Consider the following 115,343-nt stretch of genomic DNA (forward strand, 5'->3'; position numbering starts at 1 on the left):
ACCCGACAGCGCCCCCGCCCCCCCCGGCTTCACCCGCATCCTCCCCGACCTCGACCCCTCTCCCTCTCTCGAAGGAGAGCAGGTACCAGTCAGACCGGGCGAGAGGGCCGATCCGCCATCAACCCTCGACCTCCCCTCCGAATTCATCGACACTCAGGGAGACGTCTTGTCGCACGGAAACACGCCCTTTACGCCTCTTTACGCGATCGCTACGCCCTCTCCTCCGCCATCCTTCCTCTCCAACACTGAGGACGCCTCAAACGGTCCTCTGTCTGCGTCGCTCGGTGAGACTTACGGGGAGACCTCGTCGGACTCCTGCTCGAACCGTGCGGGCTTCGGCTTGGAGACGTCTCCGGAGCTTACCTGCTCCTCCAGGGACCGCGCATTGACCCCGAGCGAATCGTCCCCGACTTCACGGAATCCTCTCGACTCGGATCGACGGAGCGAACCCATTCTTCCGGAGCCTCACCCAGGAGAAGACCGCTCGAACTCCTTTTTCACAAGAGACTTGGAACGAGATGCCAGCTCCCGTGCTCGGGAAGCGCCCCAGCGCACCGACCCCAGCCCGACCCCGCACCAACCCGGCAACGTGCCGGTCGATCGAACGCCGTGGCCGGGTTCGATCCCGGAGCCGCCTCCCGTCCGTCCCTTGCCTCGGCCGTACCGGGCCCGCTGAGTGGGAGCAGTCCTGATCGGCTCGCTCTCCCCTCCTCAGGGCTTCCAGACGACCAGTCCGGAGACGACTCCCCCGACTGCGACGAGCCTCCCGTCGTGGCTGAAATCGAGGCTGTGGATCGGGTTCGGTTGATCCTGAAGCCGGTGAAGCACCTGAAGGTTCTCCCAAGCCCGGAGCATCACCTCCCCCTCCGAAGTTCCCAGGGCGAGGGTTGTCCCGTCGGGAGAGAGGGCGAACGAGGTCACGCGATGATGCACATCGAACAGCGACTCCGACTCTCCCCGGATCAAGTCCCAGCACTCAAGGTGTTGAGCGCCGAGGTCCAGCCAGAGCACCTTGTTGTCACTGGGCAGAAACTCCACCCTTCGGACAATGCTTTGCGGAGTGAGTCGCAACTGCTGCCTGACCTCGCCACTTGGCACTTCCACGACCAGAAGCATTCCCCCCAGGTCATCACGGACCGCCGTCGTGAGCGACCGGGAATCGGACGAAAAGTCAAGGTCCGTAATGATCCGCGATTGCGTCTCATGCACCTCAAGTAACTGACCCGAAGACACATCCCACAACACGAGGCTTCCCGAGACATCTCCTGAAGCCAGCGTCTTGCCGTCGGGCGAGAATTCCAGGGCGGCGATCGACACATCGCGACGGTGCAGGGTCGTTTCTCGGCGCCCGTCCCTCAGGTTCCAGAGCACGATGCTTCCGTCCCAGGTGCCCCATGCCATCAGCTCCCGATCCGGCGAGAACGCCAGGCATTTGATCTTCCGGTCCGGTCCTCCCCACTCGGACCGCGGCTTCTCCTCCGGAAGCTGCCAGAGGGACAGCCTCCCTGTCGTATCGCACGAGGCGATTCTCAGGCCCTCGGGAGCGAAGCAGAGCGAGTGGATTGGGGTGGACGGCGACTTCAGCGACAGGACATTCTCAGACGGTTGCGCGAAGAGTCCCGAGGTCAGGAGCCCCAGAACCAGCGAGAACATCCCGGTCACAATCCCCCCCGACGCGAGAAGCCAGAGTCTCCCCAATGGTCCGCTTGCCTTCGAATGGCAGCCGAATGCATCAGGGATGCCGAATCGTTCGTCGTTGTGTTCGGGATGGAGCATCACCTCTCCCTCATCATCAAATGAACCAGAATCACAGAATGGGCATCGTCCCTTCGTTCGAGTCCACCAGCGTGGACGATCAGGCGTCACCTCACGCTCTCCCCGCTTGTCCCGGCAAGGACGGCATGGGGAGGCGTCTGTTCTCTCTTACCGAGATCCGATCGAGCCTTACACCCAGGACCCCCGGATCGATCCCCTTTTTCCACCTCAGTCCAATGAATTCCGGAAAAATGCTTGACGATCGAACGCGATACTCTCACTCGGACGTTTTCCGTCAGACCTGTTCGATGTTCGTTTGATCACAAGGTATAATGCACCAAAGGGGCTGCGTTCGAAGGAGCGATGGTGATGGGCATGATCCGGGAACTCTCTCCGTCCGTCGTCAACCAAATCGCCGCCGGCGAGGTGGTCGAGCGGCCGGCGAGCGTCGTGAAGGAACTCCTAGAAAACGCGATCGACGCCGGTGCGACCCGGATCGAGCTGACCGTCGAGCGCGGGGGCCGCGACCTGGTTCGAGTCGCCGACAACGGAAGCGGGATCAGCCGAGAGGATCTCCCCCTCGCCTTCCGTCCCCATGCGACCAGCAAACTCTCTGAGGCCGATGACCTACACCGCATCCGGACCCTCGGTTTTCGAGGAGAGGCTCTGGCAGCCATTGCCGAGATCTCGCGGGTCCGCTGCCAGACCCGCACCGCCGACGCCGAGGTCGGCTCGGAACAGGCGATCGAAGGGGGTGAGCACTCCGAGATCCGCGACTGCGGCTGCCCGGTCGGCACGGTCATCGAGGTTCGCAACCTCTTCTTCAATACCCCGGTCCGCCGGACCTTCCTCAAAAGCGACACGACCGAAGCCGGCCACGTGGCCGAGATGTTTACCCGGATTGCCCTGGCTCACCCGACCATTCACCTGACCTTCCGCTCCGGCTCGAAGACCTTGCACGACCTCCCCCCCGTCACCGGCCTCAAGGACCGCGTCGCCGTCTTCTTCGGTCGCGAGCTGGCCGACGCCCTGCTCTGGGTCGAAAGTGAGATCAACGACTTCCATCTCTGGGGATACGTCGCTCACCCCTCGCAGAGTCGATCCAGCACCAAGGGTCAGTACCTCTTTGTCGGAGGTCGATTTGTCCGAGACCGATCCCTCGGCCACGCTTTGACCGAGGCTTACCGAGGCCTGCTCATGGTCGGCCGCGTCCCGGTCGCCTTCCTTCACCTCGATCTCCCTCCCGAAGAGGTGGACGTGAACGTCCATCCCACCAAGGTCGAGGTCCGGTTCCGGGACTCGCAGCGCATCTATGGCCAGCTCCTCCGGACCGTCCGTCAGACGTTCCTGACTAGCGATCTCCACAGCAGGCTTCAGGCCCCTCCGACGCGACCCGATCCCACTCCCCCCGGTCCTGCCGAGCCGGACTCGGAGGCCGGCGCCTCGTCGCGGGAGCCCGGCTTCGCGCTCCGGTCCGACCCGTTCGACCGACAGATGGTTGCCTCCTGGTTCCCTCCCTCAAGCGGCTCGGGAATGTCTCCTCCGGCTCGACCGGCCAACCTCGATGACCTCCCTCGCCGCGAGGAGCCTGAGTGGGCCAGGTCGCTTCCGCCCGCCCCCACGTCCTCGCCGTCCTCCTCGTTCAACGAGTTCGCCGAAGAGTCTCCGATCCCTTCGACCGAATCGACCGAACCAGCCATCCCGGTTTCTGTTCCTCCGACTCCGTCTGATGCGCAGACCTCGACCACCGCTGGCGTCCCTGTTCAGGATGTCGGCGTCCTGCCTCCTCGAGCGATCCAGGTCCACGACAGCTACCTCATTGCCGAAACCGAGGACGGCATGGTGGTCATCGACCAGCACGCCCTTCATGAACGCATCCTGTTCGAGGAGTTCCGTTCCCGAGTCGAGCGCGGAGGGGTTGAGTCTCAGCGCCTTCTGGTTCCCGAGCCCGTCGAGCTGGGAGCCGACGAGGCGGCCGAGGTTCTGGAACGCCGCGACGTCCTGGCAACGCTTGGCCTGGAGGTTGAACCGTTCGGCGGTGGAACCGTCCTGGTCGGCAGTGTGCCGGCAATGCTCGGCCCGATCAGTCCGACACGCCTCCTTCGCGATCTGGCCGAGCAACTGGTCGGCCGACCGGTTCCGCCTTCGGCCGATGCGGTCCTGAACGACGTGCTCAGCCTCATGGCCTGTAAAGCCGCGATCAAGGCCGGTCAACGGCTTTCGTCCGACGAGGTCGCCGCCCTGCTTGCCCGCCGACACCTCGTGACCGACGCCCACCACTGCCCTCACGGCCGGCCAACCGCCCTGATCTTCACGAAGGAGGAGCTGGAAAAGCAATTCGGCCGCGTCTGACCCCCCGGCCGAAGCAAGGTTCTCCGATGACTTTCGCCTCTGCCGCGACCGTCGTATGATGAGACCATCATTCCCCGAACGGGCGGCGGTCCTGGCCCTGGGTCGCCTTCGTCATCACGTGCCCGATGAATCGTCCCTTTTGACTGACTGAGCCGGAGCGTTTCCCGATGATCTGCGTCACCCTCGGCCGAGGCCGGCACCGCACGCTGCTGGAGGAGTGGGGCCAGGCCGCCGAGGCCGGTGCCGAGCTGGTTGAGCTGCGGATCGACTGCCTTCGCAGCGAGATCAACCTCAAACGCCTCCTGACCGACCGCCGCACCCCGATCGTCTTCACCGTGCGACGAGGTGCCGACGGCGGCCTTTGGCGCGGTAACGACGAGAAGCGCCTCCTCCTCCTGCGTGAGGCGATTGTCACCGGCGTCGAGTACGTCGACCTGGAGCTGGACATCGCCAAATCGATCCCCCGCTTCGGCAAGACCAAGCGGATCATCAGCTACCACAACTTTCGCGAGACCCCTGCCGACCTGGATTCAATCGCCGACCAGGCGCAGGAGGCCAATGCCGACGTCGTGAAGATCGCCACGATGGCCAGGTCGGTCGGCGATGCGAGCCGCATTCTGGAAGCTGCGGCCCGATCCTCCGAGAAGGTCCCCACCATTGGGATTGCCATGGGGCCGATGGGGGTCTTCACCCGGGTCCTCGGTCGGAAATTCGGCGCACCGTTCACCTATGCCGGCTTCAATCCGGAACGGATCTTCGCCCCCGGTATGCTCCATTTCGACGAACTGCGGCGCGATTACGGCTACGATCGGATCAACGCCGAGACGGAGGTTTACGCTGTGATCGGAGATCCGATCGCCCACAGCCTCAGTCCCGCCGTTCACAACGCCGCGTTCCTGAAACTCGGGATCAACGCGGTCTATGTTCCGCTCTTGATCCCCAATGGCAAGCTCAAGGAATCGCTCGACCTGCTCTCTTGGCTTGATTTGAAGGGAATGAGCGTCACGATCCCGCATAAAGAGGCCATTCTTCCCCTGCTCCGCCAGGTCGATGGCGCGGTTGATCGGCTGAAGGCGTGCAACACCGTGGTCATCAAGAAGAACGTCTGGACCGGCCACAATACCGACTACCACGCGGCCATGAGCGTCCTGGAGGAAGCCTACGGCGGCTCGACCAGCGACGAGGTGAGCGTCCTGATGGACAAGCAGGTGCTCATTCTTGGCGCTGGCGGCGTGGCTCGTACCATTGCTTATGGATTGACCCGACGTGGCGCCGGGGTTGCGATCACCAACCGCGACGACGAGCGAGCGGCCCGCGTGGCGTCCGAGGTCGGGTGCCGCCACATTTCCTGGGCGGCTCGGGCAAGTACCCCGTGCGATGTTCTCATCAATGGGACGCCCGTGGGCATGCACCCGAACGTCGATGAGACACCGGTCCCTCCCGCCGCCTTCCGGGCCGGCATGGTGGCGTTCGATACGATTTACCACCCCGAGAACACAATGTTTCTGAAGCTTGCTCGTGAACGCGAGTGCAGAACAATTTCTGGGGTAGATATGTTCGTTCGCCAGGCCGAACTTCAGTTTGCCCTCTTCACCGGCCGCAGCGCTCCGACCGACCTGATGCGTCAGGTCGTGGCCCGGAAACTGGGGGTGACACGAGACTGACACTGTAGCCAACAACGAGCATTCGGTTCAGCGATCCTCGACAATCGGTTGCCGCTGCATTGCTTCCAGGCCCGCACCCCAGGTGAAGCGGTGCAAGCCGCCTGTCCATCGGGAGTGGGGTTCGACCCCGTCGGGACCGATCGACACGGCCGATCCACCAACAATCGCCGCGAATCCCAGGGCCAGCAGCCACGGCCACCACCCTCCCCACCCGGTCGCCCCATGCTCCGGTTGCAACTGGACCATCGAGCGACGCATGATGAGCATCCCCAGCGCCATGAGGGCTCCCATCGTCGAGATGACCAGGCCGGTCACGAACCCGGCTGGTCGGTATCGGAAGACGATCTCATGGTCACCTTTAGGAACAAAAACGGCCCGGAAGTTGACGTGGGCTGGTCGGATTGGCACCGGTTGGCCGTCGAGCGTCGCCGACCAGCCGGGGTCAAACGTATCGGCCAGGAAGAGGTAGGCGTCGGTCGTCGATCGAGTCTGCACGACCAGGCGTTCCGGGATCTCCTCGATGATCTCGGCGTTGCCCGAAACGTCGGTGTCGACCGGCAAGGGGCGGTCGGGGTCCTCGACGACCAGTTGATCCCGGATCGCCGGACCGAGTTGGGTGAGCTGAGCGACGGCCTCGTCCTCGTCGTTCGCATAAACGGGACGACCCATCAACCGAGCGCGGGGCAGGCGATCGGGATTGGAGAAGACGTAGGCTGTGCCGACCTTCTCCGGGGGTGGCCAGTCAGCCACTTGGCCCCGAAAGCCATAGAGCAAGTGCGAAACGCTGGCGACGGTCGATTGCTCGACCACCTCGACCGTCGCATCCATGTAGCGTTTCCAGCGCGAGGGGATCATGGGGGTTTCCCCCATCAACGAATCCAGATCAAAAACCGGCGGCAAGCTCCATGCGAGCGTATCCCGAACTGGCATGAAGTCGATCGGGAACGAGGCATATCCGGGTTCTCCGGCCGAAAAACGTCCGAATCCCGAGACGCGTTGATGATCGGGATCAGCCAGAATGAACTCGGCCGTCTCGGGCGGATCGGTCCAGTAGCCTGGGTCGATCGTCGGGGCATCATGCCAGTGAGAGCCGAACAGGTCGGCCATCACGAGCAAGGGCAGAGCCGCCGCCAGCACAGTTCGGCGGACTCCCGACGCTCGCGCCGCCCACCCGGCGAGCATCAGGCCGATGAGGGTCAAGACCCCGGTCCGAAGACCCGCCTGGGACAATTCCTCGCCGAGCCATCGGTAGCGGTCCTGGTGGTACGGCTTCGGCCAGGGATCGGGCACGGCGAAGGCGGGAGCGTAGACGATCGTCATGATTGGCACCGACGCGAGCACCAGAGCCGCGACGGTCAAGACCGCCCAGCGAAGCCGAACTCGTCCTGGCCGGGCGAGCCGATCGGCCCCGATCGCCGCTAGTGCTGCCACGGCCAGCGAAACCCACAAATGAAAGCGCACCGGAATGCGAGAGCTTCCCAGGACGGGAATCCTGTGCGCATGGTCCATCAGGAACGTGAACCGGCCGAGCATCAGGAGCGTGCCCACCGTGGCCAGGATCGGCCAGAAGGCCCCCCATCGATTGCGGCGGCCCGAAAGGCCGACCACGGCCAGGGCAATCCCGAGAACACTCATGTAGGTGTTCATTTCATGGTACGGATAGAAGCCGTCCATCCAGTCGGTGTCTCGGGCTCGGGTGCCGTAGGCTTCGCGAAGGACCAAGGTGGGCAACAACTCGGGGCTCCACGAGCCGTAGGTCAAACCTTCCCAGGTCAGCCCTTCGGCGCGGGGAGATCGGTCGAGCAGCTCTTTCGAGGGGATCCACTGCACACTCGACAGGATTGCTCCCATCACAGGAATGCCCGCGGCAACCCCGAGCGCGAACAGTCGGTTGCGCCTTCCCCGCTCGATCGAAGCGCGATAGACCCCATAAACCCCCAGGAGCATGCTCGTGAGCAGGAAATCTTGAAGATGACCGGCAAAGATCTGGCAGGCCATTGCCAGGCCTCCCAGGGCCACGGCCCGCAGCCGGCCCCCTTGCCAGGCACATTCGAGGGCCCAGACCGCCAGGGGAACGCTTGCAAGTGCGTTGACCATGCTCGTGTGGATCAGGTGCGCCCACATGAAGCCGCTCAGGCCGAAGATCGCTCCACCGGTGAGGGCGCCGATCGGCCCGACGTGCCGACGCAGCCAACCGAAGGTGCCCACGCCGGTGAGCCAGATCGAGAAGACCGTATCAAGCCCGAACGCCTTCCAGGTTTCCATCCAGGGATAGAAGACATACTTGAATGGATGGAAATATCCGGCCTGGCTTTCGCTGTAGAGGGGCATCCCGCAGTAAAGGCCGGGGAACCACCGAGAGAACCGACCAGCCTTCAACTCGCTGGCGAAGAAGTCACGATACGGAAGGTTGATCTCGGTGACGTCGAAGTAGAACAAGGCCGCCTTCATGGCGACCACGTCCCAGAAGAAGGCCGCGATGGCGGCAGTCCAGACGAGCAGGGCCAGCACGTCTCCCGCGCCGAGCGGGCGAGGGGCCGGTATCCAGGCAGATTCGAGCGTCCGGTCAGCTTCGATCGGTTCGGTCGCCACGGTCTCGAAGTCTCAGGGGGTGAGAAGGGTGAGTTGATCCAGTTCGTTCGGGTCGCGATCCTCGCGGCGCCACGATTCGAGCAGCATCGCTCGCCAGTCGGGGACCGGATCGAGCACAAACAAGGCCCCCTGGCCCGGTTCCAGGCCGCTCGACCAGCCCTCGAAGCGGTTCGGGTACGTTGGGAAGGGAACGCCAACGACTCGTCCTCCCGAAAGGAAGGCGATGCGATAGACCTTCCAGTAATCGCCGAACACATGAGAGGTTCCGGCAGGCAGGACGGTCGCACGGTCGAGGATGGCAGCAGGAGGAGTGTCCTCGTCGGCAGGAGTTTCTCGATCCTGGAAGACCACGAGACCCTCGGATGAGACTGGCGACCCTCGGAGTAGGTCGACGCTCAGCCAGCCCAGACCGACGTACCAGGAGACGACACTGGCGGTCATCACGGCGCCGAACAGGGCGGAAAGAAAGAGGGTCGCCGCCCAGGCGGCCGCGCCCCGACTGGCGATCGATCGCATCACCAGGCCAAAGCCGAGCGACCAGGGCACGAGCAGGAAAATCAAGTAGCGGTAGTTGTCAGAATTGAAAATATTTCGATTGATCAAGAACGCGACCAGGATCAAGCCCGCCGAGATCAAAACACCATGTTGCACCGCCCTCTCTGCGGACCCTTGTGGAGAACGATCTCGGATGAGGCGGACGATGGCCGCGACAAAGAGGAGCAGCCCAAGCGCAGTGGCATACGGCCCGGCGTTGAGCGAGGGGGAAGCATCCTCCGGGCCTGTTCGAGCGGGGCGTCCCAGCTCGGTGAGTGCTTCCGGGGTCGATTGCAGGTCGGGAAGCTCGTGCCCGACGATGAGCCGAGGGAGGCAATCCATCACGAGAATCCGGGCATGATCTGCGATCACGCTCGGCTGGAAGATCGGAGCAAATTGCTGGCCGTACGGATCATACGGATCGGCACGTTTCCCGAGTTCGCGAGGGACCACCCCGAGGACCAGACCCAGTACGAAGACCACCGCCGCGACCTTGCCTGAGTTCGACTTCCCGCGAACCCACCACGAAGCGACCGCTGCGGGGACCAGGCCTGCCATCGTAAAGACAACCATCGTGTCGAGATAAAGGCCGAGTCCGCACCAGAGGCCCAGCAGGCCCGATCGCCAGGCACCTCCCCTGGTCAAACACCCGACCATCCCCGCGAAGGCCGCCGCGTGCCAGGCGAGTGTCAGCAGATGCCCGCCGGTGATCCGTCCCGAAAGCCAGACGGTTCCGACCGACGAGAAGACCAGAGGGACGATCGCCCAGCAGGCCACCCCTGCGCCGAACGCTCGCCAGGCCAGAACGAAAGTGGCCGTGATGACCAGGAGCCAGGCCACCAGGCCGCCGCTGACCAGCGTGGCCGGGCTCACTCCGTACAGCAAGGCCTGGGGATAAGAGAGCAGGACCGGCAGGATCCCCATGTGAGGGGTGCCGGGATAATGCCATCGCCAGGAACCGTTGACGGCATCGAGCAAGGTCAAACCATCGACGGCGAGGTCGCTGTCGAGGTGGTCGGCCGCAGCGAGGATCAAGGGGATTCGCAGGACCGAGGTCCAGAGCAGGCCCATCGCCAGCACCAGCCAGGGCCATCGGGGAGAACGGTCGGAGGACGGCGAAGCGTTGGGGGTGGTCATTCGAGAAGGGCCGAAGCGAGAAAGAGGGCGGGCGGGGGTGATCGAAAATCAACGGATTAAGGAGTTATACCGCGTCATTGGAACCGATGCGATCGAGGGGACGATCAAGCACGGGTCATTGGGGTTTACGTCGTTGTGGCTTGGGATTCGTGCTCAGACCTCCTGGCAAGGGGTCGGAGGGAGGTTCGCTGTGAGTCGGGTCGAGTCGGAGGGTAGCCAGGATGGTATCCCAAACTTCGCGGCAACGGGGAGCGTCGTTTTCCCAGAAGTCGAAGGTGATGAGCGGTTGGAGGTGCCCGCACCGAGCGATGCAGGTGCGGGAGAACGCTGGCCGGGCTTCTTTCGGGTCCATGAAGCGGATCTCGGACCAGGCGCCCTCGATCGCGCCGTGAGAAAAGGTGAACACGTCTCCTCGTTCCAGAACGAAACGGGTTTCCTGCTGAAGAAGTGTCTCGATCATGGTCGTGATGGGGAGCCGGCTCCAATCGACGTTTGGATTCAGGTGAAAGATGGTGATCTGCAACGTGCAGTCGTCGTCGGGTGGCTGACGGTCGTGCAGCTTCAGGGTTCCGTTCTTGTCGGAAATCAGGACCCAGTCGTGCGGGTAATCAAAAGGGACGGCGTTGCGGTTGCTGACCAGCACATCACAACCGGGATGTGTTTCTCTGCCGTGTTCATCCTTCAATCGAAGCGGCTTTTTCACCCAATCGGCCATGACGGAAGACTCCGGAAGCGGTCGGATCATGGAAATCCGTCAAACGAAGAACTCGGCGACACCGCAGCGAAAGCCGGGGAGTTCGGGAATGTTCTCGACCGTGTCGTCCGGGCCGCGAATCTGCGGAACCGGGTCGTCGGCGCGGTCGATCCTCAGGGTCCGACGTTCCGGGTGGAGGACCCAGATCATGGGAACCCCCGCGTTGAGGTACTCGGAGAGTTTCTCTCCCAGCGTTCCGGGGCGGTCGTTCGGGGAATCGACCTCAACGTCGAGATCGGGCACGACGGGGGGGAATTTCGTCCCAACGACCTGCGTCCTCGGCCATCGTTTATCCCGAGGAATGAGGACGTCGCCGCCACGGACTGTGTCAGGATTTGGCTCGGTCAGCACGACAGTGTCGTGACTCAGCACATCACCGAATCCGGTGTCCCGCCCGTACTTGCTCAGAAGCGAGGTCACATTTGCGCAAACGAATCCCTGGCCAGGGCTTGGTGACGTCACCTCGAGAATCTCGCCTCGAACCAGTTCATACTGGCCGTCCCCAAGGTCCATCTTCAGGAACTGTTCGACGGTGATGAGGCGGGGTCTGGTCTCGGTCGCCATCGGTTGGCTCCGGAGAGATCGAGTGGGAGAGAGTGTTCGAGGCGGCTTCGGAATCGCTCAGACGGCGCCGGCCATCGCGTCGAGCTGGACGACGGATCGCCCTTGCTCCTTGGCGAGGTAGTCACGGCCTTTCTTGATGCGGATGAGATCCCAGGGAAGCACCTCGTCGACGCCTCGGGTACGGTGGACGTAGAAGTCGAGGTCGATGCCGAGATCGTCGAAGGTCTGCCACCAGAGTTGCGGGTTGAAGTGTTCTCGCCAGGCGTCGAGCCGGGCTCCGCGGCGCCAGGCCTCTTCGAGGGCAGGGGCGAGGCGGCGGTCGCCTCGGGTGAGCACGCCTTCGAGCATGCTCGTATCAATGTCGTGGCACTTGATCTTGACCGATCGCATTGAGACTTTCGATCGCAAGTACTTGTGAGCCCATTCGAAGTACTCGCGCCGTTGCATGCCGTTCCATTGGTACGGTGTGGCCGACTTGGGTACGAAGTTCGAGACGCTCGCGGTGACTTCGACGTAGCGGCCGGTTTCTTCCTTGCCGATCCGGGAGATGATCTCGGCCATCTCGACGATGCCGTCAAGATCGACCGGGCGTTCGCCGGGTAGACCGCACATGAAGTAAAGCTTGACCTTGCGCCAGCCACGTCGGAAGGCTTCGCGGCAACCGTCGTAAAGGTCCTGATTCTTGACGGGCTTGCGTATCTGCTCACGCATGTCGTCGCGGGCGACTTCGGGAGCGAGGGTCAGGCCGCTTCGTCGGCCTTCTTGCAACAGGGCCGGGATTTTCTTGAGCATCTCAGTGATTCGGAGGCTTGGCAGCGAGATCTTCACGCCGAGCGGGGTGAACACCTCGCTCATCCGGGTCACGAGTTCCTCGAATTTCGGGTAGTCGCTCGTCGAGAGGGAGAGGAGGCTGATCTCGTCGTACCCGGTGTTCTTGTAGGTTTCGAGCGCGGCGTTGACAATCGTCTCGACTGAGCGATACCGGAGAGGACGCTTGATGGTTGTGCTCTGGCAGAAGCGGCATTGCCAGGGGCAGCCACGCATGATCTCGATGGCGATGCGGTCGTGCGCCGTCTCGACGAACGGGACGACGGGACTGGTGGGCAACGGAGAGGCGTCGAGGTCGGTCTCGACGCACTGGCGGATCGAGTCGGGCACGTCGTCCCGGGTGCGGACGGTGTCGATCTGAATCCCGTCTTCGTTGTAAATCGGCTCGTAGAAGCGAGGGACGTAGGCCCAGTCGACGGTGCTGGCGATCCGGGCGAGCTTCTCGGCCCGGCTGAGGCCTGAGCCTTGCATCGCCTTCCACTGTTCGCTGACGAAGGGGAGGCTTGGCTCACCGTCGCCGAGCACGAAGAGGTCGATGAACGGGGAGATCACTTCCGGATTCTGAGCGCCGGGGCCTCCAGCGATGACAAGGGTGTCGTCTGGCCCGCGGTCCTCGGCGTGGAGAGGAATGCCGCCGAGATCGAGCATGGTCAGGATGTTGGAGTAGCTGATCTCATACTGAAGCGTGAAGCCGAGCACGTCGAAGCGGTTCAAGGGGGTGAAGGTTTCCAGCCCGTAGAGGGGGACCCCGTGGTTCCGAAGGGCGGCCTCGAAGTCGGGCAAGGGGGTGAAGGCTCGCTCACAAGCCCATCCGGCCGCGTTCATGATGCTGTAGAGCACCTGAAGGCCGTGGTGGCTCATGCCCATCGCGTAGGTGTCGGGAAAGGCGATGCAGACCGACCCTCGGCAGCGGCGGTGGTCCTTGCGAACGCTGTGCAGCTCGCCGCCGAGATATTGAGCCGGCATCTGGACGTTGGGCAGGATTCGAGAGGTCACGAGGTCTTTGAGCGGCGTGTTCAACATCGTGATCGTACTTCGCTGCGGTCCAAGAAGCGCGGCGGGGCGAGGCCGCGAGGGGTCGAACGAGGCAGGGATCGAAACCCCGGGGGTCCCCCGAGAGCTGCGCGTCTGAGAATGCTCTGGCAATCGACGGCGTATCCCCTGCCCGGCACCATCATACCCGGCCGAGCCCGGGTTTGGACAGTTCCCGCGCCGATCGGCTTGCGAGAAGCGATTTTCGGTCGTGGAAGGATTATCGATTGGCGCGAAGTATGCATGACTTGTCGATCCCGACCGACCGCGCTGCGACGATGAGCGGCAGATCGATCAGGACGGGCTTGGTGATCGCCCGGAGCACGGAGGGCTTGGTTGATTCGGGCAGGTCCGCTGTACGCAGCTTCGAAAGCCTGGCACACCGGGATCTCCATCTCGCGGCCGGGCTGGAGATGGGAGCGTTGCTCCTCCTAATTGGCGGGGAGCGAGCGAAACGGCCGCCCGAAGACCCCTGGGAGTTCCGTCGAAGAACCGAAGACGATCTTCTGCAAGACCACCGATGACGAGGGATTCCGAGTTCATGAAAACACCATCGAACCTCCTGAGTTCGCTCTGGAACAGCTTGCGAACGAGCCTCTGGTTCGTGCCCAGCCTGATTGTCCTGAGCATGATCGTGCTGGCAATTGTGCTGGTTTACGGCATCGGCACGCTTGGCGAGAGCTTCGTGGATCGCTTTCCGAAGACCTTCGGCGCTGGGGCTGATGGTGCTCGGGGTTTGCTCACGGCAGTGGCCTCTTCGATGATCACGGTGGCCGGCGTGACCTTTTCCATCACGATCGTCGTTCTGTCGCAAACGGCGAGCCAGTACTCGCCTCGGATCCTCCCGAACTTCATGCGAGACCGGTTCAACCAGGCCGTGCTCGGGACGTTTGTGGGAATCTTTGCCTATTGCCTGGTCGTTGTCCGAACGATCCGAGGTGGGGAAGACGAGTTCGTACCGTCTCTGGCGGTCCTTGTCAGCGTCGTGCTGGCGCTGATCGGGGTGGGCGTTCTGATTGCCTTTATCCATCACATTATCGCGTCGATCCAATCGGGTCAGATCATTGCCGATGCGGCCCAGGAGACGCTCCATGCGATCGATCACCTGTTTCCCGAGCCGCTCGGAGAGCCTCTGCCGGAAGACCGCGATCCGGCGATCCCCCGATTTCTTGGGTCCACGGCGTGGCTGCCGATTCCTGCCAGGAGTTCCGGTTATCTCTGTCGAGTCGACAGCAAACCCCTGATGGAACTGGCCGAACGCTTGAAGGCCGTAATTCGAATGGAGTATGCGCCGGGCGATTTCTGTGTGGTCGGGATGCCCCTGGTGTCGATCGCAAGCGGTCCGGCGACGGGACACCCCAAAGGAGATGTCGAAAATCGTCAAGCCATTCTGGACATGGTCGAAGGCGAGGATCAGGACGACGAGGCAAAACTCCGTCAGATTGCCAGGGAACTCGACGCGCTTTACAGCTTCGGTCGGAACCGGACCGTGGGACAGGATGTCGGCTTCGGCATTCAGCAGCTTGTCGACATCGCGTTGAAAGCGCTTTCGCCGGGAGTCAACGAAACGACCACCGCAGTCACCTGCATTCACCATCTGACCCTCATCAACTCCCGGCTCGCCTCTCGGAAAATCGAGACGCGCCAGCGTGCCAAGGATGGCTGTTTGCGGGTCATCGCCCAGAAGCCGACCTTTGAGAGCATGCTCAGCCTGTCGTTCGAAGAAATTCGCCGCAACGCGGCAGGCAATGTCTCGATCCTGGAAGAACTGTTCGTTGCCATGAAAACGATTGGCGTGTTTGCCCGCGACAACGATCGGCGACGGACGGTGCTGGCGCACGTCATCGCGATCGCCGAACTGGCGGACCAAAGCGTATCGGCGCCCTCAGACCGAGCCGGGATGGAACCTCGGATTCGCCAGGTTCTCGAATCGCTCGGCGATCCGAACGCGGGGTCCTGGACGATGGGGGACGGTCCCTCGAATGATGGTGCGTCGTAAGCTTGTAAACGACACCTGAACCTCGGGCCGAAACGGACAATCGCCGTTGGCTCGGTTTTTCCCTATGATTGACGATGACGTTTGATCGAACGGAATCGGACGCAATGGGCACAGTGACGAGGATTCCTTGAGACGATTCGCCATGATTCGCCCCACCGTGCTCTGGTTGACCTTGATCGCATTCGCCGGCTGCGCTGAGGGTCCTGATCAGACCCTGCCTTCGAAGCCGATCGAGTTCGATGACGCGGCATCGGCATCGGTCCCGGCCGGTGATCCGCTCCCCACGGTCAGGGATACAAGACGGATCGAAACGCACTGATGAGAAACGCGGAGGACCTGACGTTGGCGGACGATCGGCCGCTCGTGGCGCTGACGATGGGAGATGTGGCCGGGGTCGGTCCCGAGGTGATTGCCCGGGCCTGGCCCGATTCCCCCCTCCGAGCCCTGGCCAGGCCGGTCGTGATCGGCTGCGCCGAGGCGTTGCAACGGGCGGTCGTCTCGTGCAGTCTCGACCTGGAGGTCAGGAGGGTTGATCGTCCCGAGTCGGCCGAACCGACCGATCAGATCATTCCTTGCCTGGAGGTTCCGGGGGTTGATGTCCTTGATGTGCCGCTGGGGAAGGTGGATGCCCGGGCTGGTCGGGCGGCGTATGAGTTCCTGATCACGGCGATCGACCTGGCCCTGGCCGGTCGGGTCGACGCGATCACGACGATGCCCTTGAACAAGGAGTCGCTCCACGCCGGTGGCGTGCCCTATCCGGGACATACGGAAATCCTGGCCGATCGCTGCCGGGTTCCTCGCCACGCGATGATGCTCTACCTGCCGCCTCGCGAAGGATCGCGCGAGGGGCTAGGGGTGATCCACGTCACCCTGCACGTCCCTTTGCGCAAGGTTTTTGACTTGCTGACGGTCGATCGGGTTGTTGAAACGATCGTCCTTGCCTCCGAGTCGATGCGGCCGTTGCTCGATGGGCGTGTCCCTCGAGTCGCGGTTGCGGGTTTGAACCCGCACGCCGGAGAGCACGGATTGTTCGGGGACGAGGAGATCCGGATCATCGGCCCGGCCGTGACTCGGGCTTCGGCCGAAGGGGTGAGCGTCGAGGGGCCGATCGCGGCCGATACCCTCTTCGCCCGAGCCCTGGACGGCGAGTTCGACGCCGTGGTCGCCATGTATCACGATCAGGGCCACGTGGCCCTGAAAACCATTGGCTTTGACCAAGCAGTGAACATCACGCTCGGCCTGCCCATTGTCCGAACGAGCGTTGCGCACGGCACAGCCTTCGACATCGCCGGGATGGGGATTGTCCGGACCGACAGTCTGATCGCCGCGGTTCGGGTGGCGGGGCAACTGGCGAGGCCGAAGCTTAGCGTCGGATGAGCCGGACCGGGTACCAATCCGTCGTGATCGTCTCGGGCCAGAGGGATCGGACGTCGGGATCGGCCCAGCCGAGGTCCGGGTCGGGTTCCAGAGTGGCCCGAAGACGCACCTCCCCCGGCCGGTCGAATGTCTCGGGAGGCAACCCGATCACGGGACCAATCGCCAACTCGATCGAGCCGAGGTGTTGGCCGGATTCTTCCTGCTTCGACGTGACGACCACCTGACCGGCACCGGCTCGAACGGCCATGCCTTCGAACTCGATTCTGACGCGGTGAGCCAGGTCGCTGGGCAAGGGGACTTGGATCTGGAGCACCGGCGGATCGCGGACGACGAACTCCCCCGGCAAGTCCAGGAATCGGGGCTCGTCATCATCAGGTGACGAAGGGGCCGAGAGCCGGATGGCCGCGGCAATTGCCTCGCCTTTCGAGGCGTCGGGCATGGTGAACAGGGCATCCGGAGTGAGCTTTGGGTCGAACTCGACTTGAAACGGCACGTGAGGCGGTTCGACCTCCCAGTTCGAGGTGAGCCCGGGTCCGGTTCGTCCGGTCGCCTTGAGGATCAGGCGATGCGGGCCGTTGGTCGGAAAGTCGCCTGGGTCGATGGTGAACGTTGCGCGACCGGCCCCGGCCCGCCAGCCGCTCGGCAATTCGAGGGCGGCCCGCTCGGCGCCGGCGATTCGGTGCGACCATTCCAGGTCGTTGGGGTGGATGCCGGGTCCCTCGTCCTCCAGGAACGGCAGGCCGTAAGTGACTTCAATCGGAATGGGAGTGGTCATGGCTCTCGGGTAGCGGCGTCTTGCCCGCCAGCGGACGTCGAACCCTCGGGTGAGGACGGCTTTTTCCTCCTCCGGGATCAGGTCGTCGTTCGCCCAGACGATCGCCAGGGCGCGACCAGCGGCCGATCGGATTTCGGGGGTCTGCCCCTCGGCCAGCAGGCGGAAGAACTCGATGAGGCCGGGGCGCCCGTGCTCGGCGGCAGCGACAATCTCCTCCGGAGTTACATTCGGCTCTGCCAGGCGATCGACCGCCTTGCGTGCCCGGCTGGCCATCAAGAGGCGACGGCCGCCGCCGATCAGGACGATCGAGCCAAGCACAAACAGGACGGTTGTCCTCGGGTCGGCCAGCCAGCCCCAGTTTCGTCCTCCCTCCGCCTCAGCCGCTTGCTGTGCGAGCACGAAGACGGCGTCGATCATCGGTGGTCCCATTTGCCGCGTACTCCGAAACCCGAGATGCCGAAGATCGTTTCGCCTCGCCTCCGCGCCGAGGTGTTGATGTTCATTGTAGAGTGCTCCGGCTGCGATCGGCAGCCCGAGCCGCTGTTCACCACCTCCACGAAGAAACGCTCATCAAATCCGTCCGAGTCGGACGGTGTCGTCGATCTCCTCGGGGGTTGGAAAGCGGAAGTCCTCGTGGCCGATCACCAATCCTGCGGCGGCTGCGGCCCGCTGTGCGGCGTGTTCGATGAGGCCGGCCTCGACCGGCCCCCCTTGCCAGCCGGCGTCGAGCAAGGTGGTGAGCAGAGTCGAGGCGTACGACTCTCCGGCCCGGTTCGTGTCTCGGGGGGGATGATCACGGGGGAAGGCCGGTTCGTGATGTTCTCGAAGGGCACCGGACGGGTCGCGGAAGCGAATGATCCCGCCGTTCGGGCCGTCGGAAATCGAGAGGATCGGGATGATCTGGGCAACCGCCTCCCGATCGGCCAGCGCCTCCCACTCCTGCCGGTTGCAGCAGAGCAGTTCCAACCGATCGGCAAATGCGAGAAGCGGAGGCTCGCGGTCCGTCATGTTCTTCAAGGTCGGGGCAAAGACCCTGACTCGGGCCGACACCGTTTCCAGGGCTGATCGGATGAGCTGGTTTGTCAAGGAGGCGACGACCAGGACGTCGAAACCCCAGTCCACTGGCCCCGGATATTCGGAGAGCGAGGCGTGGCACCCTCGGAAGCCGACCGGGAGCTTGTCACCGTGTGGGCCGCTGGAGATTAAGAGGGTCCAGTCGGCCTGAGTGTCGGGAACTCGGATTGGATGATGCTCGATTCCCTGTTCCGCCAGCATCGACGCGATCCGGGCAGAGGTCGGGTCGGATTCCGGGCCGAGGGCACTGACCAGGAGCCCGCCCAGCGCTGCGGCGAAGCCGGCACCCATCCCGCCGAGGTCATCCTGCCAGTTCAATCCCTTGACGGAGTGATACCAAACACCCCGGTTTGGCAGGAGCAGGCGATCTAGCTCGATTCCGCTTCCCGGGCACTCCGGCCAGTCATCCGGCAGATCGATGAAGAGAGAGCCTCCGTCAGGATCCTCGAGCCTCAGCGAAGCCTCCCGTTGATCCTCGACGAGCCAACGGCCTCCCACGCTCAGATCGAGCGGCCCGGCGTCCCACTCGGGAGGCAGGAGCGGGCGATCGACCCGGAGCACGCGATCGAGGTAGGCGGGACCGAACACAAGCACGCGACGGGACATCAGAACGGCACCTCGGTTGCGAAGCTCTCCAGGCCGATCCGGGCGCGAACCGATCGCCAGGTCGGGGCCTCTCTTGCTATCATCTCACGAGAACCTCACCCAGGGAACGAGATCGAAGGACGGAAAGACGTGTCAGACGTGCTCGAAGGGGCCGCCCCCGAGGACCTGGAGCACCCGGTTGATAATGCGCCGGTGCGGTCCTTTGCCCACAATGGAATGACAATCGAAGGCTACTCGCGGGCCGCCGTGCAGACCTACTGGCGGGTGCCGGAGCTGAAGCTCGGGTTCGACCTCGGCTTGCAGCCCTGGAGCTTCATGAGCACGCCGACCTGGTTCGTCTCGCACGGGCACCTCGACCACATCGCCGCCCTGCCGGTCTACGTGGCCCGCCGCCGCCTGATGAAGATGGAACCGCCGACGATCTACATGCCGACCGAGGTGGTCGAGCCGGCCCATGCATTGCTCCGCGCCTGTCAGCGGCTCGATCGGGGAAAACAACTGGCGAACCTGGTCGGGCTGGAGCCAGGCATGGAGGTGCAGCTTGGCCGCGATCTGATCGTCTCGGCCGTCGCGACGAAGCATACGATCCCGTCGCTCGGCTACATTGTCTGGGAGCGCCGGAAGAAACTCTTGCCTGAGTATCACGGCCTCTCCGGCCCCGAAATCCGAGACCTCCGCCTCTCGGGAACCGAGGTGACGAAGGAGATTCGGCTGGCTCGCCTCGCCTACCTCGGCGATACGAACCCAGTGGGACTTGACTCGAACCCCGAGGCGTTCGAAGCCGAGGTGCTCATCCTGGAAATGACCTTCGTCGCCAAGGGGGAACGGCCCGACCGCATCCACAAGTACGGCCACATGCACCTTGATGACTTCGTGGCCCGCGCCGACCGCTTCAAGAACGACTGGATCATCGCCTCTCACTTCTCGACCCGACTGCACCCCGACCTGATCCAGAAGATCGTGACTCGCACCCTGCCCGACGGTCTTCGCGATCGAGTGAAGATCTGGCTTTAAGGCGGGCCTGGAACCGGTTGAAGCCGAGGAAACGTGCAACCCTCAAACGCTCACCCAGACCCAGCCCTCTCGGACCTCGACCGGAACGCAAGAGACCCCCTCGTCAGGCCTTCCTCCTCCAAGACACCGGCCGTCGATCAGGGAAAAGCGCCACCGGTGCAAGGGGCAAACGACCGCTCCGTCCTCGACCCAACCGCTCCCGAGCGAAGCCCCGGCATGCGGACAGGCATCCTGGATCGCGACGATCCGATCGCCGTCCCGGAAGACCGAAATCACCCAATCGTCGAGGCGAACCACTCGCCCCCGGCCTTCGGGAACCTCCGAAACCCGACAGACGGCGACCGATCGTCCCACAGCCTTGCTCCATGATCGATCCAGTATTCTCGGCGAACGAAACCCTTCGGAGTTGCTGATCTGACGGTTGTCTGGGTATCGTAGGGGAGCGTGATTCCCTTCGGAAGAGATTCCTTGGCCTGAGGACGCCATGCCGTCGCGACGCCGATTTCTGGGGGGCCTGGTGGCCTCGGCGGCGACTTCCTGGGTTTCGGGGTGCGATCTGGGTCGGGAATCCTACCCGGAATTGGTCTGGGGGATCCACGGCACCAAGCCCGGCTGGTTGCAAAAACCTCGGGTGGCAGCCTTCGACGCAGACGACCTGCTCTACATCGCCGACCTGACCGACCGCATTCAGGTCTTCGATCGGGACGGCACCTTTTTACGGCACTGGCGGACCCCCGACCTGAACATCGACGGTCCGAGCGGATTGACGGTCGATCGTCTGGGACGCGTTCTGGTGGCCGATACCCATTTCTACCGGATCCTCGTTTATGATCGGTACGGGTCGCTCCTGTTCCAGATTGGCGACGGCATTCAGGGATCGACCCCCGGCCGGTTCGACTACCCGACCGACGTGGTGATCGACCGCGACGGCTGCTTCTATATCAGTGAGTACGGCGAGAACGACCGCATTCAGGTCTTTTCTCCCGAGGGGGAATGGCTCAGACAGTGGGGAGGGCATGGGCACCGCCCCGGTCAGTTTGTCCGGCCGGCGGCGCTCGACATCGACGAGGAGGATCGCCTTTACGTCGCCGACGCCTGCAACCATCGCATCCAGATCTTCGACACCCAGGGGGAACTGATCGACCTCTGGGGTTCCCGAGGCTCCGAACCCGGCCAGATCAACTACGCCTACGACGTTGCCATTGGGCCGGATGGTCATCTTTCCGTCTGCGAGTACGCGAACTGCCGCGTTCAGAAGTTTACCCGAGACGGCCGATCGCTCGGCACCTGGGGACGTCCCGGTCGCGGCCCTGGAGAGTTGAACAACCCTTGGGCGTTAGCGGTCGACAGTCAGGGGGCCGTCTCGGTGATCGACTCAAATAACCATCGTGTCCAGCGGTTCCGATTCTGACTCCGCTGCGATCGGACCCTCGTGGCGGGACTGCCCGGCCGGGATGACGACAGAGGATCTCTTGCCATGCTCGACAGCCTCGGGACGCTCCGGCTCACTTTTCTGGAGCCCTGGTGGTTGCTCTTGATTCCCGTCCTGCTTCCGCCGCTCGTGCTGCTCAGTACGAGAAGCCTGGCGGGTCTGGGGTCGGTTCGTCGGTTGATCGCCATCGTCCTGCGCGGGAGCGTCGTCACCCTGCTTGCGCTCGCGCTGGCCGACCCGCAGCTTGTCCGCCGGAATGAATCGCTGACGACCATCTTCCTGCTCGATGCCTCGCGATCGATTCCGGGCGACCTTCAGGGGCCCATGCTGGAGTTCATCAACCGCGCCATCAGTCAGCACCAGCGCCCTGGAGACCGGGCCGGCGTGGTCGTCTTCGGCAAGGAGTCGAAGGTTGAGAGCCCCCCTGCCCCGTATACCGAGACCTTATCCGGCATCCAGAGCACGATCGACACCGAGTACACCGACCTCGGCTCGGCCCTGAAGCTCGCCTTGGCGACCTTCCCCGACGATTCGGCCCGGCGAATCGTCGTCGTCTCGGACGGCAACGAGAACCGAGGCACCGCCTATGAACAGGCGCTCGCCGCCGCTGGGCTCGACGTGCAGATCGACGTCTTGCCGGTCGATTACCTTTACGACCGCGAGGTCCTGGTCGAGAAGATTGCCTTGCCCCCCGACGTGAAGAAGGGGGAAACGGTCAACATCAACGTTGTCGTTCGCGCTTCGGCTCCGGCTCGGGGGCGATTGGAAGTCTATCAAAGGGCCGACAACTCCACGATTCCGATCGACACGCTGAACGAGGTTGAGCTCCAACGCGGAGTGAACGTCTTCCGGATCAAGCAAGACATTACCGATCCGAATTTTTACACGTATCTTGCTCAGTTCATCCCCGAGGAAGATCTCCGCCGCGGCTACCGGGCCGACCGCGCCATGAACAACATGGCCGAGGCGTTCACCCAGTACCGGGGCGAGGCCAATGTACTGTTGATCGAAGGCACGGCGAACGAGCACGAATCGCTGGTCGAGGCCCTGAGATCGAAGGAACTGGCTGTCACCAGCCTTGCCGCGGGAGACGTGACCGGCGCCGGGCTCGTGGGCGGTGATCCCTTGCCGACCGACCTGGCCGAATTGCAGAAATACGATGCCATTATCCTTGCCAATGTTCCCAAGGACGCCTTCACCGACCAGCAACAAGACCTGATCGCCACCGCCGTGCAGGATCAGGGGATCGGCCTGATCATGGTCGGCGGCGACCGCTCGTTCGGCGCCGGCGGCTGGATGAATACGCCGATCGAAAAAGCCTTGCCGGTCGATATGCAAATCCCTTCCCTGAAGGTCAAGGGCAAGGCGGCGATGGTGATGATCATGCACGCCAGCGAGATCCCCGAGGGGAACTACTGGCAGGCGGTCGTCGCCCAGGAGGCGCTCAAGACCCTCTCCAGCTACGACTACGCCGGCCTGACCTACTGGTCGGGTCAGGAAGCCTGGCTATTCACCCTCCGCGAGATCGGTCCATCGAAGCCGGCGATGCTCCGGGCTATCGACCGCATGACCCCCGGCGACGCCCCTGACTTCAACCCGTTGCTCATCATGTCGTTGCGAGGCTTGCGGCAGAAGACCGACGCGATGTCGAAGCACATTGTGGTCATCTCCGACGGCGACCCGGCGGCACCCACGGCCCAGGTGATCAACCAGCTCAAGGCCGCGAAGATCACCGTGACGACCGTCTTGACCGCTGCTCACGGCAACGACCTGCGATCACTTCAAGTGATGCAGCAATTGGCCGAGGCGACCAACGGCCGCTTCTACAACGTGACGAATCCGAAAGCCTTGCCTCGGATCTATCAGAAAGAAGCACGCTTGATCTCTCGACCGTTGATCTTCGAAGGCCCTCCTCCGGCCTGGACACCATCAATGGTGTACCAGAGCGAGCCATTGCTCGGCTTGCCCCAGGACCTGCCACCGATCAGCGGCCTGGTCCTGAGCAGCGTGAAGGAGAACGAGCTGGTTGAGGTCCCCATCGTCTCCCCGAACCCGGCGGGTCAGCTCAACCCGGTGCTGGCCCACTGGAGCTACGGCCTTGGTCGATCCGTGGCGTTCACGTCCGATGCCGGACAAAAGTGGGCGACGGAGTGGGCGAGCTGGGAGAATTACTCCGCCTTCTGGTCGCAATTGGTTCGCTGGGCGCTTCGGCCTGTCGATCGCGGCAATCTGAATGTCTCGCTCCGTCGTGAGGAAGGGCGAATCAAGGTGGTCGTCGATGCCGTCGACGCACAGAACGAGTTTCTGAACTTCCTCCAGTTTCAGGGGATCGTGAACCGGCCGAACCGAGAACTCAACGCGCCGGGAGAATCGGTCGAACTGGTTCAGGTGGCCCCCGGCAAGTACGAAGGGACGATCGAGAACGCCGAGGCTCGTGGCAACTACTTCGTGACCCTCGGTTATCGAGGCCCCGACGGAGCGCAGGGGATTCTGACGACCGGCCTCTCCGTCCCTTACTCGGACGAGTACCGCGACCTCCGCTCCAACCCCGTCCTGCTTGAAAGTCTGGCCGATGCCACCGGCGGTGAGGTTTTCTCGTGGGTGACCAATCCCGATGGCCGCCCCAGCGGCGAGCGAACGGCCGCCCGAGCCGACGTCTTCCGACGTGATTCGAACGTCCAGCCTCCGCGCACCTATCGGCCGATCTGGCACTGGATGCTCTTTAGCGCGGCCTTGATCTTCGTCGGTGACGTGGGTGTCCGCCGCATTGCCCCCGATTTTGCCCGGATGCGACGAAGTGTTGCCGATGCGTTGAAGACGCTCCGGGGCAAGGAGGTTGCCCCCCGCGAGGAGTACATCGAGAAGCTTAAGAGCCGCAAGCTGGAGGTCGGCCAGCAGATCGACCGCTCTCGCGGAGCCACCCGGTTCGAGCCTCCCGCCTCGGCGCCGCCGACCGGTGCCGTCAGCCCAACGGCTTCAACCGGTGTTGTTCCCGATCGCCCCCGCTCGGCTCCCGAGGCGCGGCCCGGCGGCGGCCTCGGCACCGATGCTCCCACGCAGAAGCCCGGCGAGGAGTCATACACCAATCGCCTTCTCAAGGCCAAGAAGAAGGTCTGGGAAGAGCGCGAGCAGGACAAGGACAACCCCTCGGGGCGGTCCTCCTGAGTGATTACTTCCCCAAAGGCCGCCCCATCGCCCGACGTATCCGATTCTCCGGTTCTCGAAACTCGAAAGCACACGATCCCGCACCCGGAACCTCACCATGAGCGACACCGCGACGAACGACTCGATGGAAGCCCGAGCCGATGCCTTCCGCCTGGCCTACCGCCGCGTGAAGGACGAGATCGGCAAGGTGATCGTCGGGCATGACGAGATTGTTCATGGCGTCTTGACCTGCCTGTTCGTTGGAGGACACGCGCTGCTCGAAGGGGTGCCAGGACTGGGCAAGACCTTGCTCGTTCGGACCCTGGCCGACGCCGTTTCGCTCGACTTCAACCGCATCCAGTTCACACCCGACCTGATGCCGGCCGACATCCTCGGCACAAACGTGGTGATGGAAACCCCCGACGGCCGCCGCATGTTCGAATTCCAGCGCGGGCCGATCTTCTCTCAGATCATCCTGGCCGACGAGATCAACCGCGCGACACCCAAGACCCAGTCGGCCCTGCTCGAAGCCATGCAGGAGAAATCAGTCACCGTCGGCGGCACGATCCACACGCTCAAGCAACCGTTCTTTGTACTCGCGACCCAGAACCCGATCGAGCAGGAAGGGACCTACCCCTTGCCCGAGGCCCAGCTCGACCGCTTCCTGTTCAAGCTCGTCGTGGGCTACTCAACCCGAGAGGAGCTGGCCACGATCCTCGACCGCACGACCCGAGGGGAAACGCCGCACGCCGAAAAGGTCATTGATGGTGACACCTTGATGCAATGCCAAGCCCTTGTGCGAGAGGTCCTGATCGCTCCCCACGTGCAAGACTACGCCATTCGACTTGCCCTGGCGACCCACCCCGATGGACCGTTCGCCGTCGATGTCACCAATCGGTACATCCGCTGGGGGACCAGTCCGAGAGGGGTGCAAACCCTCGTGCTCGCCGCCAAGGTCCGTGCGTTGCTCGACGGGCGCTATAATGTCAGCTTCGAGGATATTCGCCGCGTCTACCTCCCGAGCCTCCGCCATCGGGTCCTGCTCAACTTTGAAGCTCAGGCCGAAGGGATCGACACAGACGAGCTGCTGCTGAAAGTGCTCGGCGCTGTTTCCGAGAAGGCTGAAGACCCGGTGGCCGCCGCCTGAGCAACGCGAGGACCTGATTGTCTCCCTGATGGTTCAACAGCCGTTGGTTTCGCCTCCTGAATCCTCCTCGACGTTGATCTTCCCAACGCTCCCCGCGTGATGCCGTTTCCATGGCCAGTCAGCACGACATTTACGACCCGCCTCCTTCCGGTACCTCCTGGATGCCGCCGAGAAACGAGCCGCTCACCTTCACCCGAGGGGATCTGGCGTGCTTGCTCGTGCTCGGTGCATTGGTTCTCAGTGGTGCGGTGGTGGCATTCGTGTTTGAAGCACTACTGGGCATTCTTGTTCTCATCGGTGGTTCGCTCGTGGTGCTGGAAAGCTGGTACACGGCCCTCGGCTTTCTCAGCCGAAGGCCCACCGACCAGACCTGGCAGCGCGTGGTGATCATCCTGGCGGCCCTGGTGCCCTGGATCGTCGGGCTTGGCCTGTCGGCGGCCTTGATGATCGGGTTGTTCGTCTTGACGGATATCGCCGCATGATCATGCCTTTCATCGCTTGTGGCCTGCGACGAAGACTTCCTGTGTCCTGAGGCGGTTCCTCAAATGTCCACCGCAACACCCTCTCCGCTGCTCGACCCCGAGTTTCTCACAAAGCTTGAGCAACTCGAATTGATCAGCAGGAAGATCTTCGTCGGCCGCATGAAAGGCGAGCGACGGAGCAAGCGGCGCGGCTCGTCGGTCGAGTTCGCCGACCACCGCAATTACTCCGTCGGTGACGATCTCCGTCACATCGATTGGAACGTCTACGGCAGGCTTGATAAGCTCTTTTTGAAACTGTTTCTTGAAGAAGAAGACCTTCATTTCTACACGCTAGTCGATACAAGCCTCTCCATGGACTTCGGAGAGCCGACCAAGCTGCACTATGCCAAGCAGGTGGCCGCGGCCCTGTCGTTTATCGGCCTGGTCAACCACGACCGAATCGTTGTCGACTCGTTCAGCAGCGTTCTTGAGCCGGGACTCTCCAGCGTTCGGGGCCGATCCCAAATGTGGCGTGTGGTGCAATACCTCGATCAACTCCAGGCCCACGGCAGCAGCGATCTGACCGCCGCCACCCGATCCTTCGCCATCAAGCACCCTGGGAAGGGGATCGTTGTCGTCATCTCCGACTTCATGGATAAGCGTGGCTATGAGGATGCGTTACGCTACCTGCTCGCCCGAGACATGGATATCTACGTCGTCCAGGTGCTCAGCCGGGAAGAAGTCGAGCCCGAACTGACCGGCGACCTGCGCCTCGTCGATTGCGAAGACGACGACGAGGCTGAAATCACGGTCAGCGCTCCGCTTCTAAAACGCTACAAGGAGACCCTCGACGCTTACGTCGGCGGCTTCCGAGAGTGGTGCACCCGACGCGGCATCTCACACATCTTTACGACCAACCACGCTCCCTTCGATAAGCTGATCCTGAATTACTTGCGCGAGCGAGGGCTCGTCAAGTGATAGCGATCGCGGAGGCCGGTCCGATGTTCCTTCTGGCTCAGGCGAACCCTCTCGGAGGGTTGAACCTTCAGTTCGACCCCCCGGTCCCCTGGTCTTCGGCCTGGGGGCCGACCTTCTGGGCGATCCTGGTTGGGGTGCCGGTCACGATCATCCTGCTCTACTTCCTCAAGCTGCGCCGAAAGCCGGTCCAGGTCCCCAGCACGTTTCTCTGGAAGCGGAGCATGGAGGATCTTCATGTCAACAGTCTCTTTCAACGACTGAGACGAAATCTCCTGCTTTTTCTCCAATTGATGACCGTGTTCCTCGTGCTCTTCGCCCTGCTCGGTCCTCAAATGAAAGGCAGCACCCGAGTCGGTCAGCGCTACGTGATCGCCATTGATACTTCCGCAAGCATGGCCGCCACCGACATCCGGCCCAATCGGCTTGACGAGGCCAGGAAACGAGCCCTCGATCTCGTCGATTCGATGGGATCGAATGATCTCGCAATGGTCATTTCTTTTTCCGATACGGCTCGTGTTGTCTCGACATATACGGGAAACAAGGTTCAGCTTCGTGAACGGATTGCCTCCATCCGGCCCAGCCGCGCCGGAACCTCGTTGCGCGAGGCGCTCGAGGTCGCCGCCGGCCTGGCCAACCCGTCGAAGCAATTCGGCGAAGGTGAGATCGCGAGCGAAGTCCAGCCTCCTCGGTTGATGATCTACACCGATGGCGGCTTTCCCGATGTTGAAGGCTTCAGCCTCGGTAACCTGATTCCCGAGATCGTGGTCCTCGGTCAGCCTCCGGTCCTGAGCCCCTCGACCCCTGCCGCGACCGACGAGGAGACCGTCGATCCCACCACTCCTCCGTCGAACAATGTCGCCATCCTTGCCCTGCAAACCGCTCGCAACGAGGAGCGCCCCGACCAGATTCAGTTGTTTGGCCGTGTGCGGAATTATCGTGATGAGCCGATTGAGACGATTGCCCGCTTGCTTCGTCACGAGCTGGACGAGCCCATCAGCGAAGGCCGCCTGATCGACGCCATTGAGATTTCCTTGCCCGCCCGAGGCTCTCGCTCCTTCAAGTTCGACCTGCCCGACCCCGGCCCAGTGGGGCTCGAGGTCCGGCTCGACCTGCAAGATGACCTCGAACAAGACAATCATGCCTATGCCGCGATCGGTCGCCCTCGGCAAGCTCGCGTCCTGGTTGTCACGTCCGGCAATCGTTATCTGCTCAATGCCCTGACCACCGCCACGGCCGGCGATGCCGCAGAGGTCGTTGAGATTCGTCCCGACGATCTCGAAACCGACGACATCCAGCGTGCGTTGCTTGCGGGACTTTATGATCTGATCATCTTCGACCGCGTTGCTCCGAGCGACCCTCCCGTCGGCAATACCCTTTACCTTGGTGCCATGCCCCCCGGCGAGACATTCGAACGTGCTCGACTGGTTGAAGCGCCGATCGTGCTCGACTGGGACATCACTCATCCCATGTTGCAATACGTCCGCGACCTGCCGCTCGTCTTGATTCGAGAAGCCCGCGTCGTCGATCCCCCTCCAGGCTCGACGACCTTGATCGAGAGTGACAAGGGGCCGATTGCCTTTGTCACTCCTCGGGAAGGGTATTCCGACGCGGTCGTCGGTTTCTCAATCTATGGGGAGGAGCGGGCCTTGAACACCGACTGGCACACGAAGCTCAGTTTCCCGGTCTTTCTCTACAACACCTTGCGATTTCTCGGCAACGTCGAGGAAGGGCTCGGTGATCAGGTGCAGCGTCCCGGCCAGCCGGTCGTTTTACGGGCGGCTCCGACAGCAGATGAAATCACGATCGACCCTCCCCAGGGGCCTTCGATCGACGTTCGCCGTTCCGATCTCGGAACCTTCGTCTTCAACACGGCGAACGAACCAGGGCTTTACCGCGTTTCCTGGGGAAGCGACGACGCGATCGAGCGCAGCGTGTTTGCCGTCAATCTGTTCGACGCTCGGGAAAGTAACCTTGCCCCTCGGGGCATTCCTCCCGAAGGTGTGACTGCTCGGGAGGCCGAACCTTACCTCATCAAGATCGGTTACACCGAGGTCGCCGGTACCCGGACCTCACAACCGGCCCGCCTCGACCGATGGTGGTGGCTGGCCCTGGGCGCGCTCGGCTTCGTCCTGGTTGAGTGGTATATCTATAACCGACGTGTCTACATCTGACGATTCCGCTCAACGGATCAGCCTTGCCCTTGCAGGGTCATTGCCCGGGTTGAGGCGCGCGACGAGGCCGGCGTTGCCAATCGGGAGGAGGCCCGGAGGGTCAATCGGCTGATCTCGGCCGGGCAGTTGATGCGCAAGGGATGCTGCGCGGCGATCCCTCGGGAGACGAAGAGGACCGTCTCGTCACGCTGGAAGAACCCGCAATCATAGCGCCGGCTGTATCGGCTCGGCAGCAAGACCGACCCGATCACCGGAATCCGGTACTGTCCGCCGTGGGTGTGGCCGGAGAGCATCAGGTCGATCCCCTGACGAGCGGCCCAGGCAAGCGGGTCGGGCGAGTGACTGAGCAGGATTCGGACGTTCGCCTCGGGCATCGCGTTGGGATCGGGAAGCGGGCCCCACGGGTTCGACGTACCGCCGATCGCCACGCGGGCACCGTCGTCGGCCTCGATAAGCCGCCAGGACCCCTCGATCATCGTGTAACCTGCCGATCGCAAGGCCACGAACGCGCCGGAGGCATTGGTTCGGTAGTCGTGGTTCCCGAGGATCGCGAACTGGCCGTAGCGTCCTCGGAATCGCCCGAGCAGGGGCTCGACTCGGTCAAGCAGTGCCGAGTCGTCGATCAGGTCTCCCGTAAAGGCGACGAGATCAGCGTCGAACGCCTCGGCCTGGGCGAGCATCGTCTCGAAGAAGCGATCGGAATACGCCTGAGTCAGGTGCAAGTCGGTCAGGTGCAGAATACGAAGCCCCTCGAGTGGCCGAGGCAAGCCGGATTGCTCGATTTGCCAGTCGGTCAGGCTCAGGTGAAACGCCTGGTTGCCGGGCAGCCGCAGCCAGAACGAATCCCAGGCAGTGCCGATCATCTCGTCTCGGGGGACCGATTCGGTCAGCTCCACCGTCCGAGAATGTCCCGAAACCCCCGGCGGTAAGCGTCTCCGATGACGGACCAGCGTGACCAGCGGTAGGCCCACCAGCCCGATCAGGAGACACAGCATCGTGTAGGCGCGAGCGACTGTCGGCCAGTTTTCCCAGGGCCGCACCAGGAACAGACCCATCAGAACGAGGGAGATGGACATCAGGAACGCCAGGCAGAGCCCTTTCACCACTCTCGCCGGCGTTCCTTCCGGAACTCCAAGCCCGTGAAAGACATTCACGGCCAGCACGGCGAGGCAAAGGTGCCCCACTGCCACAACGACGAGGATCGAGCCATCGATCATGGTTTGACCTCAGTGTCAGTCAGAGTCTCACACATCCAAATCACATACGCGACGATTGCGGCTTCGGGACAACGGTTTCGATTCGAAATCATTGAACAGCCGGGGGGAAACCGTCGGCCGGGGGAATCGGCTCGGGAGACCGGACAGCTTGTTCGACGGCTTCAATAAGACGATCAACATGAAACGGTTTGTACAAAACCGTGCGCAGGCCTTCCTTGCGTGCCTTGACAATGGAGTGTGTCGGATCGTAGCCAAAGCCGGTCATCAAGATGACGGGAACCCCCGGTTGGACCTCCCGAATGCGGCGGTACGCTTCGTAACCGTCGAGATCGGGCAGGCGAATATCGACCAGGGCCGCGGCGTAGGGAGTTTGCCGGGCCAGGGCGATGGCCTCCAGTGCGTCTCGGGCGGTTTCGACGGTCGCTCCTTGCTGTTCCAGCAATTGGTGGGCCGCCCAGCGAATGGACTCGTCGGCATCAACAACCAGAACCCTTGCGTCGGCCAGGCGCTTCGGAGGTCTCGCGTTCCGAGAACCTTCGGGCAGCACGGTGGCCCCGGCGCGTCGGATCAGGCCTCGAATCTCGCGGGCGCGATACAACAGGTGTCGAAGGCGGTTGACGATGTCCTCGTCGTGCCCGGCGTAGCGGTCGAGCGCGGTGGTGGCATCGCCGAGGATGTCGTCGAGCGGCAAGGCCAGCTCCTTGACGATCGCTTCGACCGAGGCCCGGGCCGTGCTCACCTTCTCGGCTTCAAGCAATTCCAGAGTCGTCAGGGCCGACGCGATGTTGCGCGCATAAATTTCGAGAAATTGCTGGTCGCGGCGATCGAAGGCATTCGGCTTGGGGCTCTCGACGTTTAGGGTGCCGATGACCCGCCCATGCCTGACGAGGGGGACGGTCAGCGAACTTCGGGCGTTGACGGCCCCTTCCAGGTAAAGCGGATCCTGGGTCGTGTCGTCGCACAGGTAGCCCTTGCCCGTCGCCGCCACGTAGCCGGTTACGCCGTTGCCGGTCTCGGCCGCGAACAGCTCCCGATCGGCCGCCAACGGAGTCATTCCTTCGGTCAACACCGGTTCGAGCTTGCCCGACGGTTTCAGCAATCGAATCTCAATAAAATCGAGCCCGAGCAGGTCGCGCATGTGGCGAACGATGTTGAACTTCAGGACGTCGATCCGCTCATCGACCCGAAGGGCGGCAAGCTCTTCGGGAGTCAGATCGGCCAGTTCCTCGCCGGCCTTGTTGATGGCGCGGACTTTTTGCTCCTGAAGCACCTCGTCGGTGATGTCGCGGGTCAGGGCGATGAGCGACTGTAACCCTCCCTCACCATCGAGGATCGGCGTCACATTCAGCCGGAAGTAGTTGCCGGTGCCCAGCTTCAAGACGCACCCGGCGGGTTGTTTCGTCGCTTGCGATTGCTGAAAAGGACAGAGATCCGGCTCGCAACGCTCGGGAAACGCAAGGACCTCGAAGAAGGGCCGGTTGATCGGATCCCCCTCGGTGGCGACGAGGTTGCGGAATTCGGGGTTGTACCAGAGCACCCTTTGGCTCTGCGGCTCAACCACGGCCACGCCGTCGGCGATCGCTTCGAGAATCTCATCCGACTGCAGGAGCATACCCGCCCAGCGCAGCGGGGGAAGCTGCGAGGCGGTGACGAAGACGCCCTCGAACTGCTCCTCACGGAGCAAGTAGAGTGCCCGGGCCATACTCCGGGCCTGAACGATCTCGTACGCGTCATCGAACGCCGAGCGAGAGAGCCAGGCAGGGTCAGACTCGCGATCGATCACCAGGACACGAGGCTTCTCGGACACGCGAGACGACCTCCTTGGCACCGCAACGCAATCGAACCTCGACGCCAAGCACGCCTTGGGCGCATGGTCTTCAAGCAGCTCAACAGGTCCCCCGATGGAAACTCATCCTAACTCAGCCGAGCCCGATCGGACAAGCCACCTACCGATCGACCCTGCGACTCGTGACCCCCATCGGGCCCCCGGGATTCCGTCTGCTTGACACCCCTGTTCAACTGGCCTTAGCATCGGCTCCAAATCCCATTGCAAAACGCCATGCCGAGACGATTCAAACGAAGGACGCACCCCATGTCCTCTCCCGACCGCCTGACCGCCCGAGAGGGGGGCTTGCTTGTCATTGACCTCCAGGGGAAGCTCCTGGACACCATGCGCTATGGCGACCTCGTCGTGGCGAATGCTGTGCGCCTGATTCAAGCGGCCCAATTGCTTTCAGTCCCGGTCTGGGCCACCGAGCAATATCCCGAAGGGCTTGGTTCGACGGTTGCCGAGGTGCAAGAGTTGATTCCCGATCGCCCTTCAAAGCGGACCTTTCACTGCCTCGGCGTTCCGGGGCTGGAAGAGCGGGTACGAGAGCGAGACGTCCGTCACATCACGCTCACGGGGATTGAGGCCCATGTCTGTGTTGCCCAGACGGCCCTGGAACTGATCGACCGCGGCTTCCGGGTGCAGGTGCCGGCCGATGCCGTCGGCTCGCGGAACTCGATGGACTGGGAGTTTGCCCTGCGACGCATGGAACGGGCTGGGGCCGTCCTGACGACGACCGAGGCCGTCCTGTTCGAATGGGCTGAGACGTCCGATCGCCCGGAATTCAAGGCCATCAGCGCCCTCGTCCGCGACTTCGTCCCCCCTCGGAAACGCAAGGACAAGCACAAGGACCGCCCCCGTCCCAAAGATACCGACCCAGATGAGGACGAGTGATCCCCTCGTTCCTGACTCGCGATTGACGCGATTTGGATGCGTCTATCGCTGATCCTCGATCACCTTGACTTCGCATCCGACTTTCCCGAAGGACTCTTCCCGTGACCACACCTGCCGCCAAGCCCCTGGAGCCTTCTCCCCGAGTCCTGCTCGGCCCTGGACCGTCGAACGTTCATCCTCGCGTTCTCTCGGCGCTGGGGATGCCCCTAGTCGGCCACCTCGACCCCGAGTTCGTCTCCTTGATGGACGAGATGCAGGGGATGCTCCGCCAGGTTTTCCGTACCGAGAACCCCCTGACCCTGGCCGTCTCAGGCACCGGATCAGCCGGCATGGAAGCGGTGGTCGTCAACGTGATCGAGCCGGGCGATAAGATGCTCGTCTGTGTCAACGGCGTCTTCGGCGGCCGGATGGTCGATGTCGCTCAGCGCGCCGGGGCCGAGGTCACCGCCATCGAACGCCCCTGGGGAGAGGTCTTCGACCCTCAGGAGGTGGAAGACGCCATCAAGAAGGTCGGCCCGAAGCTCGTCGGCATCGTCCACGCCGAAACCTCGACCGGTGCTCATCAGCCCGTCCAGGAGATCGCCCGCATCGCCCACGACCACGGTGCGATGATCGCCATCGACACCGTGACCTCGCTCGCCGGCGTGCCTGTCGAGATCGATGCCTGGGACATCGACGCCGTTTACTCCGGCACCCAGAAGTGCCTGAGCTGCCCCCCAGGCCTCGCCCCCGTCTCGTTTGGCCCGAGGGCAATTGAGGCGATCAAGAACCGCAAGAGCAAGGTGCAGTCATGGTATCTCGACATGACCATGATCGGTCGCTACTGGGGTTCCGACCGCTTTTATCACCACACCGCGCCGATCAATATGAATTTCGCCCTCCGCGAGGCCCTGGCCCTGGTCCTCGAAGAAGGGCTCGACGCCCGATTCGCCCGCCACGCCCTGAACGCTCGGGCCCTCGCCACCGGCCTGAAGGCGATGGGGATCGACTACGTCACGGCTGAAGGTCACCGCTTGCCGCAGCTCAACTGCGTAAGCATCCCCGAAGGCGTCGATGACCTGGCCGTGCGCAAGCGGTTGCTCCACGACTGGAACGTCGAGATCGGCGGCGGCCTCGGCGACCTGAAAGGCCGCGCCTGGCGGATCGGCCTGATGGGTTACGGCTCCCGGCGCGAGTCGGTCACCCTCGTCCTTGCTGCCCTGGAAACCTGCCTCCGCGACTCCGGCGTCTCCATCGAGCCCGGCGCCGCACTGGCCGCCGCTGCCGAGGTTTATGCCGAGGCCACCACCGCGACGGCCTCGGCCTGATCCTTGCCCCGGACGGTCGTCCTTGACCGTCCAGTTGACATCAATTCCTCTGGCGAAGGTGTGATCAGGAACTCAACCTTCGCCGGGGCCTTCCTTCGGCCCGTCGGATGAGACAATCCCTTCGGACTCGTCGATCGTATACGTGCGATTGACCTCCAGATCGCTCAGTTCAGTCGAAGCCCCTGAGGGCCATTCTATGCGCAGCGACTGGACCTGATCGGCCGATCCTAGCCCGAAGGTGATCGGGAATTCGACCGACGACAGATACCCCTTGCCCGGGAAATGCTGCCGGAGTTGCTCGGTCCCCCCGGCCTTCAGAGCCAGCCGGGCGCCAATACCGTCGCGGTTCGAGTCGCGCCCGACCAGGTTCAGACGCACCCAGTTATTCTCATTTCCTCCGTCGTTACGGAAGATCCGGGCACGCTCCCCGTTGGAGGTCATCACCACGTCGAGGTCGCCGTCGCCGTCGAGATCGACATAGGCACTGCCTCGACCCACGATCGGCGTGAACAGATCGGGGCCGACCGTCTCGGCGGTGACCTGGGTAAACAGGGTCGGACCCGGGCGTCCGCTGTTCCAGAACAGCTGGGCCGACTGGCGGTAAGTTTCGCTCGCCTGGGTCTTTTCGATGTCCGACTCAAGGTGGCCGTTGACCGACAGGAGGTCGAGCCGGCCGTCGAGGTCGTAATCGAAGAAGAACAGGCCGAACTTCAAGGGCGGCTGGGTCGGCGCCCCGAGGCCGAAGACGTTCGCCAGGTCGATGAACTGCATTCGAGACGGATCATCCGCCACGTAAAACGCGGTCATCTCGTTCGCGAAGTTGGCGATCGCCAGCGCCAGCGAGCGATCGTTGCGGAAGTGGGCCCAGTCAATCCCCATCGCCCCCCGAACCTGGCCCGAAGGATCGAACGAGACCCCGGAGACGATCCCCAGTTCCTCAAACGTCCCGTCGCCATTGTTCCGGAACAGAAAGTTCCGCACCGTGTCATTGGCGATCGCAAGATCAACAAATCCATCTCCGTCGATATCGAACGGGGCCACGCCGAGAGCCTTGGCCATCGGGTCTTTCAGCTCCGGGGTGACCAGTCGGATCCCGGCCTCCTCGCTGACATCGGTAAAGGTCCCGTCTCCGTTGTTGCGGAGCACGATGTTGTGATCCCCCCGGAACGCGGTTGGCGGCCCGTACGCCCGCTCCGACCCCGTCCCGGTCAGCTGGAACCCTTGAGAGCTGTCGTATTCGGCCGACCAATCGACATAAGCACACAGGAACAGATCCAGAAATCCGTCGTTGTCCATGTCGAAGAATGACCCGGACGTGAGCCAGCCGTCGCCGGCCTTGGCGTTTGCCTCCTCGGTGATCTCAGCAAAAACCCCGTCGTCGTTCCGAAACAGACGACCGCCGGACACCGTGGTGATGTAAAGATCAGGGTCGCCGTCATTGTCGATGTCGCCCACGACCGCCCCCATGCCATGCATCGGAATCGACAGACCGGCGGCCGAGGTCACGTCAGCGAAGTGCCCTGTACCGTCATTCCGGTAAAGGGCCATGGTCGGGCCTCCTGTACTGCCTTCCTCCGCATCCCAGGGAAGCTGGTTGACAAACAGGAGGTCGGGGTCGCCGTCGGTGTCGTAATCGATGACGGCCACGCCAGAGCCCATGGTCTCGGGAAGCAGTTTCTCTCCCCTCGCCGCGTTCTCGTGGACAAAGTCGATGCCGCTTTCGTCGGTGATCTCGACATAGCGCACCGTCGGCAAGGCGGCGACCTCAACGATCGGAGCACGTTCCGGAGCAGCGGCCTGAGGCACGTACTCGGTGCTCGCCTCGCCTCCACAACCGGTCATCGCCAGCGCAATGGCCCCGACCACGACCAGGATCATCGCCCAGTTCAAGACTTCGATCGTCGATCCGCCTGAGTGGTTTGTGGAAGGAGTCATTCCGTCACCTCGTTGCTGGCTCGATCCTCGGTTTCGCTTACGGATTCACGACGGCTGGCGTTCTCGGGGAGTCCCGGTGCTCCCGGACGATGCAGGTCGTAGATGACAATCGGCTGCGCGTTCATGTCTGCGGCAGGATTGTTTTGCCGAGCCGTCTGAATCGCCCGACCCTGGGCGGTTTCATCGGGTCGGACCAGATCATGCAGTGCCTTATGGGCCGTCTCCAGCGCCCTCGACAGTTCCGAGCGGGCCTCGGCGTCGACCTCGGTTTCCCAGGCCTTGCCAAGGTGCGTACTGACCTCGATCAAGATGCCGACTCGTGACGCAAAAGGCGGTCTTGGTCCGTTGATGAACGCCTCGATCAACCGCGTCATGGTTCGAGACTGCTCGGCTCTGGCCTTGGCCTGGTTGGTTGCGGCGCGATTGTCCTTCGCATTGGCGCCGTTGGCGATCGTTTTGGCGGTTTCGATCAGATTCTCGGGAGGTGGAGGAGGTCCTTCCCACGGATCAAGCGCCGATCGCGTCCGAACAAACTCCGCATAGGCCTGGCCGATCCCGAAATGAGCCGCCTCGTTTTCCGAGTCGAGGGCCAACGTACGCCGGAACGCATCGACCGCGCGGCTCATGTACGAGAGCCTCTCCTCGCTATCAAGCGGTTCGATCCGTCCTCGACGGTCAAGCGCTCGGCCGAGGTCATTGATGACGACATAATCCTTGCTGAAATCGAACTTCCGAGCCGGAACGCGAGTGTTGAGCACGTCTTCAAAGTTCTTGATCGCAGCATCAAGGTTTCCTTGATCCATGTTGATCAGGCCAGTCAGCCAGTTGATCGTCCAAGAGGCCTTGAACTCCGGATCAGCCGCGGCGTTTTCGAGCGCTTCCAGCGCCTCGGGAATGCGCCCTTCGCGTCGATAGACGCGGGCAAGGTTCACCCAGCCGTCGGCCTTGCCGTACTGTTCGGCCACGGTCAGGAAGACAGGCTCGGCCTGTTTTAAGAGTCCCTTCTGGGCTCCCGTTTCTCCTCCTTCGAGGAACAGACCGATGCCGTAATCATTCCAGCGCTGCCATTCCTGTTCGATCGGCGACGGAGGGTTCTCCGGCGTGGGTCCCCCGGCAACCGGCAGCTGGATCGAGTCTCGTGCCATCACAACAGTCGGCAAGAGGTCCGGTTCGCCGTCGCCGTCCGGGTCGGGCCATTGCCCTTCGCCGTAGATGAAGTCCAGATAGGTCCGGTCAAACTTCCGGTAGTTGACCTTCGCCTCCAGCTCAATCGGTCCGGAAACGCCCTCACTCGGCACGTCGATCCGGAAGTGGACGACCTGACCGGCCCCAGGCGGAATCTGTCGGTTGTACAGGGGGACAAAGATGTCTTGAGGATTGCGCCGGTCGATCCGATTACCGTACCGGTCGAGCATGTAGACGTTAAGGAACCGCGAGTATGGATCGACATGACCGTCGTCGTCCATGCCACCCGACTTGCCGATCACCCGGCCGTCGCTCGATGCCGTCAGCTCCACCCAAATCTCATTCGAGTCCACCGTCCCCTGTGAGAAGTGGTGGCCGACACCGAGCGTCCGCACGACGACCTCGATCAGATACGAGTTCCCCGGCTTCAATTCCGGAACCTTTGGCCGAAGCGGAGCGATCAGTTCTCCGTCGATTGTGCCCCCTTCGATCACGCCGAACAAATCAACGCGGAGTTTCTTGTCCTGCAAGTATTCCGCATGAGCCTTCATGGCCTCCTCGTGCCCAAGGGCCGAGGCCAGCCCTGTATTCGCCGCCGGGAACAGGTGATTGTGGATCTCCCGACCGGGTTCGCCGTCGAAATTACGAGCGCCGAAGTCATCGGACGGGATGAAATTCATGTGGCATTCCGCGCAATTCGTCTTCGCCACCTCGGGGTAATAGAAGCTTCTCGCTCCGTGGCCGGAGACACCGGACAGAAGGTAAGAATCGTGGTGGTTCTGCCCTCGTGTGAAGTCCTTGTAATGATTTAGCTCGAAGGGCAGGCTGACTTTGTGACAGGTCGAGCAGAACTCCGTCGTCTTGTGCAATGGCTTGAGGAAGGTCTGCTTGTGCAGTTCCGGCTTCGCTTTGACCAGCGTGTGGTTGATCCACTTCAATACCGCATTGTCACTTGTGGCGAAGGGATAATGCTGCGGTTCCTCAATGGTGTAGTCGCCATTCCCACGCGTGCTGTTGACGTGTGTGATGGAGTGGCACGACGTGCAGGTGATCCCCGCATGAGCGGTCGGATCATTCACATCGTCATAGTTCGGGTCGTCGAACTTCCCGGAGAGAAACGGAACCGGGTCGTGACAGCCGGCGCACCATCGGGCGGCTCGGGTCGTTCCGTCTCGGGCTAGCGAGACCTCTCGGGTTTCCCGGACGCTCGCCAGATACATCGGGTTGTTGAACGAGCTGAAATGGTGCGACGAGTGGAACCAGCCGTCGTACGAATCTTGATGGCAGTCCATGCAGTACTGGTCCATCATCAAGGTCTCTGCCGGAATCAGGTTGCCGTCGGCTGTCTTGACCTCTGATGGGAAGAAATACTGCGCTCCTTCGCGAGGCCCGACCTTGTTCGTTTCCCTCGGGTCGAAGGCGTGCATGAATCCCATCAAAACCACCACGACCCCGACGGCTGCCGTCCAGATCCGGGCATACTGCCACTTGATCCGAGGCCCGGCCAGACGATGCCTCACGTACAGCACAATGGCCAGCGGAGGGGTGATCAGGTGCAGCCAGTACCCGATTTCCCGAAGGACCGGATCCCGCACCTCGAACCCGCCGATTCGGATCAGGACGATTCCAGAGATCAAGACGATGATCGACGTTCCCAGCAGCCAGTATCCCTGGCGAATCGCCGAACGGTTCGGCCGATTCCTGGAGGTCAGCAGGTGACCGAAGCCGAAGACGATGAACGGAACGATGATGACGAAGCCCAGCAAGAGATGCAGGGCCACCATGAGCATGTAGAAATAGGTATCCTGAGGCGCTCCGCTCAGCCAGGTCAACAACGTGACACTGGCCATGTAAATCCCCGTCGCGCCCAGCACGGCGAAGCCGATCAAGACGATCCAGAGCAAGGGACGTAGCCCCTTGCCGATTGCCGGCTTGTAGACAAACCCCCGGCGATCACGCATCGGACGAGGCGCAGGACGTTCCGTCGCAGACATAGGCAAACCCCCCTCGGCAGGATGAGCCGATCAATTAATTCTCGACCCGTGGATGAAACACCTGTCGGACCGCTCGGCCCGACGCGTTGAATCCACACCTCAAGCGTTCATCGCGGCCAACCGCGGCGACAACGATCAACGCGTCGAAGTGCGCAACCTCGTGTTTCAGCGCAGTCGAGGAGGGCGATCGATTCGAACGCACCTTCGGATCGGTCTCTCCGCGTCCGCTTCCGGACGAAGGAGATCTGAAGGCTCATTCGGAATCGGGTCGATCCACTCAAGCAACGAGGAATCGCCCGACCACACCGAGGACCGCAGGGGCGGACGCTCGGAATCTTCCGATGGGCACCGCTGCTCGATCTCAATCGGAGAGGGAGCCTCAACGATCACGGTGCCGTCGACCGTCACGGGAGCCCGATCACCTGGATCGCTCGACAGGCCGAAGACCGGCCGATCGGCCACATGGCAAGCGGCAGCACCCGCCTCTCGGGACGGACCAAGAGCAAGCGCACACCCGGTCAGGGCAGCGAGCATCACGGCCTGCCGAGCCTTGGACGACAGCGCGGGCACCGGGATCGGCTCCGATCTCTTGCGAACGACGGGACCAATGGGCGAGATGTGCAACTCCTTTAAGTCTGCGAAGGCAGTCGCTCGAAGTCAAGGACGATCATCGCCAAACTGTGGCCATCGAGAAAAGCCTCCAGGTTCAAGAACTCGGAAGGACCGGCCCCGAAGAATACCGCCAATCCCTTGCGACCGACTCGACCCCTCCCGCCCTGCTTATGCTATTCTGGGACGTCGCGGTACGCCCACGACCGTCTTGATGGATCCTCGCCCCCTGGCCGGGGATGAGTCGTTGCCCTTGTTGTTTCTCACCGCCTACCGAGGAGGACCACGCGTTGTTCGCCGGACCCATCATCGCCCGAGAACTGCTGACCGCTCCCCGGCCGCCGCGCTATTATGCCGCCCGGGCGTCTTATGCCGGTGGCTTGCTGATCGTCATGCTGACGGTCTGGCAGGTCCTGGTCGGCTGGGACGAGGGCAACGCGCTGAGCATCCTGTCTCGATTCGGAGCCATCCTGTTCTCATTCTTCGCCTATCTTCAACTGACCTTGATGCTCTTCTTCGCGCCGATCGCCGCGGCCACCGCCGTGGCTCATGAAAAAGATCGGCGGACGTTCGTCCTCTTGCTCATGACCGACCTGCGCGACATCGAGATCGTCGTCGGCAAGCTCGTGGCCAGCCTGTTGCAAATCCTGACGTTATTGCTCACGTCGTTGCCGGTCTTTTGCCTTTGCCTTCTGCTCGGCGGCGTCTCGTTCGGGCAGGTGATCGACGTCTTCCTCGTGACGTTTGCCGCCGGGTTCTTCGGCGGGGCGCTGGGGATGATCGTTGCGCTCTGGCGCGACCGGACGTTTCAGTCGATTGCCTTAACCGTGTTGCTCGTCGTGCTGTTCTTGATTCTCGGCGAGGCGGCGGCCCTCATTCTTCCCGAGTCCATTTGGATCGCTTCAGCCCTCAGCCCGTTTCAGGCCATTGCCGAGGCGATCCGCCCCCGTCCCGAGCGCCTGGTCGGCCCACTCGGGGGTTCGAGTTTGGTCTTCACCGGCATCTATCTCGCGGCGGCGGCGCTCATCGTCCTGGCCTCGATCATCAAGCTCCGCGTCTGGAATCCCGGCAAGAACGAGCCTCGGGAACAGCGTGAAGGGGACGAGGAAGGCGACGTCGAGGTCGTCGAGCAGCTCTACGAGGTGGATGAAGCCGAGTCCCTGGCCGAATCCGCCCGACGCTCCCCCGCGACTGTCAGCGCAGTCATCGCCGAGCAGGTCTCCGAGGCCCGCGGTGATCGTCCCGAATCACCCCGCATTGGGGTTGCGACGGCCCCCGATTCCTCCGAAGCCGAGCCTTACGTCCGCCGCGAGACGACCGGCCTGCACGTCCCTCGCCGCACGCACCGTCGGGTCGTCCGCAAGTTCCGCCCGTATCGCGAGGTCTGGTCGAATCCGATCCTCTGGCGAGAGCTTCGCACCCGGGCCTACGGTACCAAGCCCCTGATCATCAAGGGGGCCTACGTGTTGGCCTTCGCCTTGGGCGTGGCAGCCTATTTTACAAGCATCGGCCCCGGCTCCGGTCCCTGGGAAGGGGCCAAGGCGGCCATCCCCGCCTTGCTGGCCGTGCTCAGTCTCATCCTCGTCAACGCCCAGGGGGTGACGGCCCTGACGAGCGAGCGCGACACCGGCGCACTGGACTTGCTGCTCGTGACCGAGCTGTCTCCGCAGCAGTTCATCTACGGCAAGCTCTATGGTGTGTTGTACAACACCAAGGAGATGATCGTCTTGCCCATTGCCCTGGCCATCGGCATCTGGGCGATGGGCTACATGAAGCTCGATTCCTTGATCTTCGTGCTCATCAACTTCGCCGTGCTCGTCCACTTCTCGGCGATGCTCGGCCTGCATGCGGCCATCACGTATACGAATAGCCGACAGGCAGTGGCGAATAGCCTGGGGACGATCTTTTTCCTGATGCTCGGCATTTTGTTCTGCGCAGCCTTGATCATCCAGAGCAGGCAGGAATTCGCCCGGCAGTTGCTCAGCTTCCTGGTGTTCATCGGGGCGGGCAGCGTGGCGCTCTACGGATCGCTCGGCGCGAAGAACCCCTCGCCGGCGATCGGATTGGTGGCGTTGCTCACCCCCTTCTGGAGCTTCTACTGCATCATCAGTATCCTGCAGGGAGACTTCGGGGCGGCCTTCCTGGTTAGCCTGGCGGTCTACTCCTTTGCCCTGTTGTCGATGCTGATCCCTGCGGTCAGTGATTTCGACATCGCCCTGGGACGCACCAATGCGATTCAGGGGTAGTGCCCGCCGCCGCCGTCGACCGGGCCTTCCGGCCTCCCGCCTCGCCTTCCGTTGACCCCCTCGGCTTCCTTCCGCCTGCGCTCCTGAGAGAATCGAAGCCGAGGGGGAGCCTCCTACCCTCCGAGGGATCTCCGATGCAGCATCGGTTACGCTGGGCCCTCCTCTCCCCGGCCCTCTTGCTCTGCGTCGCGGTTTCGGCCGCGCCGATCTTCCAGGACGACGCCGACGACGATCTCGCCCGAGAACTTCCCCGCATTCCGGCGGTCGAACCGGCCGATGCCCTTGCCACGTTCAAGGTTCAGAACGGCTTCTCACTGGTCCCCGTGGCCATCGAGCCGCTCGTGACCGACCCGGTCGACGTCTGCTACGATGCCGACGGCCGGCTCTACGTGGTCGAGATGCGCGGCTATCCGTATCCCCAGGACGTGCCCACCGGCCGCATCCGCCTGATCGAAGACACCGACGGCGACGGCGTGTACGACTCCGGCACGACCTTCCTCGACGACATCTCCTGGCCGACCGGCATCGCCCCCTATGACGGCGGCGTCTATCTGACGATCGCTCCCGACATCATCTATGCCAAGGACACCGACGGCGACGGCGTGGCCGACGTGCGCAAGGTCGTCTTCTCCGGTTTCGGCCTGAGCAACGTTCAGGGCCTGCTCAATGGCTTGCTCTGGGGACCCGACGGCTGGATTTACGGCGTCGCCAGCTCCAACGGGGCCGAGGAGGTGATCAACCACACCCGGCCGAACGATCCCCCTATCCCCCTCGGCCGTCGCGACTTCCGCTTCAAGCCCGACGCCTCGATCTTCGAGCCGATCTCCGGAGGAGGCCAGCACGGCCACAGCTTCGACGACTGGGGACACCGCTTCACCTGCTCGAACAGCAACCACATCCGTCAGATCGTTCTCCCGGCCGACTCCCTCGCCCGCAACCCCGATTACGCCGCCAGCACTCCGGTGGCCGACATCGCCGTCGAAGGGCCTGCGGCCCCGGTCTTCCGCATCAGCCCGGTCGAACCCTGGCGGATCGTCCGCACCCGCCAACGCGCCGCCGACCCCGAGTTCCGTCGCCGATTGCCCCCGAACGAACTGGTCCCCGCCGGTTACTTCACCTCCGCCACCGGCGTGACAATTTACCGAGGCTCCGCCTACGGTCCCGAATACCTCGGCAACGCCTTCATCGGCGACGTCGGCGGCAACCTCATCCATCGTAAGAGAATGGAGATCGACGGCGCCGCCTTCAAGGCCACCCGGGCCGAGGAAAACGTGGAATTCGTCGCTTCCACCGATAACTGGCACCGCCCGGTCGGCTTCCGGAACACGCCCGACGGCACCCTGCTCGTCATGGACATGTACCGCGAGACGATCGAGCACCCCGCCTCGATTCCCGAGCCGATCAAGAAGCACCTCGACCTGACCAGCGGCTACGACCGCGGCCGGCTCTACAACCTCGTCCCTGCCGGCTTCACCCGCCGCGAGCCCCCTCGGTTGAGTCAAGCACCTTCGAGCGAACTCGTCCCCTTGCTCGCCGATCCCGACGCCTGGTGGCGCGAGACCGCCCAGCGCCTTCTTCTCGAACGCAACGCCGTCGAGGTTGCCCCGGCCCTCCGTGCCCTGGCCGCGGCTCGCCCGACCGCCCTGGGACGGATGCACGCCCTCTGGACCCTCGCCGCCCTCGGCCAACTTACGAGCGAAGATCTCTTGCCCGCCCTCTCCGACGACGAGCCCCGCGTTCGGGAAGCCTCCGCTAAACTCGCCGAGCCGATTGTTGCCGACAGCCCCGCCCTGCGAGAGGCGCTGCTCGCCCTGGCGAACGACGACGACTCAATGGTCCGCTTCCAGGCCGCCTTCTCGATCGGAGCCGTGGATGGGCCAGACGCGATCGACGCCCTCGCCGCCATTGTCGCTCACGACACGGGCGACCGCTGGACCCGATCGGCCGTGATGAGTTCGCTTTCAGGTCGGGCCGATCAGTTGCTCTCCGCGCTCGTCGATCGTCCCGAGGTCCTCGATCGCCCCGAGGCCTCCGCCTGGATTAGCGAGTTGGCCCTCCTCGTCGGTGCCTCGGCCGACCAACAGGCGCTCGACGCCCTGCTCTCCCGGATCGCCGGTCCCGATGCCCGGCCTTCGGTGGTCCTCGCCGTCCTGACCGGTCTGGGCGAAGGGCTCCGACGTTCGGGGGGATCGGCCGCGACCCTGCTTGCCGGAGAGGCTGGTCCCGCTCTCGTCCCCGTCTTCGAACGCGCCGCCGAGACCGCCCTGGGTGAGGGTGATGACTCCAGCCGCGTTGAAGCCGTTCGACTCCTCGCACTCGCCCCGAGTGACCTGGCCCTCGACGTCCTACCCGAGCTGATCGACGGCCGCCAGCCCGCTCCGGTACAGCTTGCCGCCATGCGAACGCTCGGCGACCGCTCTGAATCTGAGGTCGGCCCGTTCCTGACCGCTGCCTGGCGAGCGCTCAGCCCAGCCGCCCGGCGAGAAGCGACCGAGGTCCTTTTTGCCCGTCCCGACCGGATCCTGGCCCTGCTCGACGCGATGGAACGCGGTGACATCCCTCCCGGACAGCTCGATCCCGCCCGGCGTGATCAGCTCCTCCAATCGCGAGACGCCAGGCTCCGCGCCCGTGCCGAGCAGCTCCTGGCCAACCTCGGCACCTCCTCACGAGCCGAGGTGGTCGCCTCCTACAAGGGTGCCCTCGCCCTCTCTGGCGATGTCGCCCGCGGCCAGGTCGTCTTCCGGGCCGCCTGTGCCACTTGCCACAAGGCCGAAGGGTTCGGCGCCGAGGTCGGCCCCGACCTGGCCACCGTCACCAACCGCGACGAGGAAGGGCTGATCCTCCACATCCTCGACCCGAACCTTGAGGTCCTGCCCCAGTACCTCAACTACAATGTTGCGACCGTCGACGGCCGCATCCTCAGCGGTCAGATCGCCTCGGAAACCCCCACCTCGATCACGCTCAAGCGTGCCGAAGGGGTCACCGATGTCGTCCCTCGCGACCAGATCGACGAGCTCTCCTCGTCCGGTCAGTCCCTCATGCCCGAAGGGCTTGAGGAGCAGGTCTCCGTCGAGCAGATGGCCGACCTGATCACCTACCTCAAGAGTCTCTCCGGCAGCTGATCCTCAGGCCGAAACGATTGCGTGGAGAAGGCCGCTTCGAAGCGACCCTCTCCACCTCTCGCCAGTCGTCACGGATTGAGATATCCCGGCAAGTACCGGCTCGCCTGAGGAGCGATCCGGTCGGCCGGGTTCGACCCATCGACGAGCGAGAACGCCACCCCCAAGGGCGACCGTCCCGGCCGAGCCCCTCGGGTATAGCGCCCTTCTCCCCAATGCTCGCCCAGGGCCACGACATCGAACCGCCTGATCGTCTCCGAGCGGCGGTCAACCTCGATGATCCCCATCACGCTCGCGTCATAGCCGCGATCCGCCTTTGCCACTTCCGCCGAGGTCGCAAGCAGCGCCTTCCCCTTGAGCCGCAGCCGGACACGATCGGGCGAAACATCCTCGACCATCAGGGTCATCGCTGCTTCCCGGACATCCTCGGCGCTCCAGAACGGCGGTTCGCCTCGCGTGTTGTCGACCAGATGGAAGCGGACGATCCGCTCCACGACCCGATCGGGGATCGTCACCACCTGTCCCGGAGCCGGGTTCCTGGCAGGAATCAGGGCCTTCCAGTCCTCTCGGGTCAACCAAAGGTGGTCGCGAGCGGCCTCACCCCCCCGACCCGGAGCGCAGGAGTAGCGGTCCGGATCCGATCCCGCCTCCTCCCGTTCCAGGGCTCGGGTGAACACCTTGACGATCAGACCATCTTCGGGAGGAGTCCGATCGTACTGTTCGTCGACGGGCCCCGGAGCGCCCGCCGTGATCGCTCCCGGACGACGGCGTGCCTCGGGGAGCCGTTTCCAGGTGTCGAGTGCGCCTCGGAGCACCTCGCGCATCACGTCCGGGGCTTGTCCGGCGTTCTTGTAGGCCAGCAAGGTACCGTCGGGAGTCAGGGTATAAATGCCCTGGAGCGTGCCACCCCCGTCCCCTCGAGGACCCTGAGCAGCCACCTTGCGTAGAAAATCCCCCTCGGCGTCCTGACGACGCCGCTGATACCAGTCGTCTCCCACGACCGGAATGAAGTCATCGGAAGCCATCCGGATGATCTCCGGATCCGAGAAACTGAGCGCACGGCCCAGAACCCCGTTGTTTCAGGTGCAGCCGAGCGGATTGCCGTCCATCTCCCATAGAAGGATCGGCTTCCCCTCGGCCGCCGCCTTCCGCCTCGCCTCCCAGAGGCTCGTTTCCCAGGGAATTTGAAGCCAAAGTTCTTCATCCGCCTTTGGCTGGATAAGCTGATGAAGCGCCTCAAATCGCTCCGGGTCGATCGGTTCCGACGCCCGAAGGTTCGGCCCGATCAGAAGGGCCAGCGAGGCCCCCGCCAGCGCGAGTGTTCGAGGACCGATCCCGAGCATCTTGTCGTTCTCCTGGTGAGTGATCGCGTGCCCCAACTCCCGATTGGGGTGCCATCATCTTAACGCTTGCATCCTACGATCGCCGGGAAGCTCGGTTCAACTGTTCGGAAAAGCCGACCGAGCCGGCACTCGCCATTGCCGACCGAACACCCAACGAAGACGCCCTGCAAGGAGGCGGTCATGCCACTCTCTGCAGGGCGTCTTCGTTCTGTCAGGTCGTTTACTTACGATTCCAAAGGTCAGTTGCGTCGGCCGCCGACCCGCTCAGCCGCGGGGACGGGAGCCGAGGCCACGACCTGAGCACCGATCGTCACGTAGTCGCCGACGATCTTCTCGACTTCCTGGTTGTAGAACGATTCGCGATTCCAGACCTTCTTGTCGTTGGCCGCCGCTCGGGCCATCGACTCGGGCTGTTCGATCAGTTCCTCAACCTCCTCATCCTCGTCGCTCTTGAACTCGGCGATGAAGAGGTCTTGTTTCAAGGGCAGTTCCTTGCGGGTCTGCCGATCAATGAACTTCTGGATCGCCTCGGCCTGCTTCTGGAACTTCTCGTCTTCCTCCCGGCGCTTGGCCGAGCGGTCGATCAGTTGCGCAATCAGTTCCGGAGAGACGCGGCCCCAGTGCTCGTGCGGCAAGGGGTCGATCTCGTCGAATTCGAGGGCGTTATCCATCTCCCCTTCGCCGAGCTTCTCGATATGGTCGGCGACGGTCGGGATGTGAATGTCCGGCGTCACTCCTCGAACCTGCGTGCTCATGCCGTTGGCGCGGTAGAACTGCTGGATCGTCAGGCGAAGGGCCCCCAGGTTCGGGAAGCCTTCGGGATTACGAAGCCAGTTGTTCAGGTCGATGATGCTCTGCACCGTGCCTTTGCCAAAGGTGCTGGAGTCGCCGATCACGAGCCCTCGACCGTAGTCCTTGATCACTCCGGCGAAGATTTCCGAGGCACTCGCGCTGGTGTGGCTGATCAACACGGCCAAGGGACCATCGTAGGCCGTCCCCGCGTCCTCGTCGTTGTACGGCAAGATGCCGTCCGCGTCTCGGACGCGAACCACCGGGCCGGTATCGATGAACAGGCCCGACAGCGAGATCGCCTCCAGCAACAGGCCGCCGCCGTTGCCTCGCAGGTCGATCATCACGCAATCGACCCCTTGCTCCTCGAACTCGGCCAGAAGCTTCTTGCAATCGCCGGTCGCGCTGACGGCGTTGGCATCCCCCCGACGAACCGCGGCGGTGTCGCCGTAGAAGCTCGGCAGGTTGATCACACCGATCTTCAGTGGGGTGCCGTCCGGAGCGGTGGTTTCGATCACCTCACCTTTGGCGTGCTGGTCGGCCAGCTCGATCTTCTCGCGGACGATGTCGTACGTCTTCCGCTCCTTGGTGCCGGCCGGCTGCACGATCAGCTTGACGGTCGTGCCGCGCTTGCCTCGGATCACCCGGACGACGTCGCTAATCTTCTTCTCGTAGAAATCCTCGATCTCGCCGTCTTCCTTCTCGACGGCCAGAATCTTGTCCTCGGCCTTGAGCCGACCATCCTTCGCGGCGGCCCCGCCGGGAATGATCTCCTTGATGACCGGCAAGCCGTCTTCCATCGTCAACGACGCACCGATCCCCTCCAGCGAGAGCTGGAGCTGCTGGTTCATCATGTCTTCCAGGTTCTTCCAGCCCATGTACTCGCTGTGCGGATCGATCGACTGCGAGAGGGCCGAGAGGTAGAACTCCATCAATTCGAGCATTTCAAACTGACGGAAGTACCTGTAGAGATTGTCCTTGTAGCGAATCTTCAGCCGCTTGACGGCCTCGTCGTACTCGGTGTCGTTGAGCATCTGCACAAGGAGCTGATACTTCAGCTCTTTGCGCCAGCGTTCGCGGGCTTCCTCGGCATCGGCCGGGTAGTCGAGCAGGTCGGGGTCGTCAATGTAGGTTTCCTCGACCTCGAAATCGAAGCCTTCGTCGAGCATGGCATTGATGGCTTCAAACCGCTCGTCAAGGCGGGTCCGGAACCGCTCGAAGACCATCTGAGCGAACGAGAGATCACCGCGCCGGATCTGGTCGTCCAGCTCGTTCTTGAACGGCTCGAACTCGGCCAGGTCATCCTTCGTGAAGAACAGCTTGCCGCGGTCGAGCGACTCAATGAACTTCTCGTGCCACCTGGACGAAACCTCGTCGTCGATTTCCGGCTTCGAGAGGTGGGCCCGTTCGATCAGCTCGGCAACAATCCGTGCCGTGATCCGGTCGGCCTGCGAGGGGTCAATCTTTGCATCCTGCGCTCCCAGCATCGCTGAGACGCCCACGACGACCCCAAGGGCCGCCGCAATTCCTTTGAACCGATGTCTTGAAATCCGGGGCATACAGGCGGCTCCCGTTACGATCGCGTGACGAACATCTTGCAAGTGGGACGGAACGATCCGCTCCCAGCCGATCCGATCAACGCGACGCAGACCTCCCAAGGGCCAACGCCGACGGGCGGGCTCCAGACTGGCCGCTCAGAAGGCGACCCTCGTTCCAGAACATGGTTATTGTACGCACAATCTCGCGAATTGTGCGAGAAGACTTCTCATGACTCCGAATTCCTTCTTTCTCGACCGAGAAGCACGGAAAATTTGGGGGTTTAGGAAGTTCGGCGTGTATGCTTCAGTCGGAGCAAAGGGGCGTTTGGGACCAACCGACGTATACCCCCGAACTCCCCGCTCCTTCTCCTGATGATGCTCTCCTAAGATATTCGGAGCGAAGATCGATGAGCCGCCAGGCCATTCTGAGCATGCCGCTCAGTTTTGCCATTGTCCTGGTCGCCGCGATGGCCCTTTCCGGCACCGCCCGTCAGGCGGATTTGGGCTTTCCGGCCGAAAATCCCGGCACTTCCTTCACGGTTGCCGAGTCGAACTCTGATGCGCCGACTGCGGCTCCCGTCGAGGTCGAGCAACCGATCGCCAATCCCACCGCGGCCTTGCTCCCCGTCGAGGAACAGGGGCATGGCCAGGAAAAGGGAAAACTCCCCGACGAGGCCCCTCACACGCCCGGTGAGACTTCGGCTCACCCCGCAGGTCCTTCCGCGCCCGAACCGCCGCCGGCGCTGACGACCCCTGAATCATCCACCACTCGGGATCGAGAACACTGGCGGCCGATCGTTTCGCGCTCGTCACCCCCATCGCCTTGATCTCAGACCGAGGGCGATCCGATCATTCCTCCGCCGGTTGCCCTGCCTTCTGGCCCCAGATCCGAATGTTCCGGAACTGACCCGAGTCGTCGAACGATCCGACGCCGATCCGACCGGCCCCAAACGTCTGATCCACGGTTGTCATGATCGGCCTCTCCATGTCGTCGAAGTAGACGCGAATCGTCCCGTCCCCGACGTTTCGGAAGAGTCGGACGTGGTGCCAGCCGTCCGTCCACGGGGTGCCCTCGGTCCGTTCCTTGGCGATGGAGACCCGAGGCTCGCCGTTCACCAGGAAGATGCTGTGCGCGTGGGGGTCGGCTTCCTTGCCCAGGTGAACGTAATAGAAGTGGCTCGGATCCTGGTGACCAAAGAAGAGGCAGAGATCCCGGTGCCCGTAGTCTCGGGTCGTCGAGCGGACGTCCAGGTCCATGACAAACGAGCCGAGCCAGAGGTGCTCCATCAAGGCGATGTTCAAGGGGGAGCGCACCTCAGGCTGATAGTCGCTGCCCGAGTGCTGCTCCAGCACCTTCTGCCCGTCGACCTCGGTGATCCGCCAGGCGTTGGGGTCGGTGAAGACCCAGCCTTCCAGCCCGTGCGAGTCGAAGGTCGAGACGGCCGCCAGGGGCCAATCCTGAGCGGCCTTCGGACGTTCTGGTTCGTCGGCAAGAACGAAGGTCGTACCGAGCACAAGCGCGACGGAGGCAACGGTGGCGATCATCAGACGACTCCGGATCGGTTTGGGAGAGGAATCGAGCGCAGGCCAACGGTCAGACGCTACTGCGGAAGTACATCACGTCCCCATCCTGGACGATGTACCCTTTCCCCTCAAGACGCTGGAGGTTCTGCGCCTTCGCCTCTTTTTCGGAACCGGCTCGGATCAGGTCCTCATACGGCGTCACCTCGGCCCGGATGAATCCTCGGGCCAGGTCAGTATGGATCTTCCCGGCCGCCTCGACCGCGTTGCTCCCTCGTTCCAGGTTCCAGCCGCGCACTTCCGGGTCGCCCGCCGTGAAGAAGGTGATGATCCCGACCGCGTCATACGCTGCCCGGATGATCCGGTCACGGCCTAGCTCGGTGATCCCCCATTCCTCCATGAACCCGGCTCGCTCGTCGGGACTCATCTGCTGAAGTTCCAGCTCAAGCTGCGCGTCGATTGCCAGGGCATTCGGGAACATTTCCGCAACCTTGGCTGGGACTCCTTCCCCTTGCGGAGCGTTCACGACCACCACCATCGCCTTGTCGGTGAGGATGCCGAACGATCGCATCGGCTTCTTCTCCTCCTCGGTCAGCTCCAGATCGGCGATCGCCTGCTCGCTTTCCAGCGCCGCGGCGCATCGTTTGACGACCTCAAGCTCCTTGATCAGAGCATCCCGGTCCGGCCTCGGCTTCTTCACCTGGCTTTCGAGCGTTTCGGCCCGTTTGGTCAAGACACTCAAATCGGCGAAAACCAGTTCATCGCGGAAACTGGCCAGCTCGGCGGCAGGGTCCTGATCGGGGGTGAAGCCGTTCAATACCACCACCAGGGCGTCCCCTTTGCGAATCAGGGCGAGCCGCTGCGGGTTGTCTCCGCTGCTCCCCGGTAAGAGCCCCGGTGTATCGAGGATTTCGAGGTTCGCCCGGGTAATTTTCTTCGGAGAGAACATCGCCGCCAGCGAGTCGATGCGCGGGTCGTTCAACTCGGCAATGCCGACCTGCCCCGAGTGAACCTTGCCGGGGTCGGGCGTGACCCCAGTCAATAACTGAAACAAGGTGCTTTTCCCACTGCCGGCGAAACCGACCAGACCCGCTTGCATCGACTTGGTGTCCTTCCGTCACTCAATGAATTCAACGAGACGAGAACGTCTGAAGACGGTCTCCATCAACCCGGCTGGGGTTTCAAGCCCAGTTCCAGCGCATCAAGCTGTGCGTCGAGTTGTGCCATCACGTCGGGGCCGAGAGGAAGGTCGCCGAACCGGACCCGGTAAAAGGCTTCCACCACCCGACCGGGGACGTCGGTCAAGGGGCGTCCCTCGTGGTCCTGAATCCGGTCGCCGAGCAGCAACGAGGCCCGTCTCGCGAACTCACGCGGAGTCTCGGTCGCAGGGCGCTGAAGCCCATACTGCTCTAGAACCTTGACGAGCCGAACATAGGCGGCCAGAGCTCCCGAGAGTTCGCCGGCCCGATCATCTTCTCCTCCCAGGCGTCGACTCATCATCTGCCAGAGCCGACGGCCCAGAGTCAGCAACCCGACCAGCAAGAGCATTCCCAGCGACGAGACAATGAACCCTCGAATGCTGAAAAACGCCGTCGGGCTCGGAAAATCCGTCAGCCATCGAACGACATTCATCAAGGCCATCCGCATGATCCGGAACCCTTCGCGTGCCTCGGCCACCAGAGTCCGGATGGGCTGATAGAGCAATTGCTCCTGGCGATCGGCGTTGAATCCCGCGATGTAAAACACCCAGATATACCGAACGAAGTCCGACACCTGCCGCAAACTTTTCGGCAATCGGCTGACCAGCGCCACCTGTTCCTCTCGCTCGGCCGCCGGGGCTGGATCGAGCGTCAGCCAGCGGGGCAACCGATCGGAGGTGCTGGTGGAACCGACGTACGCTTCGACCCAACTGTGCGCATGTCGTTGCCGGATTGTGAGCATCTGGGCCAGGTCGTTCCAGTCTCCCCCTTTAAACCCGTTGACCACCCGAGCCGGGATCCCCTGACTTCGGAGCAACAGCGTCAACGCACTGGCGAAATATTCGCAGTGTCCCCGACGCGTGTTGAGCAGGAAATCCAGGTTCGGATCAAGGCTCGGATCGCTCCGGGTCATCTGAAGCGTGTAGCGAAACGTTCCCGAATCCCTCAGGTATCGTTCGATCGCCTGGGCCCGTTCCACCACGTTTTCGGGAGGAATGCCCGCCACCACCCGATCGGAGATTTCCCGGAGCGGCGCCTGAAGGGACGGCGGAACGTCTCTCATGCCGGCCGCATCAGGAAAATAATTCAATATATCATTCTCGCCCGGTTGAACCGAAATCGGCCCGGTGTCGGCATCGGACTTGACCACGTAATCGAGCGGGCCGTAATTACGCCGGATACCCGTCAGCCGTCGCACACCCCGATCCGGATCACGGATCAAAGTTCCATCGTGCGAGTTTAAGGCGATCAATCCGTCCGGGCGTACTGCGATTTCGAGGATCGGCCGCAGCGCGAAGATCACCCGCTCGGCGGTTTCTTCCATGCGGATCCGTTGTTCGAGGATCTGGTCCGGGGCACGACGGTATGCCGGAGGCGAGCCCAGCTGAATCGCTCCCCGATCGCGTCCCCAGCTGCCGTCGTCATAGCGAGACAGCGTCACCCCTCTCCAGAGCAGTTCCCCTTCCTCAGGCTGAAACCGTCGCCCACCCTTGAACAGCTCGGCCGTGAAGACGACCGTATCGTTTTCGAGGATCTCCCCCATCTGGCCGAGCTGAACCTCGTCGCTGAAGCCGGTCAGGCTGCGCGGTGCGGAGGCACCTCGAGGCGATTGCGACCGCACCTCCGATCGCGGCATGATCAAGAAGATGAACATGCCAAGCAGTAAGGTCATTGCAGCCGCTCGGGCGGTCGAGATGTAAAACGGCAGACCAAAGAGCCCCGGATACGGTTCCGGCTCGACCCGGCCTTGCTCGTCTTCTGCCAGTCGCACCGGCCCGCTTCGCTGCCACTCCGCTCCCGATCGGAGCGACTCGCGGTGCAGATAAAACAGGCTCAGCACCCACAAAGCAAGGATCGCCCAGGCCACCAGAAGGATGCCGACGCGGTCTCCCTGGCTGAGGAAACAGCCGACGAGCACCTGCATCAGGCCCAGCACGATCAGATACCAGTCGTCCGCCGGCTCTTTCTGGCGGAACATCTTGACGATCGTCAGGTAGTACAGCCAGTGGCCGCACGCCAGAACGAGCTGACTCCGATCCAACTGGTACTCGAAGTAAACCAGCACTAACGAGGCGATCCCGAGCAGGTTGGCCGCTCCAGTGCTCAACCCCTTGCCCGGCCGACGATCCACCGCGAAGTACGCAATCATTCCCGCCAACGCCATCACAATCGGGAAGAACTTCGGATAATGGAAAAACGATCCTCCCAGATCGATCGTTGCGTCCGAGTCGATATTCAGGATCAAGGACGAGAGAAACAGCAGCACGTACATGCTGATTCGATAGAGTGACGCGAATCTCACGAGCGCCCTCCTCCGTCCCGCGACGGCACAGGAATCATCCTCTCTCGATCGACGAGGACCGCTCCGTTGCCTTCGGCGATCTTCTGCTCGCTGCCAGTGTCATCCTCGTCTCCGAGGCTCGCCCGATCGCTCATCGGACCGACGTCGATCCCAACCCCCCGTCCACCATCGAAGCGAATGTAGCGTTCCAGGTCTCCCCGAGAGGCATCCAGCAACAACGTCCGCCCCGTCAGTCTCAGGCCGGTCGATTCGTTCAGGCGGGTCGAGCGTTCGTACTCTTCGGCAAGATTGATCGCCCGGGTCGAGACGATCAGAATCATCGCATCACGGAGCATCGATGGCGGCATCACGTCCAGCAATCCCCCCACGTGTCCTTCCGGAGTGGGCCGAAGCAAGGCCAACGCTTCGAGCAGCTCGTGCAGCAATCGGATCGACGCCGGGCCGTGCCGGATCGCCGGGGCCGGTCCGGTCCAGCCAAGCAAGAGCCGACGCCCTTGCGATCGGCACGTCTCCAGGCACACGGTCGCGCAGAATCGAATCGCCCGTTCCACTGCCTCTCGCTGCTCGGCCGTCGCCTTCGTCCGAGGCAGCCAGGGATCGAGCAGGACCACGAGATCCTGGTCGCTCTGCTGTTCAAACTCCTTGACCATCGGCTGACCGAGTCGGGCACTGGTTCGCCAGTGGATCCACCTCGGGCTGTCTCCCGGCCGATAGTCGCGTAGACCATGATATTCCTGCTGCTGCGACGAGCGATCGTGCCGACGCCCTCGACGTGTCTCCGTTGCCTCTCGGAAGACCCGCCGCCAGCGCCTCGTCAACGTGCCCACCGTCGGATAGACGATCAACGACCCCGGTTGCTCGATGGTCACCCGACGTTCCAGCAACCCAAACGGCAATCGCGTGACCAACTCGATCGTCCCGAACCGATACCGACCTCGCGCCGGAGCCTGACCTTTCCAGGTCACTCGCAGCCGATCTTTCCCCGGGACCCTCGAAAAAAAGACCTTCGGATACAGCTCGCGCGCCGCCGAAGTGCCCGGTTCCTCAGGGGTCAAGAGATCCACCGCCGACATCGCCAGCGCTTCGCGCCATCGGTGAGGGTTTTCCAGCGTGTAGTCGATGACCAACGGATCCTCAGCGAAGACGAACGGCGGCCCTCTCCGAATGACCCGAAGCCCCCGTAGCACCGACGCGCTGACGAAGATCGACCCCACGATCGGACCGGCCGCCAACCCGGCGATCAACAGCACCAGATTGATCTGCTGATACAGCCCCGTTCCGAGCAAGATCAGCCAGACGGCGATGTATCCCACCCCCTCGACTGTCCAGCGTAACGTCTGACTCGGCCGCAGCGCGGCGGTGGCGGCGCGGGCGATCTTGCCGATCGGGCTTCGAGCCATGCGATGGTGTCCCCGACGGGTTCAGAGCCGTCCGGTTGGTTGATTGGTTCTGGAAAGGATCGGAAGAAGCAGCGAAGTGGCACGGAGACTTAGGACGGCACCCGGATCCGATCGACCAGATCGCGGATAATCGCCTCCGAGGCGTTGAACTCACCGGCCTGGAGGAACGATTTGCCAACAACCCGGTGGGCAAGGACCGGCAGGCTCATCGTCTTGATATCGTCGGGCACCACATAAGATCGCCCCGATACCAGGGCAAATCCCTGCGCCGCCCGGTAGAGCGTCAGCGCTCCTCGGGTGCTAACGCCCACGTTTAGGTCTTCGCTTTCTCGGGTCGCATGAACAATCTCCAGCAAGTAATCAGCGATTGCATCGTCGACCTTCACGGTTCTCGTTGCATGTTGGAGTCTCAGCAACTCCTCGCGAGAGAGCACCGGCTGAAGCGATTCCACCGGCTCTCCCATCCGGTGCGTGGTCAGAATATTCCGTTCCTCGCTCCGCAAAGGGTATCCCATCCGAACCCGCATCATGAAGCGGTCGAGTTGGCTCTCGGGCAGGACATAGGTCCCTTCGAACTCAAACGGGTTCTGCGTGGCCAGGACCAGGAAGGGCGGTTCGAGGGGATACGTTTTTCCTTCGACCGAGACCTGACGATCCCCCATCGCTTCGAGCAGGGCACTCTGCGTTCTCGGGGTCGTTCGGTTGATCTCATCGGCCAGAATCACGTTCGCGAACAACGGGCCGGGCTTGAAGACAAATTCCCCCGTCCCCGAGTTGTACACGCTCGATCCCAGGATGTCCGACGGCAGCAGGTCCGGCGTAAACTGCACTCTCCGGAAACTGCAATCAATGCTCGCGGCCAGCGCCCGGGCCAGCAGGGTCTTGCCCACGCCCGGCACGTCCTCGATCAGGACGTGCCCTTCGGCCAGCAGCGCCACTGCCACAAGCCGGATCACCTCCGGTTTGCCCAGCACCACCGTGCCGATATTCTCGATCAGCCGATCGAGCTGCGCAAGCAGCGATTCCAGTTCCGGCGCGGACAACTCGTCGGTGGTCGGAGCACTCATAAACGTCTTCCGCGAAGGTCGCTCGATTCGAAGGCGGCGAATCACAATCGGCCGATTATACAAACGACGATCTTCCGTTTCTATGCCCCGGATCGCGGTCGTCCTCCCCGACTCGTGACGTGTTGCTCCGCGTATGGTATGGTTCGACCCGGAAGCAGTGGGCGATTCGACGGTCGATCGCCCCGATCGGATTCGGAGAGAACCGGGCCAATGGCCGAGGCACCGCCGACGGTCGCCCTCCTGGCCGGCCACATCTCCCAGCGCGGAGAGGTTCGCCGGCTGGCTCAACTCGTCGATCGCCTCGCTCACCGAAGCATCGCCGCGCTGGTGATCTGTGCGGGAGGTGCGGCCGACCTTCGAGAACTCGGCGTTCCCGTCCTCGAAGACCCCTGGCTCAATCGCTCCTGGCTCTCCCGGATCGCCGTCCGACGACTCCTGGTCGACGATTCCGACCCCCGGCTCTCGCTCGTCCATGCCCTTCACGACGAGGTGACCGACGCCGCCGCTCTGCTCTCAATCGCACGCACCCTGCCCCTTATCCGCACCATCGAAGACGACCCCCCCGCCGACGCCTCGCTCCGACTCCATCTTGCGTCTCTGGCCGCCGTGGTCGTTCCCGATGACGGCGTGCGTCAACGACTGGTCGAACGCTCCTTCCTCTCAGACCGCTTCTTTCAGGTGATCCCTCCGGGGATTGACCCTGCGATCGGTGCACGGTCCGAGAACGATCCGCTCGACTCCAGCCGGCTGCCGGTCATCGGTGCCATCGGCCGATTCGGCCCGGCCTCCGGATTCGAAACCTTTCTTGACGCCATCTTCCGGATCGTCGAAACCGGCCGCGACATCGAGTTCCTCATCGGCGGCCTCGGACCCGGAGAGCCCCGCCTCCGCCGCCGAGCCCATCGGCTCGAATTGACCGATCGACTCACCTTCGCTCCACCCGCCGCCCTCGAATCCGCCTTCTGGCGAGTCATCTCGCTCTACGTCCACCCCGCAACCACCCCCACCAGTGCTCCTGCCCTCCGATCCGCCCTCGTTTCCGGTACCCCTTGCATCGCCTCCGACGTTCCCGGGCCCCACACCCTCCTCGACGACGATCGCGGACTCCTGGTCCCCCCTTCCGATCCCTCCCGACTCGCCGCCGCCATCCTCGAACTCCTTGATCAGCCTCTCCACGCCCGGTCACTCGCCAATCACGCCCGATCCTGGGCCATCCCTCGCTTCGACCCCGACCACGAAGCCGACGCCCTCGCTACCCTTTACCAATCCGTCACCTCCTCTCACCGTCGGCGATGACCTCCATCCCCTCCGATCCCGTCAAAAAAATCGTCACGATCGCGTTTTTGTGTTAAATTCAACTCAGAATCCCCAGATTCGCTATTTTGAACTGCATCGGGGCTGATCGGCCTGTGGCGGGACCGAGGAGGATTTCGTTTGCGCAACCGTTACGCCATTGCCTTCGGTCGCGGTCCTTGGCCTTTCGCCGATCGAGGCCATCGCGGTGTGACGCGGTCCGCCCTGACCTCGCAAAGCGTTGCGGGAATCGGCCCATCGGCGCTGTTCAGAGGGTGATCGGGTGCGATCGCTCCGGCTTCGGGAGGGCAGAGCGTTCCTGTTCCTTCCCTTGAATCGACATCTTCGTTGAGAGTGACCTGATGACCAACCCGCGAGCGTTTCGTCCTGTTTCTCTCGAAGGCATGGAAGACCGTGTCCTTCTGAGTACCTTTGGTCGCCCTGCACTCGCAGAGGTCGCGTCGATTGAATCGGGTCGATCTTCCTTGGCGTCCCGGATCGCTTCTCGGCTTCCCGCCGCCTCGGAGGTCGAGAATGTCCCCACTTCAGCCACGGTTCTGGTCGATGGGCGGCTCCCCTGGAATGTTTCCGGCATCGCGCGATTGACGTTCACCGTTTATGCCTCCGAAACCGGAGGCGAGATTCTGTTTCAGGAAACGCAGCGCGTCGTGATCCGTCACGGAACCTTCCAGGTGCGGCTCGGTGCCGACACTCCGGGAGGCCTTCCCTCCTCGCTCGCCTCCGAGAACGACTCCCTGTACATGGCTGTCGCTCGCGTGTTCCGCCCCGACCGAGAACTCGGCCCCCGAACCCCGATCGCCGCGTCGGCCTTCACCCTCGAACCTGGCCCCCCTGGTCCCGAAGGCCCGGCAGGACCTCAGGGACCATCTGGCCCCGAAGGACCGCAAGGCCCGGTTGGTCCCGATGGCCCCCAGGGCGAACAGGGGCCGGTCGGTCCCGAAGGCCCGCAGGGTGAGCAGGGCCCGGTCGGTCCGGAAGGTCCCCAGGGGAATCCTGGTCCGGTTGGTCCGGAGGGGCCTCAGGGAGTCCCCGGCCCGATGGGACCGAGTGGTGTGATTCAGTCCTACTACGTCTCGGGAGTCAGTCAAACCCCGACCTCAACCGTGGCGTTCCTCGGCCCTTCTCAGACCTTCGATGCGGAAGCCGGACAGTCCGTCTTCATCTCCGCTTCGGTCGAATTGGGAACGGGCCTCAGCCTCGGTGAAGGGGCCCTGACCCTCGGCATCGGTGTCATCGAGCCTGGCAACCTCACCGGAACCCCGACGTACATCACCCCCTTCAATGCCCTCTCCGAATCTCCCTTCTCACGGGATATCTACACCCTGAGTGCGATCTTCGCCATCACCACGAGCGGTGAGTACACCTTCGGAATGGCGGGAGCCTCCATCGCTCCCAACTGGCAAGGGGGATTCGCGGCCTCAACCACCATCCTGGTCTTTCAGCCCGGCCCGATGACATGAGTTCCGAGGGGCGGCTCCCGAGCAATTCCGGGAGGCCGTCGCATCGCACCACGCCATGAGCGTGTCGCGTGTCAGGAAATGGGGACTGGCTCCGAGTCCGCAAGGTCCTTGTCCCCATTTCCGGCAGAAGGGATCTGATCGAACCAAGATCACTCTAGCGATCCTGACCGAAGCTCTCTTCGCCGCAGGCTTCGGTCACCTTCCGCTCGTAGACTTTCGCCCAGCACAAGAAGTCGTAGACCGAAAGCAACCCGCAAAACACCAGCCCCGGCTTCCCGTCGAGAAACCCAAGCCGAAACACATAGGAATACACGAACCGGATCAGCGGCCTCATCGGCAGCCTGAGATACACTTTCTTCAAGAATCGCTTGAATCGCTTGCCCCGGCCGATCGTGCGGGAGATCGGCGCATTCAGAAATCGCTCGTATTGCTCAGCTTCCCACGAGGCGTACCGGTTGTGCTTCTCGACCCAGGCGTCGATGGTCGGATAGGCGTAGTGATCCAGTTCGTGCGTCAGGCGTCCGACGCGTCCTTGTAGCTCGACGTGTTCATGGGCTTCATTATCTCCTGTCCGGGCTCCTGGCGTGACGGGCATCCGTTCGTAACGCCCCAGACGATGCTTGAAGAAGCGCAGGTTCCAGCACTCGGCATAGCCGCAGTGGCGAATGCGACGGCCGAGGAAGTAGTACTTCATATTCAGCTCATAACCATCCGCCTCATCATCGGTGATCCGCTGACCAATCTCCTCGGCCAGTTCGGGAGGGACAACTTCGTCGGCATCGACGATCAAGACCCAATCGTTGCGGAAGGGCAGACAGTCGAGCGACCAGTTTTTCTTCTTCGGATAGACCCCGTTGAACTGGAACTGCACGACCGTTGCGCCGTGTTCCTCGGCCACAAACGCGGTCGCGTCGTCGCTCTGACTATCCACAACGAACACCTCGTCCGCCCAGGCCAGGGCAGGCAGGCATCGCCGTAGGTTCTCCGCCTCGTTTTTCACCGGCACAATCACGCTCACCGGCACTCGGGCCGTCTGCGCTTCGTGACGAGGCTTGGTCACGGTCTCGACGATGCTCGTCATGGCTGATCCTTTCCGCTTAGGCTCCGATGCTCATTCGATCCTGAGAACGTTTTTCGATTGCTTCGAAGGGGCAGGGACATGGGAACTGGCTCCGAGTTTTCGAGGTACCTATCCTCCATTTCCCGGCGATCCGCTCCGCTCAATCGAAGAGCGTCCTTGCTCAGTCGGCCGCCTCGACTGCCTCGGGCCGCTGGCCTCCTCCTCCGGCAAGCCATCGGTACACCTCGGCCAACCGTTCCGCCTGCCGGTCCCAGGTGTATTGCGATTCGACCAGAGCCCGTCCTCGATGGCCCAGCGCGGCTCGTTCCTCCTCCGAACGATCCAGGATCGACCGCAGCCCCTCCGTCACGCCTTTTCCAGTCGGTTCCACCACAATCCCGCCTCCGGCCCGGTCCAGTTCCGGGAAGTGACAGGCAGTGGTCACCACCACCGGCAATCGCGCGGCAAGTGCCTCCAGGATGGCCATGCTGAAGCCTTCGCTATAGCTCGGAAGCACAAACGCATTGGCTGCCCCCCAGACCTTCCTCGCGGCGCTTCCGGAGACGTGTCCCAGTTGGGTCACCCGATCCGCCAGACCCAATCCCTCCATCTGGATCTGGAACGGCGACAACGCCCCGTCGTCGTGTCCAGCGAGCAGAATCTGCACCTCCGGCCGATCCTTCGCCAGGGTCCCCATTGCCTCGGCCAGCAGATCGAGCCCCTTCTTGACGTGCAATCGACCGTAGAACAGGAGCAGGAACTTCCCGACCAGCTCCGGATGTTCCGCCTCCAACGCTGACCGATCCGGCAGGTTCTCGAACGGTCCCAGGTCCACCCCATTCGGCACGAAGCAAACAGTTGCCTTCGGGGCCAGTGCCCTCAGGTGCCCGATTTCAGGACGTGAGAGCGCGTGCAAGCACGAGGCCCGCCGCAGATTCTTCCCCTCCACCAGGGCCGTATAGACTCGCTTCTTGATCGCCTTGTGCTTCAAGGCCCACGGCTCAGCCATGCCATGTGCGGCGATCAGGTACGGCACCCCGAACCGTCTCGCCACGGCCGATCCTCGGCGGGTCTGAAATTGCCAGAGGCCATGCATGTGCACGATCGCTGCCTGTCGGATCGCTTCATCGAAATCCGCCTCCGGACCATGCAGTGTCAGGCCGACCGGCAGATCGAGTGCCTCGCGTCGTGAGGGGGTCGGCGTGACGATCTCAACCCGCTCCTCCCCTCGACCGGCCAGCGCTCCGGTCATTCCCAGAATGCTCGGCACCATGCCTCCGTCTCGCCTCGGATCAAGGCCATTGCACAGATGCAGCCAGCCTGTCCGGGTCGACCGCGATGCCTCGGTCGATGCTTCCAGTCCTGTTGCAGTGATTGCTTGTGCCGGCATGGCGATTCCTCGATGTCCATTCATTTGAAATTCAAACGTATCGCGAACCGTTTTTGGTTATGAGGCTCGCCGCAATCCTGGCCTGCTCCGGACCGCGACAGCCCGATCAAGCGCCTCCAACAATCCTGTTCCAAAGCGTTCCGGACCCCATTGCCCCACAATCTCGGCGGCGCGTTGGCCCATCGACTCACGTTCTTCAGGAGATCGGCTTGCCATCCACGCGAGGGCATCGGCGATCGCCTCAACCTGCGTCGGATCAAACTGCAAGCCGGTCGTACCCGCCGGTTCGGGAACGAGTGTTCCGGCCGCCCCGACCCGATCACTCACCAGCAACGGCAATCCACACGCTGCCGCCTCGTTGACGACCAGGCCCCACGGTTCCGAAACACTCGCCAGCACGAAGCACGAGGCAAAGGCATACCACGGGGCCAGTTCCTCCTCTTGCAAGAAACCTGGTCGGTGGATCCCCTGCCCCCCTCCGCTCCGGGTAATGACTCGCTGGACCGTAAGTTCTTGCGGTCCCCCGCCGCACAGCACCAGATCCCATGCGTTTGCTCGACCTACGCGTTGGCGATACACACCATACGCCTCAATCAGGGCTGGAAGGTTTTTCTCCTCAGCGAACCGGCAGACACTCAGGAAGTACGGCCGCTCCGGTACGCCGTTCCTTCCCTCGGCAGACCTTCGCGTTCCTTCGGCCCGATTGGCAAATGCGGCATTATCCACCGCGTTGTATCCCATGGCGATCCGATCGCGCGGAATGCCCAACGTTTCCAGATACGACCGGTGACTTGCCCCCCCCACCAGGGCCGCATCGAAGACTCGCAATCGCCTTCGCTTGATCGCTTCCTTCCACCACTGGCGAGGACGATCAATCTCCTGACTTTCCGACATCAAGATCGATGGCCGTCCCATCCGTCGCGCCCACCGGGCCGCTGCCATGACTTCGGGCCGAACGTACCCACTCACCGCGACGGCGTCGGGATGATGGCGATCGAGTGCTTCCTCCATTGCCAGCGCGCAATCCTGATCGGTGAGGTCTTCCAGCACCTTTCCTGGAAACAGCACCATCCGATCAAACAGTTCGTCACGATGTTCCGCTTGCCACGGATAGCGACGCTCGATTCCTGCCGTTTCGATGGCGATAAGCCGTCCCCCTCGCGTCGCCAGTTGCGCCGCCGCGGCTCGCAAACGGGCCAGATGGTACGGGCCAAGGTTGGTGAAACTGATCGCGAGTTTCATGGCAAGCACACTCCTTTGTGAGGCTTGATCCTGTTCGGGTGAGTCCGTGCTGCCCTTGATCTCAGGGTTCTGGAACCTGACACCATCACCGTGTGGCTTCCGTCACCCGATGCACCACCCAGAGCATCACCATCGGCGCGAAAATGGTGTGGCCGTACAGGTAATAGAACCAGATCGCCGGATCATCGTTCACCGTCATGAGCCAGGCATTGAAATAGGTCAGGGCCCACCATGCCTGAGCCCAGGGAGTATCGGCATGATAGCGGAAGTAGTCATACCCGCTTCGGATCACAAGCGCCACCACCGCCAGCACGATCAAGGTGCCGATCGCCCCACCGTTGAGCTGAGTGGCTCCGAGAATTCCGATGGCCGGTCCTGTAAACTTTTCATCACGTTTAAATTCGGAGCCCGCCATCCACGCCGCTTTCCACTGGTCGCGTCCGAACAGCGGTTTCTCGGGCCAGAGCGGACGGGGAATCCACGTTGAGAAGAGCCGAAGATAATTCGCACCGTAGTCGTAGTCCGACTTGTGCGGTACGGTGTCCATCATCAACAGGAAACCACCGTACTCCTTCGTTTCGTGGCTCATCGCATACCGCAGTGGCATCCCCTGAGTGTTGGTCGACTCCTTGAGGTTCAGACTGACAAGAATCTCCGACGGATCAAACGTGGTCACAAATTCCAGGAAGGTGTCGATCCCTCCTTCCTTGCTCCGGTTGTGCTGAATCCGCCAGCCGATCGCCACTGCCACCACCAGGCACCCGATCCCCGCCGCCGTCGCGATCGTACCGATCGACGGACGTCGATACCTCGGCAGATACCACGCGGCGAAGGCGGTCAGAATCCCGAACAACGAATGCGACCGCTTGCCGAAATACATCCAGATCAAGGTGTACGAGAGCGTGATCGCCAGCCCCGCCATCGTCAGCGCCGGTCGAGGCCGATTCGGTTGCCGACCCGTGACGATCAGCAAGATCCCCGCCACCAGTTGCATCGTTGGGAACTGCAACATCAGGCGCTGCTCGCTGCTCATCAGGTTCGGATCGTCGCCACTCCAGCGCCTCAGGACGAGCCACGCACTGGCCAGACCCCATCCCACCAGCAACGGAACCAGAGTCATCACGATCCCCGGCGACCACGATCGCGGCGCCCTCGGCAACCGTCCCGCAATCACCTTCCCGATTCCGCTGTAGTAGACCGCCAGAAACCAGAGCAACGCCCAGAACGCTCGCGCATTGGCCGCCGTGGTCACATCCACGCCCCGGACATTGATCGCCCAGTCGCGATGCATGGTGGCCTGAATCACATACACATGAAAGTAACCTGTTAAAAACAACCAGATCGGCGCGAACGGGTCGAAATCGCGTCGGAAGGCCCGCGCAAGCACCAGGCCGACAATGACCGATGCGGTACCGACAACATACTGTTGATCATGATCCATGGGTGCGAATCCTTCGCCCCGGTCCTCGGTGTTCGTTGGCTCAATCCGCCCACGACCGAAGGCCGATCATCCTTGCTCCATCGCTCCCACCGCGACTGCGTCGGCCACCGATCGGTGATACCGAGTCCAGTCGAACGCCTCGGCCCTCGACCGCGCAGAAGCCGCGCACGATGCTCTGAGTTCCGGGTCCGTTCCCAGCCGCTCCATGCCCCTCGCCAGCGATTCGACATCCGCCGGCGGCACCACGATACCGTCCACCCCATCTCTTGCGACCGAGCCCGACGACGGAGTGACCACACTCGGCAAGCCACACGCCAACGCCTCGTACGTCACCACCGCCGACCCTTCGAACAACGACGGAAACACAAACACATCGGCCGATGCCATCACACCCGGCACCTCGCTGTGCGGCACCCGCCCGAGCAATTCGACTCCCTCCATCAACCCCGCCAGCGGGCCGAGGTCTCGGGGGGCCGCCCCCAGCAGTTGCAACCGCCAGCCCGGCCGCCTCACCTGTTGCCATGCCCGCAAGAGGTATGAAATCCCCTTGCGTTGACTGATCCCTCCCGCAAACAGAAACGTGCATGATGATCCATACCGTTTCCCGTCCTGAGGCCGAAACCGTTTCGTATCCGCCGCGTAGGGAATAACCCGAATGCGATCCCCCGGTGTCCCATGCTTGCGTAATTCTCCAGCAATGTGATCCGAAGGGACCAGAATCCGATCGGCCAACTCCAGGTCTCTCAGGCGACGCTCGTGCAGCCAGTCCAGCTCTCCCCGGTCGATCGGCTCGTCGCCGAGATAGAGGTGGAAGACCTCGGCCGATCGCTCTGCCTCCTCGCTCAGAATCCTTCGCTCCTCGCGTACGTCGCCGTGCACCATGCTCAACACGGCGAAGACCCCTTGCCGACGACACTCGGGCAACGCATGCTCCGATCCCACGTCGCTGAAGATCAGGGCCGTCCCAGGCAATGTCAGTCGGATTCTGGATGCGAGCGTCCGGTCAAACCGATCGGTACGCCATCGCGCCATCGTTCCTCTCGCGTTAGCCCAACGCCCCGCAAGGCGACGCTCCAGAGCCAAGCTCGCATCAAATGCCAGGGTCGATCGGACGCGATCCCCCGGAATCGCCTCCAGGTGTCTTCGCTTCAACGATCGTTCGATTCGAGCAAACCCTCCTGGTGCGATGGTCGCTCCCAGACGGCTCCACGACTCATTCCCCCGGTAATAAAACCCGGTCAGGAACGCATCGAGTTGCCCGCGATCTCCCAGGCCGACCACCGCCTGATAGGCCGGCGGACGCGCATCGGGACACGCCACCAGAACCGAGGGCGCTCGATCTGTTGCCGACCCCTCGCCAGCCCGGCGAGGAGGAGGTGCAAGTTGCGTCACGGGGTCATCCCTGAGTCCGGCTCGGCTCGGTTGCAAGTCCTTTGCATGCAGAGGCAAGCGGCATCATAGAACCGATCGCCCCCTCTCGTCAACCGCTCCCTGATCACGGCCGACGACCCACCATCACCATCGACATCCAGAGCCACGGCAATCGTCCCGCTCCCTCAAAGGCCGTGACTTCAAACCCGGCCTCCACCAGCAGGGTCGAAAGGGTCTTGCGCGACCAGAACTTGATGTGTCCCCCGTCCCAGAGCGCCGTGAAGTGCTGGTCCATCTTTCCCGTCGCCGCCAGGGCCAGGTTTTTCAAGTAACCGTGGTACGGCGTCGAAAGAATCAGGCTTCCCCCCGGCTCCAACGCCTCGAACGCCCGTGCGACAAAACATCGGGGATCATACAAATGTTCAATCACTTCGAGCGCAACGATCGCGTCGAATGTCCGATCAAACGGTTCGCAGAGGTTGTCGTACACCGAGCTGACCTCGAACGGAATGCTCGGCCGTTGTTCCCGGGCAATCGCCACACCCGATTCTTCCAGGTCGATTCCAAAAATCCGATACCCCCGATCCTCCAACGCGGAGGCAAATGCCCCGTTGCCGCATCCGGCATCGAGGATCGTCCGAATCTCCGGCCGAGCGGCCAGTTGCCGTAAGACCGGAGGCCAGAGGTACGTATGCGTATGCGGGATCGACGCCGTGTACGACGAGTAGAGGTGCTGTGTCCCGGCAAGGCTCATGATGACCATCCCTGGTGCCTGGCGCGTTGGACCCCGCGGCCGGCTCAGAATCCGCTCGATCCGGCCGCGACGATGCTTCAGGTGTTACTCGATTTCCCTCGTCGCATCAAGTGCGATCCTTCCCGATTCTCAACCCACCTCGACTGCCGGTTCCGGCAAGGCCCGCCCGATCTCCGCCACCCGGTAACCGAACCCCGATCCCCTCACACTCGACCAGTCGAGGGCTCCCGATCGCCTCGCATAAAGCCCCGGATGCACCCTTGCCTCGGCCGTCGAGGCCTCAGGATAAAACTGCATTCCGTTCGTCTCCACTCCCATGATCGTCCCCGCGTGTGCCGCCAGCAGCACATGAGGAATCTGTGCCAGCATCGGGTTCGTCAGGTCCTGTACCATCAAGGTCATCCCGTGCGCCTTCGCCCAGCAGAGCGACAGCAACGCCCCCGTCTGCGTTTTGCATGTCTTTAGCGCCACCCCGGTCCACCCGAGCGACCTCCCCAGCCGCACCAGTTTCCAGTCGTGAGCACTTTCGTCCATGAATAAGGGTTTGCGAGCCGAGACCGATCGCACGTCAATCCGGTTCGCCTCCAGGTCATACGGGAACGGCTGCTCCACATAAAGGATCCTCCCAAACGTCCTTGGTTCATCTTTCATCAACTGATCGAGAATCGCGTTAACGTATGCCGGATCCTGCACCGTGCAGTTGAAGTCGGTCGAGAGCCAGTCCACCCCCGTTTCCTCGGCAATCCGCCCGATTGTCACCATCCGGTCGTAATCCCATTTCGGATCATTCCCGCGCAATTTGATCTTCAAGCATTTCAGGCCATCTCGTGCAATCCAATCGCGCAGCAAGACCGGGTAGCCGTCCTCCGGTTCGTCCCCCGTCAGTTCCTCCGGCCGAATCGGGTCTTTCCCTCCGACCAGGTGCCACGCCGGCAAAACCTTCGGCGGCTCCATCTCCAGGAAATCGTCTGGGAACGTCCCCACAAACGAAGCCCCTCCCGGTTCCGATTCCAGAAACGCTCCCAGATCTTCCTTCATGAAATTCCGACCATACGTTTCATACGTCGGCACTCCGTTCAGATTCCCATACGCATCGTGCAAGGCCAGGTCGAATGCCGAAGCGCAGATCAAGGCCGCCAACCGCGGCATCGCCTCGGTTCCTGATCGCTCCTCCGCGTTGAATCGATCGGTCAGCCCCGGCAACCGCTCCTCTAAAAAGCGATGCCCGAGGCTCATCGCGTGCCCCGTTCCCAGGTCATCCCCGCACCAGCCCTCGGCCAGCCGTTTGCAAAACGCCTCCATCGCCCCCAGGCGATCCTCGACACTGGCCGAACCGGGCCAGGCCCATTGCACACTCAATGGCGTCTCGCCCCACCCTTCGACGGTCGAGCCTGCGTCATCCGTCACGGTCAGCTTGACCCGCGCACAGGTCACGTGCGTCAAGGTTTCCGGTCCGAATTTCAATGGCACGCGCGTCTTGATCGGCAAGAAGTACAGCGAGGCGGCAACCACCCGGGCATCCTTCGGCAAAGGCATCAGTCTACGCTCCTGCGTTCAACTTAACTCGAAACAACGAAACCGTTCATTCCTTGATGCGGCTCAAAGCCTCTGCCGCCAGCCCTCGATATCCGGTCGGCCGCTCCGGCGGACCATCGATCATCCACCCGCTCACCCCTCGGAAGCGGTCGTACACCGTTTGCATCTCCTCCACGTCCGCAAACCAACCGATCACATACGCCGCACCGAACGTGTCGCCCGGCTGGGTCGCCCGCCCACCGATTTCCTGAATCATGCAGACGTAACCCCGCTGATGGCACCACGCCTCGTACACGTCGCTCGGGTTCAACGTCATCCCCGCCAGCCACGGCCCCTCAGGATGTTGATACGCCCGGATGAACCGCTCCTGCATCGGGCCGGCCCCCCGTTGATAGAAAAAGTGTGCATCAGGCGGGAAATCGGAGAAGAACTCCATCGAAGGAATCGTCTCCGGCTCCTCATAACTCAGATAAATGTGTTCGAACCCCGACCCCTTGTCATGCTTCAGGTGCCCCGGAAGGTCAATTCGCAGGAACAGGCAAGGTGATTCGCTCACCGTTGTCACTCGATCCGCGGCCAGAAAGAACCGCTCCCCCTCCGGAAAGATCAACGTTTGCTCCCACAACGATCCCGCCCGATCATGCGGAGCATATGCCTCTGTCCACGCATGTCTCAGCGTGACCGCGGCGAATCCGTCCCCCACGAACACCCTTGGTGCCAGCCGTTTCACCTGCGTGCAAATCTGTGGCCCCTCGACGTATCGCTTGGGGATTTCCCCATGCACCAGGTTCCCGAAGTCATACTGCCCCTCCGGCACAGGCGCTCCTTCGGGGGTCGGCTCCAGCAAGAAATCGACCACGTCCAGCCCAAACCCCAGGTCCCTCGCCCCAGTCGCCTTGTCCTCGAACGACCCTCCCACAACTCCTGACACATACCCCTGCGTCGCCACCTTCGCCCGAATTCGGCTCGTCTCGATCTGCACCTGGGTTTCCGGCGGATAGGTCGTGCCCGAGATGAGCGGTAACTCCTCGCCCGAGGGAGATGCAACCCGAATCAACGGTTCATTCCGGCGTCCGGTCATGGTCGTCTCCCAGGTCGAAGCGTCCACGAGTTCCCTCTGATCATCGTGTCTTGAAGTCGGATTGGACCCTCCCAGCCCCCCCGCGTCCAGGGTGTACTTCCCCGGTCTCAGGAGGAGCCTCCTCCCGAATCGCGGTCCGAACGGTGCTGGTCCCCTCTCCCCGTTCTTGGGGAGCGGGTTGGGGTGAAGGGTCCAGGCGTTCGGACCTGACCTCGACACCTCGACCAAGCCTTCAAGAGGGGAGCACTTGGTTGACTGCCAGGAATGGGCCGGATGAATCTCCAGGCCGCGGCGATTCATTTTTTGTGACTGAGTTTCCTCTTTTTCTCGATGATTTCGGAGTCCGACCGCGCCGCCCCGGATCGACGCCGATCCCCGGCTCGGCACAACCCCCAAGGCGACGATGCTCCTCATCCAGGACTTTCCTCCATGAGCCACACCACCCTCAGCGCCGCCCGTTTGAACGCCAACCGCCGCAACGCCCTCAAGAGCACCGGCCCCATCACCGAGGCCGGCAAGTCCCGTGTCCGTCTCAACGCCTGGAAGCACGGCTTTCGGTCCGAATCCGACGCTGTCTCCCCCGACGAGGCCGACGCCCTCGCCACCCGACGCGCCGAGTGGGCCTCCGCCTTCCCCACCAATGCCGACGACGGCTACCAATCCTGGCTCGTCGCTCAACTCACCCTCGCCTCGGTCCGCATCGACCGCTGCCAGGCCCACCAGAACCACCAGGCCCTCTACGAGGCCGACCGTGCCGCCTCTGCCTGGGATCTCGACCGCGCCGCCGATGCCGCCAAACTCGGCGCCCGCCTCTCCCGCGACCCCGACCGCGTTGTCTCCTCCCTTTGCCGCTTTTCCGCCGGGCTCGACTGGCTCCTGATGCGCTGGCAATCTCTCGCCGATTGCCTCGAAACCGCCGGCTCCTGGGACGACTCCCAGCGCCGGCTCTGCCTCGACCTCATGCAGATCCCCGACGAGTTCCGCTCGTCCGACTTCACCATGCTCTCCCGCCTTCCGCTCGACGAGCTTCGCGACCTCGTCCGCGAGCAGATCGACGGCCTCGAATCCATCCGCGACTCGTCCTCCCGACTCGACCTGGCCAATCGCTCTCTTGCCGAGGTCGGCCTGCCCACCTCCGAAAGCTCCGAACTCGCCCGCCTCCGCCGCTACGAGTCCTCCCTCTGGCGCCGCTTCCGCTCCCTCGAAGCCTCTTACAAGGCCGCTCGCCCCCCTGCTCCCTGCCTCGACGATGCCGAACGTGACGCCGACGAGATCGACGATCTGCTGACCTTCTCCCGCATGACGGCTCCCGAGCCGGAACCGGAACCGGAACCCACCCTTCCTCCTGGCCCTCGACCCGAGCGACCCACGACGCGGGCCGTTTCGTCTCCGGAGCACCGACTGTCCCCGTCGCCAATCATCTCGTCCGATCCACCGATCCTCCAGAATCGTAAGGCCCGCCGCGCCCAGAAGTCCCACCGCAAGGCTCGCCAAACGTAGTCTCATGGAACGCGACCGATCAAACCCACCTGCCAAATTGGCAGCCCTGACCGAATCACTTCCACGTTACGACGATCCCGGTGGAACGGTTGCCTGGGAAGCCGGCTCGACGGTCTTCTCAACGGTTCGCCGCGCCCAGCGTCCCGCCAGCACCCCGCCGACAACCAGTTGCAACGGGTGATAGACCATGATCGGCAGCAAGATCAGCCCCAGTTGCGGGTCCTGTCCGAAGATCAAGGACGCCATCGGCACCCCCGAGGCGAGCGTCTTCTTCGACCCGCAAAAGATCGCCGCGATCTGATCTGGCTCGGAGAACCCGAGCCACCGGCTGGTCAACGTGGTCGCCGCAATCACGATCGCCAGCAAGGCCGCTGTCCCAACGAGCGTTCCCAGTACCGGACCCAGTCCATGCTCAGTCCAGACCTCCCGCTCCATCGAGTCGCAGAAGGACGTATAAACGAGCAGCAGAATGGTCCCTCGATCGACCTTGTTGATGAACCGCTTGTTCCGCCCTGCCCAGGCACCCAGCCAAGGCCTCGACAGCTGCCCGACCACCAGCGGCAGAACCAGCCAGATCACCAGGTCGATCACCACCTCGCCGAAAGGCAATCCCTTGCCCTGCGCCTCGGCCATCCACCCCAGCCAGAGCGGCGTCAACACCACCCCGAGCAAGGCCGAGATCGTCGCGTTGAAGACCGCCGCCGCCACGTTTCCCCCCGCCGTGGCCGTGAGTGCCACCGACGAGGACACCGTGGACGGCAAGGCACACAGATAAAAGAACCCCAACCTCAGGCCCGGCGACATCCGATCGCCCACCAGCCAGAGCATTGCGATCCCCAGCACCGGAAAGACCAGGAACGTGAACCCCTGAATCAACAGATGCAAGGGCCATTGAAGCGTCCCTTCCCGAAGGCTCGCGAACGGCAAGGACATCCCATGCAGAAAGAAGATCAGGGCCACACCTGCCTTGGTGAGCAGCTCCGGCTTCAAGGCCCCTCCACTCGCCCCCGGTTCCGGGAACAGGTAGGCCAGGCCGACCGCCGCTCCCATGCCGATCAGAAACCAGTCGGGCCGCGGTCGAAACGGTTTGCGAGCGACGGTGAGCGTCATGGAGGATTCCGCCGGAAGAACTCAGGAGACGGCCGCCAACGGACGATGCCCCGGAAGGCCGTCGCGACGGGCGGCATCCTCGGGGCATCAGGACTGATCATCAATCGTCGATTGGGATCAGACGCTCAGGTGGGGGGCGTTGATCCCGGTGCTTTTGTAGCCGAGGGCATACTTCTCCCTCCGGGCCAGTTCCAGGTCATGTTCGACCATCATGCTGACAAGGCCGTCGAGATCGACCTCCGGCTCCCAGCCCAGCTTCTGCTTTGCCTTGCTCGGGTCGCCGAGCAACACGTCGACCTCCGAGGGCCTCATGTACTTCTCGTCGAACTCAACGAAGTCGTTGTAGTCGAGGTCGAGCTTCGAGAAGGTCTTCTCCAGGAACTCGCGGACCGAGTGGGTTACGCCCATCGCCACGATGTAATCATCCGGCTCCTCTTGCTGGAGCATCAGCCACATGGCCTTCACGTAGTCGCCGGCGAATCCCCAGTCGCGTTTGGCGTCAAGGTTCCCCATCACCAGCTTCTTTTGCAGGCCTTCCTTGATCCGCGTCGCCCCGACGGTGATCTTCCGGGTCACGAAGCTTTCGCCGCGACGGGGGCTTTCGTGGTTGAACAAAATCCCCGAGCAGGCGAACAGGCCGTAGGCTTCCCTGTAGTTGATTGTCTGCCAGTGGGCGTACAGCTTCGCACAGGCATACGGGCTTCGGGGATGGAACGGCGTTTCCATCGTCTGAGGGGGCGGGGCCGAGCCGAACATCTCCGAGCTGGACGCCTGGTAGAACTTCACCGGCTGGCTGCGGGCGAGCTGGCGAACGGCTTCGAGCAGACGGAGCGTTCCTACCCCCACCACATCGGCCGTGTAGATCGGCTGGTCGAACGACACGCGGACGTGGCTCTGCGCCCCCAGGTTGTACACCTCATCCGGCCGAATCGTCTCCATCAGCATCGACAGGCTGGAGGCGTCTCCCAGGTCGGCGTAGTGCAGGTGGAACCGATCGGCATAGGCGGGGTTGCGGACAATGTGGTCGATCCGCGATCGGTTCAACGTACTGGTCCGCCGGACCAGGCCATGCACCACGTAATCCGGCTTCTCCAGCAGGAAGTCGGCCAGGTACGATCCGTCCTGACCGGTGATCCCGGTGATCAACGCATGCTTCATCGATCCGTCCCTCCGCGTGGCATTCGATGGGGCCGGGTGCGTCCTTGCGTCCCGGTGGCGGCCTCGGCGCGAGTCAATCGGCCGGCGTTGCCGGGGCCGATCGATCGGGCCGGGGTCGAGGAAGTCTCAGGGGATGTGATACGAGGCCCGATCCTCCGGCAGGACCGGATCAATCACGTCGAGCAATTCCGCAATGAAGTCGCGCAGCTCGGCATCGCCGAGCCCGGTTTCGCTGGGGTAGAAAACCTCCACCGTCAGCCCCGAACCCCTCGTGGTGCGGCCGTGGCTGCTTCGGCTGGAGATCGGCAGGCCCCGCACGAACCGCTCGACGCGACCTTCTCCGAAAATGTAGTACCAGAATCCGATCTTTTGAACCAGTTCACTCTTGCCGTACCCGAGCAGCGAGACCATCTGCGGCGGCCCACCGGACCGCTCGATCTCGACCACCTTCGTCAACGCCTCGACCTTCTCCCAGCCGCCGGACGGCAGGCAAACTTCTGGCGAGTGCCGCAGATTCAGGCCGCGATCCGAGTAATTCATCCAGAGCCAGACCTGCACTCCCGGCCGCCCCTTCAACGTGTAGACCCGGTTCAGGTACTCCGTCGCCTGCGACTCGACGGCAATTTTCTCGTCAACCGGCTCATCCTTGCCCACCCAGTTTCCCAGGGTCATCGGAATCGTTTGCAACGATTGCTTCAACGGCGGCCGTTCCGTCCGGGTCGCTCGCTCGACAGCCGCTTCGGCGACCAGGCCGAGGCTCAGGATCAAGAGGCCCAGCACCGCGCGTCGGGTCGTGGTCATCGGTGGTCAGTCTCCCGCGAAGTTCAAGGGGTCCAGGCCGCTCGGTCATTGTCCTCGGTCTTGGGAGTCGATCAGCCTGCCGCCGGGGCCGGGTTCGGAGAGGTCGAGGTCGGCCGGTCCTCCTCGACAATCATGTTCAGAATCGCGCACTCGATCCGCAGCAAGGCCAGCCCGAATCCCATGAGCAAGAGCCCCTCGATCGTGTGGAAGGTCCCCATCGCCAGCTTCGGATCGTATGCCATGATCCAGCCGGTCAGCACCACCCGCGCGACGTTCGCCGTCAGGGCGACCGGGATGGCCGAACCGATCAGGACCAATCGATACCACCGTGGCCTTGGCGTCAGGAATGCCACGGCAGTCGTCAAGGCAAGAAACCCGGTCAGCTGCCTCATACCGCTGCACGCCTCGGCCACGAACATCCGGACCCCGCCCGGCAAGGTCAGGTGGTTCCCCTCGCAGAGCACCGGCAATCCCGTGCCGTTGAGAATCACCGAGGCCGCCTTGCTGACCATCAGTTGCAACGGGTTGGCGATCGTCGTGTACAGGTGGATCGGTAAGGGGACCATGAACACCAGAAACGCCAACGCGAACCCATACCGAGACAGGGCATCCCGACCCGCGAACAACGCCACGATTCCCGCCAGCCCCGCGATGAACGACAGGTCGCTGGCAATCCCGACCGGCACCACAATCGTCGCCAGGCGTCCCAGCAGGGCCATCATCAGCAAGACCACCCCCAGCCCCACCGCCGGCACCTGCCGGATCGGCCCGTACTGGGCGGCCATGTTGGCGAAGTAGAGGCTGATGAATGGAACAAGAAATCCATGACTGTAGTTCTGATCCGTCGACCAGACCTGCACGAAGTGCACCAGAGTCGAGCGGAACAGCAGCGCCAGCAAGGCCAGGCAGGCCGCGGCCCCGAGCAGGGCCGTTCGGCCATCGCTTTCCCTCCACCCGTCCCGGATCTGGGCCAGCAACGGGGGCAGTTCACGAGGAGCCGGCGCGGAAGCGTCGTCTCGGGCCGAGATGGTGGAAGTCGCCAAGGGTTCGTCTCCTCACTCTCCGAGGGTCCGCGATCGCGACGGTCGGACCGAGGCAGACAGGTCGGTCCCGTCCCCCTCGCCGCCGCCGGTGCCGACCAGGCTCATCCCGCGCCGAAGCTGGGTTCGGATGGCCTCACTCGTGACCGGGTCGTTCGGGTCAGTAATCATGCTGGCCAGCAAGCAGGATCGCTCCTCGCTGTCCTTGCCGGTTCGGCCGTACAGTTCCGCCAGGTTGAACAGCCAGGAGCGGCGGGCCGGCTCCTCGGCCTTGGACAGGTGATCGAGGGCCGCTTGATACTGCTCGGTCGCCTCGTCGAAGCGGCCGGCCAGAGCCATGGCTTCGGCCGAGGCTGCCAGATGCAAGGCCGTCGAGCATCCCGCAGGAGCCGGTTCGTCTCCCAGCGCGATGGCTCGATCGAGGGCCGCGTCGGCCGCCGAATCCCCTCGCTGACGAAGCAATCGGGCGGCGACGAGCCAGGCTTCGGCCACGTCGGGCAAGATCTCCTCCCAGTCCTCGGTCGACCATTCGGGGCGGTTCGCCATGTCGAGCACGACGACCTTGATGACCTCTTCCAGAGGAAGGCCGAAGCGTCCGCCGCGAGGCTCGCTATGGAAGGTCGGTGAGGCTGAGAGCTCAGGCTGGGCGCGACAGGCCATCTCCAGGGCGATTCGGTACGCTCGCTTCGCTGCCTCCTGCTTCCCCTCGGAAAGCAAGGCCCGGCCGGTCCAGCTCAAGCTCCAGACGTCTCGGCTGAGGCCCACGGCCGAGGCGGCCGGGTCGTTCCCCGGTTCCTGAAGGGCTCGCCAGGCTTTGGCGAATCGCAGGCTCGGATGACCCGGAGCATTGCCCGACGCTGCATGCAGCAAGTCGCCGGCTCGCTCCTGATTGGCCGGATCGAAGCCGATTCCCTGACCAGAGAGCAAGGCCGCTCTCATGATCATCTGGTCGGCTGTACTGTTCCACCACTTCGCCGCCGGCAGCTCCTGCTCACGCTCAAGCAGTAGTTCAAGGGTATTCCCTTCCGGTCGCTTCCCTTCGGCCAGTTGATCGGCCAGGCGTCCGGTCCCTCGGTCCACGACTGCCCAGGTCCAGGAGAGCCGAACCCCCGCGACCCCGACCGCGACGGCCACGAACATCAAGGGAATGCAAAGCCACGAGCCTCCGGGAACCGTCCAGCCATCGGGAGCAATCCGATCAGTCGGAAGGGGAAGGCTGGCAACCTTCCGGTGTCGACCCGCAGGCCTCGATCGCGTCCGATCCCGCTCCGGTTGGGCCGTGAGAATGGCTTTCGCCGAAGGCCAGTCTCCGGATCGATTGACCACCGGCTCGCGATCGTCGGGATCGGTTGCGTCCTGGCTGAAGCGGTCGTATGGTCCTGAGGGGCCCTCGGTCGGCTCGCAAGCGGGAAGGATCGCTCCGCAGGGCTCGGCCGAGGCGATCCCCGCTTCCCCCCGCTCCTCCCGAACTTCGACCTCTGGTTCCGGCACGTCAATCGGTCCGGGGGCCGACTCGGAAGCATGACGCGGTTCCGGCTCGGCAGTGTTCCGGCTCAGGAACGAGACGAGCTCAGACAGCCGGATCGTCGGCACCGCCAACCTCGGACGATCCGCGTCAGGTGTGATTGGATCCTCTGCCTGATCCCCCTTGACCTCAGCCGTCTGCTCCGATCGTTCTGAAGAAGGCACTTCGAAAGCGACGGCCAGGCCCTTCGAAGTCGATCGGCCCTGTTCCTTCGAGTCGTCGGTGGATTCCTGGGCCAAGGCGCCCGAATTGGCCGGAACCTCGACCGCAATCGGGACCGAATCCTCCCGGAACGGCAGTTCGACCGCAACGACCCGCTCCCCTTGATCCCCCCGAAGCTCCTTGGTGAGAGACTCGACCACATGCTCGATCGGCTCACAACCGTCGGCTGCCTGCGCTGGTTCCTCCGAGACGGCGATCGGAGCGACAGAATCGGGCTCCGCCTCTGCTCCGGTCGGTGGAGCCGATCCTTCGAGAACCTCCTCGTCCGTCGACATCGAACCCGGGTCGGTCGCCTCCTCCTCCTCGATGAGCAGGGTCGGTTCGGGACCGGGCTCAACACTCGGCAGGCCGACATCCTCGTTCTCAATCTCAAGAATCAGGGCATCCGGCTCGGAGATGATTTCGAGAGGAATCGCGGGCGCGGTCGATTGGAGCAACACCTCGACCGGCACGATCTCCTCGGTCACTCGCAGCGATCGGCTTTGGGGCCGGGCCTCGGTCGCGGGCGGTTCGCTGGCCTCAGGAGGATTGAGTTCGACTGCGGCGGTCGTCGCCCGAGGGGTAACCTTCGGCTGCGATCGGGCCTGCGGAGTCGGGTACGACGGCGGCTGACCTGGGATCGGATGGTCGTACCGAGGAGCGGCGGGAGCCACCGGTTCCCTCAGCGTCCTGAGCGAGGGCTCCGGAATCACCGAAGGCTTCAAGTGTGCCGAGGAGGTGCGGGACTTTGGCTCCGGCTGTCTGACGGGACGTTGTTCCCGGTTCTTGATCGAGGCGCCGGCCGCTCGCCAGCGAGCTTCCCATTGGCGTTCGTGGAGGCGATCCTTCAGCCATCGCTCCCGCTGCTTGAGCCTGGCTTCCAGGCGAGCGACCTCGGCCTTCTGCCGATCCAGCGGATCGTCAGACCCCTCCAAGCCTTCCTCGGCGTATCGGCCGGCCTCCGGTTCCGACTCGATTGGGACGACGACCTGTTCTTCAGCGTCGAGCGTGGGGTCGGCATCGGATTCGGGACCATCCATTGTGGGCAAGAGGGTCAACCATCGGTCGGCCAGGCGGAGGGTCGAGCCCATCGGGACGGGTCGGGGAGCGTCGGCCGGTCGACCATCGAGTGTCAGCGTCGAGGAGGCTTCAACCGGCTGAAGGTGCCAGGTATTCCCGCGTCGACGGAGCAAGCACTCGACCTCAGCCAGCGCAGGATCATCGAGCCGGACCTCGCACGATCGGCCCCGGCCAATCCGGACGCTCGCCTCGGTCAGCGAGACGATCCGGGTCGCCCGGCTATTCCGGGCTCGGATGTGCAGAAAGGCCGCATCGTGCATCCTGATCGCTCCTCCTTGAAGCTGATCCGCAACGCGGGGAATCCCGGCTCCTCGTCAGGCGGCCTCGACAAACAGATCGGTACCCCCGGACAACCAGCGGTCCAGGATCCCCAACACCGCACAGGCTGCCAGAGCCACGGCGGGCAGCTCAACCGTCCAGTGAACGCTGGCGAAGACTCCGAAGCAGACCGCCGAGGCCACCAGGCCACAGGCCAACGCCCGGTCGGCCGACCCGACCCGCCGCCAGGCCCGGATGATCCGGGCAAGGCCCCACAGAAAGGCCAGGCCAAGCACTCCCGCTCCTGCCAGGCCCGATTCCACCACCCACTGCAAGACACTGCTGCCTGCGGTCGTCGGGCTGGCGTCGGTCGTTTTGTACGACGGAATGACCCGGCCGAAGGTGCCCAGGCCCGTTCCGAGGATCGGGAAGTCCCGGATGATCTGGGCCGACTGCCTCCAGAGCCGCTCTGCTCGGTCCAGATCCGCCGTGATCGGAGCAAGTTTCGGATCGGTCCCCCAGCCGGCAAAACGGTTGGCCGAGACCCCTGCGCCCAGACTTCCCAGGGCCAGAACCGTCAGTCCCACTGCCAGCCACCGCGACCCGGTTGGCCAGGCTCCCGGCAATCCTGCCAGCACCAGACCGACTGCAAACGGGATCGCCAGCAAGGGCCCGCCGATCACGCCGATCAGGGCCGAACCCGCCAGAACCACCAGCACCAGCAAGCCGACCAGCGGGGCGAGTCCCGAACGGCCGATCCGATCCGCCATCGGTTCTCGACTCCCCCGCGGAGCAAGCAGATGCAGCAGCAAGGCCAGCGACAGCGGCAAGCCCAACGCTCCGATCGCCAGGTAAGCGCCCGGGCCTCCCATCAGGCTTCCGATGAAGAAGGGCCGATCGGGTTGAGGAAGCAACCACGGTCCGTTTGCCCCACCCTCTTCGGCCAGGGGGCGGAGGACCGAAGTTCCTGGAGCCCTCAGGAGATCAAGGGTCGAAGGGGCCCAGCTCGGGGCCTTGCCAGGGGTGATGATCCCCAGCAGCTCAGGAACGTTGCCGACCAGCTGCACCAGACCGATGCCCGTCATCAGCACGAAGATCCCAACCACGCTGCCCCAGATGACCATCGTCCGGCCCAGCTTCCGGGCGAACCGGGCCGAGGTAACCAGGACCACCAGCCCAATACTCGCATCGAACAGCCATCGGAGCGTGGCCGATCGGTCGACCGTGGCCGGGGTCCGTGAGGCGAGCGCCTCGGGAAGATCGGCCTCCGGGTCGTCGGCCAGGACAAGGCTCGACGGCACCCCTCGGGCATGCAGCGATCGGGCTTCCGGGGCGATCCGACCAGCCAGGCTCGCGGGGATCGGCGCGAGCTGCACGACCGCCAGGCTTACAGCCAGCACCCCAAGAACCGGCAACGGACTGAATCGAATCCGGGCCTGCCCCTCAATCGCCACCCGGGCCAGTCCGAGGACGACCAGCAGCACGGCCAGGGCCGCAATCACCGGCCGCCACCACCAGACCACGCCGCCAAAGGCCAGCGCCGTTCCGGCGAGCATCCCCACAAGGATGCCCGCCTGAAGGCGATCGGTCCACTCAAGGATGCGGATGCGAAAGGTGCCCACCGGGAGTCTCCGGTTCGAGTCGAATCGGTGCAGAACAGCTCGGGATCACTCCGCCGCGGCCAACGCTCCGGCCGCTCCTCGCGTCCGGCCGCCGAGTCGGCCCGAGGCCACCGGACCGACCGGTTCGCCATGCTCATCAAGGTACGAAGAAACACACGACCAATTGTTCACGTCTTCACACAATCCATTGAAGACCACGCCGACAATTGGGGCGTTCGATTGTTCGAGCATCGTCCGGGCTCGAAGGACCGGCCGAAGGTCGTTTGCCCCGGCTCGGACCACGAGGATCGCAGCATCGACGATTCGCCCAAGCATCCGACAGTCCGCCAGGCCGAGAATCGCCGGGCCGTCAAGGATCACCCGGTCGTAGTGTCGCGAAACGGCCGTAATCAGTTGCTTCATCTCCAGCGCTCCGAGGACCTCGACGGGGACTCCCGAGGGGTCGCCCGACGGGAGGAAGTCGAGGTTCGGGATGTCGGTCGAGACGACCGTGCGTTGCCAGGGCATCTCACCTCGGAGGACATCGACGAGGCCAAGGTCGTGCTCGGTATCACCCTCGCCGTCATCGAAGACCGGCCGGAGACTCGGGCGGCGGAGATCGACTTCGAGCAGCAGGGTTCGCTCGCCGGATCGAGCACAGGTGGCGGCCAGGTTCAGGGCGGTGGTGCTCTTCCCCTCGCCGGCCTTGGCACTGGTAACGAGCAAGGTCACGGCCGGTTTGCCCTCGGGGCAGGTCATACCGACCAGACTGGCTCGGAGGTTTCGGTAGGCATCCGCCTCGGCCGAGTGCGGAGCGCCGGCGGTCCAGAGGTGCCCGCCACGTTGCAGCCGGGCCGTTCGCTTCATCCGGGAAATGACCCCGAGCAAGGGGAGGGTCAGGCCGGTCGTCAGTTGCTCAGGAGCCCGGACCGAATGATCGAGGTGTTCGATCGCCAGAACGGTGCCCACGCCCGAGACCATCGAGACGAGACAGACGAGGGCTACCATCAAGGTGTATCCCGGACGAACCGGCTTGGGTGGCGGGGTGGGGCGCTGGACGACGCGAACCGGCTTGTTCTGGGTCTTCGAGAGCACGTCGAATTGATCGATCTTCGCCCGAAGCATGGCGATTCCGGCGGCGGTCCGCTCGCGTTCCTTGAGCAAGGTGAGGAATTGGTTGTGATCGGGGGCCATGCGCTGGATGTCGCGGAGCATGCTCTGTTCCGCTTCCTCGATCTGGGTCAGCTCGCCGGTGAGGACCTCTCGATATTGAGTGAACAGGGTCGTGGTCGGATCTTCCTGGGCTGCGTTGGCCTGAAGCGACATCTCCTGAAGATCCTGAATCTGCTGGTCCAGGTCGCGTCGCATCTTCATGTAGCGAGTGATGGCCGGGTCTCGCGGATTCCGGGCGACGCGGGTGACCTCTCCGATCCTCTGGTCGAGGGCCTGGCGACGATCCATCAGGTCCGCGATTTGCCGCTGTTGCACCGAGACGCCAGGATCCTGATCCTTGGGGAACATCCGGGCGATCCAGAGCTGATGCTGAAGCTGATCCAGGCTGTTCTGCTTTTGCCGCTTCAGCAGGTCGAGATATTGATAACGATCGACCAGCCGGTTCGTGCCGTCGGGAGAGAGGTCGGGCGAGTTGGCCATCGCCTGGCTGATCCGGCGGTCGATCTCGGACAGCTCGTCGTACATCTTCTTGATGTTGGCCTCGGCGGCGGCCTGCGAATTGACGACCTTGTCATCGACTTCAGCCTGCGAATCACGTTCGTATTCTTCGAGCCAGAGGTCGAGAATTGTGGCGACCCGGTACGGATCATTGCCTTCGAGATGCACATCGTAGCGAGTCGATTGCGCCAGGCGGTTGGTTTTGAGATTGGCAAGAAGTTCCTCGACCGGATCTCCTTCGGACCGCACCGGAGGGCCGATCCGAGGGCTTCGGAGCACGTCCTCGACCGTCTGCCGGTTTCGAAGGTGGGCCAGGCGATTGGCCTCGTACTGCTCGGCGGTGACGGCCGAGAGATTGATCGAGTCGTCGGCCATCAGGCTGGCGAGGATCGAGTCAAACTGAGGTGGTACGATCTCGATCTGGGCCGATGCCCGATAGACCGGCTTCTGGCGCAGGACCAGGGTGGTGCCGATCGTCGCCAGCACTCCACCCACGAGCACGATGAGCCAGAAGCGTCGTCGGAGGGCTCGAAGGTAATCAGACGGAGACTTCCCCGAGGTCGAGCCGGTCGAACCGGAGGAACCCACCGCCGACCCCAGAGGGATGTAGGCCGGAGCCGGGGAATGGGGGGCGGGGACCGCCGAAGCCGACGGGGCAGTCGCGTGTTGGGGAACCCCGGCGGGCTGGCCGCCATAGGGGAGGATGATCCGCTCCATGAGTCACACCCTTCCTTGAGCGTCGCGTCACGGTCAGTCGGTGTCGGGCGATTGGGGGACGAAGGCCACTCCCGAGGGGGGGGAGGACCAGCCACCAGCGAGCCCGGCGGGTGCCGTTGCCAGCACCAACGTGGTGCCGGGCTTCGGCGATCCGCTAAGGACGTTCTCGGGCTCCGACCCAAGCGAACGCCCGAGCGCCCCGTCGGCCAGCAGCCGACCCAGGCGCTCACTGCTCGCCAGCGAGAGCCGCTGCAGGAATCGGAACGCGATGTCGGAGGCCAGGTCCGATCGATCGCTGAACCGCAAGTCGACCGTCAGCAAGGCATCGCCGGCACCAAAGAGTCGGAACTGGGCGGTGGGACCCGACAGGTGATCGGCCGAAGCAGCTCGATCGGTCGACTCGGCCCAGTCTCCCTGATGGCGTTGGGTCGACTCGGTGCCCGGTCCTCGGAACGTCAATCGAGCCGCCGAGCAGCCGAGGATGTTGGCGGTTTCGGCCATGATCTCCAAGACCCGGTCGGGATCGGCAGCCAGCTCGACACGCTGAATCGCCTCCCAGGTGGCCTTGGCGGCGCGGCGTTCCTGGCGACCGCGGACCATCCGAGCTGCCAGATCGTTCCGCAGTTCGGCCAGTTCGTTGCGACGGCTGTACAGGATCACGACGAAGGCCGAACAGCCGGAGCTTCCGAGGATCAGGGCCAGGACATCGCTTCGCATCGCCACTCCGAGCAAGACAACACCGCAGAGAAAGGCGGTGAAACTGTAAAGCATGGCCGCGGCCTGCCTCGGGTCGAGTCCGAGGCCGATGAGGACATGGTGGACATGGCGGCGGTCGGCGGCTGTCAGGGGAAGGTTGCGCACCCATCGCCGAAAGATCGCCAGGGCCGTGTCGGAGATGGGCAATCCCATCGCAAGGATCGGCAACAGGATCGAGACGGCCATCGTTCCCTTGAGCGAGCCTTGAATCCCGATGACCCCGATCAGCATGCCGATCAAAAGGCTCCCGCTGTCTCCGAGAAAGATGCAGGCCGGATGCCAGTTGTAGAGCAAAAAGCCGGCCAGGCCGCCGGCAAGCGCTGCTCCCATCAGTGCCGATCCGTAGTTGCTCAGGGCCACAGCCACCAGCATCATGGTGGCCGCGACGATCAACCCGACGCCCGAGGCAAGTCCATCCATTCCATCGATCAGGTTCCAGATGTTCATGCATCCGAGGAACCAAAGCAGGGTGATGGCGATGCTCGGAAGGTCGAGGAGCAACGTCTCGGAGCGACCCGGAATCCCGAGGCTCAAAGGCAGACTGAGCGAGAGTTCCAGGCCGAGAATCTCGACCGACTCGATCCGGATGCCTCCGGCATAGAGGAGCATGACGGCCATCGCCTGGCCGAGCAGCTTGGCTCGAGGTGTGACGCCGATCGTATCGTCGACGACACCGAGCACCAGGACCACCCCCGCCGCCATACCGATCCAGGCGAGGGAATCGGCCCAGGTGTCGATTCCCGGCCAGCTCGGCATCAGGCCGCCGAAGGTCAGAGCTCCCAGGCCGACCGCCAGGCCGACGGCCAGGCCCAGGCCGCCAAGGCGAGGCGTGGCTCCCTTGTGCACGCGGCGGAATTGATCCGGCCGGTCGATCGCCCCGGCCCAGATGGCCAGACGGGTGACGATCGGTGTGGCCAGCACGCAGCCGAGAAACGAGAGCGCGAAGACGAGCAGGTAGGAATCGGGCGTCATGGACCGGCACCAGCTCCATCCGGCCCGGACGTGCGAACCGAGCACAACGCCCACCGGGGGCGAGGTCATGTTCGCAAGCATCCGTGCTCGATTGCGAATCCTTCGATTCCATTCGACGGAGACGGTCCAACGGTCGTTTCCGGGACCGCGGACCTAGGCTGGCTGACCGTACCAGGTCAACCAGGGCGGTAAAGGGCTATTGCCTGAAACCGATCTGCAGACGCAAGTGTGTCGTCTTCATGACTGGGAATCTCCTCCTTGATGAATCGCGAAGGGTGTTTGGCTCAGGAGTCGGAAGCGTCGGGAATATCCGGGATTCCGAAGGCTCGATGACGGGTCTGATCGTTCAACCGTTCCGTGGTGTCGCTCCCGCCGTTGGTGATCGAGCGGCCGTAGTATGAACAGGGAACCGTCGAGGGTCAAGAGGGAATCAACGATCTGGGGTGATCGAGGAGCCCGCCCCCGGTTGGGACTGGGGGCGGGCTGGCGGGGTCAATATTGATCGGCGCTGAGCACCTCGCCGCCGGCTCGTGTGCCGAGGGCCATCCAGGTGAGCTGGTTGATGGTTGACTTGATAAATCGAACGCTGCCGTCGCCCATTAAGACGTTGCAGCCACCGGGGTGGGCGCTGGTCGCGTTGTTGATGTGGGAGTTGTCCATGCCGCAGCCGCCGCAGCCCTGGCGGCAGGAATTCCAGGGAGATTGTGTCGAATTCGGGGGGACGATGACGTTGAAGAGCGTCATCGCCGGCGCTCCCCAGCCCCAATACTGCCCAGCGTTCTGATAGCCCGACGACTGAGCGCCATTCGTGTTGTAGAACTCGTTGCAAGCTTGCAGGGTGAGCTGAAGCCCGGGCATGTTTTCGAGGGCGTTGGTGCTCTCCCACATCCCACCGCCGGAGACGCCCACCATGCCGTTTCCGGGAGAGCGATCGGGGGTGCCGGGGACGCCGGTCAGACGTTCGGAGAACGCGATGGTGTTGGCCGTGCCGTCTCTGATCCGAGAAATCGGGTACGCCTGGGTCATGGCGAACAGCCCGGAACTGACCGTTTGGGCCCGGTAGCCGATCGTGGTGCCGAGGCTGGCGTAGTAGTTATTCGAGAACTGACGGCCGGCGTTGAAATCCGACGGACAAAGAAAGCTCGTGACGATCGTTCGATACGAGGTGTCGTTGGCCGCCTGGCCAGCGGCGCTGGCGACAGGAGGAAGCTGGAAGTTGATGGCGTCGTAGATCGGCTTCGCCTCAAGATAAGGCAGCAGCAGGGCGTGGGCGCTCCAGTTGTTCCAGTTATAGATGGTCCCGGCCTCGTCGGCGTAAACGCGAGACGATCCCATCGGGAAGGTGTCGAAGACCGAGTGATAGTTATGAATACCAAGGCCGATCTGTTTCAGGTTGTTGGTGCACTGGGCACGGCGGGCGGCCTCTCGCGCACTTTGCACGGCGGGCAGCAGGAGGGCGATCAGCACGCCGATGATCGCGATCACGACGAGCAATTCAATCAACGTGAACCCACGAGGGGCTCGCGACGGCTGCGGTTGATGAGTTGAATGGGTTCGCATGCGTAAGGCTCCTTCGATGCTTGAGTCGAGCGTGAATTCTCCGGACACTCGTGATCTGAGCCTGAGAGATGGATTCAAATGGATTGGGATCGACCTATCCGATCCGAGGGGAACGACAGCCGATCGGAGCGTGGATTGAACGAAGGCGTAAGTCGGTTTCGAACCTTGGGGCTGAGATGTTCCTGCCAAAGCTGGCCCCGGATCGTTACTTCACCATGCCTTCCTTCATCAGACGTTCCATTTCATCCATCGAAGCCTGTTCGCCGGCCTCCTGGCCTGGCACGTCCTCCATGAGATCGCCGGTTTTCGGTCCTCCGCCGCAGCCGCTCGCAGTGATCGCAGCGCTGAGGGCAAGGAACCGTGCGAGCCTTCCTGAACATCTTCGCCAGGTGTCGTCCATCGTGATCCTCCCAATGCGCAGGGCGAACCCTCCCGAATCCGAAACGATTGGGTGAAAGGGGAGATGCCCGCGGTTTACGTAATTGAGCGACGTTCGACCGCAGCGAAAACACGTTGGGTGCCCCCGACCCGGGAGCACCAGGAGTCCTCAACAACCTGGGGAAATCATCAGGACAAGGCTGCATTCATCGAGGTTGAGAAGCATGTTTCTGGAAACACATGCCTTGACGTCTGATGACCATGTCGAACCTAATTAGACTACGAATTCGAGTCAATAAAAAAATCCCGATTCCGGGACGGGAGACTTGGGAGACAATGCTGAAGGCCCTCAAGTGAGCCGGCGGGTTCCTGAGGCAGACGTGCGCAGGTATCATCGATTCCTGAAACTTCGCGGTGTGGGGTTCGGGGTACGAAGGCTTCGGGATCGTTGCGCTTGTGAGAGACCTCATTCTCGGGACGGCGGGACACATCGATCATGGCAAGACTTCTCTGGTCCGCGCCCTGACCGGTGTTGATACGGACCGATTGCCGGCGGAAAAGCAGCGTGGCATCACGATCGACCTGGGGTTCGCATCGCTTGACTTGGGTGAGGTGCGAATCGGACTGGTCGACGTGCCCGGTCACGAACGATTCATCAGAAACATGCTGGCCGGTGCCACCGGGTTCGACCTGGCGTTGCTTGTCATTGCGGCGGATGACTCGGTGATGCCTCAAACGCGGGAGCACCTGGAGATTCTCCGGCTGCTGGGGTTGCGATCTGGCTTAATTGCTCTGACCAAGTGCGACCTGGCGACCGAGGACTGGCTTGATCTGGTCGAGGAGGACGTGCGAACCCTGGTGGCCGGAACGTTTCTTGAAGGGGCCCCGATCGTTCGCACGTCAAGCTCGACCGGATTGGGAATCGATGAGTTACGATCGACCCTGGCCCTGCTGGCCGAGGCGATTCCGAGGGTGCCGACCGAGGCGCCGTTTCGCCTGGCAATCGACCGCTGCTTCACCGTCGCCGGGCACGGAACCGTCGTGACGGGAACGATCGTCTCCGGGGCGGTCACTGTGGGAGACGAGCTGGAGTGGCTGCCCGAGGGGCGATTGCTGCGAGTGAGAGGGCTGCACCGTCACGCTCAGGCGGTTGATCGGATTGAGCGGGGAGCCCGGGCGGCCATCAATCTGGCGGGCGTGCATCATTCGGAGGTCCGGCGGGGGCAAGAGCTGGCGACCCCTGGCTTTCTCCGGGCGTCGGTGGTGCTTTCTGCGGCGTTCAGGGCCTCGGCCGATGCACCCCGGCCCTTGCGGCATCGGGCGCGGTATCGATTGCATTTGGGGACGGCTGAAGTGACGGCCTCACTGTCCTTGCTGGACGGGTCAGAGCTGGCACCCGGTCTGGAAGGGTTTGCTCAGTTCTTTCTGGGAGAGCCAGTCGTGGCCGAGTATGGTCAGCCGTTCGTGATCCGAGAGGAAAGCCCTCCGTGGACGGTCGGCGGCGGTCAAATTCTGCAGCCGACTGCGCGGCGCATCCGTCGTAGAAATCTGGGTGATCGGGAACGACTTGCCCGGTTGAAACGTACCGACCCGATCGAGCGAGCGGCCGCGGTGATGGGCTCGTATCAACTGGAACCGTGGTCGAATCTCGATCTGGCCCGAGACGCGGGCCTCGCCCCTGAGGAGGTTGATCGGGTCGTGGCCGAGGCCCGAGCGAGTGGTGAGCTGATCGATCTTCCGGTCGGTCCTCGACGGACGATCCGGATCGTTCGATCGCATCTGGAAACGCTGGAAGATCGGGTGGTGAAGGCAGTTGGGCGTTTGCATGAGCGGAATCCGAGACTTTCACGTGTGCGGCGATCGAGCGTGCTGGGGACCCTGAGCGACCTGAAAAGCGAGTCGCTGGTGGCGGCGGTGATCGATCGCCTGGCGAAGGCTGGCCGATTGATCACCAGCGATCGGACGGTGGCATTGACGGGGTATCAACCGCAGTTGACGCAGGCAGAGCGGAGGCTCAAAACGGAGTTGCTCGACGCTCATCGGGGGACCGGCTTCGCGCCGCCGATGGCCTCGGAACTGCTCGATCGAGCCGGGAATCGACGTGAGATCGTGCCGGAACTTCTCGATCTACTGGCCGAGGAGGGGCATCTGGCGGCTGTCGAGCCTCGAATGTTGTATCTCGAAGCCGATGCCGATCTGGAATTGAAACGACGGGTGGCCGACCGATTGCGGGACGGATCGACGATCAGCATGGCCGATCTTCGCGACTTGCTCGGCACGTCGAGGAAGTATGCCGTACCGATCGGGGAGTATCTGGACCGGATTGGGCTGACGATCCGAGACGGAGATCTTCGACGGCTCGGAGCAGTGGCGGAGGAGCCAGTGGGATGACTGAGTTCGAGGACCAATCGGGGGATCGCTCGAAGTCCTCCGCCTTTCGGCGATTACCACCGGTTCATGCCGTGATGGCTCGGCCCGAGCTGGCCGAAGCCATTGAGGCGAAGGGTCGAGAAGTCGTTGTTGCTGCCATCCGAGCGGTCCTGGAGGAGGCTCGTACCGCGATTGCCCTCGGGCACGACTCGACAGCCCTCGAGGGGGAGGACGCGATCATCCGTCGCGTGGTGGATCGACTTGATCAGGATCGGCCGGTCTTGCGATCGGTGATCAATGCCACCGGGGTCTTGCTTCATACCGGACTCGGCCGAGCCCCCCTGGCGATCGAGGCGAGCGAGGCGGTAGCTCGCGTGGCAAGCGGATACAGCAACCTGGAGTTCGATCTGGATCAGGGGACCCGAGGGAAGCGGTCGAGCGGCGTCTCGGCCTTGCTGCGACGCCTGACGGGGGCCGAGGCCGCGGCGGTCGTCAATAATAATGCCGGGGCGACGATGATCGCGCTCCGGGCATTGGCCAACGGTCGGGAAGTGATCGTCTCCCGGGGACAACTGGTCGAGATCGGCGGCAGTTACCGATTGCCGGAGGTCTTTGAAAGCTCCGGGGCCAGGCTCCGCGAGGTCGGCACCACGAACAAAACGCGTTTGAGTGATTATGAGCGTGCGATTGGTCCAGAAACGGCGGCAATCCTCCGGGTGCACCCGAGCAATTACAAGATCGTCGGCTTCACCGAATCGGTGGGGATCGCTGACCTGGCGAAGCTGGGGCGATCGAAAGGGCTGCTGACGATCGACGACATCGGCTCCGGAGCCCTCGGGCCGGATCGGCCGCCGGGCATTGTTGGAGAGCCGACGGTAGAGGAGGCGATCGCAGCCGGGGTCGACCTGGTCCTTTGCTCGGGGGATAAGCTGCTGGGAGGGCCTCAGTGTGGCTTGTTGATCGGATCGGCCGAGGTGGTGCGTCGGATTGAGCGTGATCCGATGATGCGTGCCCTTCGAGTCGACAAGATGACCCTTGCGGCGCTGGAAACGACGCTTCGCTTGGCGATCGACCCGGAAAAGGCTTCCCGATCGATTCCACTCTGGAGGTCGCTCTCGGTCCCGGTGGAGCAACTGAGTGGTCGAGCCGATCGACTGGCCGATCGGCTTCGGCAGATGCTCGGACTGTCGGTGTCGAGCGAGCCGTCGCAGGCGTACCTCGGTGGCGGCAGTGCACCCGATGAGGCAATTGCGTCGGCCTGTGTGCGGATTGATCCTCCCCTGCCTGGCCGAGAGTTGGGGGCGACCGAGGCGAGCCGAGCCTTGCGGATGGGAGCACCGAGCGTGGTTTGCCGGGTGCAACAGGGATCGCTCTGGTTCGATCTTCGAGCCGTTCCCGAGCACGACGACGAGGCGATCTTCCGAGCGATCGAAGCGGTTGTCCGTGGGTGATCGGGTTGCCTCGGCTTGTCCCGTGCGTGCTCTTGCGCCTACGATAAACCAATGTCGAGCGACCGACCGAGGGTCGATCGGGGAGCGTCAACCGTAACGTAACGTGGAGAGGTGACGATGGGTCGGCGGGTGGTCTTGGCGATGAGTGGCGGGGTGGATAGCTCGGTCGCTGCACACTTGCTTAAGGAGCAAGGGTACGACGTGATCGGCCTGTTCATGAGGACCGGAGCCCACGCCGAAACCGCCGAACGTCGGGCCAAGACCTGTTGCAGCGTGACCGATGCGCTCGATGCGCAGGCGGTCGCCGATCGGCTGGACATCCCCTTCTTCGCGCTCGACTTCGAACGTGACTTCAGCCGGATCATGGATAACTTCGCCGACGAGTATCTCGCCGGCCGGACGCCGAATCCTTGCGTACTCTGCAACGTCTGGCTGAAATTCGGCAAGCTCTGGGCGTACGGCAAGCAGGTCGGGGCCGATTTCGTGGCCACGGGCCATCATGCCAGGATGGCGACCGGCCCTGACGGTGCCCCTCGGATCGCTCGGGCCCTGGATCCGGGTAAGGATCAATCGTACGTGTTGTTCGGCTTGCGTCGCGAACTGTTGCCGAATGTGCTCTTGCCCGTGGGAGAGTACTCGAAGGAGGCCATTCGCGACCTCGCCCGAGATCTGGCCTTGCCAGTGCATAACAAGCAAGACAGCCAGGAGATCTGCTTCATTCCCGATGACGACTATCTGCGGTTTGTCCGGGATCGTCGCCCCGGATCGAGCGAGCCGGGGCGGATCGTAGACGAAGACGGGACCGAAGTGGCCCGCCATGAGGGGATCGAAGGCTTCACGATCGGTCAGCGTCGGGGACTGGGGATCGCGGTCGGAGAACCGCGCTACGTCGTTCAGATTGAGCCCCAATCCAAGACCGTGACCATCGGCCGCCGGGAGGCCTTGGAAAAGGCGGGTCTTGAGGCTGCTCGGTTTAACTGGCAAGTGGCTCGCCCGGCTGGCCCCCTGCCCTGCCTGGCTCAGATTCGGGCTCGGCATCGAGCGGTGCCGGCAGTGGTCGAGCCGCTGGAAGGGGATCGTGCCCGCGTCCGATTTGAGACGCCGCAGCCGGCCGTCACTCCTGGACAGATCGTGACGGTCTATGATGGCGATTTCGTGCTTGGCGGTGGTTGGATTGAACAGGCAATCGACACGGTTGATGTTGCCTGAACTCATCATTGCACGGCCGATGTTGCAATTCATGGTGTCACGAGCCACTGCCTCCTGCGTAGTAAGACATGAGTGGCGAGGGAATCCTGCAATGACGCCGATCCACGCTGCTCAAAAAAAAGCAACGCCGAATGCGAGCGCCAGCAGGTTCCTGTGCTGAGCATTTGGAACGGTGAGTCACTCGACTGACCGAAGCACGGAATCGCCGTCCTCAGACCGTGGGCGCCATTGGTTCCGAGCCGAGGAAACCGACCGACACCCCAGACATCCTGGGGTTGTGAGCTTTGGGGAACACCCTTCAGGTGACCGGAATCCAATGGTCACCTGGTGGTGTGGCCGATGGCGTTGTTGATTTGTCCGAGGTCGTCGTGAGGGACGACCCTGAACGATCGCCGTGGGGCGTTGCCAGGATCCCTGGGTTGGGACCGAACGACGAGGAGGTTTGCGCTGACGGCGCCTCCCCTGGCCGTTCCCGAGAGGGCCTGCGCGTTGCGTTGCATTGAAGACCAACACATACGCCGAGTCTGGTGAACGGAGGGTTCTTGATGACCGATCACGATGAACGGAGAGAGCGACTGGGGCCGGATCGGGGGGATGTTCAGGGACGAAGGACCTTGAAGTCTTCCCCGAACGGTGAGTTCCTCCCGGGTGCCAGTGGAAATTTCAGTCGGTCGGGAAGGAATCGGAGCGCAACGGGTGCCAAGTACGGCATCGGGTCGTATGGTCGAATTCGAGGAGACTGAGGACTCACGGCATCATCGGCGGGAATCGAACGGCAGGCCCCTGGGAATGTCAGACGATTGGACCAGAACCTCCTCAGCCACCGCGTTCCCCCGAAGCTGACTCCTTGCGAGTCAGGTACGGGGCTGCATCCGAGAGGGACGAGCCATGTTTAAGGAACGATCGCAGGGAATCGCCGCGGCCACGCAACCATCGGAGATCGAGTCGATGGGCAAATGGACCGATCGCCATGCGTCGGACCAGGCCCGACGCGCCTCGGCGGCTCGTCAGACGAGCGGTCGGCGACGCAAGATCGACCCGACGACCAGCGAGCGAGACTATTCTCCTGAAGAAGTCGAGTTCATGGCCGCCATGCAGGAATACAAGCGGCGAAGCGGCCGCATGTTCCCCACCTGGAGCGAGGTGCTGGAAGTCTTGCATGAGCTTGGCTACGAAAAGCACGTCTCAAGCGACAATGACCGTCTGCTCTCCGGCAGTGTTGCTCCGGCAGCCCGACCGTGATGGGTCGGCCGAGATGCGGCCCCGGTTGACAAGGCGAAGGTCTCGGCGCTAAGGTGGTGCCCGGTTTCGTCACGTCGACAAACCCGCCCCGGCCACGATCCGTAGTGACCCGTCCATGAGCGTTCGGACCCGATTTGCCCCCAGCCCGACCGGATTCCTTCACATCGGAGGGGTTCGCACGGCCCTGTTCAACTGGTTGCTCGCCCGACATCACGGGGGGCAGTTCGTGCTCCGGATTGATGATACGGACCAGCAGCGGCACGTCGAACAAGCGGTCTCCCTGATCCTTCAAGGGTTTCGCTGGTTGGGCATGGACTGGGACGAAGGTCCCGAGATCGGGGGCGACCACGGTCCGTACTATCAGTCGCAACGCGGCCATCTCTACAAGGAAGCCGCTGAGCGGTTGGTTGCGTCGGGACGGGTCTATCGCGATTATTCGACCGAATCCGAACGCGCGGCCGACAAGGCCGCCGCGGAGGCCGAGAAACGGGCCTACCGGTTTCGTCGAAAACCGTTGACTGACGACCAACTCGAACAATTCGAGAAGGAAGGGCGCCCGTACGCCCTGCGCTTCGAGGTCCCACTCGGTCAGAATCTTGTGGTCAATGACCTGATCAAGGGGCCGGTTGAGATGAAGACCGATGAGGTGGCCGACTTTGTGATCGTTCGCCCCGACGGATCGCCGCTTTACAACTTCGCCAGCGTGATCGACGATGCGGAGATGAAGATCACCCACGTCGTCCGGGCTGAGGAGCATCTGACGAACACGTTCCCGCAGCTCCTGATCTTTGAAGCCCTCGGCTATCCGCTTCCTCAGTTTGCTCACGTGCCGTATGTGGCGGCACCGGGCTCAAAGAAGAAACTGTCGAAGCGGGACGGAGCCGTGGGGCTGCATGAGTTCATCAACGAGGGGTATTTGCCCGAGGGGATGCTCAACTACCTTGCTCGGCTGGGCTGGAGCTACGACGAGACGACCGAGATTTTCTCCCGAGCCGACCTGATCGAGAAGTTCTCACTCGATCGCGTGAACAGCTCCCCCGCCAGTCACGACCCGGACAAGCTGTATTGGATCGAAGGGGAGTGGATGAAAGTGGCTGAGCTGAACCGCAAGGTTCACCTGACCGCCCCTTACATTCAGCACGCAGACGAATTCGTGGCCTGGAGCCGTCGACGGAAAGACCGAAAGGAAGACCCGCCTGCGGCGGAGGATCAGGAGATCCTGTCATTCCTTCAGGTTCCGGCCGAGGTATCGGAGACAGAGACTGAGCGGTACACCCAGGTGATCGAGGCCCTTGGCGATCGACTCAAGGTGGCGTCGGATATTATCAAGCTGGGCCGTTACTTCTTCTCCGAGGAAATCAGCTACGACCCTGACGCCGTGAAGAAGCGGCTTCGCAAGGAAGGGGTGCCCGAGATCCTCGAAGCCGTCCAGGGGATTCTGGGCGAGGTGGAGCCGTTCGATCTGGAGACCCTCGAAGCTCGGATCAAAGGGTACGCCGAGGCTCAGGGGGAAGGGATCGGCAAGGTGGTCAACGCCGTCCGGGTGGCCACGACTGGCCAGGGAGTGGGACCAGGCCTGTACGACTGCCTGGTGATCCTCGGCCGAGAGTCCTGTATCAACCGGATTGCTCAGACGCGGGCAATGCTGGCCGAATCCTGAGCGTCGGCTTCTGCTTCGTTGAGTGAACGTGTCTTCCGTTCTCCGCTGTTGTTATTGCACCAAGGCCGAACATCGAATCATGCGCACTTTCGTCACTGGTTCCATCGCTTACGACTACATCATGGTCTTCCCCGGCAAGTTCCGGGAGCACATCCTGCCGGAGAAGATGCATGTCTTGAGCGTCTCATTCCTGGTGGATTCGCTCAAGCGACAGCGCGGTGGAACCGGAGCGAACATTGCCTTCAATCTCGCCCTGCTCGGGAACCGGCCGGTGCTGGTTGGGGCTGTGGGAGAAGACTTTGGCGAGTACCACACGTGGCTCGAACGGCATGGCGTGGACCTGGCCGGGGTGAAGACGCACTCGGGAGAGTTCACCTCCTCTTGCTTCATCAATAACGACCTGCAGGACAACCAGATTACGGCTTTCTATCCTGGAGCGATGGTGCACGCGGCGGCAGTCTCGCCGATTGAGTTCGGAGCCTCGGATCAGGATCTCGTCGTGATTGCGCCGAATGATCCGAAGGCGATGGCCCGTTACGCCGCCGAATGCACCGAGCGAGGCATCCCTTACCTGTACGACCCCTCGATGCAGATTCCTCGGATGTCGAAGGAGGAGTTTGAGGAAGGGTGCAAGGGAGCGAAGGTTCTGATCGGGAATGACTACGAGTTCGGCATGATGGCCGAGAAGCTCGGGGTGGCCGAGCAAGAACTACACCGGCGAGTGCCGATCACCGTGGTGACCAAGGGGGAGGCCGGCGCGACGATCGTCGCCGACGGCGAGAGCCACGACATTCCCCCCGCCAAGCCTCATCAGGTCATCGACCCGACCGGAGCGGGCGACGCCTTCCGCGCAGGTCTGATCACGGGCATGGCCCGCGGCCTCTCGTGGCCGACCACCGGTCGGATCGCCGCTCTGACGGCCGTTCACGCGGTGGAGCACATGGGTCCGCAAGAGCATTCCTACTCGATCGCCGAGTTCGTCGAGCGCTACCGGGCGAATTACGGGGCATCGGACGAGGTCGAGACGCTGCTCGGTTGATCGCCGTCGCATCGGAACGGCTGGTCTCACCTGGCCTGCCATCCGAGGCGAGTTTCTCCCGTCCTCCGGGTTTCACTGGGGAGACGAGCCTTGAGCGAGATGACCCGGACCTTCCTTGCCGTTGAGCTTCCCGAGCCGACCCGTCTCGCCGTCGAGCGACTTCAAGAAGACTTGCGCGCGTCTCAGCCGGGCCTGCGGTGGACGGCCCCTCAGCTCCTCCATCTGACCCTCGCGTTTCTCGGTGACGTGCCGACGAGGGCACTTGACCGGATCGGTGACGCGGTTGCCGAGGCCGTCGCTACCATTCCCCGGTTCCTCCTGGAGTTGCAGGGGTTGGGGGCGTTCCCGACCCCAACCCGGGCTCGGGTTCTCTGGGTCGGGCTTGCAGGGGAGGCGCTTGAGTTGCTTACCGATCTGCAACGGTCCGTCGTGGCCGCAACGAAGGCGGTCGGGTTGCCTCCGGCCGATGGTCGGTTTCATCCTCACGTCACGATTGGGCGATCGAAAGCGGGTCGAGGTCCCTCACCGAATCTGGCAGCAGTGTGTGAGCAGTCTCAAGGGTGGAAGGCCGGACCGTTGCCGGTCGAAACCGTTGTCACAATGGCGTCGGAGCTGACACCCAGAGGGCCGATCTATCGGGTCGTGCGATCTGCGCCTTTGGCTGCAACATCGCCTTGACTTCTCCCCCCTCGGCGCGATAGAGTGGTGTCCTTGCGTACAGGAACGAAGGGGCGAGATCCGTCAATTGATCTCCAGGGGAGGCCATGCCGTGGCCCGAAAGTCAAGTGCGAGTGCGGCGGCGGAATCGAAGGCGGCGGCAACGGTTTCTGCCGAGCAAAAGGCGTTGAACACGACGATCAGCCAGATCGAAAAGTCGTTCGGCGCCGGGGCGATTATGAGGTTGGGCGAGCAAAGCCATCTGAACATCGCGGGGATCTCGACCGGAGCTTTGTCGCTCGACCTGGCCCTGGGCGGCAAGGGGTTGCCCCGCGGTCGGATCATTGAGCTGTTCGGTCCCGAGTCGAGTGGGAAGACGACCATTGCCCTGCACGCGGTGGCCAGCGCCCAGCGAGCCGGAGGGGTTGCGGCGGTTATCGACGCCGAGCACGCGCTCGACCCGTCGTGGTGCAAGCGCCTGGGGGTCGACATCGAATCATTGCTGGTCAGTCAGCCGAGCAGTGCCGAGGAAGCGCTTCAGATTGCCGAGATGCTGGTGATGTCCAACGCGGTCGATGTGATCGTGCTCGACTCGGTGGCCGCCCTGGTGCCGAAGGCCGAAATTGAGGGTGAGATCGGCGACAGCCATGTCGGCCTTCAGGCTCGATTGATGAGTCAGGCCTTAAGGAAGTTGACCGGTGGAGTCTCACGATCCAAGAGCGTGATGATCTTCATCAATCAGATCCGAGAAAAGATCGGCGTGATGTTCGGGAGTCCCGAGACGACGCCGGGGGGCCGGGCCTTGAAGTTTTATAGCTCGTGCCGGATCGACGTACGGCGGATCGGCTCGGTCAAGGACGGCGAGGATGTGGTTGGCAGTCGGGTGAAGGTCAAGATTGTCAAGAACAAGGTCGCGCCACCGTTCCGCGTCTGTGAGTTCGACATGATGTATGACCAGGGGATCAGCCGCGAAGGGGACCTGATGGACCTGGGAATCGCGGACAAGATCATCGAAAAATCGGGCTCGTGGTTCAACTACGGCGATACTCGGCTCGGCCAGGGGCGAGAGAACGCCAAGCAGTTCCTTCGCGACAATCCGGCGATTTCCGAGGAGATCACGGCTCGAATCATGGCCAAGCACAACCCCGCCGAATCTCACTATGCCGCGCCTGGCGACAACGGCGATCTTTCTGATGATGAGTCCGAAGCCTTTGCAGAGGAGTGACCGTCGGACTGAGGCCGGGGCTGTCCTCATCGGGCAGCTTCGGCCTGTGTCTTGTCGATCTGGGACGAGGCGGGAACAATGGGGATGAAGGTCGACCCGACCGCCGTCATCCCCGCCTCTGGACGACGTTCCTTCCTGCCGATCGGATCGCACGATGACCTACCTGCTCGCCTCCGCCCTGCTTGCCCTGCCTGTACCATTCGTTCCGATGCCTCAGGACACTCCTGAGCCGATCGACGTCATCACAGCTTTGGAACAGGCGGTCACCAATGCCATCGAGCAAGCTCGCCCTGCGGTCGTGACGATCGACCGAGTGAAGTCTGAGGATGGCACGACACTCGCCGTCCGTGGACGAGACGCGATGCGAGCGCCCAACAACCCGAACGGTGTGGTGTTCATCGACGGTTTTGGCATGCGCAACGATGGCCCCGCTTCCTCGGACTATGTTTCCTACGACTTCGGGTCGGGCGTTCTCGTGGGCGAGGAGGGGCAGATCCTGACGACCTACCATGTCGTGTCGGGCGCAGAACGGTTGTTCGTTCGGGTTCAAGGGATCGATCCGTTTGAGGCCGAAATCATCGCCGCCGATCCGAGAAGCGATCTGGCGGTGATCGCTCCGGTCGGGGGGATGGCCCCGTTTGCCGAAGGTGCCTTTCCCGACCCTATCCCGATTGGAGACGCGTCGACGCTTCGTCCGGGTACGTTTCTCGTTGCGCTGGGGAATTCGCACAATGTATCGAGGGACGGGCAAGCGTCGGCCAGCTTCGGGATTCTGGCCAACTCGGCTCGTCGATTGATCGCGCCGAGTAACGATTTCGGACAGGTCGTACCGACGATGCTCCAGCATTATTCGACCCTCTTTCAGCTCGACTCGAAGCTCAACCTCGGCATGAGCGGTGGCGCGGTCGTGAACCTGAAGGGGGAGCTGATGGCCATTACGACCGCCTCGGCCAATGCCGTCGGGTACGACCCGAGAGCTGGCTATGCCATTCCGATGGACGCGCTCGGCCGCCACGCGCTCGATGCCTTAATCGAAGGGAAGGAGGTCGAATATGGCTTCCTTGGCATTTCGCTGAGCAGTCCCTCGAACATGATCCGAGAGGTCCAGCCGGGGACTCCGGCCGGCGAGGGAGGATTACTTCAGGGAGACTCGATCGAAGCAGTGGCCGGACAGCCGGTGACTGACTTCGATGGCCTGGTGCGAGCGGTGAATCCGCTGCCAGTGGGTGACCCGGTTGAGTTGACCATCCGACGCGATGGTCGTGTCTTGATCAAGGAAGTCGTCCTTTCCAAATTCCCGATCGAAGGAGAGATCATTGCCACGACCAAGAGTGAAGCCTGGCGAGGCCTCCGGATCGACTTTCCGAGTGTGATCTCTCCCCGAGATGAACTGTTGACGGCGATGGCTCGGGGTGGGGTTGGCGTGGTCGAGGTGATCTCAGGGACTCCGGCGGAGGAAGCGGGCCTACGGGTCGGCCAGATCATCACTCAGGTTGACGGCAAGGCGGTTCGGACTCCACGGGCCTTTCGAGAGGCGGTCAAGCCCTTGAACGGCAAGGACGTTCGGCTGAGCACCGATCGGGGTCCAATCATGATCGGGCCGGACGGAGGAGCGTCCCAGATCGAGTGATTGGGATCGTCGTACAAGAGGGGCGGGCTGACGCTGCCTCCACGCCGTGCTTTCGGGTATTCTGGTGCGCATCGAGACGCGCCGCCTGACGATGTTCCGGCGCGGTCGGGGCCTTGCGCGACGTTGGCCGCCGCGTGACGGAGCCCCGCTCCCCGTCCTTTCCGCGGCCCGATCCGGCCCAAGGCCCACCGCCGATGACCACCGACGACCTCCGCGAAGCTTATCTCGACTTTTTCGTATCCAAGGGGTGCGAGCGCCGATCGAGCGATGTGCTCGTTCCGCGAGACGACCCGACCGTCTTGTTCACCCCAGCCGGGATGAATCAGTTCAAGCGGGAGTTCATGGGCCTGGGCGACCCAAACTTCAAGCGTGCGACGACCTGCCAGAAGTGTATCCGAACGGGAGACATTGAGAACGTCGGCAAGACCGGCCGTCACATGACGTTCTTCGAGATGCTCGGGAACTTCTCGTTCGGCGATTATTTCAAGAAAGAGGCAATCCACTGGGCCTGGGAGTTCCTGACCAAGAACCTCTCGATTCCGAAGGATCGGCTCACGATTACCGTTTACCTTGACGATGACGAGGCGTACGACATCTGGCACAAGGAGGTGAAAGTCCCCGCCAACCGGATCACCCGAATGGGGGAGGATGACAACTTCTGGCCCGCCGGTGCCCCGACCCACGGCCCGAACGGCGTGTGCGGCCCCTGCTCTGAGATCTTCTATCACTACGATGACGGCAGAGAGGTTGAGATCTGGAACCTCGTGTTCACGCAGTTCAACCGCGTCGGGCCGAACCAGCTGGAACCGTTGCCGAGCAAGAATATTGATACAGGCATGGGGCTGGAACGGGCTGCCTCGTGCTTGCAAGGGGTGCAGACGAACTTCGAGACGGATATCTTCGCGCCGCTCGTGGCCGCGGTGGCCGAGGTGCTCGGGCAGTCGTATGATGCCGAATCGCTCGACGGAATCCGTATCCGGCGTGCGGCGGATCATGCTCGCGCCCTTACGTTCACGATTTTTGAGAACGTTCAGCCGGGACCGAATCAGCAGGGCTATGTGGTCCGTCGGTTGCTCCGACGAGCAGTGCTCGACGCCTACCTGATGGGGCGTCGGGAGCCGTACCTGTTCGAGATCATTCCGCTCGTCGCTGAGGTGATGAAGCGCCCCTATCCCGAGCTCACCGAGAGCGTCCGCCGAATTCAGACCGTCGTCCGGGAGGAGGAGGAGCAGTTTCTCCGAAATATCGACACTGGCTTGAAACTGTATAACGACACGGTTCGCAAGACCAAGGCGGCAGGGTCGGACGTGATCTCCGGCGCGGCGGCGTTCCGTCTGCACTCGACGTACGGATTTCCGATTGAGATGACCGAGAGCCTGGCTGCCGAGCAAGACCTGGCTGTCGACATGCCGGAGTTCGAGCGAGAGCGTCAGAAGCACGCTGAGACCTCCGGTCAGGATTCTGCCGCGGCCGTCTTTGCGACCGGCCCGCTCGATGCGCTGAAGCAGGAGTATCACGCCGGCAGCGCGTTTCTTGGCTATGAGACGACCGAGGCCGACGCGACCGTCATCGGCATCGTCGCTCAGGGACGCCTGGTCGATCGGGAAACCGCGGGCAGCGGCGATCCGGTGGCTTTGGTGCTCGATCACTCGCCCTTTTACGGCGAGTCGGGTGGGCAGATTGGTGACGTGGGGATCATCGAGGGTGACGGGTTCCGCTTCCATGTCGAGGACACCCAGCGCGATCGGGGATTCATTCTGCACATTGGCCGGGTCGATGACGGAACGGTTTCCGTGAATCAACATGTGAGGGCCCGCGTCGATGCCCCCCGGCGGGAGGCGATCCGCCGGGCACACTCGGCCACGCATGTCCTGCACCATGCCTTGCATGAACATCTTGGCAAGCATGCGCAACAAGCGGGAAGTAAGGTGGAACCCGACCGGCTGCGATTCGACTTTGCCAACCCCGAAGGCGTGGGCCGCGATCGGCTGAGAGCCATCGAGGAAACGGTCAATGACCGAATTTTACGGGGCGAGGCGATTCAGTGGCGAACGATGCCGCTTGAGGAGGCCAAGCAACTTGGCGCGATGGCGCTCTTCGGAGAAAAGTACCCGGATGTCGTTCGCGTGGTGGAGATGGGCGAGTTCTCCCGAGAGTTGTGCGGGGGCACGCATCTGGACAGCGTCGGCCAGATCGGCCTGTTCAAGATCGTTGGCGAGGAGTCGGTTGCGGCCGGGACCCGTCGCGTGGTCGCCCTGACGGGCAAGGCGGCACTCGATTACGTGCGTCAGGAGGAGGACGCGCTCGCGGCCGTCGCCAGTACGTTGAAGGTCCCCGTACAGCAGGCGGCTGATCGGGTTTCGGCGCTGCTGGAGGAGATCAAGACGCTCAAGAAGCAGGCCAGCCAACGCAGAGAAACGCCGAAGGTTTCGGCCGATGCCCTACTTGAACATGTTCAGGAGATCGGCGGGGCGAAGGTGATTGCCGCTTCAGTTGAGGGGGTTGCCCCCGACGAACTTCGTCAGTTGATCGACGTGGCCCGGCGCAAGGTCGAGACCGGGCTGGGGGCGTTGCTGATCACCGCGTCGGAGGGGAAGGTCATCCTCGCCGCGGGGCTGACACCCGACCTGGTCGAGCGGGGACTTCATGCGGGCAACTGGCTGAAGCAGGTGGCTCCGGTGGTGGGTGGCGGTGGCGGTGGCCGTCCGGATTTCGCCCAGGCCGGAGGGAAGAATCCCCAGGCGATTCCTCAGGCGATCGAGAAAGCCCTTCAGGTGGTGCGCGAGGCACTTGGCGGCTGATCCGTCACGCTTCATCTGAACCGTCAGAGGTTGGCCGTTGATTGACGATCAAGCAAGGATCGCGTTCATGTCCACATCTCAGCGGAAGATGACAGGGTTGAATGAGAGGTATCCGGCGTCCCGGACGCCGGGACCTCTGGGTCGTTTTGATGCCGCCGACCCCAATGTGTCCATGTGCCTGGCGGGTGACACACCTGGGGCCCTGGGAACCCACGAGGATCTTGCCTCCCCGGAACTGTTTCAGACGAAGTTGCCGCAGACGAATGTGCCGTTGCTCCTCTTTGACCTCGATCGGGTGGCTCATTTTCTCCGAAGTGTCGGGGTCGCAATGGCTGAGGAGGCATTTACGAGAGTCGAGTGGAAAGACTTTGACGAGAGTGTACTACTGAATGTGCTGATGTTCTGGAACAAGCCCGGGATGGCGGTGGTCGTGCAGGGCAAGCCGGTAGACATTAAGGCGCGAGCAGATGAACACGTCGATCGTATGTTGTCAACATTCATTCGCAAATGTGCTGAGGGGCCGGGGTCTGCGTTGGAGTATCTCGACCGTTTGAAAGGTGTCCGTGCCGATGCGTTAAATCACATCCAGAAGACAATCGGGCAAGCGAGTGAGATCAATGATGGGGTTATTCAGCTTGCGTCGTACTGGATCAGGTATTTTTCGACGGTGAAGACGGGTGCCGACCTGTTCATGATCGGGGCTGGCCTGGTCAGTGGTCTGGGGTTCATCACGCCGTTTGTGACGGGGGTGACGTACTCGGTTGTGAAGGATTGGGCCAAAGGGTCGGAGGCGAAGGGGGTCGGGCTGGTGGTGGCGACCGAGGTTGGGAAGGAAGCCGCCAAGGAAGGAGTCAAGGCTGGAAGCACTGTTGCGGCGGGAGTCGCCATTCCTCCCGCGCTTCAGGGCATTGACCGCTGGGATGCCGAGGCGAGGATTCTGGAGAAGCAAGATCTGATCAACACCGCTCAGCAGGACGTGCTCACAAAGGGGCGTCGCAAGACGAAGATCCTGAATCGTCGGATCGGGGCTCATACGGCCGAGATCGATCGATTGAAAACGGCCACTTCACCTCTCCGTCAGGGGGTGAGCAAGGGCTTTCACGCGGTCGCCAGGAACATCAAGTTCGTGTTCGCCGCGAAGGACGCTTATGAGAGCATTGCGGAACTCGTTGAAGTCATTGAGCAGACCAAGGAAGAGTAATCGCGCGGTCGCTCGTCAGAACTGAGACAATCGCTGGAACGATGAGCCGACCTTGACCGGTGGATCGAGCCATCGGAGCTTCGGCGTGACCTTGGGAATGTAATCGACCAGGCAATCAAGGTCGAAGTGGGCGATCCGGTCGAGGGCATCGGTAATGGTCGGATCGCCCGACGCTCTCAGTTTGGCAAGCACATGGGCGTCGTCGGCCATGAGGTCGTCTTCGACGAGGAGACCGGCATCGAAGGCGGTGCGGAGAGCGATGGCGAACTCGTTGTAAATATAGGCTTCGGTGGGGCTGGCCCACCACTCCCGGTTCATGATGTCAAAGAGATGAACTGCTTCCCGAGCGGCGGAGACCTCGGTGAAGACGATCGTTTGATCGATCACGTCCAGCGCGGCGAGCATTCGGGAGACGGCCTCGGGGGTCGAGACACCGCAGGCCAGGCTATCGCGGAAGAAGTAGTCGATTCGGTCGGCACAGAGCCAGGGCAGAGGCCGTTCCAGGAGGGGATAGATCGCGTCGTCGTAGAAGTCGGCGGGGGTGAACCCGAGACGCTCGATTGCCACGACCAGGTCTGGGCGATTGAGGAATGAGGGCTTGATCAACTCGTGATGGTTTTGTTCGTCGGATTCGTAGAGGAAGTCGACCGCGTGAGAAAACGCGGTGTGCGAGATGTCGTGCAGGAGCCCGGCGACCTGTTCACGGCGGTCAGCCCCGAGGCGACGGAGCAAGAGATGGACCCCCAGGCTGTGTTCGAATCGCGTGACTGCCTTGAACGCGAACGCCAGAGCTGACGGACCAGCCTGTCGGATTCCCTTGAGCCGTTGGACGGTTGGGCATGCGATGAGCGCTCGCAGATCGGGGTCGGTAATCGCCGATTCCCCGTAGACCCGATCTGTCCAATGCATTGCGACCGACCCCCGAGCTTTACTCCGAATCTTGAATGATATCTCCAGTGTACCACGGAAGGATGATCTTCTGTACCCTTTGCGATTTCGGTCTCAACGGGCGGCGGGCCGTTTCGCCGGTTCCCCAGCGCGGCTAAGATGAGGCAACGGAGGGACTTGCCCACGGGGCGGTGCTTCGCACGTCTTTTTGAGTCTTGTCAGGGGAGAGAAAGTCGTGAATGGCATCCCACGGAGATGCCTCGCTTGGGTGGCGTTCGTCGCCCTCGGAGGAGTTATCTCAGGTTGTGGCGGAGGGGGTTCCGGGGGGCAGGCGACCGCGGTGATTGGTCCAGACGGTCCCCGATTGATCTTCATCTCGAACACCAATTCCGACTGGTGGAGCGCCGTCGAGAAAGGGATGCAGGACGGCGGCACCGAGTTTGGGGCGGAGGTTAGCCTGCGTCGTAACGATGGTCAGGTGCAGGGGCAGATCGACAAGCTTCGAGAGGTGTTGAGCATGCCGGACGTGCATGGCGTGGCGATCTCAGCGCTGGAAGCGAATGCCCCCGGTGTGATCGATGCCATGAACGACCTGCAAAAGGCGGGCAAGGTGGTCATCACGATCGATTCGGATGTCGACCCGTCCCACGCCAGCGCCAGAAGGGCGTACATTGGCACGAACAATGCCGAGGCCGGCCGGGTTGCCGGTCAGGCCCTCGCCCTGCTTCGTCCGGAAGGTGGGAAGATGGCGATGTTTGTCGGAGCGGCCTCGGCGGCGAATGCTCGGGCTCGCGAGGAAGGTGTGCTCGAAGGGGCGGGCGACGCCTTCGAACGAACCCAGACCTGGGAAGACGGCGGCGACCACAGCCGGGCTCGGCAGAATGTGCAGAGCGCGTTGTCGAAGACCCCGGACCTCGAGGCGTTGGTCGGACTATACTCGTACAACGCAACAGGAATTGCCGAGGAGATGGCCAACTCACCTCAGGTGAGGGAGCGGGTGACGGTTGTGACCTTCGACCTCGATGAGGCGGCCCGTCCGCACCTGAATCTTGGGAACATTGATGCGACCATCTGTCAGAATCCTTACGAGATGGGGCGGCTCGGCGTTCAATTACTCAAGGCCTTGATCGAGGAGGATGAGGCCACGGTGGCGGAGATTCTCCCGGACGGGGAATACCGCGATACCGGGGTCAGGGTCGTGGTTCCGCAGACCGATTCTCCCGTCTCGGAACTGCGCGACGAAGGGCTAGACGTTCTGACGATCGACGAAATGAATTCGTGGCTGGAGAGCAAGGGACTGCAATCGACATGAGCGACGAGGCGAAACCGTCCCCGGACGCTTCCCCGACCGGCTTGAGAGTCCTGGCCTGGCTGCGGGACTCGGAAGCTGGGCTGGTCGGGGCGATCCTTGCGGTCGTGGGTCTTATTTACGTGGTGGCGCCGGGTCCGAGCTTTTTGTTTGAGCCGGGGACCCCTCGGGCGTTTTTCACGTCCTACAACCTGCAAACGCTCTTCCATGTGACTGCCCTGTTCGGCGTGCTTGCCGTGGGGGTGGCCGTGGTGATCATTGCAGGGGGGATCGATCTGTCGATCGGTGCGATGGTGGCACTCTCGGCCGTGGTCGCGGCGAAGCTCATGACCTCGTGGTTGCCCGGCATTGGAGAGGCCGGGCCTTGGACGACCGGAATCCTGGTCGCGGCTTCCGTGACGTTGCTCGGGTGGATCGGCTTGAATCTCCAGATCCGACGCTGGGCAAACCTCTTGATCACGGGCTCGATTCCAGCTGCGGTGATCGCAGCGGGGGTCGGTGTGATTTCGGGACCAAGGGATCCGGGCTCGTGGGTGGTGGCCCTGGTTGAGATTGGGGCGTTAGCAGCTCTGGTGTTCGGCTTGCGGCGAGGTGCGGATGAGCAGGCCGGAGCATCGGCGGCGGCCCTGGTGTGGGGGTTAGCCGCAGGAGCGCTGACCGGCTGGGGATCGGGCGGCAATGGTTCGATGGCCTCGATGGCTTTGGTGGTGGCGGCATCGAGCCTCGCCATCCTGATAGGCGTGGTGCTGCATCTGCGAAAGGGGGCGGTGGTTTTTGGGCTGCTGGTAGGTGCGGCCGTTCTGTGGGGGATCTCCTCCGGTGAAAGTTCTTCGGCCAGTGTACCGATCGGCACAATTGTGGCCTCGGTGACACTTTCGCTTCTTCTGGGGCTGGCGATCGGGTCCGGTCACGCGTTTCTGATCAATGCGTTCAAGCTGCCCCCGTTCATCGCGACCTTGGCCACGCTGGCGGGATTAAGAAGCCTGGCGATGATCCTGAGCGAGAATCGGAGCATCACGGTTTCTGATCGGACCTTTCGGGTGCTGGGGAGCGAGTACTGGGTGACAATTCCGTTGTTCCTGGTCGTCGCCGGGCTCCTGAGTCTGATGATGGGCAAGACGGTTCTGGGACGACACCTCTATGCCCTGGGAGGGAACGAGTCGGCCGCTCGACTCAGCGGCTTGCCGACGAGGAGGCTCAAGACCGTTTCGTACGCCATCTCAGGACTTCTTGCGGCCCTGGGCGGGGTACTGTTTCTGGGCAATACCGGATCGGCCAACCCGACGATGGGCTTCGCTTACGAACTCTCGGCGATCACGGCGGCTGTGGTGGGAGGCTGTAGCCTTGCCGGCGGTGTCGGTTCGATCCGAGGGACGGTCCTCGGTCTGGTTCTCATCCGGATCGTCATCAACGGGACGGGTTTGGTGGTCGAAGGGATCGAGCCGAGCCAGATTGAGGGCTTGGTGCTGGGTGTTGTGGTGGTCTTGGCGGTTGGATTCAACCAAAGATTCCGCCTGAAGCACTGATCGCGTCAGCCCCGACTCGCAGCCTCTCACTGATGCAGCGTCGTATTGAGGGGAACGATCCCAATGAAAAACGACCCTGGCGAGCCAGTACTGGCTCGCCAGGGTCGAAAAGTCGTGTGCCGCAATCGAAGCAGAAGATCAGGCCAACGCGAGGTGCTCGATCAACGCTTAGAGAACTGGTAGCTGCGGCGGGCCTTTTTGTGGCCGTACTTCTTGCGTTCGACCATTCGGGCGTCTCGAGTGAGGAAGCCGTGGTCGCGCAGTTGCGGCTCAAGGTCGGTTCGGTAGGCGGAGAGGGCGCGACCGAGTCCGAGCATCACCGCACCGGCCTGGGCACTCTTGCCGCTGCCGCCAACGTTGACAAACACATCGAGCCGGCCGCCGAGATCGGCGACATGAATCGGGGCTCGGGCGTCGGCCCGTTCGGTTTCGGTGTTGAAGTACTCGTCGACGGGCAGGCCATTGACAAGGTACTGGCCCGTGCCTTCTCGGATGCGAACGCGGGCGACAGCCGTCTTGCGGCGACCGGTGCCCCAGGTATACGGATTATTCACCGTGGCCATCGTCTCGGGGTTCCTTGGCGCTCCCCGGGAAGATTCCGGGGCGAGATGCTCCGTGGATTCGGATCAATAAGACAACGAACTGTGGGATGCGAAGGCCGAGCGTTACTCGGACTTCTCGTCGGTCTTGGTCGGTTCCGTGACGTCGGTCGTCTCGGTGGCCGCGGTCGACGTCGGGGTCGTTTCCTCAGCCGGAGGGGCGACGGACGCGACCGGGGGCTCGACCTCCGGTCGCTCAGTCTTGGGCTTGGTGGCCTTTCGGGCCTTCGGCTTGGGTGGAGCGGGCTCGGGGGCGAGGATGGCTCCCGAAGCGGTCGGGCGGCCAAGTTTCGGCTCCAGCGGAATGGGTTGCTGGGCCTGATGCGGGTGCTGATCGCCGACGTAGAGCTTGAGCTTCGACATCATGTGCCGGCCCATCTTGGACTTCGGCATCATGCGGCGAATGGCTTCGTAGAGGATGCGTTCGGGGTGGCGCTGGAAGAGTTTCCAGGCGACTTCTTCTTTCTGGCCGCCCGGGTAGCCGCTGTAGCGCTGGTAGACGACCTGCTGCCACTTGTTGCCGGTGAAGACAACCTTGTCGACGTTGGTGACGATGACGTAGTCACCCGTGTCGATATGGGGGGTATAGGTCGGGCGATGCTTGCCCATCAGGATGGGGGCAATCTGGGCGGCAAGACGGCCGACAACGGCATCGGTCGCGTCGATGACATACCACTGAGGGGCCAGTTCGTTGGCCTTGGCCTGATAACACTTCATCATGGTCGGAGTGACCCAAGTCGTAGGTCGAAGCACGTGACCGGACGGTGAAGACCGGCATGGCAAAACGACTAGGATACCGACGGATCGATCGAAATTCAAGTCACGTGATGCGAAACTCCAGGTTCGAACGATCAGGAGACGAGGGCCGGATCGATCGGGGCAGAGTCTTCAGGAAGTCGGGGACGACGGAAGGAGACGGGTCGTTCCCACTCGACCCGAGGTTCGGGGAAGTCGCGGCGGGTATGAGTGCCTCGCGACTCCTCGCGGGCCGAGGCCCCGGCGATGATCAGGTGGGCGACGGTGAGCATGTTCTGAAGGACCCAGCCGTCGGGGTTGTCGAAGCTCTGGTCGAGGACGTATCGGCACCAGAAAGCGACCTGGCGGGCGGCCTCGTCGAGCCCTCGGGCGTCTCGGGTGATGCCGACATTGCGCCACATCTGGGCACGGAGCGAGTTGCGGATGTCGGCCAGGTCGAGTGGTTCGTGGGCGACCTCGTGGCGATCGACGGCGATGGGAGGAACTTCCAGGAGGGAGGGGATGGGACCGTGGAGGGATCGGTTGATGTCCTCGGCCGCTCGGGCCCCGTAGACGAGGCCTTCGAGCAGGCTGTTCGAGGCCAGGCGATTCGCGCCGTGGAGGCCCGAGCTGGTGACCTCGCCCGCAGCCCAAAGGCCGGGGACGTCGGTCCGGCCGTCGAGGTCGACGGTGATGCCGCCGATCATGTAATGGGCCCCGGGACGAATGGGAATTTGATCCCGAGTAATGTCCAGGCCGAACCCGAGCAGGAGCGTGTCAATGCTGGGGAACCGTCGGCGGACGAGGGCGGGATCAAGGTGCGAGAGGTCAAGGAAGACACACGGGTGCTGTGTGCGGGCCATCTGGGCGACAATGGCGCGTGAGACGTCGTCGCGGGGGGCGAGTTCGGCATCGGGGTGGTATTCGGGCATGAACCGGTGGCCGTTGCAGTCTCGCAGGTAGGCCCCTTCGCCTCGGATGGCTTCGGTCAGGAGATGGCGAGACGATCCGGCAATGTAGAGGACCGTCGGGTGGAACTGGATGAATTCCATGTCACGCAACTCGGCCCCGGCGCGGTAGGCGAGAGCGTGACCGTCGCCGGTGGCGATGGGGGGATTGGTCGACTCTCGGTAGAGCTGCCCGGCCCCTCCGGTCGCCAGGAGGGTGGCCCTGGCCCAGATCAAGGACGGTCCTCGGCGGCGGTCCCAGACGATGGCTCCTCGGCATCGGCCCTCGAAGGTCAGGAGGTCGATGGTGAAGCTGTTCTGCCAGATCCGGACATTCGAGCGTGACTGAGTCTGGGCGACGACGGCCCGCATCACCTCTCGGCCGGTGGCGTCTCCGAGCGCGTGGACGATTCGAGCGTGGGAATGACCTCCTTCGAGGCCGAGGGCGACCTGACCGTTGACCTGGTCGAAGACGGTCCCCCAGTCAATGAGTTCGGCAATGCGGCCCGGCGCTTCTCGGACAACGGTTTCGACCACGTTCCGATCGCAGAGTCCCTTGCCCGCAGCGAGCGTGTCGGCCACGTGGTCATCGAAGTGGTCTTCGGGATCGAGGACCGAGGCGATGCCGCCCTGAGCGTAGGTGCTGTTGCTTTCTCGGATCTGGTCCTTGGTGACGACGAGGACTCGAGCCGACGGATCGACACCGAGCGCGGTGCGGAGTCCGGCCAGTCCGCCACCGATGATCAGGACATCGGCGAAATGGTGGGGCAGGTCTCTTGGGTCGAACGGGATCAGGTAACGTCGGGGAAGCTCAAGCGAAGCGATCATCGGGAGAGGGTTTCCGATGTCGGGGTCGGGCGATGAAGGATCGAACTCAACTCCGGCCGGCGTTGACCGACGAGTAAGATCATCTGATCTTAACACGAAGGAGCAGATGTGGAACCAAGGGGTTGCCGGTTTCGGAATCGAGTCAGGGTGGGGAGTCATGGGAGAAGGCCGGAGGGACACCGCCTCCGGCCTTCTCGACATGGTTGTCTGATCGAGTGGTGATGAGGTCGTCGGAAGAGCGGCCGCGGCACGCCTCAGGGATTTCCCCCCGATCGCCCTGGGGCCGGATTGCCGCGACCCTCCGACGCGGGGGGATTGGTGTCGGAGAGCCGACGCTGGTAGGCCTCGACGAGCTTCCGGAGCTGAGGAGGCGGTGGAGTTCCGCCGCCCTGTCGGCTCATGCCGAGGTTATCGTTGACCCCGGTGCCCTGGGAGCGTCTCGCCCCATCGCTCTGCCGGACCCCAGAGAGCGGGTCGGGAACGACCCGATTTGGGTCGATCGTCCCTGACTGGGACTCCAGATCGACTTCCAGTTCCCGCCCTTCGCCCGCTGGGCCTTCGGGAGGTCCGGAGAAGCGTTCGACGAACTGAGACATCTCCTCACGGGTCATTCCGGTGAGGTCTTCGAGCTTTCGCGTCTGGTCCTCATCCTGGAGGGCTTCGCGGATCCGACGAAGCTTCTGGTCCCTCGCGTCGATGGATTCGGGAATGGGAGCTTCGCGACCGACCTCGGGGGGACCGTCCGGCGTGGGCGGGGGCTCGCTGAGGTCCTTCGCTTCCGGAAGCCTTGGAGGCAGTTTCGCCTGGCCGACCTCCCCTTGAGGATCGCCCATGCTTTCGCCCGGCTGGCTTCCGGGCTGATTCGGTTCACCTTGCTGACCTTCGCCTTGACGCTGGTCGCCTTGCTGACCTTCGCCTTGACGTTGGTCGCCTTGCTGGCCTTCGCCCTGGCGTTGCTGGCCTTCGCCTTGACGTTGGTCGCCTTGCTGACCCTCGCCCTGGCGTTGCTGACCTTCGCCCTGGCGCTGGTCGCCTTGCTGGCCTTCGCCCTGGCGTTGCTGGCCTTCGCCCTGGCGCTGGTCACCTTGCTGACCTTCGCCTTGACGTTGGTCGCCTTGCTGACCTTCGCCTTGACGTTGGTCGCCTTGCTGACCTTCGCCTTGACGCTGGTCACCTTGCTGGCCTTCGCCTTGACGTTGCTGACCTTCGCCTTGACGTTGCTGACCTTCGCCCTGGCGCTGGTCACCTTGCTGACCTTCGCCCTGACGCTGGTCGCCTTGCTGACCTTCGCCTTGACGTTGGTCGCCCTGGTTGGGGGGGGGCTCTTGACGATCCTGATCGAGCGCGTTGAGCATGCGGTCGAGCTTTTCCTGCTCTTCAGGCGAGAGCGGGCGGTCGTCGGGACGGGATTGCTCGTTGCGGGGGGTGCCGTCGGAGTTCTTGGGTTGAGAGGGATCAGATGGAGTTTGCCCCTCGGTTCCGGAAGACCCCCCGCCTTGCTGACCCTGGCCCTGACCATTCTGGGAGGGTTGCTGGTCGGGTGGGGGGGTACCTTGTGGGGATTCGGGTTGCTCGCCGGCGGGTTCCTCTGGAGCGTCACGGGGAGGAGTGGGATCCTGAGGAGGAGGCTCCTGCTGCCCCGAGCCGTCACGAGGAGGTTGATCCTCAGGAGGAGTCTGTTGTTCGTTAGGATTGGGTGATTCCGGTTCCTCGATCGGATCGATGATCTCCAGGACGCGGCGGCTCGTCTGGACCTCTTGGGCAGTCGGGGAGCGGTTGTCGCGAACCTCGGCCCAGTAGGTCAGTCGATCACCAGCACGGGCGCCGATTGCCTCGAGATCGAGCGCTTCGACGTGATCAAGGGATCGAGACGCTTCCTTGCCTTCCAGCAGATCTTGAGGGTCGAGGATGGCGGCACCCTCACGCTCCAGGTGCAGAGTGGCTGAGGAGAGGCCGAAGTCGTCAGAGGCGGTCAGTGCGAGCGCGATCCGGGAATTACTCGGGACCTCGATCCGCTCTGGCTCGGGCTGGATAAAGCGGACTTCGGGGACGCGGTCGGGAAGGGCCTCGATGTCGTAGACGACGGGTTCGGGGTTCAACTGCCCCTCGGTCGTCTCGAATTTGATGGAGTATGACCCATTCTCCTCGACCTTGAACCGGCCGGTCAGTTCCTGAGGGTTGTCTCGGGAAACGACAAGGCGAGACGTCCCCAACGCGCCAAGGTCAAGATTACCGTTTCGGGCGGGCTGGTTCGTAGTGGCGCGGACCGTCACCATCGTGCCTTCGAGCGCCCGGATATTGCCGCCCTCCACCCCTTCTCGATCGGGAACACTCGTATAATCCGGGAAATCGAGGTCGTGGACGACCGAAACCACCCGAGGAGCGGGCAACACGGTGAGGCGGTACTGTTTCGTCTCGAAGTCGTTGGCGGAGAGGTAATAGATCAAATCTTGCTGAACATTGCGGAGAGTGACCGACCAGGGGTCGTAGCGTTGCTCTCCTTCATCAAGACTTGTCGAAGCGAAGTACTCTCCTCCATCGCTGCTGTAATGAAGGCGAACTTCGTCTGGACGAATGCCTCGGTAGTCGACCTCGGCCTCGAAAGTGACATTGGAACCAGAAACGACACGAGAGAGTTCCTCGTCATCTCCGGGTTTAATGTTGATGAGCCGCGTATTCGTTGGCCGGGCGACATCGGCGAGAAGCGCACGCCGCGCCGAGTCGAGCACGTTCTTTGGGGTCAGGACCACGTAGAGGCAGAACAAGACCACAACGGCGGCCAGGGCGTAGAACGATTTCGTGAGATATCGTTGATCGACCGCCGCTTCCACCTGCACGTCCGCCAGATCTCGGACGGCTCGGGCTTCCAGCGTGCGAAGGACCGCAGGGGGCAGTTCGGCCCGATGGCGACGCAGGTCAATATAATTGAGCAAGCTGTTTTTGAATCGAGCGTCGTATGCCTCAATCGTGCAGGCGGCGTAGAAACTGTTCACCGAAGAAAGCAGGGGTCGCACCACGTACCGAACGAACGCGTAGCCGCCACCCAGCAGGGCTCCGAACAGGATCACGGCCCGGACCGACCACGGAAGCCCGATCCAGTGATCGAGGACGATCTCCAGCAGTAGCAGGCCGAGGATGCCGGTGATCATCACCACCAAGGCGGTGAAGACTTCGGTTGCTCGGATGCGAGAACGGGTCAGATGCAGTTGATGATCCACAAACTGCTCGTAGTCAAGCATCCTGCCTTGCTGCTGCGGCTCGGTGCCCAGGGCCATGGCGCTGCCTCCCAATCTGCCTGCGAGCGGATCGTCTGCATCCGGATCGGCGGTCATCCTGCGAATCATTCTATACGACACGAGAGTCAGGAACAGTTCGAATCCGACTCTTGTCCGACAATCCGAGTCGGGGTGAGATGTTAGCGTGCGAACGGAATCCAGGTGCCGTCGGGATTGAGCACCTCATTGGGCCGGAACCGAGCTTTGTAGGAGAGGGATCGGCACTCGGCCACGAAATAGCCAAGGTAGACATGCTTCCGTCCCTGTTCGGCGGCTCGATCAAGCAGTCGGAGAATGTTCCACGTGCCCGGGGAGCGGTTGAGAATTGCGTGGTCGTAGACAAAATAAATGGCCGATAACGCGCCGGGAAGAACATCGACGAAGCCGGCCCCGATCAATCGGCCGTCGATCCGATAAAGCCATTGTTCGGTCGGGATGGGATTATCGAGAAAGGCGTCCTGAAAGTCCTCGGGGGCGTCGAGTTCGTGGCTGGGCCATCCCCGGAGTTCTTGCTGCCGGAGATGGTAGCGATCGTAAAGGTCGAGGACCTCCGGATCGGGAAGACCGGAGGCGGCCTGAATGGTGAGCTCCAGGGAGTCGAGGTTCCGCGCCCGTACGCGCTTCATGCTCCGATCGAGCCGAAATCGGCTGGCATCAACCCGGAGCGAGCGACACTTTGTACATCCGAGACAGCGAGGACGAAACAAGGTCCGACCGAATCGACGCCAGCCAGACTGGAGCCGCCGAAGATAATCGTCGGGCTCCATGGTCCCGACGATCTCGAACTCCATTCGGGCGGATTGTGACGGAACGTAACTGCAAGGCCGGATTCGAGACACGACATGAGCGGTAATATCCATAAGATTCCGAGCGGGACAAAGGGTGACACGATCGAAATCGACGGTTGAACACGCTCCGAGCACTCGAGACGCTGCAGATCAAACGCCTCAGGAACAGAATTCCATTCCTGAACTCGGTCGGAGGACTGGTTGAAGCAGACCTTCACCCTGGTCATAATAGCCGCTCAATGACCGGCCACCCAGGCCCGGATCGCAAAACCGGCCGAGCGAGGCGTCGATGCGACTGGCGTTCAGCACCAATGCGTACATGCGTTTTCCCTTCGACGAAGCTGCCGAGCGGATTGCTGCGCTCGGTTACGAAGGGCTCGAACTCATGGCCGATGTTCCCCACGCCTGGCCGGCGGGTTTGCTCGACGGAACCAAGCAGGCGATCGTTCAGAGCATGCAGCGGCATTCGCTCCAGTTTTCGAACGTCAACGCCTTCATGATGAACGCCATTGCCGACCATCGGCAACCTTACTGGTATCCCTCGTTCATTGAGACTGACGAGGGATACCGCCGCGTTCGGATTGATCATACCCGACGATCACTTGACCTGTGTGCGGAGCTGGGTGCTCCCCATATCACGACCGAGCCGGGCGGCCCGATCGCTCCGGGCCAGTCGCGGCAAGAGGCGATCGATTTGTTCGTCGAGGTGCTCAAACCGCTGGCTGAACATGCAGGAAATCGCGGAGTATTGCTCCTGATCGAGCCAGAACCAGGTCTCCTGCTCGAAACTACGGATCAGTATCTTGAAGTCGCCGAGCGAGTGAACTCCCCCTCGCTTGGCCTAAACTTTGACGTGGGGCACGCCTACTGCATGGCCGAGGATTTGCCTGTTCAAATCGCCAAGCTCGCCCATCTCACCAAGCACTATCACGTTGAGGACATCGCGGCCTCCCGAGTGCATCATCACCTTGTCCCCGGAACGGGTGCGATCGATTTTCCGGGAGTCTTTGAGGCGATCCGAAAGACCGGATACGACGGTTGGGTGACGGTGGAACTCTACCCCTTCGTCGACGATCCCGACGAGGCGGCCCGGGAGGCGATTGAGCGCCTGCGGCCCCTGGTTGAGACCCCTGCCGGTGCCGGATGAACCGCCTTTCCATGCGATTGAAACCGTATTTTCAACTGGTTCGACTCCCGAACGTCTTTACGGCCGCCGCCGATAGCCTGAGTGGTTGGCTGCTCGTCGGCGGGCTCCTGGTCGATGCAGACAGCTGGCTGCCTCTGGTCGTTGCCTCGATGGCGATCTATGCGGCGGGGATCGCCTTGAACGATGTCTTCGACCTGGAACTCGACCGTGTCGAACGCCCTGGCCGTCCTCTGCCCTCCGGCAAGGTGTCGAAACTGTTTGCGGTCGGCCTGGCGGTGTGCTTGATGGCGATGGGGCTGATGTCTGCCAGCATGGTTGGGGTTCGACCTGCAATCGTCGCAGGGGGGCTCATCACCTGCGTGGTCGCTTACGATGCGGGACTGCGTCGAACGATCCTCGGTCCTGAACTGATGGGACTTTGCCGGGGCTTGAATGTCTTCCTCGGCATGAGCCTGGCCCCCCAGTTCGGCGGCCCGGCCGCTTGGACGGTCGCGGCAGCCATGACCGTGTTCATCGTCGGAGTGACCTGGATCAGTCGCTTTGAAACGGAAGTCGGCCGCCGAGCGGCTTCGGCTTCGGGCCTGCTGCTTCAGTCAGTCGGGATCACCGCTTTGTTCGGCGCAGGGTTATCCGCAGAATCGTTCCCGAGCCCCTGGACCGACCGCCCGAGCGTTCCCGTGCTCGGAATCGTGATCCTCGCCCTCGTCTCGTCTCGAATTCTCTGGGCCAGTGGTCGAGCCGTTCTCGAACCCAGGCCCGAGACGTTGCAACGGGCTGTGAAGGTCGGCGTCCTCTCCTTAATCTGGCTCCATGTGGGGGTTCTGGCCTGCGTCCGAGAGCCGACCTCGGCCCTGGCCGTGGCAGCGCTCTGGCTTCCGGCCTCGCTGGCGGCTCGATGGATTTACTCGACCTGACCAGAAGGTTGCGAGGGGAAGGTTGCGAGGGAGCCGATGCTG

General features: G+C 62.9%; 80 protein-coding genes and 1 pseudogene. 35 read left to right on the top strand and 46 right to left on the bottom strand.

Annotation, left to right across the window (positions count from 1 at the left end):
• Positions 1 to 711: 711 nt before the first annotated feature.
• A complete protein-coding gene (locus HG800_RS09815) occupies positions 712 to 1,776 on the bottom strand; it encodes a WD40 repeat domain-containing protein (RefSeq protein WP_169976376.1) in 1,065 nt (354 codons plus the stop codon).
• A gap of 348 nt (positions 1,777 to 2,124) precedes the next feature.
• Between HG800_RS09815 and mutL the strand changes: the two genes are divergently transcribed.
• A complete protein-coding gene (gene mutL, locus HG800_RS09820) occupies positions 2,125 to 4,107 on the top strand; it encodes a DNA mismatch repair endonuclease MutL (RefSeq protein ID WP_169976378.1) in 1,983 nt (660 codons plus the stop codon).
• Positions 4,108 to 4,274: 167 nt separating this feature from the next.
• Complete coding sequence (gene aroE / locus HG800_RS09825) at positions 4,275 to 5,771, top strand: shikimate dehydrogenase (RefSeq protein WP_169976380.1); 1,497 nt, start codon at positions 4,275 to 4,277, stop codon at positions 5,769 to 5,771.
• 27 nt (positions 5,772 to 5,798) lie between these two features.
• Here the strand turns inward: aroE and HG800_RS28205 are convergent, their stop codons facing one another.
• From HG800_RS28205 to HG800_RS09850, 5 genes are all read right to left on the bottom strand, one after another.
• Entirely contained in the window at positions 5,799 to 8,363 is a 2,565-nt protein-coding gene (locus HG800_RS28205; RefSeq protein WP_169976382.1) for a YfhO family protein, read from the bottom strand.
• A 12-nt stretch (positions 8,364 to 8,375) separates the two neighbouring features.
• Positions 8,376 to 10,034 carry a hypothetical protein gene (locus HG800_RS09835; RefSeq protein ID WP_169976384.1) on the bottom strand — a complete coding sequence of 553 codons (1,659 nt, stop codon included), beginning with the start codon at positions 10,032 to 10,034 and terminating at the stop codon, positions 8,376 to 8,378.
• A 115-nt stretch (positions 10,035 to 10,149) separates the two neighbouring features.
• Positions 10,150 to 10,749: a hypothetical protein gene (locus tag HG800_RS09840; RefSeq protein WP_169976386.1), complete on the bottom strand. Its 600-nt coding sequence runs from the start codon at positions 10,747 to 10,749 to the stop codon at positions 10,150 to 10,152.
• 39 nt (positions 10,750 to 10,788) lie between these two features.
• Positions 10,789 to 11,352: a Uma2 family endonuclease gene (locus HG800_RS09845; protein ID WP_169976388.1), complete on the bottom strand. Its 564-nt coding sequence runs from the start codon at positions 11,350 to 11,352 to the stop codon at positions 10,789 to 10,791.
• Positions 11,353 to 11,409: 57 nt separating this feature from the next.
• Positions 11,410 to 13,203, bottom strand: coding sequence for a TIGR03960 family B12-binding radical SAM protein (locus tag HG800_RS09850; protein ID WP_169976390.1), 1,794 nt, complete (start codon positions 13,201 to 13,203; stop codon positions 11,410 to 11,412).
• Positions 13,204 to 13,753: 550 nt separating this feature from the next.
• Between HG800_RS09850 and HG800_RS09855 the strand changes: the two genes are divergently transcribed.
• The 3 genes from HG800_RS09855 to pdxA all read left to right on the top strand — a co-directional run bounded on the left by HG800_RS09855 (position 13,754) and on the right by pdxA (position 16,588).
• A complete protein-coding gene (locus tag HG800_RS09855) occupies positions 13,754 to 15,211 on the top strand; it encodes a DUF2254 domain-containing protein (RefSeq protein ID WP_169976392.1) in 1,458 nt (485 codons plus the stop codon).
• 142 nt (positions 15,212 to 15,353) lie between these two features.
• Positions 15,354 to 15,530, top strand: a complete 177-nt coding sequence (locus tag HG800_RS09860; protein ID WP_169976394.1) for a hypothetical protein — start codon at positions 15,354 to 15,356, stop codon at positions 15,528 to 15,530.
• On the top strand, positions 15,530 to 16,588 hold the full coding sequence (gene pdxA / locus HG800_RS09865) for a 4-hydroxythreonine-4-phosphate dehydrogenase PdxA (protein WP_235963568.1): 1,059 nt from the start codon (positions 15,530 to 15,532) through the stop codon (positions 16,586 to 16,588). The genes HG800_RS09860 and pdxA overlap by 1 nt, the downstream gene beginning before the upstream one ends.
• On the opposite strand, the gene HG800_RS09870 is transcribed toward pdxA, so the two are convergent.
• Complete coding sequence (locus HG800_RS09870) at positions 16,575 to 17,792, bottom strand: hypothetical protein (RefSeq protein WP_169976396.1); 1,218 nt, start codon at positions 17,790 to 17,792, stop codon at positions 16,575 to 16,577. The two genes, pdxA and HG800_RS09870, sit on opposite strands and share 14 nt — an antisense overlap.
• A gap of 141 nt (positions 17,793 to 17,933) precedes the next feature.
• On the bottom strand, positions 17,934 to 19,043 hold the full coding sequence (locus HG800_RS09875; RefSeq protein ID WP_169976398.1) for a sugar kinase: 1,110 nt from the start codon (positions 19,041 to 19,043) through the stop codon (positions 17,934 to 17,936).
• Between the two features lie 138 nt (positions 19,044 to 19,181).
• Between HG800_RS09875 and HG800_RS09880 the strand changes: the two genes are divergently transcribed.
• Positions 19,182 to 20,057: an MBL fold metallo-hydrolase gene (locus HG800_RS09880; protein ID WP_390622628.1), complete on the top strand. Its 876-nt coding sequence runs from the start codon at positions 19,182 to 19,184 to the stop codon at positions 20,055 to 20,057.
• Between the two features lie 42 nt (positions 20,058 to 20,099).
• Here the strand turns inward: HG800_RS09880 and HG800_RS09885 are convergent, their stop codons facing one another.
• A complete protein-coding gene (locus HG800_RS09885; RefSeq protein WP_182830361.1) occupies positions 20,100 to 20,411 on the bottom strand; it encodes a Rieske (2Fe-2S) protein in 312 nt (103 codons plus the stop codon).
• 130 nt (positions 20,412 to 20,541) lie between these two features.
• Here HG800_RS09885 and HG800_RS09890 point away from each other — a divergent pair, with 130 nt between their 5' ends.
• The 6 genes from HG800_RS09890 to HG800_RS09915 all read left to right on the top strand — a co-directional run bounded on the left by HG800_RS09890 (position 20,542) and on the right by HG800_RS09915 (position 29,390).
• Positions 20,542 to 21,468, top strand: a complete 927-nt coding sequence (locus HG800_RS09890) for an NHL repeat-containing protein (protein ID WP_169976402.1) — start codon at positions 20,542 to 20,544, stop codon at positions 21,466 to 21,468.
• A gap of 66 nt (positions 21,469 to 21,534) precedes the next feature.
• The gene (locus HG800_RS09895; RefSeq protein ID WP_169976404.1) at positions 21,535 to 24,654 is read left to right on the top strand and encodes a VWA domain-containing protein; all 3,120 of its coding nucleotides are present in this window, start codon (positions 21,535 to 21,537) and stop codon (positions 24,652 to 24,654) included.
• 97 nt (positions 24,655 to 24,751) lie between these two features.
• Entirely contained in the window at positions 24,752 to 25,780 is a 1,029-nt protein-coding gene (locus tag HG800_RS09900; protein WP_169976406.1) for an AAA family ATPase, read from the top strand.
• Between the two features lie 110 nt (positions 25,781 to 25,890).
• Positions 25,891 to 26,262 carry a hypothetical protein gene (locus HG800_RS09905; protein WP_169976408.1) on the top strand — a complete coding sequence of 124 codons (372 nt, stop codon included), beginning with the start codon at positions 25,891 to 25,893 and terminating at the stop codon, positions 26,260 to 26,262.
• Positions 26,263 to 26,325: 63 nt separating this feature from the next.
• Complete coding sequence (locus HG800_RS09910; protein ID WP_169976410.1) at positions 26,326 to 27,219, top strand: DUF58 domain-containing protein; 894 nt, start codon at positions 26,326 to 26,328, stop codon at positions 27,217 to 27,219.
• A gap of 23 nt (positions 27,220 to 27,242) precedes the next feature.
• A complete protein-coding gene (locus tag HG800_RS09915; protein ID WP_169976412.1) occupies positions 27,243 to 29,390 on the top strand; it encodes a vWA domain-containing protein in 2,148 nt (715 codons plus the stop codon).
• 17 nt (positions 29,391 to 29,407) lie between these two features.
• On the opposite strand, the gene HG800_RS09920 is transcribed toward HG800_RS09915, so the two are convergent.
• Entirely contained in the window at positions 29,408 to 30,607 is a 1,200-nt protein-coding gene (locus tag HG800_RS09920; RefSeq protein ID WP_169976414.1) for a metallophosphoesterase, read from the bottom strand.
• An 88-nt stretch (positions 30,608 to 30,695) separates the two neighbouring features.
• On the bottom strand, positions 30,696 to 32,414 hold the full coding sequence (locus tag HG800_RS09925) for a response regulator (protein WP_169976416.1): 1,719 nt from the start codon (positions 32,412 to 32,414) through the stop codon (positions 30,696 to 30,698).
• Positions 32,415 to 32,699: 285 nt separating this feature from the next.
• Between HG800_RS09925 and HG800_RS09930 the strand changes: the two genes are divergently transcribed.
• Positions 32,700 to 33,329, top strand: a complete 630-nt coding sequence (locus HG800_RS09930; protein ID WP_169976418.1) for a hydrolase — start codon at positions 32,700 to 32,702, stop codon at positions 33,327 to 33,329.
• A gap of 101 nt (positions 33,330 to 33,430) precedes the next feature.
• Positions 33,431 to 34,636 carry a pyridoxal-phosphate-dependent aminotransferase family protein gene (locus tag HG800_RS09935; protein ID WP_169976420.1) on the top strand — a complete coding sequence of 402 codons (1,206 nt, stop codon included), beginning with the start codon at positions 33,431 to 33,433 and terminating at the stop codon, positions 34,634 to 34,636.
• Positions 34,637 to 34,708: 72 nt separating this feature from the next.
• Here HG800_RS09935 and HG800_RS09940 read toward each other — a convergent pair whose 3' ends face one another.
• From HG800_RS09940 to HG800_RS09950, 3 genes are all read right to left on the bottom strand, one after another.
• Positions 34,709 to 36,571: a CRTAC1 family protein gene (locus HG800_RS09940; RefSeq protein ID WP_169976422.1), complete on the bottom strand. Its 1,863-nt coding sequence runs from the start codon at positions 36,569 to 36,571 to the stop codon at positions 34,709 to 34,711.
• Positions 36,568 to 39,717: a tetratricopeptide repeat protein gene (locus HG800_RS09945; RefSeq protein ID WP_169976424.1), complete on the bottom strand. Its 3,150-nt coding sequence runs from the start codon at positions 39,715 to 39,717 to the stop codon at positions 36,568 to 36,570. Before HG800_RS09945 ends, HG800_RS09940 begins: the two co-directional genes overlap by 4 nt.
• 198 nt (positions 39,718 to 39,915) lie before the next feature.
• On the bottom strand, positions 39,916 to 40,320 hold the full coding sequence (locus tag HG800_RS09950; protein WP_169976426.1) for a hypothetical protein: 405 nt from the start codon (positions 40,318 to 40,320) through the stop codon (positions 39,916 to 39,918).
• 329 nt (positions 40,321 to 40,649) lie between these two features.
• Between HG800_RS09950 and HG800_RS09955 the strand changes: the two genes are divergently transcribed.
• Positions 40,650 to 42,605 (top strand): ABC transporter permease subunit, encoded by a 1,956-nt coding sequence (locus tag HG800_RS09955; RefSeq protein WP_169976428.1) that lies wholly within the window; start codon positions 40,650 to 40,652, stop codon positions 42,603 to 42,605.
• Between the two features lie 134 nt (positions 42,606 to 42,739).
• Positions 42,740 to 45,727 carry a PVC-type heme-binding CxxCH protein gene (locus HG800_RS09960; protein ID WP_169976430.1) on the top strand — a complete coding sequence of 996 codons (2,988 nt, stop codon included), beginning with the start codon at positions 42,740 to 42,742 and terminating at the stop codon, positions 45,725 to 45,727.
• Between the two features lie 68 nt (positions 45,728 to 45,795).
• Here the strand turns inward: HG800_RS09960 and HG800_RS09965 are convergent, their stop codons facing one another.
• The 3 genes from HG800_RS09965 to HG800_RS09975 form a co-directional block, all read right to left on the bottom strand.
• Positions 45,796 to 46,749, bottom strand: coding sequence for a hypothetical protein (locus HG800_RS09965; RefSeq protein WP_169976432.1), 954 nt, complete (start codon positions 46,747 to 46,749; stop codon positions 45,796 to 45,798).
• Between the two features lie 54 nt (positions 46,750 to 46,803).
• Positions 46,804 to 47,067, bottom strand: a complete 264-nt coding sequence (locus HG800_RS09970; protein ID WP_169976434.1) for a hypothetical protein — start codon at positions 47,065 to 47,067, stop codon at positions 46,804 to 46,806.
• Between the two features lie 239 nt (positions 47,068 to 47,306).
• Positions 47,307 to 49,415 carry a carboxy terminal-processing peptidase gene (locus HG800_RS09975; protein WP_169976436.1) on the bottom strand — a complete coding sequence of 703 codons (2,109 nt, stop codon included), beginning with the start codon at positions 49,413 to 49,415 and terminating at the stop codon, positions 47,307 to 47,309.
• Positions 49,416 to 49,801: 386 nt separating this feature from the next.
• On the opposite strand from HG800_RS09975, the gene HG800_RS09980 reads away from it, so the two are divergent.
• Positions 49,802 to 50,221, top strand: coding sequence for a hypothetical protein (locus tag HG800_RS09980; RefSeq protein WP_169976437.1), 420 nt, complete (start codon positions 49,802 to 49,804; stop codon positions 50,219 to 50,221).
• A gap of 22 nt (positions 50,222 to 50,243) precedes the next feature.
• Here HG800_RS09980 and HG800_RS09985 read toward each other — a convergent pair whose 3' ends face one another.
• From HG800_RS09985 to HG800_RS10005, 5 genes are all read right to left on the bottom strand, one after another.
• The gene (locus HG800_RS09985; RefSeq protein WP_169976439.1) at positions 50,244 to 50,939 is read right to left on the bottom strand and encodes a hypothetical protein; all 696 of its coding nucleotides are present in this window, start codon (positions 50,937 to 50,939) and stop codon (positions 50,244 to 50,246) included.
• Between the two features lie 49 nt (positions 50,940 to 50,988).
• Positions 50,989 to 52,014 (bottom strand): DUF933 domain-containing protein, encoded by a 1,026-nt coding sequence (locus HG800_RS09990; RefSeq protein ID WP_169976441.1) that lies wholly within the window; start codon positions 52,012 to 52,014, stop codon positions 50,989 to 50,991.
• A 65-nt stretch (positions 52,015 to 52,079) separates the two neighbouring features.
• Positions 52,080 to 54,416 (bottom strand): DUF3488 and transglutaminase-like domain-containing protein, encoded by a 2,337-nt coding sequence (locus HG800_RS09995; RefSeq protein WP_169976443.1) that lies wholly within the window; start codon positions 54,414 to 54,416, stop codon positions 52,080 to 52,082.
• On the bottom strand, positions 54,413 to 55,816 hold the full coding sequence (locus HG800_RS10000; protein WP_169976445.1) for a DUF58 domain-containing protein: 1,404 nt from the start codon (positions 55,814 to 55,816) through the stop codon (positions 54,413 to 54,415). Before HG800_RS10000 ends, HG800_RS09995 begins: the two co-directional genes overlap by 4 nt.
• Before the next feature lie 89 nt (positions 55,817 to 55,905).
• Complete coding sequence (locus HG800_RS10005) at positions 55,906 to 56,883, bottom strand: AAA family ATPase (protein ID WP_169976447.1); 978 nt, start codon at positions 56,881 to 56,883, stop codon at positions 55,906 to 55,908.
• A 210-nt stretch (positions 56,884 to 57,093) separates the two neighbouring features.
• Between HG800_RS10005 and HG800_RS10010 the strand changes: the two genes are divergently transcribed.
• Both HG800_RS10010 and HG800_RS27960 read left to right on the top strand, forming a co-directional pair.
• Complete coding sequence (locus HG800_RS10010) at positions 57,094 to 58,179, top strand: glycosyltransferase family 4 protein (RefSeq protein WP_169976449.1); 1,086 nt, start codon at positions 57,094 to 57,096, stop codon at positions 58,177 to 58,179.
• A 359-nt stretch (positions 58,180 to 58,538) separates the two neighbouring features.
• The gene (locus HG800_RS27960; protein ID WP_220487811.1) at positions 58,539 to 59,657 is read left to right on the top strand and encodes a collagen-like protein; all 1,119 of its coding nucleotides are present in this window, start codon (positions 58,539 to 58,541) and stop codon (positions 59,655 to 59,657) included.
• A gap of 154 nt (positions 59,658 to 59,811) precedes the next feature.
• Here the strand turns inward: HG800_RS27960 and HG800_RS10020 are convergent, their stop codons facing one another.
• The 8 genes from HG800_RS10020 to HG800_RS10055 all read right to left on the bottom strand — a co-directional run bounded on the left by HG800_RS10020 (position 59,812) and on the right by HG800_RS10055 (position 69,532).
• The gene (locus HG800_RS10020) at positions 59,812 to 60,738 is read right to left on the bottom strand and encodes a glycosyltransferase family 2 protein (protein ID WP_169976452.1); all 927 of its coding nucleotides are present in this window, start codon (positions 60,736 to 60,738) and stop codon (positions 59,812 to 59,814) included.
• 160 nt (positions 60,739 to 60,898) lie between these two features.
• The gene (locus tag HG800_RS10025; protein WP_169976454.1) at positions 60,899 to 62,107 is read right to left on the bottom strand and encodes a glycosyltransferase; all 1,209 of its coding nucleotides are present in this window, start codon (positions 62,105 to 62,107) and stop codon (positions 60,899 to 60,901) included.
• 57 nt (positions 62,108 to 62,164) lie between these two features.
• Positions 62,165 to 63,349, bottom strand: coding sequence for a glycosyltransferase (locus HG800_RS10030; protein ID WP_169976456.1), 1,185 nt, complete (start codon positions 63,347 to 63,349; stop codon positions 62,165 to 62,167).
• A gap of 85 nt (positions 63,350 to 63,434) precedes the next feature.
• Entirely contained in the window at positions 63,435 to 64,790 is a 1,356-nt protein-coding gene (locus HG800_RS10035; protein ID WP_169976458.1) for a hypothetical protein, read from the bottom strand.
• A 66-nt stretch (positions 64,791 to 64,856) separates the two neighbouring features.
• Positions 64,857 to 66,182 (bottom strand): glycosyltransferase family 4 protein, encoded by a 1,326-nt coding sequence (locus tag HG800_RS10040; protein WP_169976460.1) that lies wholly within the window; start codon positions 66,180 to 66,182, stop codon positions 64,857 to 64,859.
• A gap of 103 nt (positions 66,183 to 66,285) precedes the next feature.
• Positions 66,286 to 66,915 carry a class I SAM-dependent methyltransferase gene (locus HG800_RS10045; RefSeq protein WP_169976462.1) on the bottom strand — a complete coding sequence of 210 codons (630 nt, stop codon included), beginning with the start codon at positions 66,913 to 66,915 and terminating at the stop codon, positions 66,286 to 66,288.
• A gap of 129 nt (positions 66,916 to 67,044) precedes the next feature.
• Positions 67,045 to 68,451, bottom strand: a complete 1,407-nt coding sequence (locus tag HG800_RS10050; RefSeq protein ID WP_169976464.1) for a mandelate racemase/muconate lactonizing enzyme family protein — start codon at positions 68,449 to 68,451, stop codon at positions 67,045 to 67,047.
• Between the two features lie 46 nt (positions 68,452 to 68,497).
• Complete coding sequence (locus HG800_RS10055; RefSeq protein ID WP_169976372.1) at positions 68,498 to 69,532, bottom strand: hypothetical protein; 1,035 nt, start codon at positions 69,530 to 69,532, stop codon at positions 68,498 to 68,500.
• 429 nt (positions 69,533 to 69,961) lie between these two features.
• Here HG800_RS10055 and HG800_RS10060 point away from each other — a divergent pair, with 429 nt between their 5' ends.
• A complete protein-coding gene (locus HG800_RS10060; protein WP_169976466.1) occupies positions 69,962 to 71,032 on the top strand; it encodes a hypothetical protein in 1,071 nt (356 codons plus the stop codon).
• Positions 71,033 to 71,098: 66 nt separating this feature from the next.
• Here the strand turns inward: HG800_RS10060 and HG800_RS10065 are convergent, their stop codons facing one another.
• From HG800_RS10065 to HG800_RS10110, 10 genes are all read right to left on the bottom strand, one after another.
• Positions 71,099 to 72,142, bottom strand: a complete 1,044-nt coding sequence (locus HG800_RS10065; protein ID WP_169976468.1) for a bile acid:sodium symporter family protein — start codon at positions 72,140 to 72,142, stop codon at positions 71,099 to 71,101.
• Positions 72,143 to 72,259: 117 nt separating this feature from the next.
• Positions 72,260 to 73,300 carry a GDP-mannose 4,6-dehydratase gene (gene gmd, locus HG800_RS10070; RefSeq protein WP_169976470.1) on the bottom strand — a complete coding sequence of 347 codons (1,041 nt, stop codon included), beginning with the start codon at positions 73,298 to 73,300 and terminating at the stop codon, positions 72,260 to 72,262.
• Between the two features lie 126 nt (positions 73,301 to 73,426).
• Positions 73,427 to 74,101, bottom strand: a complete 675-nt coding sequence (locus tag HG800_RS10075) for an EpsI family protein (RefSeq protein ID WP_169976472.1) — start codon at positions 74,099 to 74,101, stop codon at positions 73,427 to 73,429.
• Positions 74,102 to 74,172: 71 nt separating this feature from the next.
• Entirely contained in the window at positions 74,173 to 75,144 is a 972-nt protein-coding gene (locus tag HG800_RS10080; protein WP_169976474.1) for an exosortase/archaeosortase family protein, read from the bottom strand.
• Positions 75,145 to 75,156: 12 nt separating this feature from the next.
• Positions 75,157 to 78,207: an FHA domain-containing protein gene (locus HG800_RS10085; RefSeq protein WP_169976476.1), complete on the bottom strand. Its 3,051-nt coding sequence runs from the start codon at positions 78,205 to 78,207 to the stop codon at positions 75,157 to 75,159.
• 54 nt (positions 78,208 to 78,261) lie between these two features.
• Positions 78,262 to 79,827, bottom strand: a complete 1,566-nt coding sequence (locus HG800_RS10090; RefSeq protein ID WP_169976478.1) for an O-antigen ligase family protein — start codon at positions 79,825 to 79,827, stop codon at positions 78,262 to 78,264.
• Between the two features lie 45 nt (positions 79,828 to 79,872).
• Positions 79,873 to 82,194: a polysaccharide biosynthesis tyrosine autokinase gene (locus HG800_RS10095; protein ID WP_169976480.1), complete on the bottom strand. Its 2,322-nt coding sequence runs from the start codon at positions 82,192 to 82,194 to the stop codon at positions 79,873 to 79,875.
• Positions 82,195 to 82,227: 33 nt separating this feature from the next.
• Positions 82,228 to 83,991 (bottom strand): MraY family glycosyltransferase, encoded by a 1,764-nt coding sequence (locus HG800_RS10100; RefSeq protein ID WP_235963570.1) that lies wholly within the window; start codon positions 83,989 to 83,991, stop codon positions 82,228 to 82,230.
• A gap of 423 nt (positions 83,992 to 84,414) precedes the next feature.
• The gene (locus HG800_RS10105) at positions 84,415 to 85,482 is read right to left on the bottom strand and encodes a DUF1559 family PulG-like putative transporter (RefSeq protein ID WP_169976482.1); all 1,068 of its coding nucleotides are present in this window, start codon (positions 85,480 to 85,482) and stop codon (positions 84,415 to 84,417) included.
• 205 nt (positions 85,483 to 85,687) lie between these two features.
• The gene (locus HG800_RS10110; RefSeq protein ID WP_169976484.1) at positions 85,688 to 85,882 is read right to left on the bottom strand and encodes a hypothetical protein; all 195 of its coding nucleotides are present in this window, start codon (positions 85,880 to 85,882) and stop codon (positions 85,688 to 85,690) included.
• 434 nt (positions 85,883 to 86,316) lie between these two features.
• On the opposite strand from HG800_RS10110, the gene selB reads away from it, so the two are divergent.
• From selB to HG800_RS10165, 11 genes are all read left to right on the top strand, one after another.
• Positions 86,317 to 88,251, top strand: a complete 1,935-nt coding sequence (selB, locus tag HG800_RS10115; RefSeq protein ID WP_169976487.1) for a selenocysteine-specific translation elongation factor — start codon at positions 86,317 to 86,319, stop codon at positions 88,249 to 88,251.
• Complete coding sequence (gene selA, locus HG800_RS10120; RefSeq protein WP_169976489.1) at positions 88,248 to 89,681, top strand: L-seryl-tRNA(Sec) selenium transferase; 1,434 nt, start codon at positions 88,248 to 88,250, stop codon at positions 89,679 to 89,681. Before selB ends, selA begins: the two co-directional genes overlap by 4 nt.
• Positions 89,682 to 89,798: 117 nt before the next feature.
• Entirely contained in the window at positions 89,799 to 90,890 is a 1,092-nt protein-coding gene (mnmA, locus tag HG800_RS10125) for a tRNA 2-thiouridine(34) synthase MnmA (protein ID WP_169976492.1), read from the top strand.
• 948 nt (positions 90,891 to 91,838) lie between these two features.
• The gene (locus tag HG800_RS10130) at positions 91,839 to 92,132 is read left to right on the top strand and encodes a hypothetical protein (RefSeq protein ID WP_235963616.1); all 294 of its coding nucleotides are present in this window, start codon (positions 91,839 to 91,841) and stop codon (positions 92,130 to 92,132) included.
• A 115-nt stretch (positions 92,133 to 92,247) separates the two neighbouring features.
• On the top strand, positions 92,248 to 93,792 hold the full coding sequence (gltX, locus tag HG800_RS10135) for a glutamate--tRNA ligase (protein ID WP_169976494.1): 1,545 nt from the start codon (positions 92,248 to 92,250) through the stop codon (positions 93,790 to 93,792).
• Between the two features lie 79 nt (positions 93,793 to 93,871).
• Complete coding sequence (locus HG800_RS10140; RefSeq protein WP_169976496.1) at positions 93,872 to 94,831, top strand: carbohydrate kinase family protein; 960 nt, start codon at positions 93,872 to 93,874, stop codon at positions 94,829 to 94,831.
• Positions 94,832 to 94,930: 99 nt separating this feature from the next.
• Positions 94,931 to 95,509 carry an RNA 2',3'-cyclic phosphodiesterase gene (gene thpR / locus HG800_RS10145; RefSeq protein WP_169976498.1) on the top strand — a complete coding sequence of 193 codons (579 nt, stop codon included), beginning with the start codon at positions 94,931 to 94,933 and terminating at the stop codon, positions 95,507 to 95,509.
• Between the two features lie 166 nt (positions 95,510 to 95,675).
• Positions 95,676 to 96,713, top strand: coding sequence for a recombinase RecA (recA, locus tag HG800_RS10150; protein ID WP_206352227.1), 1,038 nt, complete (start codon positions 95,676 to 95,678; stop codon positions 96,711 to 96,713).
• Positions 96,714 to 96,867: 154 nt separating this feature from the next.
• The gene (locus HG800_RS10155) at positions 96,868 to 98,343 is read left to right on the top strand and encodes a PDZ domain-containing protein (protein ID WP_169976502.1); all 1,476 of its coding nucleotides are present in this window, start codon (positions 96,868 to 96,870) and stop codon (positions 98,341 to 98,343) included.
• Between the two features lie 194 nt (positions 98,344 to 98,537).
• Entirely contained in the window at positions 98,538 to 101,144 is a 2,607-nt protein-coding gene (gene alaS / locus HG800_RS10160) for an alanine--tRNA ligase (RefSeq protein ID WP_169976504.1), read from the top strand.
• Between the two features lie 67 nt (positions 101,145 to 101,211).
• A complete protein-coding gene (locus tag HG800_RS10165; protein ID WP_169976506.1) occupies positions 101,212 to 102,345 on the top strand; it encodes a hypothetical protein in 1,134 nt (377 codons plus the stop codon).
• Between the two features lie 15 nt (positions 102,346 to 102,360).
• Here HG800_RS10165 and HG800_RS10170 read toward each other — a convergent pair whose 3' ends face one another.
• The gene (locus HG800_RS10170) at positions 102,361 to 103,254 is read right to left on the bottom strand and encodes an HD domain-containing protein (RefSeq protein ID WP_169976508.1); all 894 of its coding nucleotides are present in this window, start codon (positions 103,252 to 103,254) and stop codon (positions 102,361 to 102,363) included.
• A gap of 214 nt (positions 103,255 to 103,468) precedes the next feature.
• Between HG800_RS10170 and HG800_RS10175 the strand changes: the two genes are divergently transcribed.
• Entirely contained in the window at positions 103,469 to 104,545 is a 1,077-nt protein-coding gene (locus HG800_RS10175) for a substrate-binding domain-containing protein (protein ID WP_169976510.1), read from the top strand.
• The gene (locus tag HG800_RS27345) at positions 104,542 to 106,068 is read left to right on the top strand and encodes an ABC transporter permease (protein WP_235963572.1); all 1,527 of its coding nucleotides are present in this window, start codon (positions 104,542 to 104,544) and stop codon (positions 106,066 to 106,068) included. Before HG800_RS10175 ends, HG800_RS27345 begins: the two co-directional genes overlap by 4 nt.
• A gap of 161 nt (positions 106,069 to 106,229) precedes the next feature.
• Here HG800_RS27345 and rpsI read toward each other — a convergent pair whose 3' ends face one another.
• From rpsI to HG800_RS10205, 5 genes and pseudogenes are all read right to left on the bottom strand, one after another.
• A complete protein-coding gene (gene rpsI / locus HG800_RS10185; RefSeq protein WP_169976512.1) occupies positions 106,230 to 106,631 on the bottom strand; it encodes a 30S ribosomal protein S9 in 402 nt (133 codons plus the stop codon).
• 330 nt (positions 106,632 to 106,961) lie between these two features.
• Positions 106,962 to 107,387: pseudogene (rplM, locus tag HG800_RS10190) on the bottom strand (50S ribosomal protein L13); the annotation flags it as partial.
• 131 nt (positions 107,388 to 107,518) lie between these two features.
• On the bottom strand, positions 107,519 to 109,177 hold the full coding sequence (gene nadB / locus HG800_RS10195; RefSeq protein ID WP_169976514.1) for an L-aspartate oxidase: 1,659 nt from the start codon (positions 109,175 to 109,177) through the stop codon (positions 107,519 to 107,521).
• Positions 109,178 to 109,431: 254 nt separating this feature from the next.
• Positions 109,432 to 112,452, bottom strand: a complete 3,021-nt coding sequence (locus HG800_RS10200; protein WP_169976516.1) for a DUF4175 family protein — start codon at positions 112,450 to 112,452, stop codon at positions 109,432 to 109,434.
• Between the two features lie 140 nt (positions 112,453 to 112,592).
• A complete protein-coding gene (locus HG800_RS10205) occupies positions 112,593 to 113,312 on the bottom strand; it encodes an arginyltransferase (RefSeq protein WP_169976519.1) in 720 nt (239 codons plus the stop codon).
• A gap of 217 nt (positions 113,313 to 113,529) precedes the next feature.
• Here HG800_RS10205 and HG800_RS10210 point away from each other — a divergent pair, with 217 nt between their 5' ends.
• A complete protein-coding gene (locus HG800_RS10210) occupies positions 113,530 to 114,387 on the top strand; it encodes a sugar phosphate isomerase/epimerase family protein (RefSeq protein WP_169976521.1) in 858 nt (285 codons plus the stop codon).
• A gap of 11 nt (positions 114,388 to 114,398) precedes the next feature.
• The gene (locus HG800_RS10215) at positions 114,399 to 115,301 is read left to right on the top strand and encodes a UbiA family prenyltransferase (protein WP_169976523.1); all 903 of its coding nucleotides are present in this window, start codon (positions 114,399 to 114,401) and stop codon (positions 115,299 to 115,301) included.
• The last annotated feature ends 42 nt before the right edge of the window (positions 115,302 to 115,343 follow it).

Origin of the sequence: Tautonia rosea (assembly GCF_012958305.1) — a bacterium.
GTDB classification, from domain to species: domain Bacteria; phylum Planctomycetota; class Planctomycetia; order Isosphaerales; family Isosphaeraceae; genus Tautonia; species Tautonia rosea.

What these genes read in the sequence shown, in the direction of transcription:
- HG800_RS10045 (WP_169976462.1), bottom strand. Translation starts at nt 66,915, where the DNA reads ATGAGCCTTGCCGGGACACAGCACCTCTACTCGTCGTACACGGCGTCG.
- HG800_RS10105 (WP_169976482.1), bottom strand. Translation starts at nt 85,482, where the DNA reads ATGCGAACCCATTCAACTCATCAACCGCAGCCGTCGCGAGCCCCTCGT.
- HG800_RS10200 (WP_169976516.1), bottom strand. Translation starts at nt 112,452, where the DNA reads ATGGCCCTGGGCACCGAGCCGCAGCAGCAAGGCAGGATGCTTGACTAC.
- HG800_RS10050 (WP_169976464.1), bottom strand. Translation starts at nt 68,451, where the DNA reads ATGCCTTTGCCGAAGGATGCCCGGGTGGTTGCCGCCTCGCTGTACTTC.
- HG800_RS09930 (WP_169976418.1), top strand. Translation starts at nt 32,700, where the DNA reads ATGTCCTCTCCCGACCGCCTGACCGCCCGAGAGGGGGGCTTGCTTGTC.
- HG800_RS09990 (WP_169976441.1), bottom strand. Translation starts at nt 52,014, where the DNA reads ATGCAAGCGGGTCTGGTCGGTTTCGCCGGCAGTGGGAAAAGCACCTTG.
- HG800_RS10210 (WP_169976521.1), top strand. Translation starts at nt 113,530, where the DNA reads ATGCGACTGGCGTTCAGCACCAATGCGTACATGCGTTTTCCCTTCGAC.
- HG800_RS09840 (WP_169976386.1), bottom strand. Translation starts at nt 10,749, where the DNA reads ATGGCCGATTGGGTGAAAAAGCCGCTTCGATTGAAGGATGAACACGGC.
- HG800_RS10170 (WP_169976508.1), bottom strand. Translation starts at nt 103,254, where the DNA reads ATGCATTGGACAGATCGGGTCTACGGGGAATCGGCGATTACCGACCCC.
- HG800_RS10095 (WP_169976480.1), bottom strand. Translation starts at nt 82,194, where the DNA reads ATGGAGCGGATCATCCTCCCCTATGGCGGCCAGCCCGCCGGGGTTCCC.
- HG800_RS09960 (WP_169976430.1), top strand. Translation starts at nt 42,740, where the DNA reads ATGCAGCATCGGTTACGCTGGGCCCTCCTCTCCCCGGCCCTCTTGCTC.
- HG800_RS10110 (WP_169976484.1), bottom strand. Translation starts at nt 85,882, where the DNA reads ATGGACGACACCTGGCGAAGATGTTCAGGAAGGCTCGCACGGTTCCTT.
- HG800_RS10055 (WP_169976372.1), bottom strand. Translation starts at nt 69,532, where the DNA reads ATGACCGGACGCCGGAATGAACCGTTGATTCGGGTTGCATCTCCCTCG.
- HG800_RS10165 (WP_169976506.1), top strand. Translation starts at nt 101,212, where the DNA reads ATGTCCACATCTCAGCGGAAGATGACAGGGTTGAATGAGAGGTATCCG.
- HG800_RS10020 (WP_169976452.1), bottom strand. Translation starts at nt 60,738, where the DNA reads ATGACGAGCATCGTCGAGACCGTGACCAAGCCTCGTCACGAAGCGCAG.
- HG800_RS10140 (WP_169976496.1), top strand. Translation starts at nt 93,872, where the DNA reads ATGCGCACTTTCGTCACTGGTTCCATCGCTTACGACTACATCATGGTC.
- mutL (WP_169976378.1), top strand. Translation starts at nt 2,125, where the DNA reads ATGGGCATGATCCGGGAACTCTCTCCGTCCGTCGTCAACCAAATCGCC.
- HG800_RS10085 (WP_169976476.1), bottom strand. Translation starts at nt 78,207, where the DNA reads ATGCACGATGCGGCCTTTCTGCACATCCGAGCCCGGAATAGCCGGGCG.
- HG800_RS09920 (WP_169976414.1), bottom strand. Translation starts at nt 30,607, where the DNA reads ATGATCGATGGCTCGATCCTCGTCGTTGTGGCAGTGGGGCACCTTTGC.
- HG800_RS09890 (WP_169976402.1), top strand. Translation starts at nt 20,542, where the DNA reads ATGCCGTCGCGACGCCGATTTCTGGGGGGCCTGGTGGCCTCGGCGGCG.
- pdxA (WP_235963568.1), top strand. Translation starts at nt 15,530, where the DNA reads ATGAGAAACGCGGAGGACCTGACGTTGGCGGACGATCGGCCGCTCGTG.
- HG800_RS09815 (WP_169976376.1), bottom strand. Translation starts at nt 1,776, where the DNA reads ATGCTCCATCCCGAACACAACGACGAACGATTCGGCATCCCTGATGCA.
- HG800_RS10130 (WP_235963616.1), top strand. Translation starts at nt 91,839, where the DNA reads ATGGGCAAATGGACCGATCGCCATGCGTCGGACCAGGCCCGACGCGCC.
- HG800_RS27960 (WP_220487811.1), top strand. Translation starts at nt 58,539, where the DNA reads ATGACCAACCCGCGAGCGTTTCGTCCTGTTTCTCTCGAAGGCATGGAA.
- HG800_RS10030 (WP_169976456.1), bottom strand. Translation starts at nt 63,349, where the DNA reads ATGAAACTCGCGATCAGTTTCACCAACCTTGGCCCGTACCATCTGGCC.
- mnmA (WP_169976492.1), top strand. Translation starts at nt 89,799, where the DNA reads ATGGGTCGGCGGGTGGTCTTGGCGATGAGTGGCGGGGTGGATAGCTCG.
- HG800_RS09915 (WP_169976412.1), top strand. Translation starts at nt 27,243, where the DNA reads ATGTTCCTTCTGGCTCAGGCGAACCCTCTCGGAGGGTTGAACCTTCAG.
- nadB (WP_169976514.1), bottom strand. Translation starts at nt 109,177, where the DNA reads ATGATCGCTTCGCTTGAGCTTCCCCGACGTTACCTGATCCCGTTCGAC.
- HG800_RS09965 (WP_169976432.1), bottom strand. Translation starts at nt 46,749, where the DNA reads ATGGCTTCCGATGACTTCATTCCGGTCGTGGGAGACGACTGGTATCAG.
- HG800_RS10010 (WP_169976449.1), top strand. Translation starts at nt 57,094, where the DNA reads ATGGCCGAGGCACCGCCGACGGTCGCCCTCCTGGCCGGCCACATCTCC.
- HG800_RS10060 (WP_169976466.1), top strand. Translation starts at nt 69,962, where the DNA reads ATGAGCCACACCACCCTCAGCGCCGCCCGTTTGAACGCCAACCGCCGC.
- HG800_RS09855 (WP_169976392.1), top strand. Translation starts at nt 13,754, where the DNA reads ATGAAAACACCATCGAACCTCCTGAGTTCGCTCTGGAACAGCTTGCGA.
- HG800_RS10025 (WP_169976454.1), bottom strand. Translation starts at nt 62,107, where the DNA reads ATGCCGGCACAAGCAATCACTGCAACAGGACTGGAAGCATCGACCGAG.
- HG800_RS09860 (WP_169976394.1), top strand. Translation starts at nt 15,354, where the DNA reads ATGATTCGCCCCACCGTGCTCTGGTTGACCTTGATCGCATTCGCCGGC.
- HG800_RS09870 (WP_169976396.1), bottom strand. Translation starts at nt 17,792, where the DNA reads ATGGGACCACCGATGATCGACGCCGTCTTCGTGCTCGCACAGCAAGCG.
- HG800_RS09945 (WP_169976424.1), bottom strand. Translation starts at nt 39,717, where the DNA reads ATGCGTGATCGCCGGGGGTTTGTCTACAAGCCGGCAATCGGCAAGGGG.
- HG800_RS10005 (WP_169976447.1), bottom strand. Translation starts at nt 56,883, where the DNA reads ATGAGTGCTCCGACCACCGACGAGTTGTCCGCGCCGGAACTGGAATCG.
- HG800_RS09895 (WP_169976404.1), top strand. Translation starts at nt 21,535, where the DNA reads ATGCTCGACAGCCTCGGGACGCTCCGGCTCACTTTTCTGGAGCCCTGG.
- HG800_RS09975 (WP_169976436.1), bottom strand. Translation starts at nt 49,415, where the DNA reads ATGCCCCGGATTTCAAGACATCGGTTCAAAGGAATTGCGGCGGCCCTT.
- thpR (WP_169976498.1), top strand. Translation starts at nt 94,931, where the DNA reads ATGACCCGGACCTTCCTTGCCGTTGAGCTTCCCGAGCCGACCCGTCTC.
- HG800_RS09850 (WP_169976390.1), bottom strand. Translation starts at nt 13,203, where the DNA reads ATGTTGAACACGCCGCTCAAAGACCTCGTGACCTCTCGAATCCTGCCC.
- HG800_RS09835 (WP_169976384.1), bottom strand. Translation starts at nt 10,034, where the DNA reads ATGACCACCCCCAACGCTTCGCCGTCCTCCGACCGTTCTCCCCGATGG.
- HG800_RS09910 (WP_169976410.1), top strand. Translation starts at nt 26,326, where the DNA reads ATGTCCACCGCAACACCCTCTCCGCTGCTCGACCCCGAGTTTCTCACA.
- selA (WP_169976489.1), top strand. Translation starts at nt 88,248, where the DNA reads ATGACTGAGTTCGAGGACCAATCGGGGGATCGCTCGAAGTCCTCCGCC.
- HG800_RS10075 (WP_169976472.1), bottom strand. Translation starts at nt 74,101, where the DNA reads ATGACCACGACCCGACGCGCGGTGCTGGGCCTCTTGATCCTGAGCCTC.
- alaS (WP_169976504.1), top strand. Translation starts at nt 98,538, where the DNA reads ATGACCACCGACGACCTCCGCGAAGCTTATCTCGACTTTTTCGTATCC.
- HG800_RS09905 (WP_169976408.1), top strand. Translation starts at nt 25,891, where the DNA reads ATGGCCAGTCAGCACGACATTTACGACCCGCCTCCTTCCGGTACCTCC.
- HG800_RS10155 (WP_169976502.1), top strand. Translation starts at nt 96,868, where the DNA reads ATGACCTACCTGCTCGCCTCCGCCCTGCTTGCCCTGCCTGTACCATTC.
- HG800_RS09980 (WP_169976437.1), top strand. Translation starts at nt 49,802, where the DNA reads ATGAGCCGCCAGGCCATTCTGAGCATGCCGCTCAGTTTTGCCATTGTC.
- HG800_RS10205 (WP_169976519.1), bottom strand. Translation starts at nt 113,312, where the DNA reads ATGGATATTACCGCTCATGTCGTGTCTCGAATCCGGCCTTGCAGTTAC.
- HG800_RS09900 (WP_169976406.1), top strand. Translation starts at nt 24,752, where the DNA reads ATGAGCGACACCGCGACGAACGACTCGATGGAAGCCCGAGCCGATGCC.
- HG800_RS09875 (WP_169976398.1), bottom strand. Translation starts at nt 19,043, where the DNA reads ATGTCCCGTCGCGTGCTTGTGTTCGGTCCCGCCTACCTCGATCGCGTG.
- HG800_RS10065 (WP_169976468.1), bottom strand. Translation starts at nt 72,142, where the DNA reads ATGACGCTCACCGTCGCTCGCAAACCGTTTCGACCGCGGCCCGACTGG.
- HG800_RS27345 (WP_235963572.1), top strand. Translation starts at nt 104,542, where the DNA reads ATGAGCGACGAGGCGAAACCGTCCCCGGACGCTTCCCCGACCGGCTTG.
- gltX (WP_169976494.1), top strand. Translation starts at nt 92,248, where the DNA reads ATGAGCGTTCGGACCCGATTTGCCCCCAGCCCGACCGGATTCCTTCAC.
- rpsI (WP_169976512.1), bottom strand. Translation starts at nt 106,631, where the DNA reads ATGGCCACGGTGAATAATCCGTATACCTGGGGCACCGGTCGCCGCAAG.
- HG800_RS09985 (WP_169976439.1), bottom strand. Translation starts at nt 50,939, where the DNA reads ATGATCGCCACCGTTGCCTCCGTCGCGCTTGTGCTCGGTACGACCTTC.
- gmd (WP_169976470.1), bottom strand. Translation starts at nt 73,300, where the DNA reads ATGAAGCATGCGTTGATCACCGGGATCACCGGTCAGGACGGATCGTAC.
- HG800_RS09845 (WP_169976388.1), bottom strand. Translation starts at nt 11,352, where the DNA reads ATGGCGACCGAGACCAGACCCCGCCTCATCACCGTCGAACAGTTCCTG.
- HG800_RS10215 (WP_169976523.1), top strand. Translation starts at nt 114,399, where the DNA reads ATGCGATTGAAACCGTATTTTCAACTGGTTCGACTCCCGAACGTCTTT.
- HG800_RS09940 (WP_169976422.1), bottom strand. Translation starts at nt 36,571, where the DNA reads ATGACTCCTTCCACAAACCACTCAGGCGGATCGACGATCGAAGTCTTG.
- HG800_RS09970 (WP_169976434.1), bottom strand. Translation starts at nt 47,067, where the DNA reads ATGCTCGGGATCGGTCCTCGAACACTCGCGCTGGCGGGGGCCTCGCTG.
- HG800_RS10100 (WP_235963570.1), bottom strand. Translation starts at nt 83,991, where the DNA reads ATGACCTCGCCCCCGGTGGGCGTTGTGCTCGGTTCGCACGTCCGGGCC.
- HG800_RS10000 (WP_169976445.1), bottom strand. Translation starts at nt 55,816, where the DNA reads ATGGCTCGAAGCCCGATCGGCAAGATCGCCCGCGCCGCCACCGCCGCG.
- HG800_RS10035 (WP_169976458.1), bottom strand. Translation starts at nt 64,790, where the DNA reads ATGGATCATGATCAACAGTATGTTGTCGGTACCGCATCGGTCATTGTC.
- aroE (WP_169976380.1), top strand. Translation starts at nt 4,275, where the DNA reads ATGATCTGCGTCACCCTCGGCCGAGGCCGGCACCGCACGCTGCTGGAG.